We start from the raw sequence: 115,343 nt of genomic DNA on the forward strand, positions 1-115,343 counted from the left end.
GCTTAAGTCTACTGAAGTAGACTGGAGATTTTTGGCGATATTTAGTCATCTTCAGATGACTTTAGCTATGAGACGAGAATTTCAATTCCCGGCGGACGAGCGGTTTCACGTTAAGTTGACACCTATGTTCTCCCCCTTGCCCCCTGCTCCCCTGCCTCTTCCCCACTCCCCATTCCCCGCCCTCATAAATTAGCAGTAAGCTATTTGAGGGCGTTTTTCATAATCTACATAATGGCAACTATTAACGACAACTACCTGAAGCTGAAAGCGGGTTATCTGTTTCCAGAAATTGCTCGGCGGGTGAATGTCTTTGCAGAAGCAAACAGTAATGCTAAAATTATCCGGCTGGGCATTGGCGATGTTACCGAACCTCTGCCGGAGGCTTGCCGCACAGCGATGATTAAAGCTGTGGAAGAAATGGGCGATCGCAATACCTTCAAAGGCTACGGCCCGGAGCAAGGCTACGCATGGTTGCGGGAGAAAATTGCTACTCATGATTTCCAAGCACGAGGAGCCGATATAGATGCTTCAGAAATCTTTATCTCCGATGGTTCTAAGTGCGACACAGGCAATATTCTAGAAATCTTTGGTCATGACAATATAATTGCCGTTACTGACCCCGTTTACCCTGTGTATGTAGATACTAACGTTATGGTGGGAAATACTGGAGATGCCAACGATAAAGGCGAATTTGAGGGTTTAGTTTATCTACCAATTACAGCTGATAACAACTTTACCGCCGAGATTCCCGCAAAGAAAGTCGATTTAATTTATCTCTGCTTTCCCAATAACCCCACTGGCGCAACTGCTACCAAAGAGTATCTCAAAGCATGGGTAGACTATGCCAAAGCTAATAACTCGATTATTTTCTTTGATGCAGCCTACGAAGCTTATATTACCGCTCCGTCAATTCCGCACTCAATTTATGAAATTGAAGGTGCAAGAGAAGTTGCGATCGAATTTCGGTCTTTCTCTAAGAACGCAGGTTTTACAGGAACTCGTTGCGCGTTAACTGTTGTACCGAAGACACTCACAGCAAAAGCCGCCGATGGTTCCGATGTCGAATTGTGGAAACTCTGGAATCGTCGCCAGTCTACCAAATTTAACGGTGTTTCTTACATCATCCAACGAGGAGCCGAAGCGGTTTACTCCGAAGAAGGACAAGCGCAAATCAAAGGATTGGTGAGTTTCTATCTAGAAAACGCCAAAATTATCCGCGAGAAACTCACAGCCGCCGGATTATCAGTTTATGGAGGTGTGAACGCACCTTACGTTTGGGTAAAAACACCTAATGGTTTATCCAGTTGGGAATTTTTTGATAAGTTGCTGCAAACCGTGAACGTTGTGGGGACACCAGGTTCTGGCTTTGGTGCTGCGGGTGAAGGTTACTTCCGCATTTCGGCGTTTAACAGTCGGGAGAATGTCGAAGAGGCGATGAAGCGGATTACCGAGAAGTTTAAAGTGTAGAGCGATCGCTTTTGTTAAACTCAATCTATTAGTCTAAAGGTTACGGTGGGCTGTATTATCCACCGCAACCTCATAGATTTTGAATTTTGAATTGGAGCGTTCGCCTTTGGCGTCTCGTAGAGAAGCGACGTGACTGCTGCTGTAGAACGTAGTTGGCAAGTAGGAAGTTTTCAAGCTTTAGAAGAATTAGAAGCGTTGATTTAGTGGCTATTCTATTAGCCACTAGATTGAATGGCACTAAAAAAAGCTCTAAGCTATGCTCCATAGAGATTACATGCATTAATGCCATTCTTTCACGATGGCTACTTGTAGCGATATATCACACTCATCACTCATTACTCATCACTCATTAATGTGGCGGATTACTTCGGCAACCGACCAAGCTTGAGCGATCGCTCCTCTGGGTGTGTGAGGTGAATCGCCATCAAAAATCTCCGAAATAGAACCAAGACAAGCGTCAAATCGAAAGTGATCTAGCAGGGGTTGCCAATCAAAAGGCAGCGATTGCTGGGGATAAAAACGTTGCCAAGCCCGAATATATGGCCCAATTAGCCAAGTCCAAACAGTACCTTGATGATAAGCGCGATCGCGTTGCTCTTGGTTGCCCTCATATCTCCCTTTATATTCAGGATCTCCTGGATCGAGACTGCGAAGACCATAGGGAGTAAGCAAGCTGGTAGTTGCCAAATCTAATATCTGACACCCTTGCTGTTCAGAAAACCCGCAATGGTGCAGCGACAACGCCAAAACAGCATTAGGACGAATTTGAAAATTCCGGCGATCGTCCGGCTCAATAGTATCGTACAAATAACCTAGCTGAGAATTCCAAAACTTTTGCAGCGAGGTTTTTACAAGTTGTGCTTGTTGAGCATAACGCTGTGATTGCTTCGTGAGACGCGGCGAACCATACTCAAGCTGGCTCAAGCGCTCTGCCCACTGACTCAGCCAGCATAAAGCAGAATACCACAAGGCATTGATTTCCACTGGCTTCCCGTGACGGGGAGTAACGGGAAGCGATCCAATTACCACATCCATCCAAGTGAGGGCTACACCACGAGTATCCCAACTAACTAGTCCATCAGTAGCATGGACTTGGATATTGAAATGTGTACCACCGACAAATGCTTTGTAGATTTGCTGTACTATCGGAAATTGCTCTGCCAAAAAATCCCAGTCTTGGGTAGCTTCTAAATAAAGTCCTAAAGTTTCAATCCACCATAACGCTGCATCAATACTGTTATAAATAGGTTCACCATTAATATCAGGAAATGCATTAGGAATCAAACCGTGGCGACAATAATGCCCAAAAGTTCGCAATACTCCTTTTGCCAGATCAAAGCGTTGTGGAACTAGTGCCAACCCCGGTAAGGCGATTAATGTGTCGCGTCCCCAGTCATTAAACCAGTGATAACCAGCAATCACCGTAGGGCCTGAAATTGAGGCTCGATAGACGATAAATTGATCGCTTGCTTTGAGTAATTGTTGACTGAGTGAGAATTGGGCATGGGGCATTGGGCATGGGGCATTGGGCATTGGACATTCATAATTATTTCCCTGCTCCTCTGCTCCCCTGCTCCCCTGCTCCTCTGCCCCTCTGCTCCCCTGCTCCCCTGCCCCTCTACGTCCCCCACTCCACCCAAAAATCTTTGAGAGCCTTTCTTGCTCTGCCTCCACGGCTTCTGCAAAGGTTTCGGGGGTGAGAATACCTGATACTGAGTCGGGAAAACCTACTCGTGCTTCTAGAGTTACTGTATCTCCTGGTTGCAGTGTGACTATCAAGTAACCAGGACTGTACAAGTCTTCCTTGTCCCCTAATCCCCGTTTCGTCTCCTCAGATAATCCATAATCCCAATACCAAACTGCATCTGGTTGATAATTCCCTTGTGTCCAGCGCAAGTGCCAAGGTATACCGAAATGTCCAGAATCGATTGCTTGTAGACAGACTTGTTGTTGCCCTAGTAATTGTGAGAACTTTAATTCTTGACTAGCAGTTTGCTGGTGGTGAAAGTCACGTTCTGCTATCAACAGTCGCAACCGTAAAATCGCTGTATGACTTCCCTCGTAGCGATACTGAATTAAAATTCGATGGCAAAATTGGGCAGGGGAATTGGGAATTGGGCATTGGGCATTGAGAAGAGGCAGAGGGGCAGGGTGCGGGGGGCAGAGGAGAGGAATTTTCCCCCTGCTCCCTGCGCCCTGCTCCCCTGCTTCTTCCCCAGCCCCCACCAACCCATAAGGCATTACCAACTCTCTGGTTAACTGCCAGTTATCTTGACCCCAAGTCCATTTTGGAACTGGGTTAATATCAAAATTGCGTAGCAGTTCATAGCCTGTCCGCTCAATCTGATTTTTACCCCAAAAATTTGTCCCTAGTGACACAACGCTTCCTAATACTTCCAAACTAGCTTCTAGGTGCGAAAACAGCAGAGTCCTCCCAGAAGGCGGGTTTGTCGCGGCAAACAGCCAACCATGATAAGTACGCGTGCGGACACCAGAAACAGTACCACTGGCAAAACTTCCTAAGCCATTGGTAAGCAACCATTCTCTTGTATCTAAATCAGGCATTTGCTACTCAAAATCGTTATGAGTATGATATAGTCGTAACAGATCGTAATTAAACTGTGAGAGCGTGAATGGGTGAGTTTTACTTGACCCGAATTTCAACGCTACTAAACCGATAAAGGAGAATTAGGTTAATGTCCCTTACTTACGGAACCGAAGGAAGCCTCCGCGTAGGTCAACAAGCTCCCGATTTCGCAGCAACCGCTGTGGTAGATCAGGAATTTAAGACAATCAAACTTTCCGATTATCGCGGTAAGTATGTCGTCCTGTTTTTCTACCCACTAGACTTTACCTTTGTTTGTCCTACTGAAATTACAGCATTTAGCGATCGCTACGAAGAATTCAAGAAAATCAATACTGAAGTCCTTGGGGCTTCCGTTGACAGTGAATTCTCTCACCTCGCTTGGATTCAAACAGATCGTAAATCTGGTGGCGTTGGCGACTTGAATTATCCTCTAGTCTCCGACATCAAGAAAGAAATTAGCGCCGCTTACAACGTTCTTGACCCAGCAGCAGGCATTGCCTTGCGTGGTCTATTCATCATCGATAAAGATGGTATCATACAGCACGCCACCATTAACAATCTAGCTTTTGGTCGTAGCGTTGATGAAACCCTACGAACATTACAAGCAATTCAGCATGTTCAGTCTCACCCCGATGAAGTTTGCCCAGCTGGTTGGCAACCTGGTGATAAGACAATGAATCCCGATCCAGTGAAGTCTAAAGTCTACTTCTCTGCTGTCTAAATTTAGCTAGCAAACTCTAATCCATATTGTTGGAGTTGAGAATAAAATCAACGAAAACCATAGATAAACAGAGATATACATTCAACAATGTCAACCTCCGTATATATCTATGGTTTTTTCATTAAATGGTATTCAAGCAATATTGATGTAATAAATAATACATCTTACGCTAATTATTACTGATAAAATGCTCAAAAGCGTATCCAATAACTCTTTAACAATCAAAAATCTAAAATCTAAAATTTTATTATGCTTACTTCAACTGATTTTCGGGGCTTATTAAATGAGCGTTTCTTCCGTAATTTTTTACCAGTTCCAGCTAGCAATAAACTCAGATTGGGAGTGGGAACACCAGATTTTCAACTGCCAGATATTACTAACGGAAGATTAGTAAAATTGTCTGATTATAAAGGTAAGCAACCTGTGTTAATTGCCTTGACTCGCATCTTTACCGAAAAGCAATATTGTCCCTTTTGTTTTCCTCACATCAAAGAGTTAAATGAGAACTATGAACAATTTAAAAAACTTGGGATAGAAGTTTTAATTATTACTAGTACCGATGAACGGCAGAGTCAAATAGTTGTGAGAGATTTAGGCTTGCAAATGCCATTACTGAGCGATCCTAGTTGTAGAGTATTTCGTACCTATCAAGTAGGACAAGCACTGGGAGCGCCTTTACCAGCCCAGTTTGTATTAGATAAAGAAGGGAAACTCCGTTACTGGCATTTATTTTCTTTTCTGGATTACAATGCTAATGTTGAGACATTGTTAGGACAATTCAATTGAGTAAGCTAATCGGTATTCAAATTGCATAATTACGGCGCTCATGTTGTCTACCCTACAAGATATTGAGAAAGATTTGATATGTAAATTAGATGTACTTTAGCTTATAAGGTGTAAAATTGGCATTGTCCGCCTTACTTATAAAACTGTGAGGTTTTCTCATGCTGACACTTCATCACGCGTTCATTTCTCCCAACTCACGCCGCGTCTGGATTACTCTGCTGGAAAAAGGACTTGAGTTTGAATTGGTAGAGATACAACTGGATGGAGAGCAGTTTAAATCGGAGTTTTTGACAATTAACCCTTTCCATCATATTCCAGTGTTGGTGGATGACGGCTTTAATGTAGTGGAATCCTTAGCAATTCTGGACTATTTAGAGGCAAAATACCCTACACCTGCGATGTTGCCTAAAGATGCCAAGGATTTAGCGATCGCACGTATGGTACAACTGATAACTGTGAATGAACTTTTGCCAGCAACCACCACATTTCTACCTCAGTATCTAGGCTTGCCTGGAGGAGATGCAGAAAAAATCGAGAAGGCACTGCATAAAATTGCCACAGTGCTGAAGTTTTTTGAAAATTTATTAGACGATCGGCCTTACTTTGCTAGTCACAACCTCACTCTTGCTGAAGTTGTGGCTGGAACTGTAGTAAATGTGCTGCCAAGTGTAGGCATTTCCTTAAGTGAATATCCAAAATTAAATGCTTGGTGCGATCGCTTAGTGGCACGTCCATCGTGGCAAGCTACCGAGGCTACACCGGAGGCAATAGAAGCCTTGAAGTCCATTATGGTAGCGAGAATGGCACAGTAAATTCATACCTAATGAATTTAGAGACGCGAAGTTACACATTTATGCAGCTACGCTAACGCGTCTCTACAATCCAAAATATTCACAGCCTGACTTGGTTCAAATGACTACGGGGATTATAAGTACGTATAGCGCGGATTTTTTCATAATATTCCCGTTCTTGTGGATTGAGTTCTTTTGGTGGCACGATCGCTACTTTCACCAACTGATCGCCGCGTCCACCCTTAGCTAGAGGCCAACCTTTGCCACGTAAACGCAGAGATTGACCAGAACGCACTCCTGCTGGTAGCTTGACATTAACTGAACCATCGGGAGTGGGTACATCAATAGACGCTCCCAAAGTAGCTTCATCTGGTGTGATTGCGACTTCGCATACCAAGTTCTCACCTTCCATTTGGAAAAACGAGTGCGGCTGAAGTTCGACTTTTAAGTATAAATCCCCACGTTGCTTAGTCATGGGGTTGATTTGACCTTTGCCCCGCACGCGCAGGCGAGTACCAGTTTTAGCCCCAGATGGGATGCGGACATCTATTGTTTCGTTACCTAAACTAAAGCGTTTTTGTACACCATTAAATGCTTCAGCCAGAGTTAGAGCGATTGCAGCTTCACTATCTTGGCTAGTACCCGCACCTGCATCTTGAAACCCAAAATCGTTAAAGCCGCCAAAACCACTTGGCGCGCCTGTAGGAGTGCGGTAAGAGTAACTTTGTTGCCCACCGCGAGGCGTAGCACCACCAAAACGTCCTAGCAACTCATTAATGAACTCATCAAAATTTCCGTATTGGCTGAAGTCAAAGTTACCCATATCGGCACCAACACCCCCAGATGGGAAACCTTCACCAGCTTGTTTCCAATATTGACCGAATTGGTCGTATTTTTTGCGTTTATCTGGGTCTGACACAACCTCGTAGGCTTCACTAACTTCCTTGAAGCGTGCTTCTGCCTGTTTGTTGTTTGGGTTGACATCAGGATGATATTTGCGGGCTAATTTACGAAAGGCTTGTTTAATTTCCTCTGGAGTGGCAGTCTTACTGACTCCCAAAATAGCGTAATAGTCCTTGAAGTCAGTTGCAGCCATCTACCAGCCTCCTATAGAAATTCCCGTTATGTTTTTTTTTAAGATGAGAGATATTTAATTTGCCTGGTATAGTGCCAAGCAAAAATAATCTGATTTTAAGTTAACAAAAAATATATAAAATCAAGTGTGGTTCTCGCTCATCAAGCGATCGCAATTTCCGTACTCCGATTTTTCTGATCGGCGGATCAGGTTGTCTAGTCCTTCTTCCAGGCTTGGGGGAGCATCCCGGAGTTGACGGTGCATCCGCAAAATAACTTCTTCAGGAACCTGGCGCGATCGCCTTTTATTCCGTGCCAAACAGAGCCAAACTGGTGTATCCACCCAAATTCCCGTAATGTGGGTAAAGCCAAAGTCACGGGCTAAAGCAATGACTTCACGACGATGATGGCGCTGGGCATTAGTGGCATCGAAAATAGCTGTATTTTCGGTAGAAATAGCTTGCTGAAATTGCCGCTGAATTTCGCCCCAAATCAGCAGCCACGGCCCCTGAACAGCTTGGGAACCGAACAATTGCCCCCGGATGTCATCTGTAGAAATCAGCGGCATTTGGGGGCATTCTGCCAGTAATTGTTTTGCCAAAGTTGACTTACCGCTACCTGGAAGACCAATCAGCAAAAAAAGTGAGGAGTGAGAAGTTAAGAGTGAAGAGTGATTGGAAGTTTTATTCATAACTCATAACTCCTAACTCATAACTCCTAACTCTTAAATGATTGTTCCATCAGGAATTACAGCATTTTTCAACACGACAACGATGCCACTGCGGATGTAGAAACCTTGATTTTCCCGTTCAGCTTCTTGCACGTTATCTTTATTGATAATCTTGACATCGTGCCCGATACTGGCGTTTTTATCGATGATGGCACCGCGAATAATCGAGTCAGTACCAATACCTACAGGAATGTCACCTTTTTCTACATTGCATTGGCGTTCCACAGAAGGTTGATAAAAATCTGCACCCATGAGCAAAGATTCTTCGATGACACAGCCAGATTCAATCCGCGATCGCACTCCTAATACTGAATGTTGAATGCGGCAATTTTTCAGAATACAACCTTCGCCGATAATTGATTCTGTGATGTGGCAATCTAAAAGTTTAGTTGGAGGTAAGTAACGAGCGCGGGTATAAATTGGTGCTTTTTCATCGTAGAAACTAAAAGGTGGCTGGGGCTGCTGAGTCAGGGCTAAATTGGCATGATAAAATGCCTCAATTGTTCCAATATCTTCCCAGTAGTCATCAAAAAGGTAAGCTTGAACGTTGTAATCTTTAGAGGCATCAGGAATAATTTCTTTGCCGAAATCAGTCCTTTCTACACCTTCTCTTAACAACTTGAACAAAACCTCTTTTTTAAAGACATAAATCCCCATTGAGGCGATGTAAGGCTGTTGCTGGGCTTGTTCTTTTGATAATCCCAGTACGCTTGTATCAACTTGCATTTGGAGTAACGCTTCACCTTTGGGTTTTTCGCTAAAATCGATTACTCTACCAGAGTCGTCAATTTTCATCAAGCCAAAATCTGAGGCGCGGCGCTCATCGATGGGGATGACTGAGAGAGTAATATCAGCCCCCGTTTCCCTATGGCGTTGGATAAACTGGCGATAATCCATGCGGTAGAGGTGATCGCCTGAGAGAATAAGATATTCTTCTACATCCCATTCTTCCATTAACCATAGATACTGACGTACAGCATCGGCTGTACCTTGGAACCAGTTGGGGTTTTCTGGTGTTTGTTGTGCCGCTAGCACTTCTACAAAGCCTTCATTGAAGCCAGTAAAGTTGTAGGTACGGGCGATATGACGATTCAGGGAAGCTGAGTTGAATTGTGTCAGGACGTAGATTTTGAATATTTCGGAATTTATGCAGTTACTAACAGGGATATCGATTAGGCGGTACTTCCCCGCTACTGGTACTGCTGGTTTCGCGCGGAGTTTGGTTAGGGGGTAAAGCCGAGTACCAGCGCCACCACCAAGAATGATTGATAATACTTTTTTCACAAAATGTCTCCCGACTGCCTTTCAACTCTCATATTCAGTTTAGGACTGTCTGCCACCACAGGTAAGGGGGATCGTCTGATTCTTTGGGATGAATTTTAGAGAATCCTACTGGTGATGGATAGTGGGGCTGATGATTAAACAATCAAAAATTTATGTTACTTACATTAGTAATGAGTATGATAAAATACAAGTAATTCCAAACTACGTACTTCATGAATCTCATCTGAATTTTAACAACACGTAATTTTGGGTAGTGCCACCTACTACACTTAGAGTTATCCAAAAAAACACGACTGTATAAATTCAAGGATAGTGACTTAATTTTGCAGCTATTAATTATGTCATACTATGAATCTTAATAAAAATTCAACGTATATCCAAATCAGGAGAAAAGCATTATGAGCGATCTACACCAGGAGCCTTTAATCCCTAAAACTACTATTGAAGGAAATCAATTTAATATTTCTGAAAATACAAATTTTTTCTCACATTTAAAATCTCGTAACCGCCCCTGTACCCCTTGTAAAGTTGAGCGTAATGGGAAAATATTTGTTGAACTGCATTATGTAGAAAATGGCTCCTGCACTGATGAGCGTTGCCCTCCTGATACTACACCAACTCCGAATATACCCCCTGCTGAAATTTTATAAACTAGAAATAATTTCACTTACTGCTTTTGTCACGGTTGCAGTGTTTGATTTTTCAGCAAAAGCATTTAGATTATTAATAATGTCACTTTTAATTTTTTTATTTGAATCTATGTAGCGACTAACATGTTGATATGTTTTTTTGGCTTTCTCCACTTTCCCTGCCTTGAGTTCAGCTAAACCCAAAAAATGACAGTACTCAACATTTTCAGGTTCTCTATGACATATAGTTTCTAGATCACTGATAGCATCTTCAATTTTACCTTTATTTAAAAATACAATCGCTCTGTGGTAACGAGCTAATATAGTAGCCTCTGATTTAATACCAGAATTGATTATTTTTTCATAAGATTTTATGGCTTCATCTGTTTCGCCAAGTTTCTCGTGAAGTAATCCTTTATTTAAAAGAGTCTGATATGGTTTAAGACTATACTCAGATCCTTTTCTATAAGCACTTAAAGCTTTTACACAAGCTTCTACAGTATTTTTACAGTCGGAGTCAATACTAATTTCATACATAGAACCTAAAAAAAAGTAAGCCTCTGCTAACTTTTCTGCATTAGCTTTATTTTGCCCAAGCTTTCTGGATTCTGCAATTTCCAAAGCATCTGCTAGAACTTCTCGTGCTTTAGGTATTTGCTGATTTAAATAATAACTCATACTTATATTAAAAGAAGTCATTAAACTTATCAAATCGGGAATATATTGTGCTTGTATATGTTCTTCTGAAACGTTATTTGAAGATACTGATAGTGAACTAAGGAATCCAATCTCTTCTTTTATTCCCTTTAAATAAATTTGCAGCGATTCGCTATCTCTAAGTCCCCAAACGACGAGAGTTGCTTTTTGCTCTTCTCCTAGCCTTTGGGCTTCTTGGTTTGTGGAAACTATTTCATCAGCATAACAGACTTCAATTTTATCTAGCTTTTGTATATCTTGTTGAATTCTGGTTAATAATCGCTTTTCTGTAAGTAAAATATTTGTTTTATTACCATTATTGAAATTAGCAATGACAATTTTTTTGACTGTTTCCTGATGTTGAGACATATTTTTACAGATATCTATTGCTGACAATGTTGAATTTTTATATGTAATTATAAATATTACTCCCAAAGAAAGAAGTAAAGCAATACTAACCAATAACCAATAACGGTTACGCCAATATCGAAAGCGTTTATCCGGGGTCAGAATTAGTGGTGGAATAGTCCATTGAGCTAGTGCAGTCCAAGCGGTTGCTATTAATTTTGTTGGGATCATAAAAGCAACCTTGGCTTCTGGACGCTTTTGATCAGCTGCTACAGCCATCCCGACTACGCCATTTAGTTGTTCATCCCAAATAGGTGCGCCACTGAAGCCAGGTTCTAATCGAACTCCTGTTTCTTTAATATCTTCTATCTGTATCCAGCCAGTTCCTTGGCGTCCTCGTAGTACACCAGTGGCTTCTAAGCCGTCATCATGTCCAGCAGGAAATCCAAAAGTCCTAAAGGAATGACCCCGTAAATCTTCTTCTATTATTAAATCTACGGGTTGCGCGGCTTCTGGAACATTACCATTTAATTCCAATCCAGCAATGTCTTCTTTACCCTTGACTGAGGTAGAACCTTTCGGCGGAACTGGCCGCCAAAAAACTACTTTTCCAGTTAAACTTTCTTCTGAGGCGATGAGAGGAAAGTCTAGATACACAACTTCAGTAGGTCTTTTTTGAGTGTCTCTGGAAATTCCTAGTGCATCAGCAACCACATGGGCACAAGTTATGACATGCTTTGGAGATACTAGAAAGCCAGCACCGACAACTACTCCGTTAGATCTGCAAATTCGGACAATTGCTGTTTCAAGTCCTGTTGGCATCTATACTGACTTTTGTTTCCACTTAAGGGTGATTTCGTAGTTTCCTTCAATACTAGCACTGGCAATAATCGCCCCAGCTTCAGCGCTCATTTTGATACCAAACTTTACTTCTACTTCATCGGCTGGCTGATTTAAAGTACGAAGTTTATTAACGATAGTATTGGCTATGGGTTTGATTCCTTCCAAAGCTGTCTCAAAGGTTTGTTCTGCCTTCTGCAAAAGATCCTCTTGGCGGCCAATTCGTCCTATGCTATCTTCCAACTCTGGTTTATCTACTTCTACTAAGATGTAGCTACCGTCTTCTAACGGAAATTGAATTAGACGTTTCACAGATAAAACCTCTGATGTTGATTGTTAAACTACTGAGTGCTGAACTTTGGTATTTCCTAGTCGAGGGCCTTCAGATCCCCGACTTCTTGAAGAAGTCGGGGATCTGTAACCTGTCATAATCTGTGTGACAGACTACTATTACAGCACAGCGCAAATAAACCACCAATTCCAAATCAATGAAACGCTTGCGGTATAATAATTACACCTACCAATAGTGCGAGGAAAACTACTACTGCTAAGTGTAAGTCTTTTTTATTACCTAGAAATATCTCATATAATAAAACGCTAATAGCCGCCTTGTATCAAGACGATTATATAGAAAATGTTAAAAAATATTAATATGGATTCTTCGGCTTTGGAGAACAGAGATTATTGGTTGAGAAATGCGATCGCTCTTATTTACGCATTAAACGCCCAACTTGCCTATATTGATTCTCTTATTAACCAAACGCAATTGGTGCGATCGCTTCAAAAACTTCACCCAAGGTTGCTCTGATAACTGGGAAATGGCATTGGCTGACAGTGTTGCCGTGAAAATATCTTTGCCACTGCTAACATCACTGACACCTAAACTTTCTAAAACAGCAGTTGCAGCCGAGTCTAAAACTAGTTCAGTATGGATGAAAACTGCCAAATTAGTTTCTTCTGAATCTTGAATGTCATTCAGGGCTGTAGCAAGAGCGGCATCTAGTTTCTGATAATTCATCAGCAACTCCTTAGTAACTTAGGGTAGATAATTTTTGCCTACCCTAACTTATCAAATTTATCGGTTATTATTGCCTACCTTTGTACAGAAATAATATCCACTTTTCTCAATCTAATTACAGATTAGCTGCATTAATCACTCCATAACCCCATTTTTCATCAAATGTGCCTGCATCTTTTTCGGGAATTGCACTATTTTTACGTAGGTAGTCTTTCACAGCAGCCGGATCGAGTTCAGGATTTCGCTGCAACAGCAGCGCCACTAACCCACTAACGAAGGGTGTCGCCATACTTGTACCAGCCTGCACCACAAACTTAGAATTAATCATCGATGAGCGGTCAAAGCTGGCATCGGCGGAAAGGGTGGAAATAATCATTGCTCCGGGTGCTGCTACATCAGGCTTCTGTCCATCATTGCGTAGAGGCCCTTCACTACTGAATTCCGAAATAGTATTCAGTTCTAAGCCCATTTCTCGCACTTGGTTATCAATATCTGTGTACTTGGTTTTAGTAGTATAGGCGGCAACTGTAATTGCACTGCTAGCTGCTCCAGGTGAACCAATTTTTAACGCATCCTTTACACTTTTACCTGTAAAAAACACTGACGAAGTGTCATCTAATGTCCACACATCTAAACGTGTGTCAGTTGAAGAAGTGTTGCGGACTCGCAACTGCCAAACACCTCCCATTACTGGCGAGGGGTCAATACCACGTATTTGCACAAAGAAATTATGGTCGCCGTTGGCTTTATCTGGTGCTGGTGTCGCTAATTGTACCCGTGCATCTGGTAACTGGTAATCTTGGGCGGCATTACCATCAGTAATTATTTTTTGGAAGGGCGTGACAAAACCGTTAGGACTCCGCACAGACACTTCCAATTCGCTGTCTTTGGAATACCAGGCGTTTAACCAAACTATGCCTACTTGATTTAAAGGAACTTTAAAGCGCATACCACGAGTGCCTCCACTGGGTATGATCGCTTGTCCATGAATGTTATCATTTCCTTCGTTACCCGCAGCACAGCAAACAATTCTTCCGGGGCCAGTTTTGGCATCAATTACCTTTGATAAGGAGTCGCTACCATCATGGGCATCAGCGTGTCCACCCAAGCTGAGATTTACCACTGCTGGGCGTCCCAACTCTCTGGCAACTCGGAAAATGTAACGCACACCATCAGCAATGTGGGCATCCTGTAAATCGGATCTGACGATAACTAATTCCGCTTCTGGTGCGACACCGCTATAGTTAGTATCAGCACCGGCGGCAATGCCAGCAACATGAGTACCATGTCCGGCAGTATCCTGAGAAATTGTTAGTTGCGCTCCCGTCAATTCAGCGCCATAGCCGCCCTCTGTGACTCCTGGCCCTGGCAGTGTTTGATCCCAAATGTGTAAAATTCTTCCAGCAAAGGCGGGGTGTTTCGGATCGATACCACTGTCTATAATGCCGATGATTACTCCTTTACCAGTCAGTCCGGTTCGGTTTTTGAACTCTGGTAGTTTGACTGTTTCCAGGGCAGTGTCCATCCTCAAATGAAGTTTGCGTGATGGCTTAATCCGCTGAATCACATCTTCTTCAGATAAGGCATCTAAACTCTCTATCGGTAAGAAAGCCGTCCGCACACTCCCAGAGTTTTGATTGACTTCAATATTATATTGTGATAAGTAACTTAAGTCGGCATCAGGGTCGCAATAAATAAAAACAACGCTTTTAGTAGGTTTTACTGGGCTTTTGTGGGCAATGATGCCAAGGGATTTTTTGTGTGTAACTAAAGCTTTATCTCCTTCATTTTGATAGTCTTGAAATGCTAACAGTAGTCCGGGAGAAAGTTTTTCGTGTCTCATTTTTACCTCAAGTTAAATTATTCGCTGTCAACGAAGTAGTGATTTTAGCAAGATAAGTCGCTCTAGCATTAATGCGGACTATGTATTTTTTTAGCCTTGATTATTTGATGCGACTATAGTTATCTATTTTTTTTCAGAGATAACATCAAATAAGCTTAGGATAGAGGAATTTATTCCTAAGACAATTGCTAATTTATAACTCATATTCCTAAATGAAGTCTCCCTCATAGTAATTTTCTCTGGTTCATGAAACATCTTTGAGCAACCGCATCTAAAAATTACCCAACTCTGGGGTAACAGGTAATTTTTATCAAGCTATTAAACTAATCCATCGTCTGACTAAATAATTACGGACAAAGTGAATAAAATAAAATTAAGAATAATTAAGTAATAAATAAAAAAGATAATTTTTTTGAATAAGAATTCAGGGGTCAGAATGTAATCAGTGGCGAGTCTGTTTTGTGGAACTATTAAAAACTGAAACAAATTACTGATAATATTTGTGTATAAAACAGCAATATAAAGTCTAAATCGCTAATGAATACTGACAAATTACAGATTCTCTATCATAAGTAAGAGACATAAAGAAGCTAATATTTGCAACGATCGCTTCTGAATGTACAAAGAGTTTTTCATGCAAATTCAAACACCAGACTGGGTAAAACACGCTGTTTTCTACCAAATCTTCCCAGATCGCTTTGCCAAAAGCAAACAGCCGCGCAAACGGTTGTTACACGAAGCCCGTTGGGAAGACTGGGACGCTATACCAACCCTTCAAGGTTATAAAGGTGGTGATTTATGGGGCATCTTGGAGGAATTAGACTACATCCAGGATTTGGGAATTAACGCAATTTACTTCACACCTATTTTTCAATCCGCCAGCAATCATCGCTATCATACCCACGATTATTACCAAGTTGACCCGATGTTAGGAGGCAACGAGGCTTTTAAGGAATTGCTTGATGCAGCCCATCAACGGAATATCAAAGTTGTTCTGGATGGGGTGTTTAACCATTCCAGCCGTGGCTTTTTCTTTTTCCACGACGTTTTAGAAAATGGCCCCCATTCGCCTTGGGTAAATTGGTTCAAAATTGAAGGCTGGCCTCTAGCACCCTACACTGGTGATTTGCCTGCTAACTACGTGAGTTGGGTGGGAAATCGCGCTTTACCACAATTTAACCACGACAATCCAGAAGTGCAGGAATACATTATGGAGATTGCCGAATATTGGATTAAATTAGGCATCGATGGTTGGCGGTTGGATGTACCATTTGAAATAGAAACTCCTGGCTTTTGGCAAGAATTTCGCGATCGCGTCAAAGCCATCAATCCCGAAGCTTATATTGTGGGCGAAGTGTGGGGAGATTCCCGCCAGTGGTTGGATGGGACACAATTTGACGGCGTGATGAACTATCTATTTGCTGGGCCGACAATTGCCTTTGCAGCAGGCGATCGCGTAGTCTTAGAACAAGTCCAAAGCCGTGACTATCAACCCTATCCACCTTTATCTGCTGCTGAGTACGCCACCAAAATCCAAGAAGTACTGCAACTTTACCCTTGGGAAATTCAGCTAACTCAACTTAATTTACTTGCAAGTCACGATACAGCCCGATTGATGACTATTGCAGGTGGCGATATAGCCAGCGTAGAATTATCAACTCTATTACTACTCACCTTTCCCGGTGCGCCTAGCATCTACTATGGTGATGAAGTTGGTTTACCTGGTGGCATAGATCCCGACTCACGTCGTGGCTTTCCTTTAGAGAGTAAATGGAATCAAGAAATTTTCAATACTCACCGTCAATTAATTGCCCTACGTCAAACTTACCCAGCCTTGCGTACAGGTGATTATCAAGTTCTCCATACTCAAGGACAACTTTATATCTTTGCGCGAACTTTGGGCACAGAGGAATTGATAATTGCCGTCAACGCTGGCACAAGTTCGGCAACAGCAAATGCAAATGTCCCCAGTTTGCGTACTCAACCCAACAAGCTGTTATATGGCACTGCTGAAATTGAGTGGAATGGTGACGGAGAAACTCAGCGGTTGTCCTTGACTGTTCCCGCACGGCATGGGTGCATTCTGGGGATTGGGTAGTAGGGACTGGGGACTGGGGATTGGGGAAGAAGCAAGGAAGCAGGGAGCAGGGAGCAAGGGAGAATTTTCCCCTCTGCCTGTTCTCAATGCCCCATACCCAATAAGCTAAAACACATCTAATTTGCATATTAAAATTTTCTCAATATCTTGTGGGGTGGGCATCTTGCCCGCCCTGATTATGCAACTTAAATGCTGATTAGCTTACATTACCTTCCCGCAACTATTGCAGGTATCAACACCGCGTCAATAATATGGATCACGCCATTGTCTGTCAGAATATCTGTTTTGAGGACATTGGCGTTATTCACCTTAAATTTACCGTCGGCAGATTCAATGGCTACAATAGACCCCTCAAGCGTCTCTGCTTCATTAATTTCTAGCAAATCATCAGATCGAACATCTCCACTAGCGATATGATATGCCACAATTTTCTGGAGCTTGGGAATATCTTGTAATAACAAATCTAAAGTTCCCTCTGGCAGATTAGCAAAAGCTTCGTCAGTTGGTGCAAAGAGTGTGAAAGAACCAGGGCTTTTCAAAGTTTCTATGAAATTTACAGCTTTAGCAGCCTTTATTAGGGTGTTGAAATTACCTGCTGCGATCGCAGTTTCCACAAGGTCAGCCATGAGGGTGCGTTATCTTATACTACAAGTTACTTATAAGTGATTAAAATACTTTTAGCTTCTATCAACAGAGAGGTTGCTGGCAATTAAACAGACAGCAGCAGACTGATTTACTACTGTTACACTGGAGAGTGACCCCAAGAACCACTGATTATGCTAAAGCGTTCTAAGTTCGAGACAACTCAATCTCAGATTATGCACCGTGCTGAGGATCTAATTAGTGCAGCCTCAAATCGTTACCGTATTACGGTTCAGGTGGCAAATCGTGCTAAACGTAGGCGTTATGAAGACTTTGAAAGTAACGAAGATGCAATCATGAAGCCGGTGCTAAGGGCAATTATCGAAATGTCTGATGAATTGACTCAGCCAGAAATTATCGGCGAACTATAAGATTAAGTGCTGAGTGGTGAATTCTGAGTTCTAAAATTTTCACTCAGCAACGCCTAAAATATCGTTCTATGAAAAAGAAAAAACTTCTACCTAAATCAATCCTCTCAAAACTCGGAATTCAGCACTGGCTAAACCCTAGCTATCTGCTAACACAACTACTACTTGCCTTCATAGTAGTGGGTGTAATTGTTTTAGGTTTAGGGGTGGGCAAATCAATACAGACAAATTTACTTGGTATCCAACCAGTATACGCTCAGAGAGTCACCCCTAGCGATGTTTGGCAGCAAATATATCAGCAGTTGCCAGATTTCCCACTAGAAAATAAATATATCAGCAAAGAAAACGGGAAGGTTGCCGAAAACAACACCTTAGCAAATCGCCTGATTAGATATCATATTTATACCAAAGGTCGCGCCCCAATTTATCGCTTGGATTGGAAGCTGACTTTAGCTGATTACTTGGGTGCCAATGAAATTATGTATGATACTAGCTATCCAGGGAATGATTCACTACGGGAAAATCCGATAGAAGGCGATCGCAAAGCGATCACCAATCTTACCCGCAGCCAGCGAGATGCCTTAGTACAAGTGTTAGTTAATATATTTAACCCCACTTCCCAAAATACCGTACCCTCTAACCCCAACACCACAACCAGTCCGGCTACATCCACACCCCCACAGCCACCACAACGGGGAGGGGCCGAATTACTGAAATGACCTGCGTACCTCTGCGTTTCAAAAATTAAACTATGGAACGCGTGATTAAAACTGGATTGGGTTGGCGTATTGGTTGGAACCCTGATACACCTGAGTTTAAAGGTTTAGTCGGTACAGATGATTGGGCAATTGAGTTAACCGAAGCCGAGTTAAATGATTTTTGCCGTCTACTAGCACAGCTAGCAGACACCATGAAACAACTCGCAGATGAGTTAATGGAAGAAGAAAAAATTGCTTGTGAAGCCGAAAGCGATTTATTATGGATGGAAGTAGAAGGATATTCTCATGATTACAGTCTGCGCTTCATCTTGAATACAGGGCGATGTGTAGAAGGTAAATGGAGTGCTTCTGCTGTTCCAAATTTACTGCAAGCGACTGGGATGCTTAAGGTTTTTTAAATTTGCCTCTTGATTATCCTAGGATTTTGTTATATGATAGTGATTCTGACCGGGGCGTAGCGCAGCTTGGTAGCGCGCCACTTTGGGGTAGTGGAGGTCGTGGGTTCGAATCCCGCCGCTCCGATTGATGATAAGCCATACCTGCTAGTCTTTGCAAAATGATTAGCAGGTTTTTTCATAGCTTTTTACGAAAAACTAATTAGACTAGTACCGCAAGGCGGAATTCGTAATGACCTTCGTTCCTCTCTACGAGACGCTACACGTAGCTTGCTTCCACAGAGTGGTACGCTAACGTAATTTTTAATTAATTGTTTACAAGGGTTTCAGACATTTAAAATGTGTGGCTTATTTACGCCGCAAATTTCTCTGTTTGTTTTTTACATCTTTAAGATTGGCAAATGTACCTGGACTGATTAACTCTAATAGCCTTGATTCTATTTCTTGGTTTGATGGGGCAGGTACGGTGACTCGATGGCGAAAATCTGGATTCCCTTGTTTTTTATGAGATTTACTCATGACTAGTCTCAACACCACTGTGTTGAGTTCTACCATTGAATTTCTTCCACTTGACACCTATGGCAAGATGCCCACCCCACAAGAGTTAATTGGATATTTTTTTATTTGTCAGTGCCTAATGGCAAACTGACAGCAGTCTGTTGCGATCGCATTTAGTCAAATGTTAAAACTTAAACTATATGAAATAATACAAATGTTATCCTGGGGGCACTGTGATCGCACACATTCAACTCTCTTCAAAATACACCACAACCACGTTAGAGTGAATTAGAGTAGCAATTTATTGCGCTTTTTAATATGAAAATCTCTGTTCTTGTCAAATTTTAATTTTTTCTGCTTGAGAAACCCGGAATGCTAGACCAAATTTTTGATTACCTCCACTTTCATTTCAGCGTTGAAGCCCCGATAGTTCTGCTGATCCTGGTATTTTTAGAGGCGGTCTTATCTGCCGATAATGCGATCGCCTTGGCTGCGATCGCTCAAGGGCTAGAAGACAAAGAACTTGAGCGTAAGGCCCTCAACTTTGGTTTAGTCGTTGCCTACGTACTACGAATCACCTTGATTTTAACTGCTACTTGGGTACAACAATTCTGGCAATTTGAATTATTGGGTGCTGCTTACCTGCTGTGGTTGGTATTCCAGCACTTTAGCTCACAACAAAGTGAAGACGATCGTCATCACGAGCCGCGTTTTAATTCATTGTTGCAAGCTATACCCGTGATTGCATTTACAGATTTGGCATTTTCTTTGGATAGCGTGACAACTGCGATCGCAGTTTCTCAAGAAAGGTGGTTGGTGCTGACGGGTGCAACAATTGGTATTATTGCCCTGCGATTCATGGCGGGATTGTTTATCCGTTGGCTAGACGAATACGAAAACCTAGAAGATGCAGGTTATGTAACTGTAGCTTTGGTTGGCTTGCGCTTGTTGTTGAAAGTGGTGAACGATGCTCTAGTTCCACCAGAATGGATCATGATTCCTGCCATCTTCCTAATTTTAGGCTGGGGATTTTCCAAGCGTGTTAGCACTGAATTACCCCAAATAGAACCAGAAAAGAGCGAAGTTTCTAAGTAAGTGAGGAGTTAGGAGTGAGGAGTTAGGAATTTTTAACTCCTAACTTTTAACTCCTAACTCCTAACTCTCCCTTACTCGTGCAACCAAGGTGTTAAGTGTGGCTGCCAACTTACCAACTCTTCATCCTTAAACCATAGAGCGATTTCCTGTTGGGCGGTTTCTGGAGCATCAGAGCCGTGGATTAAGTTACGACCAATATTCAGTCCAAAATCGCCGCGAATCGTTCCCGGCTCTGCTGTTAAGGGGTTTGTCGCACCAATAATCTTTCTGGCAGATGCAATAACGCCATCACCTTCCCATACCAGCGCCACTACTGGGCTAGAAGTGATAAATTCGACTAAACTACCAAAAAAGGGACGTTCCCGGTGAACCCCATAGTGTTGTTCAGCCAATTCCCGACTGACTTTCAGGAACTTTAAACCAACTAGGGTAAAACCTTTGGTTTCAAAGCGACGGATAATTTCCCCCACTAATCCCCGCTGTACTCCATCAGGCTTAATTGCTAAAAATGTGCGCTCCATTGCTATCTCCTAAAACTTAATAAAGTTTTTATCTAGTCAATCGTCCTTTGTCCTACCCTGCGGGTAGCCGCTGGCGCGTCTATGTCATTTGTTCTTCATCCTCTGTCTTGAGTCCAATAGTTTTCCACTAATGATCAATGACCAATGACTCAATGGCACTAAGAAAAGCCGAAAGGATTGTGTCACCTCGTTCCCAGTCTGAAGACTGGGAATGTATTCCCAGAGGCAGAGCCTCTGTTCAGTCCACTGGAGGCGGAGCCTCCCAAAACCAGTCAGTCCAAGGGCTGTGTCTTAACTTAGTGCCATTTGACTAATGACCAATGACCAATGACTAATGACCAATGACTCTTGACCAATCAGAGTTTATCTCAGAAATTACCTTTAGGTGCATATACGTTGCCAGATGAATGCGCTAAATTGTTAACTCGTGGGTGAAAAACAGAGGTTAGGAAGAAATGGGTGTTGAGTCAACTGCTACATCTGACGAAGTGGTACTACCTGCCAATGGACAGAAATTTGAAGTGAAAAACCATAAGCACAAGAAACTGTTACCACCTAGTCCTACTATTACAGGAGATTTACCTCGCTCCTGGAAAATTGAAGATAGCGAAGCCTTGTATCGCATTGAAGGATGGGGACAACCTTATTTTTCCATTAGCGCGGCTGGACACGTTACCGTAGCACCCAAGGGCGATCGCGGGGGATCTCTTGACTTGTTTGAATTGGTCAACGCCATGAAACAGCGCAACTTGGGACTTCCTATGTTGATCCGCTTTTCTGATATTTTGGAAGACCGAATTGAGCGCTTGAACGCTTGTTTTGCCAAAGCGATCGCCCGCTACAACTACCCTGGTGTCTACCGTGGCGTGTTTCCCGTCAAGTGCAATCAAGAGCGGCATTTGATTGAGGATTTGGTGAAATTTGGCAAGCCTCATCAATTTGGTTTAGAAGCTGGTTCCAAGCCAGAATTAATGATTGCTCTAGCTGTGTTGGATACACCAGGGGCATTGCTCGTTTGCAATGGCTATAAAGACCGAGAATACATCGAAACGGCAATGTTAGCCCAAAGACTAGGGCAAACACCAATTATCGTCTTAGAACAGATTGAAGAGGTTGATTTGGTAATTGACGCCAATCGCCAGTTAGGTATTAAGCCGATTTTGGGGGTTCGTGCTAAACTCAGTACCCAAGGTATGGGACGTTGGGGAGCCTCTAGTGGCGATCGCGCTAAATTTGGTTTAACAATGCCTGAAGTTATTGAGGCTGTTGACAAGTTAAGAGAAGCTAACCTGCTCGATTCTTTGCAGTTGATGCACTTCCACATCGGCTCACAAATCTCCGCCATCAATGTGATTAAAGATGCCATCCAAGAAGCCAGCCGCATTTATGTGGAATTGTCCATGCTGGGGGCGGATATGAAATATCTTGATGTTGGTGGTGGCTTGGGTGTAGATTACGATGGCTCCCAAACCAACTTCTACGCATCGAAAAATTACAACATGCAGAACTATGCTAACGACATCGTGGCAGAGTTAAAAGATACCTGTGCCGAGCGGCAAATTGCCGTACCAACACTGATTAGCGAAAGTGGACGAGCGATCGCTTCCCATCAGTCGGTGCTGATTTTTGATGTTCTCAGTACTAGTGATGTCCCTCTCGACGCACCAGAACCTCCGCAAGAGGGAGAATCCCCAATTATTAATTATCTTTGGGAAAGCTACCAATCCATCAACCAAGAAAATTACCAAGAGTTGTACCACGATGCTGCACAATTCAAAGAAGAAGCTATTAGCCGCTTCAACTTAGGAATTTTACGCCTCAGAGAACGAGCCAAGGCCGAACGCCTCTACTGGGCTTGTTGTCAGAAAATTCTTACCATCACTAGACAGCAAGAATACGTACCCGATGAACTGGAAGACCTAGAAAAAATCATGGCTTCCATCTACTACGTTAATATGTCAGTGTTTCAATCAGCACCAGATTGCTGGGCGATCGACCAACTCTTTCCCATCATGCCAATCCACCGCTTAGATGAAGAACCAATGCGGCGGGGAATTTTGGCAGACCTCACCTGCGACAGTGATGGTAAAATCGACCGCTTTATTGACCTGCGCGATGTCAAATCGGTTTTAGAATTGCACACCCACAAGCCCGGAGAACCATATTATCTGGGGATGTTTTTGAATGGAGCTTACCAAGAAATCATGGGCAATTTGCACAACCTGTTTGGCGACACCAACGCTGTTCACATCCAATTAACGCCCAAAGGCTATCAGATTGAACACATTGTCAAAGGTGACACCATGAGCGAAGTTGTCAGCTATGTGCAGTATGACTCCGAAGATATGGTAGAAAACATTCGCCAGCGTTGTGAAAAAGCATTAGAAGAAAAGCGCATCACCCTAGCAGAATCTCAGCGACTACTGCAAACATACGAGCAGAGTCTTAGGAGATATACGTACTTAAATAGTTAGGGACTGGGGACTTGGGACTGGGGACTAAGAGAGTGTAAAGAATGGGAACTAGATAGGAAAGTTTTTTCTAATACCTAATACCCAATACCCAGTCCCCAATCCCCAATACCCATTCCCTAATTTACATTTGTCCCCAACAATTCCTCTATCGCTTGTCGCTCAAGAGGAGTATGTGATGGTACTGTTTGACGGGCATCGGTAATCAGCCAGTCTAAAGCAGCGGCTTGAACATCGATCGCAGCGCCAGTTTTATCTACGCAATAACGTCCAAATACTAGCTTATCGACTAAACGGACTCCGGGCCCCAGGCGCGACCATTCAAAAATCACGCTGTTTTCTACTGTTGCGCCACTGCATATCCAACAATTGGGGCCAATCATCGCTGGCCCGACGATTTTAGCTCCGTCTTCGATTCTCGTCATCCCGCCAATGTAAACGGGGCCGGTGATATCTACCTTGTCCCAATTTACGGCGACATTTAAGCCAGTGTAGATGCCAGGGGCGACTTCATGACCGGGGATTTGCACATTTTTGATTTCACCCAGCAGCACACCGCGAATCGCCCGCCAATAGTCTGGGACTTTACCAATATCTACCCATTCAAAGTCCATAGGGATGGCGTAGAAGGGTGCTTTGGTTTCTACCAAATTGGGAAACAATTGGCTACCAATGTCATATTCGACACCAGAGGGTATATAGTTAAAAACTTCTGGCTCAAAGATATAAATACCTGTGTTGATGTTGGTGCTAAGAGCTTCTTCAGTTGAAGGTTTTTCTTGGAAAGCTTTGACCCGGCCTTCTTCATCAGTTACAACCACACCATAGCTAGAGACTTCTTCTTTGGGGACAGATTTCGTAATAATAGTAGCGATCGCCCCTTTCTCTTTATGCCATTTAACAGCCGCAGTTAAATCCAAATCAATCAAAGCATCACCGCACAACACCACAAAGGTATCATCAAAAAAGGGTGAGAAGTCTTGGATGCGTCGCATCCCTCCAGCAGAACCTATGGCTTCGCCCACGAGTTTACCATCGTCATCAATTTTCCCTTCAAAGGAATAGGCAATCTGCACGCCAAACCGCTGACCGTCACGGAAATAGTTTTCAATTTCCTCAGCCAAATGACTAACATTGACCAAAATCTGGTCAAATCCATGATGGCGTAACAGTTCCAGCAAGAACTCCATCACTGGTTTTTGCAGGATGGGCATCATCGGTTTGGGCATAGTGTACGTAATCGGACGCACGCGAGTACCCTTACCAGCTGCCAGAATCATCGCTTTCATAAAAATTTATTCCTCAACCACAAGCCAGTTTACTTTCATCGAGTGATACTTAATCATCAGTCTTTATTTCTGCTCTAAGTCATCCCTCAAAACAGGGATAACAGTAATTTAGCGGTTATTGCAACCATCGATATACTTAGATGACAAGCAATCGCTTATCCTTTCAATTTACTCGGATTTTGGGGCTGAATCAAAAATCTGTAAATTATCTGTAGGGATGTAGGGCTACTTTTAGCTTTAATTCATTGGATGTTCAAGGGGTCTAACTAAGCGAATTTTAATCTCATGGTAAAACTCCTCTTGAAATAGCTCTACTTTCGATTGAGCCGAGAGTAGTAGTAGCGCCCAGAAAACACCAACTAGTTGACTTTGTTTAGACTCATGTCTAGACCCATTTTGGTTGAGAAGCTTTGTCTGAGTCCACAATTCTACAAGTTGTTCTAAATTCAACCAATTTTGTTCTAAACTTAGGTCTCTTGCTGACAATCTCAACACCTGTTCTAGTTCTCCGGCAACTTCTGTTAAATTTTCCTGGTGAGCTAACTCCAGTGCCTCCCGCATACTTTGGACGCTAGGCTGACGCCGGGGACGGATAGGTTTGCTGACTTTTTCTACCAATTTTAGTTGGTTAGCCATGATCTGCAATTGCTCAATTAACTCTTGCAGAGTCACCCGGCGCTTTGGTGGTGGCATTGCTGCTGGACGACGACGCAATTGCCGTTCTAATGGTAGACGATGACCCTGATGTGATACACCGTCTTCACCTTCCAATAAGGCATCATCTTCTACACCATCTTGTGCATCTCCTATAGTTGACAATTCCATCAAGGTGTTGGCTTTGAATAATACCAGCATTGATGCTGATAAAAAAGCCTGTCCAGATTGAGACAAGTCCGCTTCGTAGCCTCTTGTTATTACCCCCGGTGCCATCAGTTCTAAGTAACGGTCAATCACCTCAATCACTTGGACATCCCAAGGATCAATTTCCCCCTGCTCGGCTTGGTAAATCAAGAATGTAATTGTTTCTAATAGCTCGGAAGCTTCCATTAACAGGTTCTAAGTTAATTAATGACAGGAATTGCCTGGTGGCAGTATTTTCTAAAATTTATAATCAATCACCATTGTGAATTGTGAGATCGGATTGTGCAACTTTTGATTTCCGCTAGTCAATAAAAAAACATCCCACATTTTCTTGTGGGGTGAGCAGCATGAGCTACCTAAACCTGGGACAGGTAGAGACAATACTGTTCAAAATAGCATTCTCGTGGGATGCCTGGGAATAAAAAACTCCACCCACAAGGGCATGGGGCATGAGGAAGAATCACCAATGCCTAATGCTCCAGGGATGGAGTTTCGCGCCGACTTTCAATAAATCTTTCAATAAATAGGGAAAGGGAAAGGGGATGAAGTTTTTCCCCTTTCCGCATCTTCTGCAAGAAGTCTATTAATTTTTGACTATAGAAAACAATGCCTGGACATCAGTCAAGGGTAAGTGCCAGAGTAATTCTGATTGCCAAGTATCTGGGTCAATCTGGGAGTGACATTTCAAAGATTGGGTATTATCCAGGATTTCTTTGTTGACGATTTTGACGGAATTGCTCTAATTTTTGAAGTTGTTCGGGGGTGAAAACTGCTTGAATCTGTTGTTTTTCAGACTCGCGGATTTGTTTGATTTGGTTTTTTTGTATTTCACTCAGATTTAAGCCAGCAAAATCACCTTTTTTGCCACCATTATGCTGTCCTGGTTGCCGTTGACCTTGACCTGTTTGCCCCTGAGCCTTACGTGCTTGCCACTCAGCGCGACGTGCTTGTTTCGCCGCCTCTAATTTTGCTTTTTGTTCTGGGGTGAAAACTGCTTCAATTTTGGTGCGGCTATCACGGCGAATTGTTTGAATTTGGGTTTTTTGGGCATCTGTTAGACCTAAGTCTTTCCAAGGGCCCCTTTCTCTTTGTGGAGTTTGTGCAAGTAAGATGGGTGAAGGAGAGGCTGTTTGGGCGTGAACAGCAAAGGAGGTTGCAGTTAAAGTTAAGGCGATCGCTCCAGCAACTAGCGATAATACTTTGAGTTTCATTACTTATCTCGTGGGTTTTTCCTGGTTGGATGCCACTATCATAAGAACTTATCTTTAGTAGTTACATGAGGAGAAAGTCATGGTTATACCCATGACTTTAGTCATGATTGAATTTTGACAAATATGATTGACAATAAATAGTTAGGAGCGGCAAGTGGTAAGTTAAGAGTTTGGAATGATTTACCAAATAATTTAGGATGGTGATAAATCTTTATTTAGATTATTACGTAATATTTTGATATCCTGCATTTACTCTTAATTACTCAGTCACCGAAAAATTTAAACGTCGGAGACTGCTACTCAAATTGCATTCAAAACTCTTAACTATTAACTCATTCATCACTGGAGTGAAGCGATTAGTGAATCGTCAAATTCAAAATAATAAACATCCTTTTCCGTCTCTGCTTTATCTGGAGTGGACACTATTAGCAATCACTGCATTGACAGCAGTTATACCACCTCCATTACGGCAATTTCGTCCTAAGCCTCCAGAACTATCGATTTGTGGTGTATTTCCCGAATTGTCAGCTTGTAGCATATTACCAGAGCTATCAATTTGTAGTCTGATTATTTTTGCATTAATGGGCTTAAGATTACCCAGGAGTAACCAGATAAATAAGGTTATCTACATAACTGTTGAAATTTTATTGATTTTAACAACTGGACTTTTTGGTGAAAGGTTTGCTCGGCTTTTTCCCTTTCTATACATAATTTTAGTTACTCGCAGTTGTCTAATTTTTCAGTTACCTGGGCGTTTATTCGTTACAACTTTATCGTTTAGCTTATTTCTTTTGACGACACAACTCAAATACCAGTTATTCAATTTTCAAGCATCACCCCAAGTACAAGAACGATATCGATTTTTGATTTTGAATTCGTCGCTGGTATTTGGCTTAAGTTTGGTTTTTGTTTTGTTAATGATGAATGCAGTATTATCTGAACGGCATAGTCGAGAAAAGTTGGCGATCGCTAATGAAAAGCTTCGTCAATATGCGATGCGAATTGAGAATCAAGCTACTTTAGAAGAACGTAACCGAATTGCTCGTGAAATTCATGATTCATTAGGACATTCTCTAACTGCTTTAAATCTGCAATTAGAAACTGCTTTAAAACTATGGCAATCTAACCCAGGTAAGGCTGAAACATTCCTTGCAACCGCAAAAGAATTAGGTTCAAAAGCACTAAAAGATGTCCGCCAATCTGTTTCTACTATGCGTTCTAATCCCTTACAAGAACAGTCTTTAGAACGCGCGATCGCTAGTCTTTCAGAAAATTTTTATCGCTCAAACGGGATTTTACCAATTTACCAAATTAACCTGGAATATTCTCTACCACCTGAAATCAATACCGCTATTTACCGGATTACTCAAGAATCTTTGACAAATATATCTAAATATGCTGATGCAACGGAAGTTAAATTGGAACTCACGACGACAAAAGGCAATTTGCGATTGACAATTCAGGATAATGGTAAAGGTTTTGATTTAGGGCAAAATACTACTGGTTTTGGACTTCATAGTATGCGCGATCGCACTCTAGCACTTGGAGGTAACTTTAATATTAATAGCGCTCTTGGTTCTGGTTGTAAAATTACAGTTAATATTCCATTAGCAAGGTTAACATAATGATTAAAGTGTTGCTGGTAGATGACCAAAGTTTAATTCGTCAAGGATTAAGAGCATTATTAGAACTAGAAGCAGATTTAGAGATAGTTGGAGAAGCAGAAAATGGAGAACAGGCGATTGATTTGGTTGCGAAATTTCAGCCAGATGTAATCTTACTAGATATCAGAATGCCAATTATGGATGGAGTTGCAGCCACGCGAGAGATTCAAAAACGTTTTCCCACAACTAAGATTTTAGTACTGACAACTTTTGATGATGATGAATATGTGTCAGCAGCTTTAAAACATGGAGCAATGGGTTATTTATTGAAAGATACACCATCAGAAGAATTAGCTGTTGCTATTCGTGCTGTTCATAAAGGATATACTCACTTAGGCCCAGGTATAGTCAAAAAGCTGCTGACTCAATTTTCTCATCCTGCACTAATCCAGTCCCCGCCTGTACCATCTAGTTTAGCTGAACTTACTCCTAGAGAAAAAGAGGTTTTGCGGTTAATTGCAACAGGCGCTAGTAACCGAGAAATTGCTCAGGAACTCTATATTTCTGAGGGGACGGTGAAAAATCATGTGACAAATATTTTAAACAGATTAAATTTGCGCGATCGCACCCAAGCTGCTATTTGGGCAAATACATATTTATCCTATTTGAATGAGCCAAATTAAATAATTTGTAATGACGATTTTAACCTCTAAATTAACGTAGGGTATGTTACTTACTGAAAGTCCGGCGGTTTTTTGGTGCGTTACGGAAGCAGTGACACACCCTAGATATAAATGAACACCAGATCCCGGACTTCTTTGAGAAGTCCGGGATCTAAATCTAGCTTATTTAAATAACTCCAAGCATTCATTTTTTAAAATGCCTTTTGTGACTTTGATGTTCCTAAATGACTTGGATATTACCTCTTCAGAAGATATATTAATTTGTAATTGATTTACACTTATTAAATCTTCAATTGAAGCACCATATACAATTTCTGATAAACCACTCCAAACACAAGCAGTTGCACACATTGGACAAGGTTCACCAGTTGTATATATGCTATAACCTTCTAAAGAGGGGTTTTTAAGTTTAGCTGTTAAACTACGAATAACGTTAATTTCCGCATGGGCTGATGGATCGTTGTCTCTCGTCACAGTATTATGAGCTACAGCTACGACTTCGTTATCTTTAACAATCACAGCACCGTAAGGCGCATCGCCTTCTTTTGCTTCTGCCAAAGCTAAACGCATAAAATATTCTGGGTTCATATAAGCTGGAGTTAACATAACGATAATGATTAATAATATCGTATTTCTAATGTTATAACTGGGAATTAAGATGTATTAATGGTCGAATATGTTACTGAGCAGACAAGAAACAGAGTTTTACTTAAAAGACCTAGAAACTCCAATCGGTAAAGCAATCAATTTAACACTTGCCTCTTTGGTGCTAATATCATCAGGAATTTTTGTGGTAGAAACATATAATATTCCTGATGATATGCGGTTTCAGTTAAATGTAGCTGATATTGCGATCGTCATTATCTTCGCGGTGGAATATTCACTCCGTCTGTGGAGTGCAGAAAACAAAATTAAGTATATTTTTAGCTTTTATTCGATTATTGACTTATTGGCGATTTTACCATTTTTTCTTGGGATGGTGGATATTAGTTTTATCCGCCTACTAAGATGGTTTCGGATTTTACGATTAATTAGATTTATTGATAGAAAGTTTTTATTCGCCAGTATCAGCACTGAAGATGGCATGATTTTTGCGCGAATATTATTTACATTATTTGCAATTGTTTTTATTTACTCTGGTTTAATTTATCAAGTCGAACATCCAGTTAATTCTCAAAATTACGGTACTTTTTTGGACGCCTTTTATTTCTCAGTTGTCACGATGACAACTGTCGGATTTGGCGATGTGATTCCAATTTCTGAATTAGGACGCTTGCTTACAGTATTGATGATTTTTACAGGAATTGCGCTGATTCCTTGGCAAGTGGGAGATTTAATTAAGCGAGTGGTGAAAACTGCTAATCAGATAGAAACAGTTTGTGCAGGTTGTGGTTTGACTTTCCACGATCTAGATGCTGGATTTTGTAAAAGATGCGGGACTAAGTTACCTAGTCGTAGGGTTGATTGAGATGCGATCGCATCCACGTTGAGATACTCTGACATCTGCTCCAAATTGCTGTAAATTCACCCATGTCAAAGCTGTAGAAAACAACTTATACCAAAATTAGTATGGTTATACTAGGACTGTATTTTTTTCTCGCCTTGGTATATACTAATTTTTCTAAGAGGATGTTTTAAAAATATTAAAGTTTGTAATGAGGTTGAAGTCCTGACTACAAACTAAGTAGGTTGGGGTGAATATTTATCATCAGGATAAGGCAGGAGGGAAGAAGGTTTGAGTGTTTGAGTCTACTTTACTTTTATTAACATAGTTTGGTTTTTCCCCGTCGTTCTACTTAATATCAATATTTTTGACATTACTCTACTTTGATTTATTCTCTCTTACTTAAGTCAGGAATGCATTTATGAGTAGCTTAATCTTATTATTAATTGGTTTAGGAACTTTTTTCTTGGCTTTCAATACTCAAGAGGAAATTAGTCGCATTACTGCTATGATCAGCGGGACAATTCTTTTAATTTGGGGTTTGGCTTTAGCTCCCTTGGCATTTCAATTACTAATTGAGATTGTCTCAGTTTTAGCAGCCTTCTCTGTTTGTATGCGTTGTTTAGGCTGTGGTTTTAACCGCGATTAATTTTTAAGATAACTTATAATTTTCCTAATATCTTCAAGAGATAAATTAAGTAATTGAGCAGTCATAACTTCTAACATGTTAACTTCCGTGACTGGCAGCACAAAATTCAACTTTTTTAGAGGATTATTGCCAATTCTAATCTCAACAAAGCTAAATCCTTGCTTTTTTTCAATTTCTGCTTTTATTACTATAAAATTCACGAGAGTTTTTATCTGTATTTGCTGATTATGTTCTAGTCCGAACAAGGTACTCTTAACAATTCAAAATTCAAAATTAAAGAAATTTCAGACGGGGATTTTGATGCCTCAAGATTATTATGCATTTATAAATAAAGCTCATTATAATCCTAAATTTAGTATGAGCGGTGGTTAGGGACTTGCGATCGCCTAGATTTTCCTCTTTGCACGCCCCACTTCCAGCGTTCTTTTACAGATAGCAAATCCGATGTAGTCAAATAAGAGAATATAATCAATGCCTAACCTCAATCTCATTTCAGAATATAAAAGCTTTGGTGGCAAACTCGGTTTTTACAGTCATCACTCCTCCACCTGTAACGGTGAAATGCGCTTTACCATCTATCAACCACCACAAGCAACTCAAAATTCTGTGCCGATTCTCTATTTTCTCTCTGGTTTAACTTGCACGGAAGAGAATTTTATGGCGAAGGCGGGAGTGCAACGCTTGGCGGCTGAGTACGGTTTGATATTGGTTGCACCAGATACTAGTCCGCGTAATACTGGCATTGCAGGTGAGGATAATGACTGGGACTTTGGCACTGGTGCGGGCTTTTATGTTGATGCTACAGAGGAACCGTGGCGTCAACACTACCAAATGTATAGTTATGTCGTCCAGGAATTACCTGCTTTAATTACCGCCAACTTTCCTACCCAACCTGAAAAACAAGGTATTTTCGGTCATTCGATGGGAGGACATGGGGCGCTAGTTTGTGCGTTGAGAAACCCAGAACTCTATAAATCAGTATCAGCTTTTGCACCAATCACTGCACCTATGCGTTGTCCTTGGGGTCAAAAGGCTTTCAGTGGTTATCTTGGCAGCAATCAAGAAAGTTGGCGTGCTTATGATGCTAGTGAATTAGTCAAGGTATTAGGATATCACAGTCCAATTCTCATTGACCAAGGGACTGCTGATAAATTTTTAGCTGAACAATTACTGCCAGAGGTATTTGAACAAGCTTGTGCAGATGTTAACCAGCCGCTAAACTTGCGTTACCAAGAAGGCTACGACCACAGTTATTATTTCATCGCCAGTTTTATTGAAGATCATATCCGCCACCATGCGTTAGCGTAGCTTACCGTAGGTATCGCTTTTAAAAAACCAGACCGGAAAAAAGGAATTTAGATTTGACACTTTCCTTAATGGAATGGAAGCGAGGTTTTCCAGATCCCGTGATAAGTCAGCTTTATGACTACTATTAGTCTTTTTTTGTCAAGCCATGTTGACGATTTGTAACAAAATAGTTATATTTGGTTACATAAGTTAACAAAAAAGAGAAAAAACTATGTATACCACCATTAACGAAGACGGCATCCTCAACAACTACGCAGCTGAACCCCAGATATACTACGCTGAGTACCCAACAATTTGGGAACAACGTAGATACGTTTTACAAGGTCTTTTTGCCACTTTAATTGTCACCACTTTAGTTTTGGTTGGTTTGAGCGTTAGCTAAGATTTTTCGATTTCAGTATCGCTGTATCTCATCGTCAATCTCACTTCTCGACTTACCTCGGCTAAATTAGCCGGGTTTTTTTTGCGTTTTTAAGCATCCCAAACAACAGCCTATGAAGGAATGGGGCATCATAGAGACATTCAAGCACGTCTGAAAAAGCTACTCGAAGAGAAAAAAGTAAGAGAAGAAAAAAATAGCGTTTTTGATGAATCAAAAAACAGAATTATTCGTCACTTAGACTATCAATTCCCTACCGATTTATACTGGAGGATGATTTATGCCATCACAACTGCTGAAATTTATGTCTTTGGGTATTCTTGGTTTATCTTTGTGCCTGAGCAATTCCGCAGCAATGGCACAATATGATACTGGTACTAGTGGCGATGGTGTAGTAGTGCCTACAGTACCATCCGGTGATACATCAACACCAGTACCAATAGACACATCGACAGGTATACCATCTTCACCCTCATCTGACACTGCAACTCGGTTTACCTGTCAGTCTTATAATGGTCAGTATACCGTCATGTATCAGCCACAAAGTCAACCAGGACAATTCTTTCCTTGGGCTGCACCGGCGGCTTTGGGTGGTGGTTGGGATGCACAAAGGCGTTGTGCAGCAATTGCCAGTCGTTTAGAACTTTATCGTCCAGATGGTTTACAAGAACTTCAGACAGCTGTCGAAAATAACGAAAATATCGTCTGCGTTACAACTGAAGCGAATCCAAGCTGTAGAATTGTGCTGACAGTCCCGCGTGGGAAAGATCCCTATGTTATCCGCAATAGCATTTTTCAGAACTTGACTACTGCTGACAATGGACAACAGACTATAGCTGTTAACACTTATGGCGATCGCAGTAGTGGAGGCAACGAATTATATAATTTAGGACGCACCCTTCTAGGCAGTGGTAATAATCGGATTAGTTCATCTAGAAGTGGGATTAATCTCAAACCTTTCCTCGATCGCCAAGATGGCGGTACTGGAAACAATTTAGGGAGGGGAGTAGGAATTCGTCGTCAGTCTCAGCCTAGCGGCGCTCGTCTAAATCCTGGTAAGTTCCGGTAATAAAAAGTGATTTTTAATACAAAATGACTTCAAATAAAAAATATCCAACTACCTAATTGTGGCGCGGACATCTTGTCCGCCTTTTTTTACCTACTGAGTGCTGATTGAAGAAAAAGAACTCTCACTTTTGCTTTAAACAAGCTTTGCACCAAACATTAAACTGGACGACAACCAGACAAAATACTGTGCATATTCACGACTTGTCCAATAACTGCGATCGCAGGCGCACTAAATCCAGTTTCCTCTACCTGTGTGACAATTGTTTCTAAAGTACCAATCAATTCTTCTTGTTCTGGGCGCGTACCCCAGCGCACCAAAGCAATAGGCGTTTCTAAATTCAACCCAGCGATACTTAATTGTTCCACAATATAAGGCAGATTGTGAATTCCCATATAAATTACAATGGTCTCGGAACCATGAGCGATCGCACTCCAATTTACAATCGGTCTATACTTACCCGCCGCCTCATGACCAGTTACAAACGTCACCGATGAACTATACAGCCGATGAGTTAAAGGTATACCTGAGTATGCTGCCGCTGCAATTCCCGATGTGATACCTGGCACAACTTCCGTTGATATCCCCGCTTTAACTAATTCTTCCATCTCTTCGCCACCGCGACCAAAGATAAACGGATCGCCACCCTTTAGCCGCACCACAATTGCATGATCCTGCGCTTTATCAATCAGCAGTTGCGTTGTCTCCGACTGTAACAACGAATGTCTCCCCGCACGCTTACCAGCATTAATTTGCTCGGCTTGGGGATTAATCATTGCCAAAATTGCCGGGCTGACTAAGGCATCATAGATAACGACATCGGCACATTCCAACAAACCTTTCGCCTTCAGGGTAATTAATCCTGGATCTCCTGGCCCCGCACCGACTAAATAAACCTTTCCCAAATACTTGTTCTCCTGTTTTTGTATGCGGTTCATTTATCTGTTAAATCCCAAATTAGCTCGGCTAATTCTGCACTTGCTCCCAATGGCTGCGCCAATTGGAAATTCACCGCAGAAAATTGTAATTTTAGCGCCTCTATTGAGGTGGCGATCGCATCGGTTATTCCACCAGCGAATAAAAAGTATGGCAAAATTGCAATTTCCCGATAACCAGCAGTTACCAACTCTTTCACCCGTGATTCTAAACTAGGAGGCCCAGCCCAATAAGCAGTCACGGCTCCCAACCTCGCCGCTATTGCTTCCACAGTTTCTTGTGAGCCTGGGCGACGGCTACCATGAGCTAAGAGAATCCATGCTTCTGCTTTTATAGTATCTACTTGCTTGGCCAGCAATTTTTCTAAATTGGGGTGAGAGCCTAAATATGGTTGCAACTCAATGATAATATCTTCACCAGTAGCCTGTTGTGCGAGTGCTACTTCGACGGGAATATCTGTCATAACATGCACTCCCGACAGCAGAAATAGCGGTACAATTTTGAGGCGGTTCACATTTTGAGATAGGTTACGTAGGCGTAACCCGCCGCAGGCATCGCCAAAGGCGCTCTTAGCAAATTGTTGAATCTGCTCGTGTAAAGGCTGAGAACTCATTTCTAAAGCTGCTATGCCAACCAGATGTTCGCTATTTACTGAGTTGTGCTTTTTTGGCAATTTGTGACATATCAGCCTAGCTAGTTGCTGCATAGCAATTTCTGGGCGGCGATCGCGACTTCCGTGAGACAATAATAGATAGGCAGATGACATTGGGAAAGTTTGAACTCTCAGTTACTATCCTTATTTTAAGATGAAGCTGGGGATAATTAAGTACTCTGCTAATTATTCAAATTATTATTAGTTACTAATACACTTCACTAAAAAAGAGGATAATGATAAATGAAAACTTGCTTTCAACTTTTATGCGTTATCGGTTGTTTCTTCATCAACAGCTTTAACTACTACATTCGCATACCTTTGAAGAATATAAGCCGCTTGGAATATATCTAAAACTGCACCTTGAAGCTGATTTATATTAATTTGTAAACCCTCTATATTAGAACCTCTAAAATCTGTATTTTTAAATTTAGCATCAGCAAGGATAACATTATTCATTTGGCAATTTATAAATTTTACATTCATCAGAAAAGATTCTATAAATGTAGAATCTTCAAGGATACAATTGTCAAAAATAGCATTGTCAAATTTACTTGAATTAAATTGTGATAATTGTCCTTGACAGCCTTTAAAAATAACATTTTTGAATCTGGACTTTATTGCTTGAAATCCCAGCAATCTACAGTTAATAAATTCAACTCTATTCAGTGAAGCTTCTTCCCATTCAGTATTGGCAAAATCACTTTTAGCAATTCTAACATCTTGCAGAGTAAGTTTTTTAAAGTAAGTATTTATAGATTTAACATTATCAAAGTATGCATACTGAAAATCTACTCCTTTCGTTCCCTCAATTTGGCAATTTGATAAATGTACATTTTGATAGCTTTCTAATTCATATAATTGGTTATCTGGTATACCCTTATTCATTGTTTCATATAAAGGTAAATTAGGAGGATCAATCGCTGTATGCTTGCTAGACATATTTTTTACTTGAAATCATCTCATCTAAAAAATACCATACACCTTATGAATGCTCTAATAGTCAAGTAAAAAATACATTTCCTTATTTTTATTAAATTTAATACAAAATTAGATTGAGCAAAAATGCAACTCCTTCTAAAAAGCAGCTTATAACAAAGCTTGAAGAAAAATTCAGAAGTCAGAATCAAGACGCTACTCGAAAATACTCGCTCTAAGCGTTGGCGCAGCCTCTCGTAGAGAGCGTCATTTTGAATTTTGAATTGTTAACTTCCGTCCCTGCTGCTTACCTTATTGCTCTTCGGCAGTGTAAGTATAAAATTGATCAAAAGCTCCCACCGTTTCAAATTTATAAGAAGGTATCCAAGAGTTTATTTTTAAATCTGTACGATAAATACTAAAAACAACAAAATTTTGCCTTTCTGTAGTCCTAGCAATAATTCCTTGGATTTGTGGGTTAGCTGAATCAACCAACTTATCACAATTAAAGCGGATTAAATTTTCGATAATATTCGTAGTCTTTTTACATACATCGGTTTTTAAGTATTTTGTCAGCCGTTGAACTGCATATTCTTCGTATTCAACCTGACTGGGATTGGTTTTCGCCATTGTCACACCCAAGGCGGCAAGTCCTACTGCTGCTCCAGTATACGCGATGATGGTCAATGGTTTCATATTTGCCAAGTAAAATTCATTGTAATCGTTAGATTCTGGAGACTCTAAATCAACTAAATCCGTTCCTTGAAGAAAAACTCTTGATCGCTAGCCAAATTATTGCTATAATTCAAATTGTTGAATGGCGAGCGTAGCCAAGTGGTTAAGGCAGTGGTTTGTGGTACCACCATTCGTGGGTTCAATTCCCATCGTTCGCCCTATATAATTTTATATCGATCCATACATTCCTATATAGAGGTGGATTGTGGTTTTGAAGATTCATAACCACTACTTTAGCAAGGATCTGCTATGTACAAGTTTATAGACTTGAAAGGGTTGTAAACCCACAATCATTAATTAGTTTATCTTATTGAATAAGTTGATATATATAAGAAAATCTACTTTCTCAAGGGAAATTAGGTGTAAGATGTCTTACAACATCCTACTTCTCTAGGAGAAGGGCTAAGGATAGAGAAGCCCTTACTGTTAACTAAAGGAATAAAAATTGTATTCCTTTGGTTAGAGCAAAAAATATTGAGCCATAGATACTTTAGTTAAAGTAGAACATGATTTAAGTGCTTACTGAAAATTTGATATTTGTAGGTACACAGATAAATCACATTTATCTGTGTTATTTCGTGTTTATGTGCGGTTTGAGAAAAGTTTGAGGCTTATTTGTCTAGCCTTAAAAGTTAATAATGCAAACATCGTTATCTAATGGAGTTGCCATGTCTGAATTGTTTCAAGCAGTCTTAGATAGTGAAGAAAGAAGTGATTTGCGTTCCTTTATTAGTCAATTACGCCAGCAAGAAAAAAAGTACTTGCTACGGAACGACATACTTAATGTATATAGTGAGTATTGCTCCAAGTCTCAGAAACCTGAAACTTTTTACACTTCTTCTGAGTTAGGAAAACTCATTTACTATACTCAGGAAATTATTCAGGAGGACTCAAACTTTTGTTTCATTATCCGTTCTAAGATTGCCAGCCAAGAAGTTTATTGGTTGACTTCAGACTTGAGCTTTGAGCCGATGACGGTACAGGATTTGTTGGATCTGCGCGATCGCTTCGTCAACAAATCTCATCCTAACGACGGCGGCTTGCTAGAGTTGGATTTTGGCCCGTTTTATGACTACGCTCCAGTCATCCGCGACCCCAAAAATATTGGTAAGGGGGTGCAATTCCTCAACCGCTATCTTTCCAGCCAACTATTCCAAGACTCCAAAGAATTGCTGGACAGCTTATTTCATTTCTTACGCCTGCACCACTACAACGGTATTCAACTGCTGATCAGCGATCGCATTCAATCGCAGCAGCAACTTTCTCAGCAAGTTAAAAAAGCGATCGATTTTGTGAATAATCGCGCCGACAATGAACTCTATGAACAATTCCGGTTTCAATTGCAAACAATGGGTTTTGAACCGGGTTGGGGTAACACCGCAGCGCGAGTCCGGGAAACCCTCAATATTCTCGATGAATTGATTGATTCTCCCGATCCTCAAACCCTAGAAGCTTTCATCTCTCGCGTCCCGATGATTTTTAGAATCGTCTTGGTGTCAGCTCACGGTTGGTTTGGGCAAGAGGGCGTTTTGGGGCGTCCCGATACTGGTGGTCAAGTAGTTTACGTCCTCGATCAGGCAAAAAGCTTAGAGAAGCAGCTACAAGAAGATGTCATACTAGCTGGTTTAGAGGGATTGAATGTCCAGCCAAAGGTAATTATTCTCACCCGTTTGATTCCCAACAGTGATGGTACTCTTTGTAATCAACGGCTAGAAAAAGTCCTTGGTAGTGAAAACGCTTGGATTTTGCGAGTACCTTTGCGAGAATTTAACCCCAACATGACTCAAAACTGGATTTCCCGGTTTGAGTTTTGGCCTTATTTAGAAACTTTCGCCATTGACTCAGAAAGAGAACTACGGGCAGAATTTCACGGCACGCCTGACTTAATAGTTGGCAACTATACCGATGGAAATTTAGTGGCATTTTTGCTGGCGCGACGGCTGAAAGTGACACAATGTAACGTTGCCCATGCTTTAGAAAAATCTAAATACTTATTCAGTAACCTCTACTGGCAAGATTTGGAAGATAAATATCATTTTTCCTTGCAATTCACTGCTGATTTAATTGCCATGAACGCTGCCAATTTTGTGATTAGCAGCACCTACCAAGAAATTGTCGGGACACATGATAGTGTGGGACAGTACGAATCTTATAAGTGCTTCACTATGCCGGAGTTGTACCATGTAACCAATGGCATTGAATTATTTAGTCCCAAGTTTAATGTCGTACCCCCTGGAGTAAACGAAAATAATTACTTCCCCTACACCCGAAATAAAGACCGCGTAGAGAGCGATCGCCAACGCCTTGCAGAAACACTCTTTACTCTAGAAGACCCCGCGCAAATCTTTGGTAAACTCGACGATCCTAACAAGCGCCCTCTCTTCTCAATGGCGCGACTTGACCACATCAAAAACCTCACCGGTTTAGCTGAATGTTATGGTCAAAGTAAAGAATTACAAGAACATTACAACTTAATTTTGGTGGCGGGTAAATTGCGCGTCGAAGAATCAGGTGATAACGAAGAACGCGACGAAATTATTAAACTCTATCAAATTATTGACGAGTACAATCTCCACGGAAAGATTCGCTGGTTGGGTGTCCGCTTGACTAAAACTGATTCCGGTGAAATTTACCGAGTCATTGCCGATCATCAGGGAATTTTTGTACAACCAGCTTTATTTGAAGCTTTTGGATTGACCATTTTAGAAGCAATGGTTTCAGGATTACCGACTTTCGCCACACAGTTTGGTGGGCCATTAGAGATTATTCAAGATAAGGTGAATGGCTTTTTGATTAACCCGACAAATTTAGAGGAAACAGCCACAAAAATTGTGAGTTTTATCACTAAATGCGAACAAAATCCTAACTATTGGAATGAAATTTCTCAGCGAGGAATTGACCGAGTTTACACTACCTATACTTGGAAAATTCACACTACCAAGCTATTATCATTAGCGCGAATTTATGGCTTCTGGAACTTTACCTCAAAGGAAAATCGGGAAGATTTGTTACGTTATCTTGAGGCTTTGTTTTATTTAATTTACAAGCCAAGAGCGCAACAGCTATTAGAGCAGCATAAACACCGTTAGTTTGTGATTAGTCATTAGCTAATGACTAATGACTAATAACTAAATTGTCAACGCACCCCAAGTTCGCTGACCAACTACTCCATCTACTCCTAAATTTCGCTGGTTTTGAAAGGCTTTGATAGCCGTCTCTGTGAGTGCGCCAAAAATTCCATCTACTCTCACAGCGTAACCGTTAGATACTAACAGCTGTTGTAAAGCTCTGACAGCAACACCAGAACTACCAAAATAAAGAGTTGGTAGAGTTTGGCTACTAAACTTCTGGAACTTTCCTGTAGCCTTTGTACGGATTTTACCTCCAGACTGAGAATACTTTTTAGACTGACTTAATTTAGAAGAAATTAGGAACTGATTTTTTCTACTAATTTTCTTAAGTATGTTTTCTTTCTCTACTTTTAACGCTGAGGAAGAAGCTGGGGAAATTTCATCTGTCTGCATAAATTCAGGTGGCGTGACTTGGGCAGTTATCTCTAACTGACTCTGTTTTGACTGGTTTAGTCCATTTTCCACCTGAAATAATTGCTGCTGTGGCAAACTGTCCCCAGATGCTTGTCTGATTGTTAACATGCCCGTCATTATCAGGCCAATTTCAGTCATTGTAGTTTATTTTACTTCAACCAATATTTCTTTGAAGCAACAATATTGCTGCTGTCTGGGATAGTACATGCTCACAAAATAAAAAAGTCATGTACTAATTTTTTCACATAATATTGTCATGTTCATATTTACTTACCTCCGATGCCATCTAATTAGAATCATGTCATTACTTTTGTGCTTTTTTATCTTTAATCAAGGTGTCAATTTGTCAGATATACTATCTAAATCAACGGTTTAGACAATAACATACTATACGATCGTCTGGGAATGCCATCAAATCGAGACGCGATAAATCGCCCTCTCTACAAGTGTTTTGGGTTTATCTGAACTGTATTGCGCTATCACTCACTCGTACTGAATTTTGACTGGAGCCAGAGCGTCTCCGGCTCTGCTCCTGAGTTGTGAATTATTCTGATAAAATCCCTGTAGGTATAGCCCATCGGAGACATTGCTTAGTATACCGAGTTATGGATACTGAAAAGCTTTTTACCTTTTTTCATCTCGCCACAAAGCAATACCGCCTAATAAACCAGTGATATTGGGGATGAGTTTCACATTTAACGGTAGCTGGAAATTTACTCTCACAGCTTCGCCACCGCCAATGTACAGGTAATCATAATTAAATAGATGTTGCAAAGATGCGATCGCTTTTTCTAAACGCCTATTCCACCTTTTATCACCAATTTTTTCTAACTCTGCACGCCCCAACTGTTGCTCGAAAGTCTCTCCTTTGCGAAACGGATGATGCCCCATTTCCATATTCGGCACTAGTCTCCCATCCACAAATAAGGCCGAACCAAACCCCGTACCCAGGGTAATCACCAATTCCACACCTTTACCTGCGATCGCACCAAACCCCTGCATATCTGCATCATTAATCACCCGTATAGGCTTATTTAAGTGTTTTAATAATGCTGTTTCCAAATCAAATCCGATCCAATCTGGATGTAAGTTTACCGCTGTTTCTGTAACTCCACAGCGCACCACACCGGGGAAACCAACCGAAACGCGATGAAATTCACCTTGAGCCGCTGCCAACACAACAATTGCATTAATTACAACCTCTGGTGTTGCAGGTTGCGGTGTATCTAAACGCGCCCTTTCGGTTACAGGATTCCCCGTAATATCCAAAACCATAGCCTTAACGCCACTACCGCCAATATCAACTGATAGGGTACGAATCGATCCATTTTCGTCAACCATTGAGTCTACATCCTTGTTAATAGCTGCTATTTCGTTATTAATTATGCTCTGCTGCATTTGATAATATCTGGATGTTTGGAGAGTTTTTATATTGCTAGAGAGAGATCAATTCAAAATTAAAGAACTTCTTCCCCTGTCAAAAGTTAAAAATCTCATACATTTGATGCAGGAGAGCATCTAGATTTGTTAATGTAAGAATAATGAAAATAGTACTGGCGTAGCTGCTTAAAATCTATTGAGCAGCAAGTTTCTATATAAAAGTAATATAAGAGAAAGAATTATGACGGCGTTTGAACCTCAAAGCATCCGCTCGTATAGCCAAGAAGATGTCCAACAAATTCTGCACTTGGCGATCGCTCGTCAAGCTGATGACAAAGATACAGAATTTTCTTATGAGCAAATATTAGAAATTGCCGCTGAGTTAGAAATATCACCTGATTCTTTAAAACTAGCAGAACGCGATTGGAGCGTACAACAGGGTCAAGTCGAACAACGAAAAGCTTTTGACGCCTACCGCATCAGAAGGTTTCAGAAGCGTTTAGGCAATTATGCAATTTTCAATGGTTTTTTTATACTAATGAATTTAGTCACTGGTGGCGCAATTACTTGGTCAATGTACATTGTACTATTCTGTGGATTGCCTATAGGGCTTGATGTTTGGAACACCTTTCAAATTAAGGGTGAAGAGTATGAAATGGCATTCCAAAAGTGGAGTCGTAAACATCAGATTAAAAAAACCATCAGCACAGTTTTGAATAAGTGGTTTAAGGCATTACAGGCTTAGAGGATGTTTGTTAAGTTTTAGGCGAATATAATGAGACTGTTGGCGAATTCTATGTAAACCGCAATTTCTGGGGTGAGAAGCTACGACATTTCAAGCTTTTGAGGATAGCGATACCTACGGTGGGCTGCGCCTACGCAATTCGCCAACAGAGTCATATAATTCGCTACTACACAAACTTAGTCCGCCTGCGCGGACTAACCAAAAATTGACGGTTTTAAACCCACGGAGGTGGGTTAAGTTTTGTGTAGCTGCGATTTCTAATCGCCAGGTATATTTGCAAAGGTGAGATGCTCCTAAGGTCAAAAGTCAAAAGAATTGTATTCCAAGGTCTTGCACCATTTGATAATAGTATGTTTATTTCCGCCGTACTGGACTAGACCCATAATCAAGTGCTGAGTTCTAGGCGAGATTTTTCACTCACCGCTTTTGAATCTATTGAGGTTTGTAAATAATTTGTATTTCTGCAAGGAATATTCCTTTAGACTGAACTTTAACTGAAAAATGTGGGAATAAACACAAATGCATTCGTTAAATATATTTTGTCACGAATTTGTAGTTGCTGTTTCCTTTGTAGCTTGCATTATTGGACTGTTGTTACTGTGGGACGGGCAGCAGCAAACAAATGATGTGGAAGAAACAGAGCGAATTCTGTTCAGAATGAGCTTTAGTTACTGGCTAGTTTATTGTGTAGCTTTCGGTCTGGAGAAAATGGTTTTACCCAACTGGGAATCTTTACTCATGACTTTGAAAATAACTACGGCTCTGTCATATTTCTTAACTTTTTCTTGCATTGTTAGTTTGCCGCTACACAAATTTGCAGTACATCGGGTTGAAGAATAGTTTTTTGGGCATAGGGCATGGGGTAAAACTAGTTCCGTTAGCGGTAGCGGGCCATTGAAACCGTTCCGATTCCCACTCATTACTCATTACTCCTAAAAGGCATGAGCAATAATTAACATCTCATAGCGATCGCTAATGTTGTTTCTAATTGATCTTGGGGTAAAGTCGTTAAAATAAATACTTCTTGTACCGTCTTACCCTGCCGTGCGATAACTTTATAACCACCACGAATCGGTACTGAGACGCGAAGTTGCATTTTTGGACAGTGACCTTTTGCCCGCCCAATCACTCCTGGCGTCACAGTTTGGATACCATCATGCTGACAAAGACGTTCTAATATGGGAATCAGACCAGAAAGATGTGTCGAGTGATTCCAAACTAGTCTAGCAGCTTTTTGTGTTCGCGTAGCGTCTCGTAGAGAAGCCGTGCGGAGAGGATCTACGGTGGGTTTGCCCATAATCTTAATTAAGCTGCTTCTAGAGGTGCCATTGTCAAACCGGCTCGGCGCAACTGCTGGTGATAGAGTTCCGCAGGTTCTTGGGGCCCGACCCAAACGATTGCTTGACCTTCATAGTGTACCTGATTAGTCAGATCCCACGCGCGATCGCCACTCATCCCCGGAATATATTTCATCAAACATTCAGCCACATGTGGGAATGTATTAAAATCGTCGTTTAATACAATCACTTTGTAATTTGGATAAGTCTTACGGACAACTTGACTAGACCGTTCAGGAGCTATGGTTGGTGCTGTAGCCATTCCGTAAACATCTGCTGAAAGTGTCATAACCATACAACAATTGGTCAAGATAATTTTACAAAACTACACTATAAGTAACTAGTTTAGTTCATTGTTTGGGGATTGGGGAATGGGAAGTTAGGAGTTAGGAGTTAGGAGTTATATCAGGTTCGGTTAAACACTGGTAATATTTGTAGGTTGGGTTGAGGAATAAAACTCAACACTTGATCTGTGTTCATGTTGGGTTTCACTGCTTTCAACTCAACCTACATTGATAGATTTTATTACAAGTAATCACCCAAACTTGATATTAGAGTTAGGTATTGTGTCATTGGAAAGAATTTAATCCCCAGTCCCTAATCCCTAATCCCCAGTCCCCAATATCCTATTTCCAATTATCCCAGTTTTCGTTAAAAATAGATGTATCTGGGAAAGCAGTAGGGTTGCCATTTTGTTGCAAAAGGCGTTTGAGTGCTTCTAGTTGTGGCTCTTGTTTAGGTAAATTATCAACTAGTTGGTAAGGTGCGATCGCATTTTTGATGGCAAAACTAGCAACAGTTCCCGCAGCAGCGCCAGCCGACCATTCAAAGGAATGTACCCGATAGGCAGCGGAGGCGATATGACTAGTGGCAATGCTTTTACCTCCTACTAGCAAATTGTCAATTTTCTGGGGAATCATCGCCCTCAGAGCAATTTGAAAGGGATACGCTTGGCCAGCACCACGCCTTTCACCTGGATGTTCTGTGTTACCAGGGGCTTCTGGAGGACTATTTACCATGCAAGGATGGAAATCTATGGCGTAGTGACCAATTCCCACAGCATCAGGAAAAATGGTAGAACGAGTCCGTCGCATTGCTTTGTCTGGTGGAACTTTACCATCAATTACTGATACAGCTTCTAAACCGGCAACTGCTGCTCGTAGCCGACGATACATATCTGCTGGCAGAGTCTTGGAGTAATACTCATCATTATAATCTCGACGAGAAATATCAATTTCCCAGATAGTAAAGCCTCCCGGCTGTCCCCAACTAGGGCGGCCAATGATGCGGCGTCCTTCTCGCATATAAGGATATTTCGATAAGCCATGCACTGTGCCCATTGGGGAATTTAAACCGGAAACAAAGCGGTTATTAGTTTGCTGCTGCTTGACACCTTCCCCTAGTTTAGAATCTGTAGTCCCAGCTACCAACCAGTAATAGAAAGAGAGGGCATTTTCCTCAGCCTTGCGGAGGGTTTCTGTTCGTAGTCCTCCGATCCAACCCCCTGGTTGTAACTGTCCAGTAGCTTGTAACTGTTGGCGAGTGTAAATTAAATTATCCCTAGCTGTTCCAGGACGGTAGTCGTTACCCCAAGTCCAGTTTTGCATAGAGATATCACCTGGTGTAGGCGCAGAAAAACTTACACCGCCGAATTTTTCTGGTTTCCCTTGATTTGGACTCCAAATGCGACGATAGGTAAAAACTAAATCAAAGTTAGCCAGTCGCGTTAATTCATAGCTGAAATATGGCGCATATTGTAAATAAAATGGGGGCATTGTCTGCGGTTGCGGTTCCTTGGTTGCCTCCATTCCAAAGGTATAAGTAAAGCCTTGAGGGCAATATGGATCGTTGTTGGTGGCAGAAGCAGAAGGTTCTAGGTAAGAACGGGCATCAATGCCTAATCTATAAGGAACATCAGCAAGGGCAATAATTTCTCCGGTTTCGCTGGCGTCTACAACGTACCATTTAGGAGCATCCTCTTTCGCTGCCTTGGGAATGAAACGGAGAATAGTTTTGGTAAACCGAGATGAGTTTTCGTAGCTATAAGAATCTTCAATGCTTTGAGATAAAGTAAAAGTATTAAGAGGTGGTGCGCCTTTTGGTGGTTGATGTTGAATTGCGATCGCACTATTAATTATTTTGCCATCAGCAGAAATTTCTAAATCCTTAATTACCGTGTTAGGAAACCATTGCAGCTTTCCTTTGCCCTGCTTTTCGGCATCTTGAAGCATCTGGCTCAAAATAGTGTGAGCATCACGGGGAAGAAAACAAGATTCACTTACCCAACACTCACCAGGGTTAAGCTTACCGTATTTGCGCCCAATACGGTTTCGCAATTCCAGATAGCCACGAGAATAGAATTTGAGAGTTCGCTGAGTTGGGCGCTCGTCTAATGCAGATGTCCCTTGAGCAGAAATTTGTCCCCCCAGCCAGTCAGTAATTTCTGTCAGACAAACTGTTCGTCCCGCTAACAAACCCTCATAAGCTGTGGCGACACCAGATAGTCCACCCCCAACCACCAAAATCTCGCAATTAACACTTTTGTCTGGAGTTCTTGCTGGCGCAGCCTTTGCTCTATCAAATACAATTAAACTAGATATTAAATTGAGACTAATCAGTGATGTTAAGCTAAAAGCTACTTTGTGTCTACGCTTCATTGTTAAAAAAACCGCTCCAAATCCTGTGTCACCTTGTAGAAGGTAGCATCCAGCAAATGTTCATTACAAGCTAATTGAATGCATTCGTAATAGAGCGATCGCCAGTATAGCTTGGGGTATCTTGCCTAATAGATATCTGGTGAAATTAATTATGGATTATCCATCACCGTTGTAGAGACGCGAAATTTTGCGTCCCTACTTTTTCATTAGCAGATGTCTAATACCTAACGAACCATTCCCCGTAGGACTTCAGTATCAATGGGTTTGATCAGATAAACTAACAGCAGATTCCAAACAATTGCTGCAATCAAAGGTAGTTTGCGAATCAGCTTCACCAATTTTGGCCCAGAACCGCCCTCAATCTCTGCAATTTTTAAGTTGTAACCTGCACAGCGTTGCAGGCGGGGGAAAAACTGGGGATGTTCCGTATTCAACATCACCGGAAAAGCCCGTCCGGCGGTTTCATTGGTGTTGCGGACAACTTGGAGATCGAATTCTGTAGCATCAAGCCCCAGTGATTTGTAGAACCCGGAACGTTCATGAACTGTCAAGGTATGGGTAGCAAATACAGATAGTAAGAAAAAGCGACTCCACAGCCGAGATTTCCAGGTGTTCCAGAGTTGCGGTTGAGAACGTAAAAGCGCCTTGAATATATCTCCGTGACGGTTTTCGTCCTGACACCAACTCTCAAAGTACCGGAAAATAGGGTAAAACTCATTTTCTGGGTACTTTTCTAGATGTCTGAAAATAATAATGTAACGCCAGTAGCCAATTTTTTCTGAGAGGTAAACTGTGTAAAGTACCCACTCAATCGGGAAAAACGTATAGGTGCGGGTTTTAGTAACAGTGGCTAAATCCAGGGAAACTTTAAAATCGCCCATTGCTTTGTTGAGAAATCCGGCGTGGCGGGCTTCATCACGCGCCATCAGTTGAAATATTTCCGCCAGCACTGGACTGCGATTTTTTAGTTTGCGGGATAATTCCTTGAATAGCAAGAACCCGGAAAACTCAGAAATGCAGGAACGTTCCAAATATTCTATAAACGCCTGCCTTGCTTCACCGCTAACGTGTTCCCAAGACTGCTCAAACGCATCATCGCGAACAAAATGATGGCGGTTGTAGTCTGTCCGCATTTCTGTCAACATCGCCCACAATTCCGTTTCTTGGGCAGACAAATCCAACTGGGCTGCGGTTTCAAAATCTGTAGTATAAAACCGAGGGGTGAGTACAGTTTCTTTGCTGGGGGTTTTAGTTTCTGGCTTGGGTAGGGTGTTAACCATGAGTAATGCAGCGATCCAGTTAATAGTTATATAACTATTAAGTTATGATAAATATGATTATTTAGCTAGACCTCTTCACAATCCTTTAGTAAAGTCGGAATTTCTGCTTGCGGGACTGGAGAGGAAATTTTTTAAGATTTTGAGGGGTCTGAATCCCCATTCAAATCTTCCCAATCCCCAATGTTGACAGAGCTTTGTCGAAGTGTTCCCAGTTCTCAACTCAATCATAATTCTTTCCTCCTGCCCCTGCCTTCTCTTATAACCCAGATACTAGAACCGAAAAAGTACAAACAGAAAGCGTTTGAGGACTAGGATTTAAATAATTTATTAAGTTTTGAAACTTCTTTGCTTAAATCAAATACATAGCTATTTAGCTATATATCAGTATAAATAACCTTACCCCAAAATTCGCGGGTGCGATCGCAGCAATTCATGCAGAACTTACAGGGTGAGATTGCCTCAGACCTTATAAGCTGCCAACAGATGCGAGATATCGCTTTGTTCATCATGCCGCTACCTAACCAAGCTTGAGGGAGTTTGGCTGGTAAAGTTTCTATCGATCAATTCTGTACTCCCCTTCGCCCGCACAGCGCGGAACATTCCAAATCGGCATAGCCCTGCACCAAACGCCAAACGCATCAGCAAAAACGTCGGCATCTCACGCAGAGATTTAATGAAACTAGATAGACCAAAACGCACCAATCCCTGTGGTTTAACTACTCCTTGCCAGATGGAATCTAACCAAGAAGGAAGCGTTTGTTCCGTCCAGTCAGCTGTAATTACCTCCCCCTCGACTAAGGAGGTCGCTGTCAAAAGCTCCGAAAAGCCCTCAATGCTGGAAAAAGCTGGATGAGACCACTGATCGAGAAGTTGCTGCATTACTGGTTTTTCCCAGAAATTTAGAGGTTTTTGGCGGTCATCTCTCTGATTCCAGTCAGCTACAACCAACACCCCACCAGGCTTTAGCACCCGCATTAATTCTCTAGCAAAAACAGTTTTATCTGGCATGTGCGGGCCTGCTTCGATTGACCAGACCACATCAAAACTAGCATCTGGAAACGACAATGCCATCGCATCATCCACCGTAAACTGGACGTTTAGCCCTTTATGGGTTAACTCTTGGGCACGCTTTACCTGCTGTGGACTGATGGTAATCCCTGTAACAGCAAACCCATAATCTCGCGCTAAAATCCGGCTGCTGCCGCCAATACCACAGCCAACATCTAAAACGGTAGTACCAGGAGGTAATTTTTCTATTCCACCCCATTTAACCATTTCATGGACAAAATCAGATTTAGCAGTCAAAAAATCCTTTCGTCGTGGGGGCGAACCGTAGTGACCGAGGTGAATGTGTTCCCCCCAATAAAACTCTACGATGCCGTCAAGAGTCCATTGATCGTAGGAATTGGCGACTGTGGCTGAGGATTGATACTTGCGGGCAGTCAGGAGATAAGCCGCAATTCCCATCACCAAAAACAGAAGAAAACCAATTACAAAATATAATAAATTTGACATTGTTTTGAAATCTCCTGTATGCCTACCGTAGATAGATTTTTTGCACGAATCTCGTAGCCATGAATTTTGTAGCAGGAACCCTTGACAATTATTTCATCCCTGACTGCACATTCCATAAGCCAGCGTAAATCCCATTTTTATCCAATAATTCTTCATGTGTTCCCGACTCAACTAATTCTCCATATTCCATCACGTAAATGCAATCAGCATTGCGGATAGTAGAAAGACGATGAGCGATCGCAATTGTCGTTCGATTAACAGTAATCCGTTCTAGAGAACGCTGAATAGCAGCTTCAGTTTCATTATCCACCGCCGATGTAGCTTCATCTAAAATCAAAATTGGCGGATTCTTTAAAACAGCCCGTGCGATCGCAATTCTTTGGCGTTGTCCACCAGATAATTTTTGACCCCGTTCTCCAACTATTGTCTCATAACCTTGAGGTAGCCGCAGAATAAAATCATGAGCTTCGGCGATTTTCGCCGCTTCAATTATTTTTTCATCCGCAGCATTAAAAGTACCATAGGCGATATTTTCAGCAATCGTACCGTGAAATAAGAATACATCTTGGCTGACCAACCCGATACTACGACGCAAATCACCTAGATTTAACTTTTGAATATTAATACCATCAATTGCGATCGTCCCCGCAGAAATATCATATAATCGCAGTAATAATTTAACTAAAGTGCTTTTACCGGAACCTGTAGAACCAACAATAGCAATAGTTTTTCCGGCGGGTACATGTAAGGATAGTTTTTTAATTACTGGATCTCTATCTTGATAAGCAAAAGCAACTTTTTTAAATTCAATGTCACCACGTACTCGGTCAACCGATAAAATTTTATCTCCTGTAGCTATATTGATGGGAGTATCTAATAAATTCATGACCCGCTTGGTAGAAGCCATTGACCTTTGATAGTTGTCAAATATTCCACCTAGTTCTACAAAAGGCCACAATAATCTCTGTACTAAAACGAGTAAAACACTATAACTAGCAATAGATATTTTACCAGCATAAGTCGCCATTCCTCCCCAAAATAGTAAGGCTGTGAACCCTACTAAAATTAACATTCTAATTAAAGGATTAAATGCGGCAGAAAGTTTAATTGCTTTGGTATTGCTTTTTCTATATGCTTCGCTTTCTGCTGCCAATCTAGCACTTTCATAATCTTCGGCAGTAAAACTTTTAATTGTGGTAATACCACTGATATTATTTGCTAGCCGGGAGTTCAGAAAGCCGACTTTTTCCCGCACCTCATCATAACGATCTTCTAAAAGTTTTTGATAAGTAAAAGATCCCCAAATAATAAATGGTATTGGCAACAGTGCTACCAGGGTTATATAAAAAGGTAAAATAAAAAAACTACCACCAACTAAAATAATAATTGAAGCGATTATATTGATAATTTGATTAGCTCCAAAATTCAAAAAATCTTCTAGCTGATTGATATCATCATTCAAAATTGACATCAAACCGCCAGTGCTACTTTCTTCAAAGTAAGCTGAATCTAATTTTTGTACATGATTATAGGTATCCAAGCGTAAATTATGCTGGATATTTTGGGCTAAATTACGCCAAAGTCTATTATATGCGTACTCAGAAATTGATTCTAGTATCCAGACAATGATAGTAATCAATGAAAGCAGTAAGAATTGCCAAAATACATCTTTTACACCCAACTTGGCAAATACAGAATTTTGCTGCTCTACGAGAATATCTACTGCAATACCAACTAACCACGGTGGTGCTAAGTCTAAAATCGTATTGATGATAGAACATGATGTGGCCTGCCAAATTTGTAGGTAATATTGACTGCCATAGTTGAGCAAGCGTTGTAAAGGAGAGGCTAGATTTCTACGATTTTTAGATCCTATGGGAGATTTTGATGTGATTGTCACAACTGTTTATTATTTGTACTGAGGTGATTAATAAGAGTGATATTTCTAGTAAAAATGCATTAGTAATTTAAATAAGTTTGTCATTTACTCTTCCTTTTCGTCCTATTGGCACACACATTGGTGTCTCCATTACTGGGTCAGCAATAATCCGACACTCCAACCCAAAAACCTCTTGAACCATTTCTTGAGTCATCACTAGTTTTGGTTCTCCAGCAGCAAAAATTCGTCCATCTTTGACTGCAACTAAGTAATCAGCATAACGACACGCATGATTTAAATCATGCAGCACCATGACAATTGTCCGTCCTTGATTTTGGTTCAACTCATACAACAAATCCAAAATCTCTATCTGATGCGCCAAATCTAAAAAAGTAGTCGGTTCATCTAACAGTAAAATATCTGTATCTTGTGCCAACGCCATTGCAATCCAAGCTCTTTGTCGTTGTCCACCAGACAAAGTATCTAATGCTCTATCTGCCAATTTCAACAAATCTGTAATTTCTAGTGCCTGCTGCACGATTTTTTCATCTTTTGCCGACCACTGCTGCGACCAATTTTGATAAGGATAACGTCCTTGTGCTACCAAATCTTGCACGGTTAATCCTTCTGGTGCTACTGGCCCTTGAGGCAAAATACCTAACTGCTGTGCGACTTCTTTAGTTGAAAGATTAAAAATAGATGTTCCATCAAGATAGACTGTACCACCACGGGGTTTAAGCAATCTTGCCAAACCTCTTAATAACGTTGATTTACCACAACCATTAGCACCAACTAAACCACTAATTTGTCCAGTGGGAATTACCAAATTTAGGTCACGGATAATCAGCGCACCATCATAAGCTAAAGATAGATTTTTGGTTGAGAGTCCTTTCATAGATGAAATTTCCCGGCTTTATTTTTTGTGGTTACGAATTAACAAATAAAGAAAATAAGGAGCGCCAATAGCAGCAGTTACAACGCCACAAGGAAGTTCGATTGGTGCAAATAGCGTTCTTCCTAGCAAGTCTGCTATGACAACAATTACTCCCCCCAAGAGTGCAGAAGTAGGAATCAAACCTTGATGGCTTGTACCTACTAGCTGTCGTCCTACATGGGGTGCGATTAATCCAATAAAACCAATATTTCCGGCGGTGGCGACTCCTGCACCTGCTAAGGCTACACCCACTAGCACGAGTAAACCACGTTGCGATTCCACTTGACTACCTAAACTTTTGGCGACATCATCTCCTAAATTTAAAGCGTTCAAATGCCTTGCTAGTGTCAAAGCCATTGGCACAAAAATAATTAACCAAGGTAACAGAGAAAAGACTTGCTCCCAAGTCCGGCCGTACACGCTTCCAGCTAACCAAACTAAAGCATTACTAACGTCATCAATTTCGGCAAAGGTAATCATTAAGCTGGTTATGGCACTGGCGATCGCAGATAAACCAATACCCATTAAAATTAATAGAATCGGAGAACTACCGTTATTCCAAGCCAGCGAGTAAATTAAAATCGCCATTAGCAAAGCACCAGCAAAGGCTGACATAGGTAAGGTATAAACCGGTGCTGAGGGAAATAGTACAATTACTACAACTGCCGCCAGACTCGCCCCAGCATTGATGCCGATAATACCTGGGTCAGCTAATGGATTGCGTGTCAGTCCTTGGAAGATAGTGCCAGAAATTGCCAGCGCCACTCCCACCATAAAAGCTACAAGAGTGCGGGGCAGACGCAAATTCTGAATCACGAATACATGGTCTGGGTTTCCTGTATCTAGCCCTAATATAGTTTTCACAATATTCAAAGGCGAGATTGGATATTCACCCCGCCCTATATTCATCACCATCGCCACTACAATCGCTACTGCCAAACATAGCAGTATGACTGGTACACGTCGGTCGATGCGGAAAGATATCACCGGAGAACGAATGACTAGCCAATCAAAACTCATTTTTTCACCTTTGACTTAGCTAGGTAGACAAAAAAAGGAGCGCCAACTATTGATGTCATTACACCTACAGGTAATTCCTGTGGTTTGAGCAATACACGGGCAGCAATATCTGCAACCAAGAGTAAAATAGCACCCAGAACTGCACAATAAGGTAATATCCAACGATAATCGGCTTTAATATAAAATCTCACTATATGGGGAACGACTAAACCAATGAAGCCAATTGGCCCTGCAAGAGCGACAGCACTTCCTGCTAGTAAGACTACGCTGATAGCGGTAAATATTTTGATCAAAGCTGTCTGTTGACCCAAGCCTTTAGCGACATCTTCACCTAAACTCATAGTGGTAATTTGTCTGCCAAGGGCAAAAGCTAACACTAATCCGATGCCAACGAAAGGTAGTAGTTGTAAGAATAAATTAAAATCTCGACCAGATAAGGAACCAGCTAACCAAAATCTCACCTCTTCGAGTGTTTGTTGACTGACAATGAGGATACCAGTGGTGAAGGAAGAAATAAGAGCAGTTAACGCCGCTCCTGCTACTGTCAAATTCAGTGGGGTGGCTCCTCCTCTTCCCAGAGAACCAAGGAGGTAAACTAACATCGCTGTTACTCCCGCACCCAGAAATGCGACAAGGGCGTAAACACTTAGGGATGAGCTGCCAAAAACAAAAATTGCGACAACCACAAAGAGGGCGGCTCCCGACTCAATACCCAAAATACCTGGATCTGCTAAGGGGTTTCGCGTCAAACCCTGCATTAATGCTCCCGACACAGCAAGGGCTGAACCTACAAGGATAGCAATTAGCGATCGCGGTAATCTTACAGTCTGAATAACTAAGTGATCGTAGGAACCATCAAAGGCTATAAAAGATGTCAAAATCTTACCTAGAGGTATTTCTGCTGCACCTAGCGTCACACTGTACACCAAGCAAATTAGCAGCATACACAGTCCCACAACCAGACCAAATAAGGCTGACATTTGTGGCTTTTTTAATCCTCTCGGTGAGAGTGTAGTTGCTTTTATCATGATCCTGCTGTCACTTGAAAATATTACGCTCTACTAGTTAGTTGTTTTTTCAATGGGCACTCTCAACATTTAACAGCTTTTTAATCATCCAACTTGATAATCTTTCTTGATAAATATATAGATTACACGATTGTGTAGCTCTTTCTCCATTTTTTAAACGGAATAAAGGATGCCCTTACAACCCCTTATAACTTTGATATACTTTCTCAACAAAGTGGTATTGTTAGATCAACTTCTATTTTCAGGTAGATAGACCACACGGTAGGGGCACAGCAATGCTCATCCGTGTCAAGTTAAGGTGAAACCGCTTGTCCGCCGGGAATTGAAATTCCCGTCTCATAGCTAAAGTCATCTGAAGATGACTAAATATCGCCAAAAATCTCCAGTCTACTTCAGTAGACTTAAGCTATTAGCCCGAAAATTTATTTCCGGGCGGGCATGGAAGCCAACAGTTAAGCTATTTCCAGCTTAAATTGACACCAATGAGCAATGCTGTGCCCTTACGACAGGTGTGGTTCAAATACATGAATAATTACTGTAAATCTGCTTTCTCAAAGTCACTTGTGTGCAAAGAGGGGACTAGGGAGGAAGCAAGGGAGCAAGGGACAGGAATTTTTCTCTCTGCCTCTTTCCAATCCCCAATCTCTAATCCCCAATCCCCAGCCTCCAGGCGTTACATCTGTAAATGGTGGTGTTCGTGAGAATTGATAGTTTACTTAGAGTTTACAAACGAAAGCCAATACGTGTTTTACCTTTAATACTCAGCTTGATATTGGTTTTGTTTGTCGGCAGCCGCACTATAGCTGTACCAACAAAATCCACAGAGATATTATGGGATACTTCTGGTGTACCGCATATTTACGGAAAAGATGACCAAAGTGCATTTTATGCCTTTGGTTGGGCACAAATGCAAAGTCATGGAGATTTACTTTTACGTCTCTATGGTCAAGCACGGGGACGCGCAGCTGAATATTGGGGAGAGAAATATCTAGATTCAGATCGTTGGGTACAGACTGCGGGAATACCAGAACGCGCTCGTTCTTGGTACCAGGCACAGAGTCCAACTTTTCGTAGTTATCTTGATGCTTTTGCTACTGGGATCAATGCTTATGCAAAACAAAATCCTAACTTAATTGACGATGATGTTGAGGCGGTGCTACCAGTCAAGGCAGAAGATGTCATGGCTCACTTACATCGGGTACTTAACTTTACCTTTGTGGTCAATCCTGATCAAGTATTAGGTCTGAGCAAAGAAAAGTTGCAAGCAGGATCTAATGGTTGGGCGATCGCACCAACTCATTCTGCCGATGGGAATGCTATGTTGCTAGCAAACCCACATCTACCTTGGTCAGATTTATTTTTGTGGTATGAAGCTCAAATCACCGCACCAGGTATTGATGCTTATGGGGCAACACTTGTAGGTATTCCCGTATTAGCGATCGCCTTTAACAACAACTTAGGTTGGACTCACACGGTTAATACTTATGATGGTTGGGATGTTTACGAACTCACACCTGCAGGTAATGGGTACAGGTTTGATGACAAAGTTCGTAACTTCCAGACGAAAACTCTTTCCCTAAAAGTGAAGCAAAAAGATGGTTCCTTGCAAGAGCAACCCCTGGTAGTGAAAAGTTCTGTCCACGGGCCTGTGGTAGCCGAGAAAAATGGTAAAACTCTGGCGCTGAGAGTTGCAGGTCTTGACCGACCAGGTGTACTCCAAGAGTGGTGGGATATGGCACGAGCAAAAAACCTTGCCCAGTTTGAAAAGACACTCCAGCGCTTGCAATTGCCAATGTTTACGGTGATGTATGCGGATCGAGAAGGGCATATTATGCACCTATTCAACGGTCAAGTTCCAGTGCGCTCCTTTGGTGATTTTAAATACTGGCAAGGCATAATCCCAGGAAATACATCTAAAACCCTGTGGACAAAAATTCATCCTTACCAAGATTTACCGCGCATAGTTGACCCTAAAAGTGGCTGGTTGCAAAATACAAATGACCCACCCTGGACAACTACATTTCCCGCCGCCATTAAAGCAGATGATTACCCGCCTTACATGGCACCTCGTTTCATGGATTTCCGTTCCCAACGTTCTGTAAGAATGCTGGCTGAGGATAACAAAATCTCTTTTGATCAAATGGTTGCAGACAAGCACTCTACCCGCATGGAACTGGCCGATCGGATTTTGGCTGATTTAATTCCGGCTGCACGCAAATATGGTCAAGACTTGGGGAAAAAAGCAGCCGATGTCCTAGAAGCTTGGGATCGGCAAGCCAATACAGATAGTCGTGGGGCAGTATTATTCGCCTTTTGGGTACAACAGATGGACTTAGATAAAACCTTTAGTAAACCCTGGAATGAAAATTCTCCACGCACTACACCCAATGGTTTAGCTAATCCTGAAAGTGCAGTTGCAACTTTGCAAGCAGTAGCAGCAGAGGTAGAAAAGACTTATGGGGCGCTTAATGTCCCTTGGGGTCAGGTTTTTCGGCTACGATTGGGTGATGTGGATTTGCCTGCGAATGGTGGCGATGGCAACCTGGGAATTTTTCGTGCGCTCTATTTTGCTCCTGAAGCAAATGGTCAGTTCCAAGCCGTTGCAGGTGATTCCTATGTGGCTGCGATTGAATTTTCTAACCCTATACGGGCAATGGCACTTACCAGTTATGGTAATGCAAGTCAACCCGGCTCGCCACACATTAGCGACCAGTTACAAATGTTAGCTAACAAAAAGTTGCGGACTGTGTGGCGCGATCGCTCAGATATTCTTGCTCATCTAGAAGAGCGTAAAATATTCTGAAGTCAATAGTCTGCTTTTAGGGTTTGCGATCGCAGTTTGCAACGAATAATTTACAGCAGTTTTCATGTATTTGAACCACTCTTATCGTAGAAGCGTAAGTTTATTTACCTGAAAATAGCTGTAATCTATTTCATTTGTAATCCTTCTTTCCTGTTCCCTATCTCAACGATTAATTTCACAACTTATTTAGGATTGCCATAACATGAGCCTAAATAACAAAATAACACTGCTAATTTTGACTAGTGAACTAGGAGGCAAGATGGAAAGCAACACCATAACGTGGTGGATATATGCATTACTTTCGGCTGGCTTTGCAGCATTGACAACTATCTTTGCCAAAATTGGGGTAGAAAATGTGAACTCTAATTTAGCAACAGCAATCAGAACTGTTGTTATCTTAGTAATTGCTTGGGGAATTGTATTGTTCCAAGGAAATGTAGTTAATATCTTAGCTATTTCTCAAAGAACGATGATTTTCTTATTGTTATCTGGAATATCTACAGGATTATCATGGATTTTTTACTTCCAAGCTTTACAAGCAGGAAAAGCCTCTCTGGTTGCACCAATTGATAAATCAAGTTTGGTATTAGTTTTATTATTTTCGGTTATTTTTCTCGGAGAACCATTAAACTTGAAAATAATATTAGGAAGCGGTTTAGTAGTTATAGGGACTTTAGTATTAATCCTTTAAACTCTTAGAAGCCCAAAACACTTGTAGAGATGGCGATTTATCGCGTCTTAAAAACCCAAGCGTATTGACCTATAAATATTCTTAACCGAAACCTATGGTAGACAAATAGAATGTATTGGGGTATCAGTTTACTTACTCAGCACTCTTCATGGTGTATTGACTAAGTATTTAAATAAGTCATCAATTACAGCATCAGCAGCAATCAAGTTTGAACCAACCCAAGACAAACCATCTACAAAGTATATATGTCTTTGCTGAAATGCTTTGAGTCTTTTCCAAAGTGGTTTTTGTTGCAGTTGTTCAAAATTTGCCTTATCGCTGTCATTAAAAGTTGTTACAAATAGAATATCAGCATCTAATTCTTCTAGCTTTTCCTCAGAAATATTCTTAGTTAACCCACTCGGCGTAATCACATTTTGTGTCTTTGGGCGTTGCAATCCAACATCATTAAGAATGGAACCACTAAATGAGTTTTTGGCAGTACTCATTATATCCCAACCATAAATATGAATTACAGATATCGTTTTGTCTTTATATTGATTACCTAGCGCTATTTTTAGTTTTTCAATTCGTTGATAATAGTGATTCCATGCTTGTTCTGCAACCTCTTTTTTTCCTAATGCTTCGGCGACAAAATTAAAATGTTCGCGCCAAGACAATGAACCTTTCCACTTCCCTAATGCCGTAGGACTGATTTGAGAAAGGCGAGGATAAATTGCTTTAACATTTTCCCAACCTAGAATTAAATCAGGCTTAAGTCGCAATATACGTTCTAAATTAGGCTCATATTGAGTACCTATTTTCTGTATTCCCTCTGTCTTATTTTTTAAATAGCCTGGTAAATTATCTTGCCAACCATCAGAAGTGCTTCCTATTGGTTTAACATCCAAGACGAGTGTGCTACCCAAAGTGACTTGAGATATGGTGACAAGACGCTTTGGGTTTTTTGGAACACAGGTTTCCCCCATCGTGTGTTTTATCACACGACAGTCTTTCGCTGGTGGGGTAAGGCTTGTGGCATTGTGATAACTACTTCGATTACAACCTAACGGAAGTACAAATGCCACTATTCCCAAAAATAGTATGTAGGTGAGACGGCGTAACAACTTTTTCATGAAGACCTGACTTTTCCAAACCTCTAGGAAGCGGTTCTGGGCATTTTGAATGAAGTACCTGATTCAGAACTCATAGGAAATCGTTGCTTGCACATTCGTCGGTGCGCCTGGATAAACAACGGTTCGTCTGGAAGCAGTTTCATAGTATTCCACGTCAAAAAGATTATTGACGTTAATACCAAGTCTCCAGTTGTCTCGACGGTAAAACAAGGCAGCATCAGTACGGACATAACTGGGAACTTGGAAATTGCTGTTGGGAAAATCGGCTTGCTGTTCGCCCACAAAAACTAGCCCCAATCCAAAGCCTAATCCTTTGTAGTCACCACTTTGAATTTCGTAGGTTGTCCACAGGTTAGCGGCATTTTTGGGAACGTTCCGCAAAAAAGTACCCACTGGAATGCGATTATCTTCGGTGACTCGCGCATCGGTATAAGCATAGCCTGCAAGGATATTCCATCCAGGTAAGATTTCGCCCCCAATGGTGAATTCAAACCCTTTACTGCGCTGTTCACCGACTTGGATTGAGAAATTAATGGGATCAGCAGGATCGGAGGTTAGCACGTTACTCTTAGTAATCTCAAAAGCAGCTAATGTGGCAGACACAGTATTAGTGATGTCTGCTTTAACGCCGACTTCGTATTGAGTACCTCGCTCAGGCTCAAAAACTGAGTTGGTTCGCGATCGCCCAATCACTGGATTAAACGATTGACTGTAGCTAGCATAGAGAGAAATCGGTTTAATTGGCTGATAGACAATGCCAACACGAGGACTGAACGCTTGATCTCCCTGAGAAAAAGTTCCAAAACTATCGTACTGTTCGCTGAAGTCAAATCGTCCACCGACTAGTAAGTGCAAATTGTCGGTAATGTCGATTTGATCTTGAATATAGATGCCCAGAGTATCTGTGAAATTTGTACCATAGTTATCGATTTGGACATCTGGTCGAGTCACATTGTAATTTGGGTTGAAAATATCGATTGTCGGTAACAAAGCAGTACCAGACGTAAAATAACCGGTAGAACGACCAAGCTCAAACCCAATTAATAACTGATGTCGAATGGAACCCGTGGTAAATTTACCAGTTAGATCGGTCTGCATTCGATAATCCTGGTCTATGAACAAATCATCTGCATAGAGTTTGTCAAGAAAGCGATCGTCTCTAAAGTCATCTTCTACGTATGTATAGCCACCAGACTGTTTTGCACTATAGAAAGAAAAGCCATTGCGAAGCTCCCAGTTATCACTAAACTTATGCTCAAGTCGATAACTAGCCTGATATTGCTCCACCGTAACTTGATCTAGGGATGGATAGAACAAAGCTCGATTAATCGGCAATACCAGAGAACCATCACTGAGGGCTACTACACCATAATCAAGCGTTGGATTGTTGTATGTATAGGAAAAGTCCACCGTTAAGGTCGTGTTTTTACCGATGTTCCATTGCAAGACAGGAGCTACAAAAAAGCGATCCTCACTCACAAAGTCTCGAAAACTACCATTGTTTTGATAGGCTAAATTGAGCCGATACTTTAAACTGCCGTCATTAGTTAAAGGCCCTGACAAATCAAGCTCTGGTCGGTAAAAGCTGAACTGCCCACCTGTGAACTTGACACTATAATAAGGCTCACTTAGAGGCTGCTTCGTCACGGTGTTGATTACGCCTCCGGGCTGCAATTGCCCCAACAAAACCGATGCTGGCCCGCGTAATACCTCAATGTGGTCTACATCTGCAAGATCCACATCCTTAGTTGCAGTGCTACCGCTACGAAACCCATTTCTGAGGTTGAAATCTTGTCTAAATCCGCGAATGACAAAAGCTTGGCTTTGATTAGAAAACTGTGACACACCCGGAGCGTTATTTCGTACTGCATCTTGCAGTCGATTTACATTCTGGTCTCTAATCACTTGATTGGGAATGACTTGAATTGACTGGGGAATGTCTCGCAAGGGGGTGTCGGTTTTTGTCGCTGTCGTGGCATTTCGCACATTATAGCCATCCTGCTCCCCCGTCACTACCAACTCAATCGGCTGATCTGGCGGGGCTGTTGGTTGCTCTTGTGGTGTTTCACTAGCAGGTTTTTCTTGAGTTTGTGGTGTTTGGGGTTGCTGCGGTGCTTGTGTCGCTATTGCCACCGAAGTTATACCAAAAACCAGCCCAGCATCATCATCAAATAATTCAACCGTAGGCAAAGCTTTCTCACCTACCACGGTGACGCGGACAGTATTTGCATCAATATTTGTAACTGTTATCTCAGTAATTACCGCAGTAGGTTTCTCCGAGCGAAATGTAAAAGCCTCACCCGACGGTAAACGTAATTGTCCACCAGATACATCTGCAATAAAATTATTGCCTGCACTGCGATTTGTGACTTGCAGTCGAGTACCTTGAGTTGTCTCTAAAATTACTTCTACACCTCTGTTTGTGGCATTTGCTTTCACACTTGTGATTGCTACAACTTGATCCCCACTTCTTGGTTCTGGATTCGAGGGATTGGTAGGTGTTGGTGTCTGTACCAGCATTTGGGCGCTAGTAGCGGGAAGTTCGATTTCGCTGATTTGACGAATATTTTTACTTGTTTTATCCGACTTCGCTTTTTGTAGTGAACTTGCAAGTTGAGACTTAAAGAGTCGCGATTTCTGGTTACTGGGAGCTAATACTGGAGATTTACTACTTGCAAATGTTTTCTCTGTAACTGCAACTTTCTCATCTAATGCAGATTCCCCTACCCTCTGGGTAGAAGATTTGCCTTGAATGTCCTCTCGCACTTCCTCACCTTTAGCAGGAGTGTTTACGACAACAACAACTGCACCTGTTAGCAGCAGGGTTTGAAAAAGTTTATCTAACTTCATTTATCCGCTTACACTCAATCACACTACTTGGTCGTACTCGAAGACTAACGACAATCTTTGAAAAGAATTGTCATTTAGGGTTAAGCTAGTTGAATCATATTATGAAGTGATGCAAGACACAAGATAATTAAGAATATTTTTTATTTAAAATGCCTACCCAGCAGTAATTATCCTTATAACCCGACGTTTGCTTGATATATAGACAGAGATTGTACTAGTAGCTAAAATTACTTTTAAAACAAGTATTTTCCAAAGCCAAAATAGCCTTATTAATTACGGATTTGCCCTAAATAGGACGAAAACGATAGTTGGTGTACCCTATGTAAAACTTAGATATTTGTGTTGAGATGAGATTTTAAAAAGATATGGCTCATAATCTATAAACAAAATTACATAAGCAAAGCTAATGTCTAAGTAGATTTTTGATAAAGACTATATATAAAAATTCTCTTGCTAAAGCAACTTATTCTCGTTAATGTAATCCAAGGTAAATAAAAATTACTTTCAATAACGGAGAGATTTATCCAAATAAATCAGTTTTAGTTGTTGGTTAAATTAGTTATTAAAGGCTTAAATCGAATGGCACTAAGACAAACCCAAAGGTTTGTATAGCTTTGTTCCTAGTCTGGAGGCTGGGAAGCCTTCAGGATAAAGGCTGTGCCTTCACTCTTGAACAAAGAAGTAGTGGTAGTTGCAAGTATATACTTCACAAGTATTAGGTGTAATAAGACACGACGTTTGAGATGTATTTGCGTACTAAGAGAAATACTATTAACTGCATTTGCGGTGAAATTTCACGATGCTTAAACTCTTTGATCTTGTTGGTAACTTTTCTACAGTTGTGGAAGTACTGCGCTTAAGAAGCTCTACACAGCCAGATAGAGATGCTTTTACCTTTTTGTTAGATGGGGAAACAGAACAAACAACACTAACATATCAAGAATTAGATAGGCGATCGCGTCAAATAGCTGCTCAATTACAAGCATTGGGTTTGACTGGAGAACGCGCTTTATTACTTTATCCAGCCGGACTAGATTTTTTAGTTGCTTTTTTCGGTTGTTTATATGCAGGAGTTGTGGCTGTAACGGCATATCCCCCTAGAAATGAACGCAACACACCGAGAATAAAAGCTATTTCTATAGACGCACAAGCAGCGATCGCACTCACTACAACAGAAATCCTGCCTACAGTGCAGTCTTTAATGTCACAGAAGACTGACTTAGAATCCTTACAGTGGCTAACTACAGATAATCTTGCAGAGGGAATAGAAGATAATTGGCAACAACCCTCTATTGATCGAGATACCTTAGCTTTTCTGCAATACACTTCTGGTTCTACAGGCACGCCAAAGGGTGTAATGATTAGTCATGGCAATCTACTGCACAATGCTGACACAACTTACCAATTTATGGAGCATTCTCCAGAAAGTAAGTTCGTGACGTGGTTGCCGATGTACCATGATATGGGCCTGATTGGGGGAATATTGCAACCTTTGTATGGAGGTTTTCCTTGCATTATCATGCCTCCTACTTCCTTTCTCCAACGTCCTTATCGTTGGTTGCAGGCTATCTCTCACTACAAAGGGACAACCAGTGGTGGCCCGAATTTTGCTTATGAATTATGTACTCAAAAAATTACTCCTGAACAAAAAGAGACTCTTGACTTGAGTAGTTGGAGTGTAGCATTTAACGGCGCGGAACCGATTCGGGATGATACTTTAGAGCGGTTTGCAGCAGCTTTTGCCGATTGTGGCTTCCGTAAAGAGGCATTTTACCCTTGTTACGGAATGGCTGAAACAACTCTGATGGTTTCTGGTGTGCAAAAGGCAACATCACCGATAATCAAGACAGTCCAAAAGTCTGCATTAGAATCGAATCGGGTAGTTGAATTGGGGACTGGGGAGCGGGAAGATTTGCATGAGGATTCAGACCCGAACCAAATATTAAAGCCGAGTGAAGTGGAGGCTTTAAAAGAATTTTCTTCCCAGTCCTCAATTCCCAGTCCCCAGTACCCAGTCCCCAGTCCTGTTTATCATTTCGTCAGTTGTGGTCGAGTTATACCACAACTAGAAGTAGCGATCGCTAATCCCGAAACCCTCAGTAGTTGTAAACCTGATGAAATTGGGGAAATCTGGGTATCGGGGCCGAGTGTTGGTCAAGGTTATTGGAATCGCGATCGAGAGACAGCAGAAACTTTCCATGCTTATCTATCAGACAGTGGTATAGGCCCTTTTCTAAGGACGGGGGATTTAGGTTTTTTACAAAATAACGAGCTTTTCATTACAGGTAGAGCCAAAGATTTAATTATTATTCGGGGTAGAAATCTTTACCCACAGGATATTGAATTAACCGCAGAACGCAGTCATCCATCTTTAAATTCTGGTGCTAACGCAGCATTTACAGTTGAGGTTGACAATGAAGAACGGTTGGTAATCGTCCAAGAATTGAAGTTTCGCGCCAAGCCAAATTTAGCAGAGGTTATATCTGCAATTCGCCAAGCTGTGACTGAAGAACACGAAGTACAAGTTTATGCTGTGGTTTTGATCAAACCAGGTAGTATTCCTAAAACTTCTAGCGGTAAGATTCAACGTCGTGCAACTCGCGCTCAGTTTCAGAATAGTGAACTGAATATTATTGTCAGTAACATTCTCAAAATTAGCAAGATTGTCAGAGAGGAAACTCGATTACAGCGTTCCGAACTTTTGGCGCTTTCCTCAGGGGAACGTCAACGGCTTTTAGAAATCTATCTGATTGAACAAGAAGCGAGAGTACTAGCGATCGCACCAGATGATATCAGTTCTGATGAACCATTAAGCGCTCTGGGGCTTGATTCTTTAAAAGTATTTGAGTTGAAAAACCGAGTTGAGGTTGATTTAGAAGTAGAAGTATCAGTAGTAGACTTCTTTGAAGGTATGAGTACGCGATCGCTAGCTACCAAGATCCTCGCTCAACTGACAACAGATCCAGTACCATCAATATCCTTTACCAAACACGAGAAAAATCCATCCATTCAGCCTCTATCTTTTGGCCAGCAGGGATTATGGTTTATCAATCAGCTAACTCCCGATAGTCCTACATATAATATTCCTCTAGTTATTAGCTTCAAAGGTTGCCTTAATTTAGCAATTTTACAAAATAGTCTTAACGAAATTATTAGACGACACGAAGTATTACGGACGAGCTTTACAGTAATTGATGGACAGCCAGCCCAAGTTATAAATCAAGCTGTACCCTTAACTTTGGCGATTGAGGATTTGTGTTCTCTTTCTGATAGCGATCGCCCTCAAGAAGCACAACGTTTGGCTACAGAATTCGCACAGCAGCCATTTGATTTATCTGCTCAATCGCTTTTGCGTGCTAAAATTTTGCAATTAAGTGAGAAAAATTATCATTTAATGATCACTCTGCATCATATAATTGCAGATGGTTGGTCTATCGGTATTCTGATCAAAGAACTAGCTGTATTATATGAAGCATTCTCCACAGCCGAACTCCCAGCACTTCCTGAATTACCCATTCAGTATCAAGATTTTGTCAATTGGCAACGAAAATGGCTTGATTTTGAGCGTATTCAATCTTTATTGACTTATTGGAAACAAAAGTTGCAGGGTGAGCTACCTATACTAAATTTACCAACTGATCGTCCGCGTAGAAGCTTTGTTTCTGATTATCAAACATTCAAAGGCGCTCAAGAGAAATTAGTTCTATCTCAAACTCTGACAAAAGAGTTAAAGAATTTGAGCCGTCATTCGGGAGTAACTCTGTTTATGACCTTGCTTACAGCCTTCAAAACGTTGCTGTATCGTTACACCGGTCAAACGGATATTTTAGTCGGTTCGCCAATCGCCAATCGTAACAGAGCAGAAGTTGACTCATTAATCGGATTTTTTGTCAATGTTTTGGTGTTGCGTACAGAACTTTCTGGCGATTTGAGTTTTCAGGAGTTATTAACGCGGGTGAAGTCAACAGCTTTAGAGGCATACATTCATCAAGACTTACCTTTTGAGAAATTAGTAGAAGAAATACAGCCAAATAGAGATTTGAGTTACAATCCACTATTTCAAGTAATGTTCGTTCTTCAGAATGTGTCAATATCAAATCCCAGACTGTCAGATATCTCTGTTACTTGTGAGGAAGGTTACAACGGGACATCAAAGTTTGATTTGACATTATTTATGGAAGATGACGAGCAAGGGTTGGTTGCAACTTGTGAGTACAACACAGATTTATTTAATGCAGATACTATTACTCGGATGCTGTTACATTTCCAGACTTTATTGGAAAGTATAGTTAGCAATCCCGAACAACGAATTTCAGATTTGCAATTACTAACGCCATCTGAAGTAGAGCAATTATTAGTTCAATGGAATGATACCAAGACATACTATCCGCAAGATAAATGCATTCATCAGTTATTTGAAGCACAGGTAGAGAAAACGCCATTTAATATTGCTGTTATTTTTGAAAATCAGCAATTAACCTATCGAGAGTTAAACAATCGGGCAAATCAGTTAGGGCATTACTTACAAAAACAAAGTGTTAAACCAGACACAGTTATTGGAATCTGCATCGAACGTTCACCAGAAATGGTGGTAGGTCTATTAGCCATACTCAAAGCAGGTGGAGCTTACTTGCCGTTAGATCCTGCACAGCCCAAAGAGCGTTTAGCCTCCATCTTAGAAGATACCCAAAGTAGAGTGCTGCTAAGTAAGCAGAGGTGGATAGAGGAATTGCCGACTGATGAAACCAAGGTAATTTGTCTAGACACTGACTGGGAAAGAATTAATCAAGAGAGTTCAGAGAATGTAATCAGTAATGTATATTCTGCAAATCTAGCGTACGTAATCTACACCTCTGGCTCTAGTGGTAAACCAAAGGGTACTATGATTCCTCACCAGGCAATTTGTAATCATATGTTCTGGATGCAAACGGAGTTTCCTCTGACTGAAAAAGACAAAGTTTTACAGAAAACTCCATTTAGCTTTGATGCTTCAATTTGGGAGTTCTACGCACCCTTGCTAGCAGGAGCACAGTTAGTCATAGCTCAACCAAGTGGACATCAGGACAGTGCTTATCTAATAAAAGTAATTGCTGACCAACAGGTGACTACTATTCAACTTGTTCCACCCTTACTGCAAATGCTCCTTTCTCAAGGAGGATTGGAGGCTTGCAAATCTCTTAAACGTGTATTTTGCGGCGGCGAGGCTTTAGCTGTTTCTTTGCAAGAGCGCTTTTTTGCTCATCTGGATGCCAATTTGTACAATCTCTATGGACCGACGGAAACTTGCATAGATGCCACATTCTGGACTTGTGACCATAAAAACCAACAAGTTGTGCCCATTGGTCGTCCGATTGCCAATGTCCAAGTTTATATTCTCAACCAGCAACTTCAGCTAGTGCCGATTGGAATCCCAGGTGAACTATATATTGGCGGTGCTGGTTTAGCACGAGGTTATCTTAATAAACCAGAACTCACATCTGAGAAATTTATCCCCAATCCCTTCAGTAATGAGCCGGGAGTACGATTGTATAAAACAGGAGATTTAGCTTGTTATCGGTCAGACGGAAATCTAGAGTTTTTGGGACGAATTGACTATCAGGTGAAAGTGCGGGGCTACCGTGTTGAACTTGGAGAGATTGAAGCTTTATTAGGGCAACATCCACAGGTACAAGAAACGGTAGTAGTGGCTAGAGAAGATATACCAAATGATCGTCGCCTGGTTGCATATCTAGTTAGCGATAAAAAAGCTACGCTTTCTGTTAATGAATTACGGGATTTTCTCAAGGAAAAACTGCCTGAATATATGCTTCCTTCTGCCTTTATCGTGTTAGATGCTTTACCTTTGACTCCTAATGGCAAAGTCAACCGCCGTGGTTTACCTGCACCTGAAGGATTGCGTCCAGAGTTAACAGAAACTTTTCAGCCGCCTCAATCTGAAATGGAACAACAGATAGCAAAACTTTGGCAAGAGGTGCTGCATCTAGATAAAGTGGGTATTCATGATAATTTCTTTGACCTTGGTGGACATTCACTACTAATACTGCAAGTGAATAATCAACTGCGTGCAATTTTGCAGCGAGATATATCAGTTGTCACCATGTTTCAGAATCCCACTATTTATTCTTTAGCAGAATACTTAAGCCAAAAAACAAAGGAAAAACTATCTTTTGAACCGATACGCCATCGCGTTCAAAAACAAATGGAAGCACGCCAAAAACAAAAACAATTATTTATGAAGCAGCCCAGAAATAATTCTTGACCAAGGCTTATTGTGTAATAAATTTTAAGCATAGTAAAAAAATCATAAATAAGAAAATAGGGAAAAATATATGCGTATACTAATGGCTACAAGAGGTTCACATGGTGATGTTAGACCTTATGTTGCTTTAGCTTTAGGGTTAAAAAAAGCTGGACACGAAGTGCAAATTGCCACAACCGAGGAACATATAGAATTTGTCAACAGTTTTGGCATTGAATTTGTTTCTATGAATTGGGAGTTTCCAAACTTTGAAACCTATGTACTTAAAAAGAATATTTTTAACATTCGTACTCTAAATGAAATAGCTTATTTATCAGATGATCTAAAAATTGAAAATAGTATGTTAGCTCAGTTATGGCAGGCGTGCCAGAAAGCAGAGGCTATTATATTTAATGCACCTGCATATCCATGTTACTACATTGCTGAAAAATTAGGTATACCTTGCTATATGGCTCCTATGCAACCCCACCACCAAACACGAGATTTTCATAACTGGATAATGCCTCCTTTTCGTTTAAAGTTTTTAAAAAATATTTATAATTGGTTTAGCTATCCACTTTTCGACCTAATTTTTTGGTTGCATATTCGACCAACAATTAATAAGTGGCGACAAGAAACTTTGAATTTACTACCTCTTCCTGTTCTCGCAGGCTTATTGCGTAAGATACAGCAGCAAAAATTACCAACCATCTATAGTTTTAGTCCTCTTATATCTAAACCATCTGAATGGGAAGAATATGTGCATTTAACTAGTTATTGGTTTCTAGATACTTCGGAGAATTGGCAACCATCGACAAACCTAAGAAATTTTTTATCTAAAGGACTGCCGCCAATATATATAAGTAAGATTTGGGACAATAATCATCATCAATTTACAAAAGAAGTTTTACTAGAAATTTCAGCACTAACTGGACGCCGAATAATTGTGCATAGTTCAGATGCTGATGAAGCAAAGGATGCTGAATTCACAGACAAATTATTTTTTATAGATGGTTTGATACCTCATGAATGGTTATTTTCAAAAATGGCAGTAGTAGTACATCATGGTGGTTTGGGAACAATTATGAGTAGTTTACGCGCTGGAATTCCTTCGATTGCTATTCCATTTCTTTTCTTAACTGATCAAGAATTTTGGACAACTCAACTTGCACAGTCAGGTTTAGGTATTGATTTTATACTACAGGATGAAGATGAATTGTCTGCTCAAAAATTAGCGGCAGTAATTCAAAGTGCTATTAACGATCAGGCAATGCAAACTCGCCTAATTGAAGTTAGTAATAAAATCAAAAAAGAAGATGGTGTGCAACAAGCAATTGAAGCTTTTCATCAACATTTAGATAAATATACAAGCCTTCAAGTTTGATTATTCTGGTTAAAATTAAAAAATTTTAAGTACTCAAACAAAATTTCGGGATAAAACCCTTATCCAGACTTAAACCTCGTGTGTAAATAATTCTGTGTGATTACTTATCTTATCGGTTTGATATTCAGATTAAAACAATAATTATTTTCTAGAGCAAAACTTAAAATGATAGAAGAACAACTTTACGACAAAAACTTTTTCAGTAATCTTCAAGAAGGCGTTGAACAATCTGCTAGAGAAATCGTTCCTTTGATCCTAGATTTAATTCAGCCTAAAAGCGTAGTTGACGTTGGTTGTGGCAACGGTGTCTGGTTATCTGTTTTTAAAGAGTTTGGCATCCAACAAATTCTAGGCATTGATGGTGAATATGTAAGTCCAGATATTAGAATGATTCAAACGACAGATTTCTTAAGTCATGATTTGAAGCAACCTCTGCAATTAAATCAAAAATTTGATCTAGTCGTTTCCTTGGAAGTAGCGGAGCATTTGCCCAATGAGTACGCTGAAATATTTATCAATTCTCTTACTAGTCTGGGATCTGTGATTATGTTTTCTGCTGCCATCCCGTTTCAAGGTGGAATTGGTCATTTCAATGAACAATGGCCTGAATACTGGGTAAAAATTTTCAAAAAAAATGGATATGTTGTTGTTGATTGTTTGAGAAAAAAACTATGGAATAAAGAAAAGATAGAAGCTTACTATGCTCAAAACATTTTTCTTTTTGTTAAAAAAGATTGTTTAAATAAATACCCAATGCTGATACAAGAGTATGAAATAACACAACAGTCTCAAATATCTTTAGTTCATCCAGGTGTTTTTTTGGGAATTTTAAATTGGATAGAAATTAAGCTTAGTGATAAAAATTCAATAAGTCAGTCTATTGGTGAGATTTTAGATGAAATTGAAGTAAGAAGAAATTGTATTGATTTTTATGAAATTTTAAAAGAGAATCATCAGTCGAACGAGTAGGTAGAATTCAGTGTGAAAATAAAACTTGATAAATGCTTAAAATGATAAATTGGTTAGATTGAGACTAAAAGCAATTAAATTGTTAGACAAACTTACATAATTATTTGATATGGATAGCAAAAAATATTACGATTCAATAGAAGGAATAGCCATTATAGGTATGGCAGGACGGTTTCCAGGTGCTAAAAATATTCAAGAGTTTTGGCAGAATTTACAATCAGGGGTAGAGTCAATTTCCCTGTTTACAAATGAAGAGGTAATATCTGATGGAATAGACCCTGTTATACTAAGCGATCGCAATTATATAAAAGCCAGCGCCATCTTAGAAAATATCGATTTATTTGACGCGGCATTTTTTAGTTTTAATCCTAAAGAAGCAGAAATTACTGACCCACAACACCGGATTTTTTTAGAGTGTGCTTGGGAAGCATTAGAAAATGCTGGCTATGATTCTAATAGATGTGACAGTCGGATCGGAGTTTACGCTGGTGCTAGCCTCAATAACTATTATTCATTAGATTTAAACCGCGATCCTATAGGCTCGGCGCAATGCTATCAAACAGTAATTGGTAATGATAAAGATTTTCTAACTACTCGTGTTTCTTACAAATTAAATCTTACTGGCCCAAGTATTACGATTCAAACAGCTTGTTCCACCTCATTAGTTGCAACAACACTTGCTTGTCAGAGTTTGTTGAATTATCAATGTGATATGGCTTTGGCTGGCGGGGTTTCTATCCACGTACCCCAGAAAACAGGTTATTTGCATGAACCAGGAGGAACACTATCTCCTGATGGTCATTGTCGTGCTTTTGATGCCAAAGCGCAGGGAACAACTATTGGTAATGGTGTGGGAGTTGTCCTTCTCAAACGATTAAGCGATGCTTTAGCAGATGGTGACTGTATCCATGCCGTAATTAAAGGTTCAGCGATCAATAATGATGGTTCTGGTAAAGTTGGCTACACAGCACCTAGCGTCAATGGTCAAGCAGAGGTGATTGCCGAAGCGATGATGCTGGCGGGAGTTGAACCTGAGACAATCAACTATATTGAAGCTCATGGTACTGGTACAACTTTAGGCGATCCCATTGAAATTGCCGCACTCTCGCAAGTCTTTCGTAGCAATACCAACAAAAAAGGCTTCTGTGCGATCGGTTCAGTCAAAACAAACATCGGTCATCTAGATGCAGCAGCCGGGATTGTAGGACTGATCAAAACAGTTTTAGCGCTAAAACATCAGCAAATACCACCTAGCTTAAATTTTAAAGAACCCAATCCTGAGATTGATTTTGCCAATAGTCCCTTTCACGTTAATACCAAGTTAGTAGAATGGAAGGCGGGAAGTACTCTCCGGCGTGCTGGTGTGAGTTCCTTGGGTATTGGTGGGACTAATGCTCATGTCATTCTAGAAGAAGCACCAGTGCTGCAATCTTCTAGCCCTTCGCGTTCCTGGCAGTTGTTGCTACTTTCTGCCAAAACTGAATCTGCTCTAGAAACTGCAACAGAGAATCTAGCTAATCACCTCCAACTACATCCCGATGCGAACTTAGCGGATATCGCCTATACCCTGCAAGTGGGGCGTGCTGAATTCAATCATCGTCGCCTGCTGGTGTGCCAAGATGTCGAGGATGTAGTTAGCGCCTTGCAGTTACAAGATCCGCAAAGAGTTTTCACTAGCTTAGTTGAAAGTGGCGATCGCTCCATCGTCTTCATGTTCCCTGGACAAGGCGCTCAATATGTGGACATGGGTAAAGAACTTTACCAAACTGAACCGATTTTTCAAGAACAAGTAGATTTGTGTTGTCAATTGCTGCAACCACATTTGGGGTTGGATCTGCGATCGCTGATTTATCCCAATGAATCTGAGTCAAAAGCCGCAGCCGAAAAACTCCAACAAACTGACATCACCCAACCTGCATTGTTCGTCATAGAATATGCTTTAGCTCAGTTGTGGATGTCATGGGGCATTTCTCCCCAGGCGATGATTGGGCACAGCATCGGGGAATATGTCGCCGCCTGTTTAGCTGGTGTCATGTCTGTTGAAGATGCTTTAAGGCTGGTGGCTGCTCGTGGGCGATTGATGCAACAACTACCATCTGGTGCTATGCTCTCCGTACCACTGCCAGAGGAAGAAGTTAAAGCTTTACTAGATGAAAATTTATCTCTCGCGGCCAGCAATGCACCAGCCTTGTGTGTGGTTTCGGGAACCCATGATGCTATAGATGCCTTTCAAAACAAACTCCAAGGTCGAGGTATAGACTGCCGCCGTCTCCATACTTCCCATGCCTTTCATTCCCCAATGATGGAACCCATATTAGAGGGATTTCAGAAGGAAGTAAGCAAAGTCAAATTACATCCTCCAAAAATTCCCTTTGTTTCTAATGTCACAGGAACCTGGATTACAGCAGAGCAAGCCACAGATTCAAATTACTGGGCAAAACATTTACGTCAAACAGTGCGGTTTGCAGCAGGCATTGATACATTGTTGCAAGAACCAAATCGCATCTTACTAGAAGTTGGGCCAGGACGCACTTTATGTACCTTTACTAAAAAGCATTTAGATTCCCCAGGACTATCATCATTACGGCATCCTCAAGAAAAACAGTCGGATGTTAGATTCTTATTGAACACATTAGGTAAACTTTGGTTGTATGGAGTACAAATAGATTGGTCAAAATTCTACACAAACGAATATCGTCATCGTCTTGCCCTGCCAACATATCCCTTTGAGCGACAGCGTTACTGGATTGAACCTGAAAAACTTTCACCTTTAACAAAAAGACACCTCCAACCAAAACCAACTGCACTAGAAATTTGGAAATCTTTGGTAAAAGTTGGTCAGTTCCAAGCAAGTGAAGGAATCTCTAAATTTGACAATCACACTTATCTAGTAAACAAACAGTGCTTGGAACATTTATGTACCGCTTACATAAATCTTGCTTTAAAGCGCTTAGGTGCATTCAACAATTCATCACAGAAGTATTCTCTTGAGGAGTTGTTTGAGCAATGTCAAATTGTTCCTCGCTACCGACAACTATTGTGTCGCTGGCTGGATGTCTTGGCAGAGCGAGGCCACTTAAAGCAAGATGGGGAACTCTTTACAAACCTTCTGACATTGTCAGCAGACTCTATTGATAGTCTAGTAAAAGAATTCAAAATTAGATGGGCTGATACACCTCAACAGATAGAACTTGTCCAGAACTATGGTGAAAATCTAGCAGATATACTGATTGGTGAAAAAGAACCATTAGAGTTGTATGCTGCTATCTTAGCCAAGGAAGGAAAAATTTCTCGGCAAAACTTGCCCGCAGATGTTTACTATAACGCCATTATCCAAGGGAGTCTTGAGGCGGTAATAAAGTCATTACCATCAGAGGTAAATCTCAGAATCTTAGAAATTGGGGGTGGAACTGGTATTACCACGGCGGAATTGCTACCTATATTGCCATCCCAGCAAACCAATTACACCTTTACTGATGTAGGCAGTTTTTTCCTAACCGAAGCTGAAAAGAAATTTAGCGCCTATCCATTTGTTGAATATCAGTTACTAAACATTGAGCAGCCTCCATCTGAGCAAGGGTACAAGAACCATAGCTTTGATGTAGTAGTAGCCGTAAATGTGCTGCATGTGACTCAGGACATAGGAAAAACTCTTGAGCATATACGTTCTTTATTGGCTCCTGAAGGTCTGTTATTAATCCAAGAGATAACGCAACCTCAATTAGACTTCGATATGATTGATGGTCTGTTGATGAATCCCTTAGAGGATAAACAACGAAGTAGAGGTAATCCCTTTTTATCAAAAGAACAATGGCAAGAAGCTCTACGTAATCATGGGTTTGTTGAGGTAGCGGCTTTTTCTGAAACTGATGCTTTTGGACAATATGTTTTCGTCGCTCAAGCTTCCGCATCAACAACATTACCCGCAGCTTCCGCATTTACTGTAACCGTTGAGCAAATAGATGCTGAAAACAAATCTCAAGTTTCATCACACGAAAAACGAGACATTTCCGACTGGTTTTATATGCCATCTTGGAAACGCTTAATGCCGCCTCAGACCTTTAACTCAAAGCTTCAAGCAACTCAGGTAGGGTGTTGGTTAATATTTATTGATGAGTGCGGCTTGGGCGATCAAATCATGCAACGACTTACCCTTGAGGGTAACAATGCAATTATCGTCAGAATAGGAAAGCAATTTAGTAGTGAAATAGTATCCGATCAACGTGTATATACCATAAATCCTCAACGACAGGATGACTACTATACCTTAATCAAAGAACTTAGTGCATTGGAGTTGACTCCAAACAAAATTTTACATTTGTGGAATCTTACATCAAACAGTCACACAGAATTAACAATTGATTCCCTTGAAAGATGTGAAACTCTAGGCTTTTACAGTCTGGTATTTTTAGCACAAGCACTTGCAGAGCAGCAAAGTCTAACAAATCCTATGCAAATTGAAATTGTGTCAAACAATTTGCAGGAAGTAACAGGCTCAGAAGTGCTAGACCCTGGCAAGGCTTTTGTATTAGGGCCGTGTAAAGTCATTCAGCAAGAGTATCCGAATATCACCTGTCGTAGTATTGATATCGTTATTCCTACAACAGAAAACTGGCAACAAGAAAAACTTGTAAACCAGCTACTAGCAGAATTCACAATTCAGTCGTCTGACCGTGTTGTGGCCTATCGTGGAAATTATCGCTGGGTGCAGACTTTTGAACCCGTCCGCTTGGATAAAGTAGTCGAAGCAAAACCCCAATTAAGGGTAAAGGGAGTTTATCTGATTACGGGTGGATTAGGAGGAGTTGGTCTTTTTAATGCAGAATATCTAGCGAAGACTGTACAAGCAAAACTCATACTGATAGGGCGTTCAGGTTTTCCTAACCGAGATGAGTGGTTACAATGGCTATCAGATTATGGCGAAGAAGATAGCATCAGCCGTAAAATCCAGAAATTACAAGAACTTGAGGCGTTGGGTACAGAAGTTTTAGTGCTGAAAGCTGACGTTACCAATCGAGAACAAATGGAAGCAGCAATTAATCACGCAAAGAATCGATTTGGTCAGATTAACGGGGTAATTCATAATGCTCTAGAAGACAAAAAAGAATTAATTGCACAAAAGAAATTAGAAATAGGAAGAGTTGTTTGTACACCCAAAGTAATCGGGACAATAATACTCAATAATCTTTTCAAAGATGCTGAGTTAGATTTCTTTGTCATGGCTTCATCACAAGCAGCAGTTATAGGCGGAATTGGGCTAATAGAATATACTGCAAAAAATGCTTTTCTTGATGCCTTTGCTTACTATAGTGCATCTAAATATGGCAAGTTTATTGAATCTATAAATTGGGATATATGGAATACTCCAGAATGGATTGCTAAGACAAAGTTATACCGTGTATCAGGATTAAAACTTGAAGAGACAGGATTAACCCTTGAAGAGGGTATGGAGGCCTTTGAGCGTATTCTATTTTGTAGCACAATGCCTCAGATAGTGGTATCAAAAAGCAATTTTCATAACCTGATTAATCGTAACTTGATTAACCTAAAAGATACTCTCAATTCCTTAGAAGAGGAAACTAATAAGGTTAGTCGAGTCAAAAAAACTCATTCTCGTCCCGACTTGAAAAATACATACATCGCTCCACGTAGCGATATTGAGCGCACTCTAGCTGACATCTGGCAGGAAATTTTTAGTATTGAACAGATAGGAATTTACGATAATTTTTTTGAGTTGGGAGGCGATTCTTTACTTGCCACTATTGTAATTTCTCGACTCCGAAAAACCCTCAATATAGAACTGCCTTATAAACGGTTCTTCGATGAACCAACTATAGCTAAGTTAGCCTTAGTTGTTGAAGAAATTTTCATAGAAGAGTTAGAACAATTGCCTGAAGATGAAGCACAGTTGATTTGAGAAAGCAAAAAAATTGATGTGCAATTGTCAAACTAGACAGTAAAAGTTAGTTAGTTCAGGATATTAATCATGAAAATTCAAGCTATTGGAGTTGTCGGAGCCGGTGTTATGGGAATAGGAGTCGCCCAAAACCTCGCTCAAACTGGCCATCAAGTAATACTCGTAGATATTTCTGAAGATATCCTAGATAAAGCTAAACAGGAAATCAGGAATAATATCCGCTTTCAGGGTTTTTTCCAAAAAAGTGACAAAACAGAAACTCCAGATAGTGTCCTCAACAAAATTGAGTTTTCTACAAACTATAAATTTCTAGAAAATGTAGATTTTTTAGTAGAAAATGTTACCGAAAAATGGGATATTAAAAGAGAGGTTTATCCCTTAATCGATTCTATTTGTCCAGCAGATTGCGTATTTGCTGCTAACACATCAGCTATTCCCATTACCCGTATTGCTTCAGTTAGCAAACGTGCTGATAAAATTGTTGGTATCCACTTTATGAATCCTGTACCAATGAAGCCAATGGTAGAGATGATTCGTGGATATCATACCTCTGAGGCAACAATTGAGACAGCAAAACAAATGCTAACTCAGATGGGTAAAGAATGCATAATTGTTAATGATTCACCAGGTTTTGTTTCTAACCGTGTGTTGATGTTAACTATTAATGAGGCTGTTTTTTTGTTGCAGGAGCAAGTTGCTACAGCAGAAGATGTGGACAAAATCTTTAAAAGCTGTTTTGGCCACAAAATGGGCCCTTTAGAAACAGCAGATTTAATTGGACTAGACACAATTTTATTTTCTATCGAAGTCTTGTATGAAAACTTTAACGATAGCAAGTACAGACCATGCCCTTTACTCAAAAAAATGGTGGATGCAGGGCTGCATGGTAAAAAAAGTGGTAAAGGTTTTTACGTATATCAATAAATAGACTAATGAGTGAAATTCAAGCTAAAATCAAAACTTTTCTGTCAAAATTTTTCGGCAATCATGATTTACAACCAGATGAAGACATTTTTGCTCTAGGTTTTGTCAATTCTATGTTCGCCATGCAACTTGTTTTATTTGTAGAGCAAGAGTTTCAGATTGCGATTGAAAACGATGACTTAGAATTTGAAAATTTCCGCACAATCAACTCTATCGCCAATTTAATTACACGTAAAACTGCTATTCTCGTGCAGTCATAAAATATAAATTGCTATTTTATCTGGCATAAATGGTATTATGAAATTGGAACTTTCTACTCAACAGAAAAACGCTAAAGCTGAATATAGAGCTTTTGTTAATCAGGAAATATGCCCTGATGCTGGCGAATGGGATAGGAAAGAATTTACCCCGCCAGAATTAATTAAAAAAATAGCTCAACGTGGTTTTCTCGGTGCTATATTGCCCCAAGAATATGGCGGGCAAGGAATGGACATGATTACCTATGGCATTCTCAACGAGGAAATTGGACGGGGATGTTCTTCTGTCCGAAGTTTGTTGACAGTTCACAACATGGTTGCTCATGCTTTGTGTAAATGGGGTAATAAATCTCAAAAACATTATTGGCTTCCTAAATTCGCATCTGGTGAAACTATTGCTGCTTTTGCGTTAAGCGAACCGAATGTAGGTAGCGATGCTAAAAGTGTAGAAACAATAGCAACACTTGATGGTGATGCTTATGTCTTAAATGGGCAAAAAAAATGGATTACTTACGGGCAAATAGCAGATATATTTTTAGTCTTTGCTAAATGTGAGGGTAAACCCACTGCTTTTTTAGTTGAAAAAAATAGTCCTGGACTATCAGTAAAACCAATGTCTGGGCTTTTAGGTGTTAGGGCTTCAATGTCAGCAGAATTGCACTTTAATAACTGTCAGGTTTCTTTAGAAAATTTAGTAGGTAAATTAGGTTTTGGATTTTCCTATATTGCTGCTACTGCACTTGATTATGGTAGATATAGTGTGGCTTCAGGTTGTGTAGGTATTGCTCAAGCTTGTTTGGAAGCTTGTATCAAATACACAAGTGAACGAAAACAGTTTGGTGTTTATCTCAAAGAACATCAATTAATCCGCCAAATGATTAGTCAGATGATAACTAACGTGAAAGCAGCAAGACTGCTGTGTTATCAAGCTGGTTATCTCAAAGATATTAGTGACCCCAACTCAATTATAGAGACTTCTATCGCTAAGTACTTTGCATCCACAGTCGCTACGAAAATAGCAAATGATGCCGTACAAATTCATGGGGGCAATGGTTGTAGTAATGAATACCCAGTGGAAAGGTATTTACGAGACTCTAAAATTATGGAAATCATTGAAGGTAGTACTCAAATTCAAGAAATTACTATCGCTGACTCAGGTTATCAAGATTATTTTTTGGCAAATGTTGCTACTGGCTTGGAAAAGAAATTAGCAGAGAGAATTTAATATATGATTAGTACTCAAGAACAAGAAGTAAATAGTAAACAAAAAGATAAAAAAGTTATTAAATGTGTCGTTTGGGATTTAGATAATACCATCTGGCATGGAGTTTTGCTAGAAGATGAGAAAGTTTCTCTAAGAAAAAATATAGTAGATATTATTCATACTTTAGATAGCCGTGGTATTATACAATCTATAGCTAGTAAGAATGAGCGTGCTATAGCAATAGGTAAACTAGAAGAATTTGGGTTAAAAGAGTATTTTTTATATCCACAAATAAATTGGAATTCTAAGGCTGCTTCTCTCAAAGAAATTGCTAATATACTTAATATTGGAATGAATGCGATCGCATTCATTGATGACCAATTATTTGAACTAGAAGAAGTGAAATTTTCTTTGCCAGAAATCCTGTGTATAAATGCAGATAAGATAGGAAATATTTTAGATATGCCTGTCATGAATCCTCGGTTTATTACGGAAGATTCACAAATTAGAAGATTGATGTATATTAGTGATATTGAGCGTCAAAATGCGGAGAAAGAATTTGTTGGCACAGCAGACGAATTTTTAGCTACTCTCAATATGAATTTTACTATCTCCTCCGCCAAAGAAGAAGACTTGCAGCGGGCAGAAGAGTTAACGCTACGAACTAACCAATTAAATACAACTGGTTATACCTACTCTTACGATGAACTCAATCATTTTCGGCAATCAGACAACCATAAACTGCTGATTGCAAGTCTGGAAGATAAGTATGGTAGCTATGGGAAGATAGGTTTAGTTCTAATCGAATGTCAGCCTAATTCATGGACAATAAAGCTGTTGCTAATGTCTTGTCGCGTCATGTCTAGAGGAGTTGGGACAATAATGATGAATCATATTATGAGTATGGCTAAAAGTAATAATGTCCGTCTTGTGGCAGAGTTTGTACCAAACGAGCGCAACAGAATGATGTATATATCTTATAAGTTTGCCGGGTTTAAAGAAACTGCTAATAATAACGATTCAGTTATTTTAGAAAATGATTTAAGTAGGATTCAGCCTGTACCTTCTTATGTAAAATTCCAAGTAATTACTTAATTATAAGGATGAGATTATGGATAGCAAAGCAGATGAAATTATTAAACGACGTTCTAAGCTCTCACCTGCTAAACAAGCAATTTTAGAAAAGCGTTTACAGGGTAAGCACAAGCCTGATACTCAACAAATTGAACGAGTTTCACGAGATTTAGAATTACCCCTATCTTTTGCCCAGCAGAGATTGTGGTTTCTGCATCAATTAGAGCCAAATTCATATACTTATAACGATCATGGCGCAATATTACTACAAGGCTCACTCAATATCAAAGCTTTAAAGCAAAGCATTAATGAAATAGTACGAAGACATGAGATTTGGCGAACCAGTTTCCAAATTGTCAATGGACAACCAGTTCAAATTATTGCTCCTGCTTTAAAGATACCCTTACCAATAATAGATTTACAAAATTTACCGAATACTGAACATGAAGCAGAAATCCAAAGGTTAAGACTAGAAAATTACCAACAACCATTTGATTTAGCACAGGTTCCCTTATTACGCTTGACTCTTTTACAGTTGAAAACTAGGGAATATGTACTGTTGCTAACGATACATCATATTATCGTTGACGGTTGGTCACAAGGAGTGTTTCTCCGAGAATTGTCAGCACTTTATGAAGCTTTTTCTCGTAGTAAGCCCTCACCACTTATGGACATTAATATTCAGTATGCAGATTTTGCTCGCTGGCAACAAAATTGGCTACAGGGTGAGGTACTTGACACCTTACTTACATACTGGAAAAAGCAATTGGGAGATAATTTACCAGTTTTAAAATTACCTACAAGTCGCCAACTATTAAAAAATAAAACCTCTCAGGAGGGGAGGGAAACGTTGATGATTTCTAAGACATTATCCCAAGAAATTAAGAATTTAGGTGATAGTCTGGGAACAACATTATTTATGACTCTACTCGGAGCATTTAAGGTTTTACTATACTGTTATACAGGTGAAAAAGATATTGTTATTGGTACTGATATTGCAAACCGTAATCTAATTGAAATAGAGAATTTAATTGGTTTTTTTGTTAATCAATTAGTGTTGCGTGCTTCTCTATTTGACAATCAAAGCTTTAGCGATTTTTTACAGCAAGTACGTAAAGTTTGCCTCGAATCTTATGCTCACCAAGATTTACCATTTGAGAAATTAGTTAGCGTTCTTAATCCTCAAAGAGGATTAAACCAAACTCCTATATTTCAAGTCAAGTTTATCCTTCCCAGTACTCCTACAGATACTTTAGAAATTTCAGATTTAACTTTCACTCGTTTAGATTTATTAGAAAATACGGTAGCAAGGTTTGATCTTCTTCTAGAAATAACTGAGACAGAGTTAGGAATAGTTGGGTTATTTAAATATAATAAAGATTTATTTGATATTATTAGTATTAGCAGATTAATAAAAAATTTTGAAATAATTTTATCTCGGGTTATTATAGAACCTAATATTCAATTAAATCAGCTAAAAGAAATTTTAATTAACTTAGATAAAGAATATCACTTGAGTGAAGAACGAAAACGAAAAGAAGAATATAAGCAAAAGTTAAGCAGAGTTAAACGAAAGATAATTGAATTGTAGCTGAAGTTGATTAAAGAAATGAAACAGGTAAAAACAACTAACTCTAATCTTCACCATAAATTTCCTAAAATTGGTAGAAAATCTATCAATTTACAAACAGAACTAATCAAAATAGATAATTTTGGGGATGACCAAACTCTACCGTTAGTTATAAAACCATGCGTACCTGATATAGATATCGCAGATTGGGCGGAGACAAATCGGGAATTTATTGATACGAATTTAATTAAATATGGTGCTATCTTTTTCAAAGGATTTAGTATTACTACAGCAGCCGCATTTGAAAGATTTGGTCTAGCAGTTTGCTCAGAACTATTCAATGAAAATGGTGAACACCCTCGCAAAACGTTAAGTGGTAAAGTTTATACTCCAGTCTTTTACCCTGCTGAAAGCAAATTGTTGTGGCATAACGAGAATTCTTTTAATCATCGCTGGCCTGTAAAAATTTTGTTCGGCTGTTGTCAACCTGCACAGCAAGGGGGAGAAACCCCAATCGTTGATAGTCGTGGGGTATTTCAACTTATTGAACCTAAGATTAGGGAAAAGTTTGTTGAAAAGCAAGTTATGTATGTTCGTAATTATGGAAACGTATTAGGGTTGGACTGGCAAACGGTTTTTCAAACTCAAAGTAAAGCTGATGTAGAAAAGCTTTGTCAAAATAATTTAATTGATTTTGAATGGAAAAAGGATGGTGGATTAAGAACTATTTCTATTCGTCCAGGTGTAATCAAGCATCCTCAAACAGGTGAATTTTCTTGGTTTAATCAAGCGCAACATTGGCATTTAGCTTGTTTAGATGCACAAACCCGTGAGTCGCTAATTTCATCTTTCAAGGAAGAAGATTTGCCGCGAAATTGCTTTTATGGAGATGGTACTCCTATTGAAGACTCTACAATGCTTGATATCTGTGCGGTATATCAGAGATTAGAAATATGTTTTCCTTGGGAACAAGGCGACATATTATTACTGGACAATGTGTTAACTGCTCATGCACGCAATCCTTATGTGGGAGAACGCAAGTTATTTGTTGCGATGAGCGAACTTATGAGTTTTAGTAACCTTTAAATTGGGGTTAAACATTTAACATGCAAGAGACAATTCAAGGTTTTCCACTATCTCCTCAGCAAAAGCATCTTTGGTTACTACAACAGGGTAGTAATTTGTATATATCTCAATGCGCTATCCTTATTGAAGGAAATGTAGAAGTAAATATACTGGAAGAAGCGTTAAACAAAGTTATTGCTAGAAATGAAATTCTCCATACAAATTTCCATCGCCCGCGTGGGTTGAAAATACCTATTCAGGTGATAAAAAGTAGTATTAATGTATTTTTATCTGAGTACTTTTTAGAAAACAATTCTTATCAAGAGGAAAAAATAGAAGCACTTTTAGAAAAAAGAAGGGAACAGTCTATCAATTTACAGGAAGGGCAATTATTAAAAGTCGAATTGGTAAAATGTTCATCAAGAAAATATGTTTTAGTTATAAACGTGCCATCTCTTTGTGCAGACTCTAAATCATTGAAAAATCTAGTTAATGAAATTAGCCAGTATTACGCTGCATGTTTGCAAAATACAGAACTAGATGAAGAACCACTACAGTATGCGGATATCGCTACATGGCAAAATGAATTACTTGAGGCAGAGGAGACTACAACAAGTAAAAATTACTGGCAGCAAGTAGATTTTTCGACTTTAGATACCTTAAAGCTTCCTTTTGAAAATTGTCTTTCTAAAAAATCGGAATTTGAACCTCAATTTATTAAGTTAGCAATTAACAACGATTTACTAATTAAAATTGAAGAAATTGTCCAAAAATATCAAATTTCAATAGATACTTTTTTCCTTACTTGCTGGCAAATTATACTTTGCCGTCTTACTGGGCAATCAAATTTAATTATAGGTTTAGGTTGTGATGGTCGAAATTATGAAGAATTAAAAGCAGCATTAGGTTTATTCGCAAAATATTTACCACTTGTTTGTAATCTAAAAGAAAATGATACATTTAGTGATGTCTTAATACAGGTTAACACCTTAACAGATGAAATACTTGAATGGCAGGATAGCTTTAGTTGGGACGTGTTTTCTAAAACAAATGCAGATGATATAGAAGAGTCATTTTTGCCATTTTGTTTTGATTTTGAGGAAATAGCAACTAATTATTATACCCCTGAAGTATCATTTTCAATTCATCAACATTACGTCTGCTTTGACCGATTTAAACTTAAACTTTCTTGTGTACATACACAAAATGGTGTTAAATTAGAATTTCACTATGATGCAAAACTTTTCCATAAAGAAGATATTCAACGTTTGGTTAATGAATGGGAAACTTTGTTAATAAGTGTTATTAACAATCCCTCTACAGCGATATCACGATTAGATATTCTCAGCGAACAAGAACGGCAAGAACTCTTAGTTACATTCAACAACACTAAAACAGCAGAGCTACAATACGAATGTATTCACCATTGGTTTGAACAGCAGTGCGATCGCACACCAGATAACATTGCTATTGTTTATACAAATCAGCGACTTACCTATCGAGAATTAAACACTCGTGCTAACCAGCTAGCTCATTACCTACAACAATTAGGTGTGAAACCAGATGTGACGGTAGGACTTTGTGTAGAGCGATCGCCTTTAATGCTGATTGGACTTTTAGCTATCTTAAAAGCTGGTGGTGCTTATGTACCAATTGATCCTAGCTATCCCTTAGAAAGAAAAACTTTTATCCTCAACGATTCTCAAATGCCAGTGCTGCTGACTCAACGGCATTTAATCACAGATTTGGCTACCAATGAAATTCAAGTAATTTGTATAGATAGTGATTGGCAAGCTATAAACCAACAAGAAATTACAAATCCAATTACTACAACAAGCGAATTAAATTTAGCTTATGTTATTTACACCTCCGGTTCCACTGGTAAACCCAAAGGAACTCTAATTACCCATCAAGGATTGGTTAACTACTTAAGTTGGTGTACCCAAACATATCTAGTGCAAGAAGGAGTCGGAACTTTAGTTCACTCACCTTTAGGTTTTGACTTAACAATCACTAGTATTTTTTCACCTTTATTAGTTGGTCGTACAGTAGAATTACTATCAGAAGAACAAGGTATTGAAACCCTTTCTCAAGCTTTAAAGAAAAGCTCGAATTTAAGTTTGGTGAAAATTACCCCCGCTCACTTGGATTTACTGAAGCAACAGTTATCTAAAGAAGAAATCGCAAATAAAACTAGAGCTTTTATTATCGGCGGGGAAAATTTATTAGCCCAAAGCCTCACCTTCTGGCAAGATGTGGCTCCAGAGACAATATTGGTAAACGAATATGGCCCTACAGAGACGGTGGTAGGCTGTTGTGTTTATCAGGTTCCAGTTGGGAAACATTATACAGGTTCCATACCCATTGGGAAAGCGATCGCTAATACCCAGTTGTATATTTTAGACGAATATTTGCAACCAGTTCCAAAGGGTGTACCCGGTGAACTGCACATTGGCGGATTTGGATTAGCTAGAGGTTATCTAAATCAAGCTGAATTAACAGCCCTTAAATTTATCCCCAATCCCTTCAGTAATAAAGAGGGCGATCGCCTTTACAAAACAGGTGATATAACCCGCTATTTACCAAGTGGAGATATTGAATATATCAGTAGAATTGACAACCAAATAAAAATTCGCGGGTTCCGCATTGAATTGGGAGAAATTGAAGCGGTTATAAGTCAACACCCCGTAGTACGAGAAACTGTAGTTATAGTCAGTGAAGAATCGGTAAATTATCAACGTATAATTGCATATATAGTTATTCAAAAAAACCAAACGCTGGCAATTCCTGAACTACGTAGCTTTTTAGAGTCAAAGTTACCAAGTTATATGCTGCCATCTGCTTTTGTAATCCTAGAAGCACTACCACTAACATCTAATGGTAAGGTTGACCGGAAGGCCCTTCCTGCACCAGAAGAAACAGATGTATCATCATCTAATATAGTCCCTCCCTCCACACTAATTGAGAATTTACTAGCAAGTATTTGGACAGAAGTACTTGGTTTAGACAAAGTAGGTATTAATAATAATTTCTTTACTTTGGGAGGACATTCCTTAATGGCCACTCGCGTAATGTCCCAAATCCGGCAAGTATTTAAAGTAGAGCTTCCTTTACCTTATTTATTTGAAAAACCAACAATCGCAGAGCTAGCAAAAGAAATTGAAAAAGCGATTAAGGTAGACTCAGGAGCTGAAGCTACAAATATTGAGCGGATTGTGCGATCGCACCAATTACCGCTATCATTTGCTCAACAACGACTGTGGTTCTTAGCTCAATTAGAACCAGACAGCCCATTCTACAATACTCCTGCTGCTGTTCGCCTCGAAGGACAGTTAAATGTAGAAGCACTACAACAAAGTTTTAACGAAATCATTAGTCGTCATGAAGTACTGCGAACCAATTTTCAAACCAGAGAAGGGCAACCAGTAGCTATCATCTCTGAAGAAAAACCTTTAACATTACAAATATTTGATATTAGCAAGTTACCTTCAAATCAACAAGAAGCCGAAATTAAACAAGAAGCGGCACAAGAGGCACAACAATCTTTTGATATCAGCAAAGACCATCTACTGAGAGTAAAACTATTACGTCTTGGTGAGCAAGAACATATTGTGTTACTGACAATGCACCATATAGTCTCTGATGGTTGGTCAATCAGCGTACTAGTACAGGAGTTGGCAACACTTTATCAATCCTTCTGTAACGGGCAACCTTCACCATTATCTGAACTTGCAATACAGTATGTAGACTTCGCGGCTTGGCAACGACAATGGCTGCAAGGAGAAGTACTCGAAACTCAAATATCTTATTGGCTTAAGCACTTAGAGAACGCACCAAAAATATTAGAGTTACCCACAGATTATCCAAGGCCAGCAATTCAGACTTTCCGGGGTGCGACCTACTCATTTAAGTTATCTCCAGAATTATCTGCATCCTTAAATAAATTAAGTCAGCAGCAGGGAAGCACTTTATTTATGACCCTGTTGGCAGGTTTTCAAACACTGCTATGGCGTTATACGGGTAGCGAAGATATTGTGGTCGGCTCGCCTATCGCTAACCGTAACCGAATAGAGATAGAACGATTAATTGGATTTTTTGTCAATACCCTGGTATTGAGAACTAACTTAGCAGGAAATCCCAGTTTTGAAGAACTACTAAAGAGGGTGCGGGAAGTCGCATTAGGAGCATACACTCATCAGGATTTGCCTTTTGAATTGTTAGTTGAGCAGTTGCAACCACAGCGAGACTTAAGTCATACACCATTATTTCAAGTGATGTTTGTGCTTCAGAATGCACCAATGTCTGCGTTAGAATTGTCTGGTTTGACTTTAACCCCGTTAGAAAGCAATAGTGATAGCGCCAAGTTTGATTTAAATCTACAAATCACAGAAATAGAGGAGGGGTTACTTGGAAGTATAGAATATAATACTGATTTATTTGAGGACAATACAATACATCAGATGGCGAGTCATTTGCAAACGTTGCTTGAAGGAATTGTTGCTAATCCGCAGCAGCGTTTGTCGGAGTTACCACTGTTAAGTGAATCTGAACGGCATCAATTGGTGTGGGAGTGGAATAATACAGAAGTTGATTATCCTCAACAACAATGTATCCATCAATTGTTTGAGGGACAGGTAGAACTTACACCTGATGCTGTTGCAGTCATCTTTGAAAACCAACAGTTAACCTACCGCGAGTTGAACAACCGAGCAAATCTACTAGCGCATTATTTGCGTTCATTGGGAGTAAAATCAGAAGTATTAGTCGGGATTTGTGTAGAGCGTTCGTCGGAGACGTTGCCGGAGGCATCGCTTTCGATGGTCATTGGACTATTAGCCATCCTAAAAGCAGGTGGCGCATACATACCAATAGACCCCAACTATCCCCAAGAACGCATCGCATTTATACTAGAAGACACTCAAGCACCAGTATTACTCACTCAATCTTCACTGCGAGAAACAATACCCCAACACAAAGCTCAAGTCATCTGCTTAGATACCGATTGGCATCTCATCGCCCAACAAAGCCAGAAAAATGTCATCTCTGAAATAACCCCCGACAACCTCGCTTATATCATCTATACCTCTGGTTCAACAGGTAAACCAAAAGGTGTAATGATTAAACACGCAAGCACAGTTGCAATGTTGGATTGGGCAAAGCAAACCTTTGCAATCGAAGCTTTGCAAGGAGTTTTAGCATCAACCTCTATTTGCTTCGACCTTTCAGTATTCGAGCTATTTATTCCTCTGTGTTGCGGTGGCAAGGTGATTCTAATCGAGAACGCCTTATATTTATCAACTTTGCCAACAGCCCAAAATGTAACCTTAATAAATACTGTCCCAAGTGTGATTTCACAGTTATTAAGAACTGATAGTATTCCGGCTTCAGTGCAGACAATCAATGTGGCAGGTGAACCACTTCATCATCATCTTGTACAACAACTTTATCAGCAAGAGAATATACAACAGGTATTTAACCTCTATGGACCTTCTGAAGATACAACTTATTCAACATTTGCCCTTCTAGACAAAGATACTAGCAATATTCCACCGATTGGTCGCCCGATTCACAACACGCAGATTTATTTGTTAGATCAAAATTTACAACCTGTTCCTGTGGGTGTAACTGGGATGTTGTATATTGGTGGTGCAGGTTTATCGCGTGGTTATCTCAACAAACCAGAACTGACTGCTGAACGATTTATTCCCAATCCTTACACACAGTTACCAGGAGAACGGTTATATCAAACTGGGGATTTAGCCCGCTATTTAGCAAATGGAGAGATTGAGTACATTGGGCGCATTGATTATCAAGTAAAAGTACGTGGTTTCCGTATTGAACTCTTAGAAATTGAAGCACTGATTATTGAACATCCTGAAGTTCGAGAGGCTGTTGTTACGGTTGATTCTTCCGAAACTGATTCTCAACGAATAATTGCTTATGTCGTTCCGAATTCAGAGGAAAGACTAACTATTTCTCAACTGCGCGATTTTTTAGAGGCAAAGTTACCAAACTATATGGTGCCAACTGCTTTTGTCTTTTTGGAGGCACTACCATTAACTCCTAATGGCAAGATTGACCGTAAGGCGCTCAAAGCTCCTGATACAGCAAGACCTGAAGACCAAGAGCTAGTAGCACCTCGCAATTTCTTAGAAGCCAAACTGGCTGAAATTTGGGCAGGCGTGCTTGGTGTGGATAAAGTAGGTATTTTCGATAACTTTTTTGAATTAGGTGGAGATTCTATTCTGGCCATTGTAGTTATCACTAGAGCCAACCAAGCCGGTCTAAAACTTACAGTTAAGCAGTTATTTCAACATCAAACAGTTGTTGGTTTGGCAAGTGTGGCAGTTACAAAAAATATAAACCAAGCCGAACAAGAACTCATCACAGGTTTAGTCTCTCTTACACCAATACAATCCTGGTTTTTTGAACAGAATTTACTTGAACCCCACCACTGGAATCAAGCAGTTTTACTCGAAGTTAAACAACTTATTGACCTAGCTTTATTAGAAAAATCTGTACAGCAATTACTGGTACATCATGATGTTCTTCGCTTACGTTTTGAGGAAACAGAGTTTGGCTACCAGCAGATTATAGCTAGCCCTGATGCAGAATTACCTTTAATAAATTTTGATTTCTCTGCATTATCAGCAGGCGAACAAAAACTAGCCATTGAAACAGCAGCTACCAAATTACAAGCCAGTCTTAACCTCTCAACAGGCCCATTGATGCGAGTTGCTCTATTCAACTTAGGGCGGGGATCAAATCGTCTGCTAATCCTTATTCACCATCTAGCTGTAGATGGCGTTTCTTGGCGGATTTTACTGGAAGACTTGGACACAACATACCAGATGATGAACCAAGGCAAAAAGATAGAATTACCAGCCAAAACAACTTCCTTTAAATACTGGTCTAAATGTCTAGAGGAATATGCACAATCAGCTACCTTCCAACAAGAATGGGACTATTGGCTGAGAGAGTCTTGGCAAAACATTGCTCCTTTACCAGTAGATTTTTCTGACGGCGACAATACAGTAGCTTCGACTCTAAATATCTCAATTTGTCTGACTGTAGAACAGACTCAAGCCTTGCTAAAAGAAGTACCAAAAGTTTATAATACACAAATAAATGATGTCTTGCTCACGGCACTAGTACAAGCTTTTTCTCAATGGACTGGCAATAATTCTCTATTACTAGCTCTTGAAGGTCATGGGCGGGAAGAAATTTTCGATGATGTTGATTTGTCGCGTACAGTCGGTTGGTTTACCTCTGTTTTTCCTGTATTGTTAGGTTTAGGAAAAACATCTCATCCCGTAGAGGCTTTGAAAGCGATAAAAGAGCAACTACGGAGTATTCCAAATAAGGGAATAGGCTATGGTGTCCTACGTTACCTTAGTCAGGATATTGCGAGAGTTAAGTTATTGCGATCGCTTCCACAAGCTGAAGTGGTCTTTAATTACTTAGGTCAGTTCGATCAAACATTTTCAGACTCATCAATATTTAAAATCTCTCAAGACTCCCAAGGACAAACGCGCAGTTCGCGGAATCGGGAGAGTTATATGCTAAGTATCGACGCTTTGGTAATTGATAACCAGTTGAGAATAGATTGGACTTACAGCGAAAAAATACATCAACGAAGCACTATTGAACGATTAGCGCAAGAGTTCTTAAAAGCATTGCAAGTACTCGTGACTCATTGTCAATCTCCTGAAGTCAGAGTATATACACCTTCTGACTTTCCAGAAGCAGAACTAAGTCAACAAGACCTCGAACGGTTTTTAAGAAAAATTAACTGAGAGAGTAAAAATAAAATGAGAGAAAACATCCAAGATATATACCCGCTATCTCCAATACAACATGGTATGCTCTTTCACTGTCTGCACGCCCCTGAAATGGAATTATACCATTCACAGTCCGTCTATACTTTTAGCGGCAATCTGAACATTGATGCTTTTAAATACGCTTGGCAGCAAGTAGCAACCCGACACACAATCTTGCGTACTAGCTTCTATTGGGAAGAATTAGATAAACCATTACAAGTTGTGCATCAGCAAGTAGAAGTACCTGTAGACTACCAGGATTGGCAAGAACTCGATCCATTAGAACAACAAGAGCATTTACAATCTTTTCTTGAGAGCGATCGCTTACGGCGTTTTGATTTTTCCCAAGCGCCTCTAATGCGTCTGGCTATAATCCAAATTCAAGAACACACTTACTATCTTGTTTGGAGTAGCAACCTGCTCATTCTAGATGGTTGGTCATATCTATTGGTATTAAATGATGTGATTGAAATTTATGAAGCATATTGTCAAGGTCAAGATGCACCTTTAAGAAACGGCAGTTGCTTTAAAGACTACATCAAATGGTTGAAACAACAGGATTTATCCAAAGCAGAGGAGTTCTGGCGACAGCAACTCAATGGAGTAAAAGAGCCTACTCCGCTAACTAACCTATACCCAAACAACTTGTCCAATTTAGAAGAACGCTACGAGGATATACAAATCAGTCTATCGGAAGCAATTACAAGAAACCTAGATTCCTTGGCAAGACAGCATCACTTGACCATGAATACAATAGTTCAGGGAGTTTGGGCTATACTCCTTAGTCACTACAGTGGCAAAAATGATGTAATTTATGGCTGTACTACTTCTGGTCGTCCAGTAGATTTAGAAGGTTCGGAGTCAATGGTGGGGGAAATGGTTAATACCTTACCAGTACACGCCAAGATAGATCTGGATGAGCATTTATTATCTTGGCTTCAGCAATTACAGACTCAATTGATAGAACTTCGAGAGTATGAATATTATCCCCTAGTGGATATTCAAAAATGCAGTAAAGTGCTAGGTAATGTGCCTTTGTTTGAGAGCTTTGTAGTGTTCGAGAACCAAAAAACAGGCAACTTTCTGCAAGAATGGGGAAGTCTAAATATCTCTGAGCAAACTAGCTATTATAAAACAAACTATCCTCTAAATATAGTTGGGTATCCTGGCTCAGAACTCACGATTGGAATTAATTATGATTTTCGCCGCTTTGATGCTGCAACAATCATGAATATATTACATCATTTAAAAATATTGCTCGAAGGCATCGTAACAAATCCTCAAGTAAGGCTTAAGGAGTTATTGTTACTTACAGAGCAAGCACCACATATAAAAATATTAATTTTAGACAAAGAAATGTCATTGCACTTAGATTTTGCTTTAACTAATTAAATCCCTAAAAAATAAATATTTATACATAAAACAAGTTGATTGAAATCTGACTGAACGAGTACTAATAAGAAACTCTCATAATCAAGTAAAATTCTCATTTCCAGACAAATAAATTTGAATCGTTTAAGACTACTACATTTTTTTTGATCGAGCCATATTGGCAGCAATCTTATTGATAATTTAAGGAAAAATAGTTAATTTATGATAATCTCAAATGAAATCGAGCGCAGATATAAGCTTTCAAGTAATGAATTTAAGTCAAACTATGTTGACTGCGAAAAACCAGTTATCATCTCAGGAGCGATTAAAAGTTGGAATAGCTTCGATAAATGGTCATTAGAATATTTAAAAGACCTATCTCCTGCTTTAAATATTTATGCTAAAAAGTTTAGTAATAAAAAAATTGAATTATGTCGTTTGACAATGCAAGAATATGTAACCTTAATCAATAACTATGAAAAAGATGATGAAAAAACTGATTCCCCACCCTATTGTCATGACTTGCCACTATTTAGCTTAATACCTTCACTAATAAAAGATGTTCAACCATTTCCTTTAGATTATTTACCAAAATGGTATCGTTACAAATGGTGGCGTTACTGTCAGTTTTTTATTGGATCTTCTAATAGTCTTACTCCACTACATTTTGATTGTCTTCTGACTAACAATATTTTTTTTCAACTTGTTGGACGGAAACAATTTACTATATTACTACCTAGAGATGCTAAAAATTGTTATCGCAAAGGCTGGCGATGGTTTCTCGTTGATCCAGAAAATCCAGATTTCAATAAATATCCTGAATACAGAAATGCAAAACCGATTAAATTTGTCGTAAATCCTGGGGATATTGTCTATATGCCTCCTGGAACGCTGCATCATGTTCGGAGTTTAGATATGTCGATTTCTTTTAATATCGATTGGCATACTCAAAAAAGTTCATTGAGGGCTTTAGCAGCTATGACAAAAGGGATGCCAATTCAAAACTGCTACTACAACTTTTTATTAACTATGGGTTTAGTGTTAAAAGTACCTCCTCAGATAATTTTCAAATTTTATAAGTCTTATCTAAATTATGTTTCTTAAAAAACAAAGCTATGGCACAAAGACATCGAGCCTAAACAATCAGTAGATTTATTAATGTATTTGGCAATCCCAAAAATAAAAATCTCATGAACATATTTGAAAAGCGCGAATCAAACGTTAGAAGCTATTGCCGTAATTTTCCTGCAATATTCCATAGAGCTAAAGATTCTATAGTTTATACGGAGTCAGGTGAAGAATATATAGATTTTTTCGCTGGTGCAGGTGCTTTAAATTATGGACATAATCATGACTACATCAAACAAAAAGTCATGTCATATTTAGATGCCGATGGAATTGCCCATGCTTTAGATATGTATACTTCGGCGAAAGAGAAGTTTTTAACCAAGTTTGATGAGGTAGTGTTAAGTTCAAAAAAACTAGATTATCGCATTCAGTTTTGTGGGCCGACAGGAACAAATGCAGTTGAAGCTGCTTTAAAATTAGCGAGAAAAGTCAGAGGGAGAGCAGGTATATTCTCATTCATGGGAGCATATCATGGAATGACTTTAGGTAGCTTATCGATTACTGGCAATATTGGAATTCGAGGCGGGGTAATTGGGACATCAAGTAATGTAACTTTTATGCCTTATCCCTATGGATTTATGGAAACTTTTGACACTATAGAATATATAGAAACAGTCTTAAATGATGTAAATTCGGGAATTGAAAAACCAGCAGCAATCATCTTTGAAACAGTACAAGCAGAAGGTGGAGTTGTTGTAGCTCCTATTGTCTGGATGCAAAGACTCAGAGAGTTATGCGATAAGCATGACATTTTATTAATCTGCGATGATATTCAAGTTGGCTGCGGTCGAACAGGTTCTTTCTTTTCTTTTGAAAGAGCAGATATTGTTCCTGATATGGTAATACTTTCTAAATCTATTAGTGGGTATGGTTTTCCAATGTCACTATTATTAATTAAGCCAGATTTGGATATATGGGAACCAGGTGAGCATAATGGTACTTTTAGGGGTAATCAATTAGCATTTATCGGAGCAACAGCTGCTTTAGAATATAGAGAAAGTAGTAATCTTGAACAAGAAGTCAAAAATAAAGAGCTTTTCTTGAAAAATTTTCTCACTCAAGAAATAGCATCAATTAGTGAAAGCATAGCAGTACGTGGAATTGGCATGATTTGGGGTATTGATGTTAAAAATTTTGGCGGTAACAGTTTAGCCAAAAGTATAACCTCCCGTTGTTTTGAACTAGGTTTAATAGTCGAATTAGCAGGGAGAAATGATACGGTAATTAAAATACTGCCTCCTTTGGTAATTGATATGTCCACATTACAAAAGGGTTGTTCAATTATCAAAAAAGTTTTTGATGATTTCATATCAAACTAATGATATTTATCAGTCAGCAAATAATTGGTTATAAGGATAAGAACTATGGATCTACATCTACACTCGAATGACTTATTATCTCAAAAATTTTATTGGATAAATAAATTATCGGGAGACTTGCCAGAAACAAATCTGATGCTAGACTATGTAAGACCTTTACTTTCTAGTGCTAAGAACAAATCTTTTAGATTTGATTTACCAAATAATTTATCTCAAGCAACCCTTAAACTAACTAAAGGTTCTTACTTTTCAACGTACTGGATACTTGTATCTGCATTAAACATATTGTTGCAAAAATATACCCGAAATAATGATGTTATCCTTGGAATACCTGTATATGAGGAAACTAGTACAGATTGCGTAAATAGTAAAATTATTCCTTTGCGTACTCAGGTAATACCTCAACTTTCATTTAAAGATTTTCTTTTTCAAGTAAAAGATGCGATTCTTGGTGCTTACAACAATCAAAACTATAATTTTGATGAATTAATTAAATTATTAGAAATACCAACAATCCCTAATCGCTGTCAAATTTTTGATATAGTAGTTTTACTAGAAAATATTCATCATAAAGATAATTTAAATTTACTTGATAATGACATAACAATTTCTTTGAAAATTAACTCTGAAACTATTAGTGCCAATATAGAGTATAGAGAAGATTTATTTCAGGATGAAAGCATAAAATCGATGAGTAGATATTATATTAATGTTGTTGATAGTATTATAAATAACATTAATATTAAAATATCAGATATTATTTTCTTGAAATATACCGATAAATATCAGTTGCTAAAAGCATATAACAACAATGATAGAGAGTATCCAGTTGAGCAGACAATAAATCAATTATTTGAGAAACAAGTCTCTCAGACTCCAAGCAATATAGCTATTTTCCATGAAGGAACTAAATTAACTTATCAAGAACTAAACCAAAAAGCTAATCAGCTAGCTAAATTATTGCGGAAGTTAGGAGTTAAGCAAGGAGAATTTGTAGGCATTTTTAAAGATCGAGATATCAATTTTCTAATTGCAATCCTCGCTATATACAAGGCAGGTGGAGCATACGTACCTATTGATAGTACTTATCCACAAAAGAGAATTCAGTATATGCTATCTAATAGCGAAGTTAGATTTGTATTAACAGATTATTCGCTATTAAATATCTTGCAATCCTTAGTGGAAGACCATTCAAATTTATCATCTATTATTTGTTTAGATGATATGATTACTGAAAAAACTCAACTTGCTAATAAAACAGGGTTAAAGATATATAACAAATCAGATTTTGCTCAACTAGCCAATGATAATGTAGAGCATATTAATGATGCTTGTGACCCAGCCTATATGCTTTATACTTCTGGGTCTACAGGATTACCCAAGGGGGCAATTGTCAGGCATGATGGCGCAGTTAATCATATTTATGCCCAATTCGATGAGTTGGAGTTAACGCAGAAGTTTTGTTTTCTCCAAAGCGCTCCTTCTTCTACAGATATTTCTGTATGGCAATTTTTAGCACCACTTTTAATAGGTGGAAAAACAGTAATTGTAAATATAGAAACTGTTGCTATTCCTGATAAACTATTTGAGGTACTGAAATCACAAAAAATTACAACTGTGGAATTAGTACCAGCATTATTTGGTGGCTTGCTTGAATATACTTCCCAGCTACCGAGTCATGAAAGAGAATTACCTGATTTGAAATGGATGATGGTTGTGGGGGAGACAGTATCAGTAAGTTGGGTAAATAAGTGGCTCCATCTGTATCCTGAAATCAAAATTGTTAACGCTTATGGCCCCACCGAAGCTGCTGATGATATCAGCCAGTTTATTGTTAATAAACCATTGCCAGAAAATCAGCGAACAGTTCCAATTGGTAAACCCTTAGCTAACTTAAATCTCTATATCCTTGATGAAGAAATGCAGCTATTACCTATTGGTGTTCCTGGAGAAATTTGTGTGTCGGGAATTGGTGTAGGTAATGGATACTGGAAAAATGAAGAAAAAACTAATTTTAGCTTTGTTCCTAACCCGTTTACGGATGCTAAGAAGAGATTGCCAGAAAATCGCAAAGATTTAATTTATAAAACTGGAGATTTAGGAAGGTGGCTGACTGATGGGAATATCGAATTTCTTGGACGTATTGATAATCAAGTAAAGATTCGTGGCTTCCGGGTTGAACTTGGAGAAATTGAAACATTTCTAGGTCAGCACCAAAATGTTCGTGAAAATGTAGTTGTGGTTCAGCAGGAGGAAGCAGGTAATTTACAATTAGTTGCCTATGTAGTTGCAAAGAGAGAACCAATTCCTAGTATTAGTGAATTGCGTACTTTCTTGAAAGAAAAGTTACCTGAATATATGTTACCTTCTGACTTTGTAATGCTAGAAAGCATACCACTATCACCTAGTGGGAAGGTAGACCGCAAAGCTTTGCCGAAAACAGAGAATACTCGCCCGAAACTAGAAACGGCTTACGTAGTACCGCAAAATGACATTGAGCAAGCAGTTGCCGATATTTGGCAAGAAATATTAGGTATTCAGCAAATAGGAATCTACGACAACTTTTTTGAATTGGGAGGAAACTCACTGTTAGCTATTCAGGTTATTTCCCGTTTGCGTAAAGTCTTACAGACTGATATTGCCCTACGTAGTTTGTTTGATGAACCAACTATCGCTGGAATCTCACACTATATTGAAAGTATTCGTGAGAAAGTCAAAAAATTACTAGTTGTTGCTAGCGCTTCTCTGAGTGATAGAGAGGAAATAGAATTTTAAATTAAAAATAGACTCTTAGTTAAAATGTTGTCTTTTAATTATTCTGATTGAGTATTTCCGAAGAAAAATTACCTCAACTATAATCATCCATGAGGAGTAAAGATTTATGAAAACCATCAACCAATTTTTATCTTACCTTTCTAGTTTAGAAATAAAACTTCGGGTTGATGGCGATCGCTTATATTGTAATGCTCCTCAAGGTATACTGACATCAGAACTGAGTACGCAAATTCGAGAGCGTAAAATAGAAATCCTCAAATATATACATGATTCAATTGCCTCAACTTCCACAATCGAGCTTATACAACCTGTATCTAGAGATGTAGATTTACCGCTATCTTTCGGACAGCAAAGGCTATGGTTTCTGAATCAATTGGAGCCAAATAGTGCCACTTACAACCTTCCCTATGCTGTACGGCTGACTGGTACGCTTAATGTACAGGCATTAGAACAGAGTCTCAACGAAATTGTGCAACGTCATGAGATATTGAGAACCACTTTTATGCTTGTCAATGGAGAACCGATTCAGGTTATTACTCCAACTCTGAGCTTGAAGCTATCTGTAGTGGACTTGCAAGAGTACCCAATAAAAAAGCAGGAAGCTGAAGTTTTGCGGCTAGCAGTTCAAGAAAGCCAGTTGCTTTTTAATTTAGCGCAGGGGCCTTTGCTGAGAACTACTCTGTTGCACTTGAGTGAACAACAGCACGTATTGTTGTTCACCATGCATCATATTGTCTCTGATGGCTGGTCAATGGGTTTACTTGTCAAAGAAGTAACATCACTTTACGAAGCCTTCTGTCAAGAAAAACCTTCCCCGCTTGCAAAATTGCCAATACAGTATGCAGATTTCGCAGTTTGGCAACGGCAATGGTTGCAAGGAGAGGTGCTACAATCTCAGATTTCTTACTGGCGAAAGCAGTTAGAAGATGCACCGAGAGTACTGGATTTACCTACTGACTATCCACGTTCAGCTATTCAGAGTTTCCGGGGTGCAACTTATTCATTTGAGCTATCTCAAGAGCTATCTGTAGCGTTAAATAAATTAAGCCAGCAGCAAAGATGTACTTTATTTATGACTCTGCTGGCAGCTTTTCAAACATTGTTATGGCGTTACACAAGTAATGAAGATATTGTGGTTGGTTCGCCTATTGCTAACCGTAACCGAGACGAAATAGAAGGGTTGATTGGTTTTTTTGTCAATACTTTGGTACTACGAACAAATCTGGCGGGTAATCCCACCTTTGAAGAGCTACTGGTTCGGGTGCGAGAAATGACATTGGGAGCATACACTCATGAGAATTTGCCTTTTGAATTGTTGGTAGAGGAACTACAACCAGAGCGAAACTTAAGCCATACGCCACTCTTTCAAGTAATGTTTGTGCTTCAAAATGCACCTATTTCGGCTTTTGAGTTGCCTGGTTTAACTTTAAGTTCCTTGACAGTTCAAAATAGCAATGCCAATTTTGATTTAACTTTGGATATTACAGAAACAGCAGAAAAAATATTTAGCAATTTCAATTACAATAGCAATTTATTTAAGGAAAGTACTATCAAGCGGATGGCTGGATATTTCCAGACCTTGCTGAAAGAAATTATTGCAAATCCAAAGCTGCGGCTTGCAGAATTATCATTAATAACAGAACATGAGAAACGCCAATTGCTATTGGAGTGGAATAATACAAAAGTTGAATATCCTCAACACCAATGCATCCATGAGTTATTTGAGACTCAAGTAGAACACACACCTGATGCGATCGCAGTTGTTTTTGAAGACCAGCAACTAACCTATCGCGAGGTAAACACCAGAGCGAATCAACTAGCGCATTATTTGCAACAGCTAGGAGTAAAACCAGAGGTATTGGTGGGGATTTGTGTAGAGCGATCGCTCTCTATGGTTATTGGACTATTAGCGATCCTGAAAGCAGGTGGTGCGTATGTACCATTAGACCCTTATTATCCATCAGAACGTCTAGCCTTTATATTACAGGATGCTCAAATATCAGTGTTACTAACCCAGCAACATCTGATAGAGAATTTGCCGCAACATCAGACTAGGATTGTTTGTCTAGATAGAGATTGGGAAAGTATAGCTCAACAAAACTCACAAAATTTAATTAATGAGTGTACAAGTGATAATTTAGCCTACATCATCTATACATCCGGCTCAACAGGCCAACCCAAAGGGGTGTTAGTTAATCACAGCAATGTTATTCGTTTATTCGCAGCAACTCAATCCTGGTATAACTTTAATCAACATGATGTCTGGACATTATTCCATTCCATAGCCTTTGATTTCTCTGTTTGGGAACTCTGGGGTGCTTTGCTATATGGTGGAAAATTAGTGGTGGTACCATACTGGCTGAGTCGTTCACCAGAAGACTTTTACAAATTGCTGTTAACACAGCAAGTGACAGTACTCAACCAGACGCCTTCAGCTTTTTGCCAACTCATCCAGGCAGAAGAATCATTTGCAAATATTAACAAATTAAGCCTGCGAACAGTCATTTTCGGTGGAGAAGCATTGCAACTTGAGAGTTTAAGACCTTGGTTTGAACGTCATGGCGACCAGTTTCCTCAGTTAGTCAATATGTACGGAATTACGGAAACAACCGTACATGTTACCTATCGTCCACTAGCGATCGCAGATTTAGAAGTAGCATCAGGAAGTGTGATTGGGCGTCCTATTCCTGACTTACAAGTTTACTTACTAGATAAATATCAACAGCCAGTACCTATTGGCATACCAGGTGAAATGTATATTGGTGGTGCTGGTGTGGTACGGGGTTATCTAAATCGACCAGAATTAACTCCTGAAAAATTTATTCCTAATCCCTTTAGTAATAAAGCAAATGCACGTCTTTATAAATCCGGTGATTTAGGTCGATATTTACCAAATGGAGACATAGAATATTTTGGTCGTATTGACCACCAAGTTAAAGTTCGTGGTTTCCGCATTGAATTGGGAGAAATTGAGGCTATCATCAGCCAATATCCAGCAATTAGAGAAACTGTAGTTGTAGTCAGCGAACAATCAGTAGATTCTCAACGAATAGTTGCCTATATAGTCCCTCAAAAAGAGCAAACACTGACAATCCCTGAACTACGTAGCTTTTTAGAGGCAAAGTTGCCAAGTTACATGATACCAGCAGCTTTTGTCACATTGGGGGCATTACCACTAACACCTAATGGTAAAATTGACCGCAAAGCATTACCGATTCCTGACACTGAGCGACCTGAATTAGACAACACTTTTGTTGCACCTTGCACTCCAAATGAGAAAATACTAGCTGAAATTTGGGCTAAAGCTCTTGGTATCAAACAGGTGGGTATCCACGATAACTTCTTTTCCTTAGGGGGAGATTCCATCCGTAGCATCCAAGTTCAATCCCTAGCACGAGAAAAAGGTTTGAGTTTCTCAATCCAGCATATCTTCCAACATCAAACTATTTCTCAGTTGGCAAAGGTGCTAAAAACGACGGAATTGGATTTTATAAAATCAGAAAAAAGTCAACCATTCAGTCTCATATCTCAAGAAGACAAACAGAAATTACCTGATGATATAGAGGATGCATATCCACTTTCTATGCTCCAGATGGGAATGGTTTTCCATAGCGAGTATAGTCCTGAGCGAACAACATATCACGATATTTTTAGCTACCATTTACAAGCTACTCTCGACATTCAGATTTTGCAGGCAGCTATACAGCTTTTAGTAAAAAATCATGCTGTACTGCGTACTTCGTTCCAGCTAACCGACTTTAGCGAGCCATTGCAACTGGTTCATCGAAACATTGATGTTCCATTGGAGGTAGAGGATTGGCGTCATCTCTCAACTTCCGAATTAGAGTATGCTCTAAATGACTGGTTAGAAGAGGAAAAAAGACAACATTTTGATTGGAGTATACCTCCCTTACTCCGCTTTTTTGTTCATCGCTGCAACGAGGAGACATTTTATTTAGTTGTGAGCTTCCACCACGCAATTCTGGATGGGTGGAGTGTGGCTTCAATGTTAACTGAGTTGTTTGGGCATTATTTCTCTCTCTTGGGTGAAAAAGTTGATTTTCTCAACCCACTACCCTCAAGCCTATTTCGGGACTTTATTGCTTTAGAACGAGAGACGATCGCCACTGAGGAATCTCAGCGTTACTGGATGCAAAAATTGCATGACAGTACTATAAATATGTTGCCTCGTTGGCATTCTCCAGAGGCTATCAGGCAAGTTAATGAGCAAGAAGTGCCAATATCTGCTGAGATTTCTGAAGGATTGCAACAGTTAGCCAAGTCTACAAAAATACCTCTTAAAAGTGTTCTGCTGGCAGCACATTTGCGAGTTTTAAGTCTGTTGTGTGGACAGTCAGACGTACTTACGGGTGTAGTTACCAATGGACGCCTAGAACATCAGGATGGAGAACGAGTCCTTGGTTTGTTCCTCAATACCGTGCCATTTCGTCTCAAACTATCTGGAGGCACTTGGATAGACTTGGTGCAGGATGTGTTTAAGGTAGAGCAGGAATGGCTGCCACATCGTCGATATCCATTGGCGGCAATACAGAAGAGTTTGGGGGGTCTACCTCTGTTCGAGACTGCATTTAACTTTACACATTTTCATGTTTACCAAACAGCATTAGCAGGTAAAAATGTGCAGTCTCTAGGTGGAAAGTTTTATGAAGAAACCAACTTCCCTCTAATGATTGACTTCAACCAAAATCCCAGATCATTGCTAGTAACACTCTCGCTTAAGTACGATACTTCGGAATTTGACCTAGAACAAATCAAAAGTATTAGTGGGTTTTATGCTAGAACTCTCAAAGCAATAGTTAGCAACCCTCAAAAACGCTACGAATTGCACGAACTTCTTTCTACACAAGAACGATATCAATTACTAACAGAGTGGAATAATACCCAGACATCCTATCCAACCGACCAGTGCATCCATAAATTATTTGAAGCACAAGTAGAATGCACACCGAATGCAGTAGCAGTGGTGTTTGAAAATGAGCAGTTAACTTACCGCGAGCTAAACGCGAAAGCTAACCAATTGGCGCATTATTTGCGTTCAACAAAGCTGTTGCATAGCGATTCACTAGGAGGAAAATCAGAAGTATTAGTGGGGATTTGTGTAGAGCGATCGCTCTACATGATAATCGGACTATTAGGCATCCTTAAAGCAGGTGGCGCATACATCCCCCTAGACCCCAGCTATCCCCAAGAACGCCTAGCTTACATGCTAGAAGACTCACAACCAACAGTCTTATTAACACAACAGCAGCTATTAGAAGTTCTACCAACCCACAAAGCTAAAGTTGTTTGCTTAGACAACAACTGGGAACTTATCGCCCAACACAGCAAACAAAACCCTAATTGCCATCTCAGTAGTGATAACCTAGCTTACGTCATCTACACTTCAGGTTCTACAGGTAAACCCAAGGGGGCGATGAATACCCACGCAGGAATTTGCAATCGCTTACTGTGGATGCAGGATACTTACCAACTAACAGCAACAGATAGAGTTTTGCAGAAAACTCCATTCAGCTTCGATGTCTCAGTTTGGGAATTCTTTTGGCCACTAATAACTGGTGCGCGGTTAGTAATAGCACAACCAGAAGGACATCGCGATCCAAATTACCTAGTGAATGTCATTACACAGCAGCAAATAACCACAATTCATTTTGTGCCTTCGATGCTGCAAGCGTTTCTCGAAGCAGAAAATTTGGAAAGTTGTCAATCTCTTGTACGGGTGATAGTCAGTGGCGAGGCATTGACAACCCAATTACAAGAACGCTTCTTCAATCGACTCAATGCCCAACTGCACAATCTCTACGGGCCAACGGAAGCTGCTGTAGATGTCACTTTTTGGCAGTGTAAAAATAGTTTTACGAACCAAAAGACAGTTCCTATCGGTCATCCCATTGCCAATACCCAAATTTATCTGCTAGATCGACACCTCAATCCTGTGCCTCTAGGTATCACAGGCGAATTATATATCGGTGGTGTGGGTGTGGGTCGGGGCTATTTAAATCGCCCAGAACTGACCGCAGAGAAATTTATCCCCAATCCCTTTTTAAGAGGCAGGGGGCAGGGGGCAAGGGGCAGGGGGCAGGGGGCAGGGGAGCAGAGGGAGAAAAAGCAAACAGATAGCTCTCTCCTTTCCCCAATCCCCAATCCCCAATCCCCAGTCCCCAGTCCCCAATCCCCAATCCCCAATCCCCAATCCCCAAATTCCGAACGCTTGTATAAAACTGGTGACTTAGCGCGTTATCTGCCCAATGGAGAAATTGAATACATTGGTCGAATTGACTACCAAGTGAAAATTCGCGGCTTCCGCATTGAACTTGGAGAAATTGAAGCAATTATTAGCCAACACTTGGCAGTGCGCGAAACTGTAGTTGTGGTAGCATCTCAAAGAATAGTCGCTTATGTAGTCCCCAAAGCCAAGCAAATACTCGTAATTTCTGAATTGCGAAGCTTCCTAGAAGCAAAGCTACCAAGCTACATGATGCCAGCAGCTTTTGTATTGTTAGAGGCACTGCCCCTCACACCGAATGGTAAAGTCGATCGCAAAGCATTAATAGCACCTGAGACAGCGCGGCCAGAATTGGAGGCAATTTATCAGCCACCTCAAACTGAAGTAGAACAAACTATTGCTGAGATTTGGCAAAAAGTACTGCAAGTTGAAGATGTAGGAATTTATGATAACTTCTTTGAGCTTGGTGGTGATTCATTACTCTTGCTTCAGGTTAATAGCAAATTACGGAAAGTTTTTCAGAGAGATTTATCTGTCCTCGACTTATTTAGATATCCAACTATCAATTCTTTAGCAAGTTATCTGAATGAATTTAAAAATCAACAGAAATATTCTGATTTAACAGATATTGCTATTGAAAAAATTACAGATGGAAAAACTCAACAAAGAAAGCGTTTACAAAAACTTAAATCTATTAAAAATATTTAAATATTCTTCAAAATTATGAGTATTCACACAGCAAATTATCTCAATGGTTCAGAAATAGCAATTATCGGCTTATCAGGGCGTTTTCCTGGAGCAAAAGATATTGATGAATTCTGGCATAATCTCCAAAATGGCATAGAATCAATTTCTTCTTTTACTGATGAAGAATTATTATCAGCAGGTATAAGCTCATCTATATTAAATGACCCCAACTATGTAAAAGCACAGGGTATATTAGAAGACGCAGAATTATTTGATGCAGAGTTTTTTGGCTTTAATCCCAGAGAAGCAGAAATTACCGATCCACAACACCGAATTTTTCTAGAGTGTGCTTGGTCGGCTTTAGAAAATGCTGGATACGATTCACAAAATTATCAAGGTGCGATTGGTGTTTATGCCGGCTCCGGTCTAAACAGCTACTTACTTAATATTTATCTAAATCAAAATATCATCAACTCTATCGATCCTCCGCAACTCCTGATTGCTGGTAACAAAGATTTTTTAACTACTCGCGTTTCTTACAAACTCAACTTAGAGGGGCCAAGCTACGCGGTGCAAACTGCTTGCTCAACTTCATTAGTTGCTGTCCACTTAGCGATTATGAGCTTACTCAATGGTGAATGTGATATTGCTTTAGCTGGTGGTGTTGCGATAAGTGCGTCAAGAAAAGATGGATACATGTACACAGAAGGGGGAATATTGTCTCCTGATGGACATTGCCGGGCATTTGACGCTGATGCTAAGGGTTCTGTGAGCGGTGAGGGTGTAGGTATTGTAGTGTTGAAGCGATTAGAAGATGCTTTGAGCGATCGCGACACTATTCATGCCATCATCAAAGGATCGGCTATCAATAATGATGGTTCATTCAAAGTCAGCTACACAGCACCCCGCATCGATACCCAAGCAAAAGTAATTAGAACAGCCCAAATAGTCGCCGAAGTAGAAGCAGAAACTATCACCTATGTTGAAGCCCACGGTACAGGAACAGCTTTAGGAGATCCTATTGAAATTGCTGCCTTAACACAAGCTTTTCGCTCTAGTACCGAGAAGAAAGGATTCTGCGCCATTGGTTCGGTGAAAACCAATGTTGGGCATTTAGACACGGCGGCTGGTGTGACGGGATTAATCAAAACTGTATTGGCACTCAAGCATAAACAGATACCCCCAAGCCTACACTTCACTTCGCCTAATCCCGAAATTGACTTTGCCAATAGTCCTTTCTACGTCAATACCACACTTTCTGAATGGGAAACAAATGGCACTCCCCGACGTGCAGGAGTTAGTTCTTTTGGCTTAGGGGGAACCAATGTACATTTAATTCTCGAAGAAGCTCTGGCTGTGGAGGAGCAGGAAAGCAGGGGTGCAGAGGAGCAGGGGAGAAAATATCATTTGTTAGTTCTTTCTACAAAAACGGCATCGGCACTAGAAACTGCTACAACAAATCTTGCTAATTACCTACAAAAGTGTCCCGATTTAAATCTTGCCGATGTGGCTTATACATTGCAGGTTGGGCGCAGAAATTTCGATTATCGGCGTGCAGTTGTCTGCCAAGATATTCAAGATGCTGTCAACGCACTTCAAGAACCAAAGCGAGTTTTTAGCAATACTCAGAAAACTCAGGAACGCCCTGTTGCCTTCATGTTTTCTGGACTGGGAACTCACTACGTTGATATGGCTCTTGAACTTTACCAAACTGAGCCAACATTTTGCACCTCAGTTGACCAATGCTGTGAACTCCTTAAACCCCTCCTTAATCTTGATTTGCGAGATGTTTTGTATCCCAGTAGAAACAGTGATAATGGAAGTAAGCAAAAACAAAATACTCTCTCTGCTGGGCTAGATTTGCGAAAAATGTTAGGCCGGGGAACGGAACAAGTAGATGTCGCAACTCAAAAGCTAAATCAAACCTTTCTCACCCAACCAGCTATCTTTGTTATTGAATACGCTTTAGCTCAGTTATGGATATCGTGGGGAATTCGTCCGGCGGCAATGATTGGCTACAGCATCGGTGAATATGTAGCGGCAACTCTCGCCGAGGTTTTATCTCTGGAAGACGCTTTAATCCTGGTAGCGAAAAGAGCGCAAATGATTCAAGAGTTGCCAAATGGGGCAATGTTGGCAGTTGGGCTTTCAGAGGAGGAAATAAAACCTCTGTTGAACGATCGCATCTCCATGTCTGCAATCAACGGCTCATCGTTGTGTGTGATTGCGGGTTTCCCGGATGCTATCGAAGAATTGGAAAGAAAATTGAGTGAACGGGGTTTAGTTGGGAAGCGGTTGCAGACTTCCCATGCTTTTCATTCTGTCATGATGGAAGCGATCGCACCGACTTTTCACAATTTAGTCAAAACCTTTAGTCTCAAACCCCCGAAAATCCCCTATTTATCAAACGTTACAGGTACTTGGATTACAGCAGACCAAGCAACAGATCCCAGTTATTGGGTGCAGCACCTCTGTCAAGCAGTACGCTTTGCTTCGGGAGTACAAGAGTTGTGGAAAAAAGATCGTCCAATTTTATTAGAGGTTGGCCCCGGTCAAGCATTGATCAGTTTCGCATCGCAATGTCTAGAAAGTGACGATAGAGCCAAATCAGTGATGCTCCCTTCCCTGCGGCATTCCTACGAGCAACAGTCAGATGTTGCATTTTTAATGACTACATTGGGTCGCTTATGGCTAGCAGGGGTAAAAGTAGATTGGTATGGTTTTTATGTTCACGAACAACGCGGTCGCATTCCCTTACCGACCTATCCTTTTGAAGGCCAACGTTACTGGATTGATGCCAATCCTGAAGCGAATTTAGCACAGCGCAAAGATTGGCAAGCATTAGACAAAAAACCAAATATTGCTGACTGGTTTTACATTCCTTCCTGGAAACGCTCTTCTCATATAGCAGCAAAATCAACACAAAAATTATACTATTTGGTGTTTATTGATACTTTAGGCATAGGTTCAGAAGTTGCTAAACAGTTGGAATTACAAGGGCATGATGTAATTACTGTGAGAGTTGGAGAGCAGTTTAGCAAGTTAGGCGATCGCTCTTACACAATTAATCCCCAAGCAAGTCGTGATTATGATACCTTGCTGAAGGAACTTGCGATCGCACAGCGTACCGGATGGCATTTCGCTCATTTTTGGAGTCTGAACCCTAACACACAGGCAGAATCACCCCATCAGTTTTTTGAAGAATGTCAAAATAATGGTTTTTATAGTCTACTTTTTCTGGCGCAGGCATTGGGAAAACAAGAAGTTACCGACGATTTGCAAATTCTGGTAACAACCAACAATGTGCAAGAGGTGAATGGCGATGAAAAGTTATGCCCAGAAAAAGCAACTGTCATGGGAATCTGTAAAGTAATTCCCCAAGAATATCCCAACATCACCTGTCGTCATATTGATATAGTCATTCCTGAATCAGGAACACCCCAAGAAAATCAACTCCTAGACCAACTTGTAACAGAACTCACTCAAACCGCATCCGATAACATAGTTGCTTACCGTGGCAAACATCGTTGGGTGCAAACTTTTGAACCAATACAACTTGAAGAACCAGATCGAGAAAAAATTTCGATCAGAGAGGGGGGAGTCTACTTAATCGCTGGTGGTTTGGGGGATGTTGGCTTAGTACTAGCAGAATATATCGCCCAGACAGCGCATACCAAACTAATTCTCACAGGGCGTTTAGGTTTGCCCGCAAAACCAGAGTGGTCGCAATGGCTATCAACTCATGATGAAAACGACGATATCAGTCGCAAAATCCAGAAAGTGCAAGCATTAGAAGCATTGGGTGCGGAGGTTTTAATTTGCCGCGCTGATGTTGCGAATCTCGAACAAATGCAAGCAGTAATGACTCAAGCCTCAAACCGCTTTGGTGAAATTCATGGTGTCATTCATGCTGCAAATGTGAGAGTATACAACACTGTTCAACAGATAAGTAAAACTGAGTGTGAAACTCAATTACGCTCAACAGGCTATGGATTATTTGTATTAGAAAATATCTTACAGGGAAAACAACTTGATTTCTGCGTAGTCATATCGTCATTAGCATCTGTTTTGGGGGTACTAGGCATGGCTGCCTATCCAGCAGCGCACATATTCACAGATGCTTTTGTACACAAACACAATCAAACAAGTCTTGTTCCTTGGTTGAGCATTAATTATAGCGACTGGATTACTCAAGAATTTTCTGAATCGGCGACGATGCCCAAAGGAGCAGATTCGACGATGACGCGGCAAGAAGGTCTAGAGGTTTTTAAACGTGCTTTATCTACAAGTAAGTTTACTCAAATAGTCACATCAACGGTAGATTTGCCAGCTAGCATCAAGAAATGGATTGAACTAGAATTTCGGCAAAATTCTCAACTTGCACCAAAAACCAGTTCTGCTTCATCTTATTTAAGACCTAATTTAGATAGTGACTATGTTGCTCCTGAAAGTGAAGTACAGCAAACTATTGCTAATATTTGGCAAGAACTCCTTGGTTTTAAACAAATAGGTATTCACGATAGCTTTTTTGAGTTGGGTGGGGATTCTGTGCTTGGTATTCAAGTCAGCGCCAGAGCCGCTAAAGCAGGTTTTCGGCTCACTCCTCAGCAATTATTTGAACATCAGACAATCGCCAAACTAGCAGAGGTGGTAAGCACAACCCAAATTGTCCAGGCTGAACAAGGTTTAGTAACTGGTCTAGTACCCCTAACACCTGCTCAACATCAGTTTTTTGAATTGAATCAACCAGAACCCCATTACTGGAACCAAGCAATTTTGTTAGAGGTACTTCAATCTCTGAATCTGGCTTGGTTAGAGCAAACATTGCAGCAATTATTAATACACCACGATGCCCTGCGCCTCCGGTTCACACACTCTGAATCTGGCTGGCAGCAGGTCAACACTAGCCCTCAAGAAGTAGTGCCGTTTACACGGATTGATTTGTCGGCATTGTCATCCAAAGCTCAAAAATCTGCTATGGAGATAGCTGCTGCCGAAATCCAAGCTAGTTTGAACCTTTCAGAAGGGCCAATTGTGCGGTTTGTCCTTTTTGAACTGGGTACTAATAAGTTAAGCCGCTTACTAATTGTCAGCCACCACTTGACAGTAGATCCCGGCTCTTGGCGAATCTTATTAGAGGATCTCCAGACTGCTTATCAGCAAATCAGTCAGGGTCAGGTAATTAATCTGCCACAAAAGACAACCTCTTTTAAACAGTGGTCTATTCGGTTACAGAAGTATGCTCACTCAGAACAGTTGCAGAAAGAGCAAAAACATTGGTTGAGTCAACGTCTTAAGCAGGTTTCTCGTTTACCCATAGATTACCTTAACGGTGTCAACACCGTAGCATCAGAAGATCAAATTGTATCAGTAACTCTCAGCGAAAAAGAGACTCAATTATTGCTTCAGGAGGTTCCAAAAGTTTATCGAACTAATACACAAGAGGTTCTGCTGACTGCCCTTGTACAGGCTTTTAGAGAATGGACAAGCGTAAACTTGTTACTGATTAATCTCGACGAAAATGGGCGCGAGGTAAGTACAGGCAGTATCAATGATGTCGATATATCAAGGACAGTAGGTTGGATCACTACTACTTATCCTGTGCTTTTAGATTTGGAAAAAGCAGACAATCCTGGCGATGCTTTGAAAGTCGTTAAAGAACAAATTCGTCATGTTTCTAACAAGGGCATTGACTATGGAGTGTTACGCTACCTGAGTCAGGATACGGTATTAACTGAGAAAATTCGCTCCCTTCCGCAAGCAGAGGTAATGTTTCTCTACGTTGGTCAAATTAGTAAAAGTTTGCCTCAGAATTCTTTGTTTAAGTGGACGGAAGAATCACCAGGGCCAACACTCAGTCCCCAAGCAACTCGGCCTTATCTATTACAAATAACTGTATCGGTTACTGGAGGTCAATTGCAACTGGATTTGAACTACAGCAAGAATATCCATAAACGTCAAACAATAGAAAAATTATCTAACAATTTTGCCAAAAAACTCAAATCTCTCATTACCCACTGTCAGTCTCCCGAAGCAGGCGATTATACTCCTTCTGATTTTTCGGCAGCAAATATCAATCAAGAAAATTTAAGCCAGTTACTAGCTCAGATTGGTCAATTAGACAGGAGTAATTTCTGATGAAACAAAATAATATTGAAGATATATACGAACTTTCACCTATGCAGCAGGGTATGCTTTTTCATAAGCTTGCTGCACCTAATTCTGTAGTATATTTTGAGCAAGCTTGCTTCCGTTTGCAAACTCAACTGAATGTCTCAGCCTTTCAGAAAGCTTGGCAGCGAGTTGTAGATCGCCATCCCATTTTGCGTACCTCTTTTTATTGGGATAATCTTGATAAACCTTATCAGGTTGTTCATCAGCAAGTAAGCTTACCGTATGTATTTCAAGACTGGCGACAATTATCTTTCCAAGAGCAACAAAAGCAATTAAAAGCTTTCTTAAAAGCAGATGGCGATCGCGGCTTTGAACTTTCCCAAGCTCCTCTGATTCGCCTAACATTAATTCAAGTCGATGATAACACTTATGAATTTGTTTTTAGCTTTCACCACATATTAATGGAGGGATGGTCTGTAACCTGGTTGTGGAAGGAATTCTATGAGTTTTATAATGCTTTATACCAAGGTCAAGATTTACATCTAGAACGCCCACGTCCCTATAGAGAATATATTGCTTGGCTACAGCAGCAAGACCTGAATCAAGCAGAGGCTTTTTGGCGGCATAAACTCAAAGGATTCACACTACCAACACCAATTATAGTAGGTAAGAGTTCTGCTAGCTTTTCTGACCAAAAAGGAGGTTATCAAAGGCAAGATATCTCAGTATCGGCTACTACAACAACTGCTTTAAAATCCTTTGCGCGCAAGCATCAGCTAACCTTAAATATATTAATTAAAGGAGCTTGGGCTTTACTTTTAAATCGTTATAGCCAAGAATCAGATATAGTTTTTGGATCTACATCTTCAGGGCGACCAACTGCCCTAGCAGATGCAGAGTCTATGATCGGACTCTTTATCAACACACTGCCATTACGAGTACAAGTACAGAGTAATGCTTATCTCTCACCTTGGCTGAAAAATCTTCAAGCCGAAGAAGTTCAGATGCGTGAGTATGAATATAGCCCATTACTAAAAATTCAACAATGGAGTGAGATCCCCCGTGGTTTACAATTATTTGATAGCATTTTAGTTTTTGATAATGAGTTAGTAGATTACAATCAAGGTGCTATTGCTCAAAGTATAGGGGTCGTTGAATCTCAGCTATTGGGCGAATCTCAGTCGTTATTTGACTGGACAAACTACCCTCTCACCGTGAAGGTAGTGCCTAAATCAGATTTATTAAATCTGTGTATTTCTTATGATAACCGTCGCTTTCATAGTGCTACTATTACCCAAATGTTGGGACACTTCCAGACCTTATTGGAAAGCATAGTTAGTAATCCTGAACAACGGATTTGTGATTTGCAATTACTAACCTCATCGGAAGTAAAACAGTTATTAGTTGAGTGGAATGATACCAAAATAGACTATCCTGAAGATAAGTGCATTCATCAATTGTTTGAGGGAGAGGTAGAATGTACACCTGATGCTGTTGCAGTGGTGTTTGAAAATGAGCAATTAACCTATCGTGAGTTAAATACCAGAGCAAATCTACTAGCACATTATTTGCAACAGCTAGGAGTAAAATCAGAAGTATTAGTCGGGATTTGTGTAGAGCGCTCGCTTGATATGGCGATCGGACTATTAGCCATCCTAAAAGCAGGTGGAGCATACATACCAATAGACCCCAATTATCCCCAAGAACGCATCGCATTTATACTAGAAGATGCTCAAGCAGCAGTATTACTAACTCAAGCTTCACTACTAGAAACAATACCCCAACACAAAGCTCAAGTCATCTGCTTAGATACCGATTGGCATCTCATCGCCCAACAAAGCCAGAAAAATGTCATCTCTGAAATAACCCCCGACAACCTCGCTTATATCATCTATACCTCTGGTTCAACAGGTAAACCAAAAGGTGTAATGATTAAACACGCAAGCACAGTTGCAATGTTGGATTGGGCAAAGCAAACCTTTGCAATCGAAGCTTTGCAAGGAGTTTTAGCATCAACCTCTATTTGCTTCGACCTTTCAGTATTCGAGCTATTTATTCCTCTGTGTTGCGGTGGCAAGGTGATTCTAATCGAGAACGCCTTATATTTATCAACTTTGCCAACAGCCCAAAATGTAACCTTAATAAATACTGTCCCAAGTGTGATTTCACAGTTATTAAGAACTGATAGTATTCCGGCTTCAGTGCAGACAATCAATGTGGCAGGTGAACCACTTCATCATCATCTTGTACAACAACTTTATCAGCAAGAGAATATACAACAGGTATTTAACCTCTATGGACCTTCTGAAGATACAACTTATTCAACATTTGCCCTTCTAGACAAAGATACTAGCAATATTCCACCGATTGGTCGCCCGATTCACAACACGCAGATTTATTTGTTAGATCAAAATTTACAACCTGTTCCTGTGGGTGTAACTGGGATGTTGTATATTGGTGGTGCAGGTTTATCGCGTGGTTATCTCAACAAACCAGAACTGACTGCTGAACGATTTATTCCCAATCCTTACACACAGTTACCAGGAGAACGGTTATATCAAACTGGGGATTTAGCCCGCTATTTAGCAAATGGAGAGATTGAGTACATTGGGCGCATTGATTATCAAGTAAAAGTACGTGGTTTCCGTATTGAACTCTTAGAAATTGAAGCACTGATTATTGAACATCCTGAAGTTCGAGAGGCTGTTGTTACGGTTGATTCTTCCGAAACTGATTCTCAACGAATAATTGCTTATGTCGTTCCGAATTCAGAGGAAAGACTAACTATTTCTCAACTGCGCGATTTTTTAGAGGCAAAGTTACCAAACTATATGGTGCCAACTGCTTTTGTCTTTTTGGAGGCACTACCATTAACTCCTAATGGCAAGATTGACCGTAAGGCGCTCAAAGCTCCTGATACAGCAAGACCTGAATTGGAAGTAGTTTATCAGCCACCCCAAACCGAGGTAGAAAAAACTATTACCGATATTTGGCAAGAAGTACTTAATCTTGAGAAGGTAGGAATTCATGATAATTTCTTTGAACTGGGTGGTCATTCACTGCTTCTAGTGCAAGTTCATAGTAAATTGCAAAAAAGATTTCAGAGAGATTTTCTCTTAGTAGAAATGTTTCAATATCCAACCGTAAGCCACCTAGCTAGATATTTTAGTCAGGAATCAAGAGAAGAAATATCTTTTATAAAGCATTCTGAAAATAGGCCAGCTTCAGTACAGCGGCGAAAACAAGCCAGAAAAGAACATCGAGAAATAACAAAAGAAAGGGGAGTTTCATATCAATCAGGTGATTGAAGAAGAATTCATAATCAAGATGTGACGAGCGCGGACTCGCTAACCCAAACAAATGATATAGATACTTTGACATAGGGTAAAAATTAGAAATATAGCCTAGAAAATACCTATTTAAGGAGATGAAATGACATTAAGCGAAAAAGAAATTTTAACCATAAATAAGTTTTCTCAGAACGATCAAGTATTGCATTCTGAAATTGGTGAATATGTAAAAGGAATGTTTACACCTACTCAAGGTAAATTTCTGGAAACGCAGATAGATGAGATAGCTAATGATTTTTCTCAAAACTTTTTAATTGCAAAAACTGCAAATACTAATGTTGACCTTGAATTGATAATTAGAAAATTTGGTGATAGTAAAATACCTACACAGCCTACTGATTTTGAAAGCTATTTTCAATCTTTAAATGAAAATGTTGTTGCTCATTCAATACACACATCATCACCACAATTCATCGGTCACATGACCTCAGCACTTCCTTCCTTTGTGCGCCCTTTAGCAAAACTGATGACAGCAATGAATCAAAATGCTGTCAAAATAGAGACTGCTAAAGCCTTAAGCTTCTGCGAACGTGAAGCTTTAGCAATGATGCATCGACAAATTTATAATTTATCCGATAATTTCTACACCCAGCATATTCAAAATAATCAGAGTACATTAGGAATTTTGGTTTCTGGTGGTACAACGGCTAATATCACAGCCCTTTGGTGTGCCAGAAATAAATCTTTAGGCGCAAAAAATGATTTTTTAGGCATAGAAAAAGAAGGTTTAGGCGCAGCTTTAAATTTCTATGGTTACAAAGGAGCAGTTATAATTGGCTCCGAATTAATGCATTTCTCTTTTGATAAAGCTGCGGATTTAATGGGCATAAGTACCCAAAATTTGATTAGAGTGGCCGTTGATTCTAACAATCAAGTCAATCTACAAGCGTTACGCCAAGCTGTTGCAGATTGTCATGAGAAAAACTTACATATTATAGCTATTGTTGGTATTGCGGGAACCACGGATTCTGGTAGTGTCGATCCACTAGAAGATATTGCAGAGATTGCCCAAGAAAATAATGTACATTTCCATGTGGATGCTGCTTGGGGTGGCCCAGTTATCTTTTCTCGAAAACATCGACATAAGCTTGCTGGCATTGAAAAAGCTGATTCAGTAACCATTGATGGACATAAACAATTATATTTACCAATGGGTATTGGTATGGTCTTTTTCCACGACCCTTATCTAGCTTCTTCAATCGAAAAACATGCTAGCTATACCATGCGTAAGGGATCGTTTGATTTAGGTAAGCGTGCTTTAGAAGGTTCTCGGCCGGGGATGGCTTTATTTTTACACGCTGGTCTAAAGCTGATTGGCCTTAAAGGATATGAGTTTTTAATTGATGAGGGAATCCGTAAAACTCAATACATGGCTGCTCGAATTTCGGCAATGCCTGAATTTGAATTGTTGGCAGAACCAGATACTAATTTGTTAATTTATCGCTATATTCCAGAGCAATTTAGAGGAGCAATTGTAAAACAACAGTTCACAGAGACAGATAATCAAATTATCAACAACTTTAATGAATATTTACAAAAGATGCAGCGCCAAATTGGCCGCACTTTTATCTCACGAACAACAAAAACAACTATCAGCTTGGACAAGGAAATTCCGGTAATTGCCATGCGTGCAGTAATTGCTAATCCGTTAACTACTGAAGAAGATATTGACGCAGTTTTAAATGACCAAATTCAGATTGCTTCTGAAATCTCAAATTCATATTTGCTCAAATAGGAATAATGAGCTAAGTCTTATTGAGTATCTTAACGTTTATGATAGGATTTTGATTTATGGATG

77 protein-coding genes and 2 tRNA genes (1 of these 79 running past the window's edge) are annotated in these 115,343 nt (G+C 40.0%); 46 read left to right on the plus strand and 33 right to left on the minus strand.

Translation table 11 applies throughout. The features are described 5' to 3' along the window. The first annotated feature begins 231 nt into the window (after positions 1–231). Positions 232–1,467, plus strand: a complete 1,236-nt coding sequence (locus HWQ39_RS06135) for an LL-diaminopimelate aminotransferase (RefSeq protein WP_292842648.1) — start codon at positions 232–234, stop codon at positions 1,465–1,467. A gap of 342 nt (positions 1,468–1,809) precedes the next feature. On the opposite strand, the gene HWQ39_RS06140 is transcribed toward HWQ39_RS06135, so the two are convergent. Beyond that, a complete protein-coding gene (locus HWQ39_RS06140) occupies positions 1,810–4,032 on the minus strand; it encodes an amylo-alpha-1,6-glucosidase (protein ID WP_292842650.1) in 2,223 nt (740 codons plus the stop codon). A 131-nt stretch (positions 4,033–4,163) separates the two neighbouring features. Between HWQ39_RS06140 and HWQ39_RS06145 the strand changes: the two genes are divergently transcribed. The 3 genes from HWQ39_RS06145 (at position 4,164) to HWQ39_RS06155 (ending at position 6,373) form a co-directional block, all read left to right on the plus strand. Next, positions 4,164–4,775, plus strand: coding sequence for a peroxiredoxin (locus tag HWQ39_RS06145; protein WP_292842652.1), 612 nt, complete (start codon positions 4,164–4,166; stop codon positions 4,773–4,775). A 249-nt stretch (positions 4,776–5,024) separates the two neighbouring features. Continuing rightward, a complete protein-coding gene (locus HWQ39_RS06150; RefSeq protein ID WP_292842654.1) occupies positions 5,025–5,561 on the plus strand; it encodes a peroxiredoxin in 537 nt (178 codons plus the stop codon). Between the two features lie 158 nt (positions 5,562–5,719). Further along, positions 5,720–6,373 carry a glutathione S-transferase family protein gene (locus HWQ39_RS06155; RefSeq protein WP_292842656.1) on the plus strand — a complete coding sequence of 218 codons (654 nt, stop codon included), beginning with the start codon at positions 5,720–5,722 and terminating at the stop codon, positions 6,371–6,373. 79 nt (positions 6,374–6,452) lie between these two features. On the opposite strand, the gene HWQ39_RS06160 is transcribed toward HWQ39_RS06155, so the two are convergent. The 3 genes from HWQ39_RS06160 to HWQ39_RS06170 form a co-directional block, all read right to left on the minus strand. Further along, positions 6,453–7,448 carry a DnaJ C-terminal domain-containing protein gene (locus HWQ39_RS06160; protein ID WP_292842658.1) on the minus strand — a complete coding sequence of 332 codons (996 nt, stop codon included), beginning with the start codon at positions 7,446–7,448 and terminating at the stop codon, positions 6,453–6,455. 120 nt (positions 7,449–7,568) lie between these two features. Then, a complete protein-coding gene (locus HWQ39_RS06165; RefSeq protein ID WP_292842660.1) occupies positions 7,569–8,117 on the minus strand; it encodes an AAA family ATPase in 549 nt (182 codons plus the stop codon). A gap of 33 nt (positions 8,118–8,150) precedes the next feature. Then, positions 8,151–9,440 (minus strand): glucose-1-phosphate adenylyltransferase, encoded by a 1,290-nt coding sequence (locus tag HWQ39_RS06170; protein ID WP_292842662.1) that lies wholly within the window; start codon positions 9,438–9,440, stop codon positions 8,151–8,153. Positions 9,441–9,838: 398 nt separating this feature from the next. Between HWQ39_RS06170 and HWQ39_RS06175 the strand changes: the two genes are divergently transcribed. Then, complete coding sequence (locus tag HWQ39_RS06175) at positions 9,839–10,090, plus strand: hypothetical protein (RefSeq protein WP_292842664.1); 252 nt, start codon at positions 9,839–9,841, stop codon at positions 10,088–10,090. On the opposite strand, the gene HWQ39_RS06180 is transcribed toward HWQ39_RS06175, so the two are convergent. From HWQ39_RS06180 to HWQ39_RS06195, 4 genes are all read right to left on the minus strand, one after another. Continuing rightward, on the minus strand, positions 10,085–11,935 hold the full coding sequence (locus tag HWQ39_RS06180) for a tetratricopeptide repeat-containing serine protease family protein (protein WP_292842666.1): 1,851 nt from the start codon (positions 11,933–11,935) through the stop codon (positions 10,085–10,087). The two genes, HWQ39_RS06175 and HWQ39_RS06180, sit on opposite strands and share 6 nt — an antisense overlap. Next, complete coding sequence (locus HWQ39_RS06185; RefSeq protein WP_292842668.1) at positions 11,936–12,265, minus strand: CU044_2847 family protein; 330 nt, start codon at positions 12,263–12,265, stop codon at positions 11,936–11,938. Between the two features lie 406 nt (positions 12,266–12,671). Next, complete coding sequence (locus HWQ39_RS06190) at positions 12,672–12,971, minus strand: hypothetical protein (RefSeq protein ID WP_292842670.1); 300 nt, start codon at positions 12,969–12,971, stop codon at positions 12,672–12,674. 115 nt (positions 12,972–13,086) lie between these two features. Then, on the minus strand, positions 13,087–14,814 hold the full coding sequence (locus tag HWQ39_RS06195; protein WP_292842672.1) for a S8 family peptidase: 1,728 nt from the start codon (positions 14,812–14,814) through the stop codon (positions 13,087–13,089). Positions 14,815–15,448: 634 nt separating this feature from the next. Here HWQ39_RS06195 and HWQ39_RS06200 point away from each other — a divergent pair. Beyond that, the gene (locus tag HWQ39_RS06200; protein ID WP_292842674.1) at positions 15,449–16,912 is read left to right on the plus strand and encodes a glycoside hydrolase family 13 protein; all 1,464 of its coding nucleotides are present in this window, start codon (positions 15,449–15,451) and stop codon (positions 16,910–16,912) included. A gap of 206 nt (positions 16,913–17,118) precedes the next feature. On the opposite strand, the gene HWQ39_RS06205 is transcribed toward HWQ39_RS06200, so the two are convergent. Then, positions 17,119–17,538, minus strand: coding sequence for a fasciclin domain-containing protein (locus HWQ39_RS06205; protein WP_292842676.1), 420 nt, complete (start codon positions 17,536–17,538; stop codon positions 17,119–17,121). 150 nt (positions 17,539–17,688) lie between these two features. On the opposite strand from HWQ39_RS06205, the gene HWQ39_RS06210 reads away from it, so the two are divergent. From HWQ39_RS06210 to HWQ39_RS06225, 4 genes are all read left to right on the plus strand, one after another. After that, positions 17,689–17,925 (plus strand): DNA-directed RNA polymerase subunit omega, encoded by a 237-nt coding sequence (locus HWQ39_RS06210; RefSeq protein WP_179064685.1) that lies wholly within the window; start codon positions 17,689–17,691, stop codon positions 17,923–17,925. Between the two features lie 68 nt (positions 17,926–17,993). Then, on the plus strand, positions 17,994–18,641 hold the full coding sequence (locus tag HWQ39_RS06215) for a hypothetical protein (protein WP_292842680.1): 648 nt from the start codon (positions 17,994–17,996) through the stop codon (positions 18,639–18,641). Between the two features lie 32 nt (positions 18,642–18,673). Then, on the plus strand, positions 18,674–19,039 hold the full coding sequence (locus HWQ39_RS06220) for a DUF1818 family protein (protein ID WP_292842682.1): 366 nt from the start codon (positions 18,674–18,676) through the stop codon (positions 19,037–19,039). A gap of 50 nt (positions 19,040–19,089) precedes the next feature. After that, positions 19,090–19,163 (plus strand) — tRNA-Pro (locus HWQ39_RS06225). Positions 19,164–19,384: 221 nt separating this feature from the next. Here the strand turns inward: HWQ39_RS06225 and HWQ39_RS06230 are convergent. Continuing rightward, a complete protein-coding gene (locus tag HWQ39_RS06230; RefSeq protein ID WP_292842684.1) occupies positions 19,385–19,591 on the minus strand; it encodes a hypothetical protein in 207 nt (68 codons plus the stop codon). Between the two features lie 315 nt (positions 19,592–19,906). Here HWQ39_RS06230 and HWQ39_RS06235 point away from each other — a divergent pair, with 315 nt between their 5' ends. Next, the gene (locus tag HWQ39_RS06235; RefSeq protein ID WP_292842686.1) at positions 19,907–20,629 is read left to right on the plus strand and encodes a TerC family protein; all 723 of its coding nucleotides are present in this window, start codon (positions 19,907–19,909) and stop codon (positions 20,627–20,629) included. 71 nt (positions 20,630–20,700) lie between these two features. Here HWQ39_RS06235 and ndk read toward each other — a convergent pair whose 3' ends face one another. Then, positions 20,701–21,150, minus strand: coding sequence for a nucleoside-diphosphate kinase (gene ndk, locus HWQ39_RS06240; RefSeq protein WP_292842688.1), 450 nt, complete (start codon positions 21,148–21,150; stop codon positions 20,701–20,703). A 137-nt stretch (positions 21,151–21,287) separates the two neighbouring features. Here ndk and HWQ39_RS06245 point away from each other — a divergent pair, with 137 nt between their 5' ends. Both HWQ39_RS06245 and speA read left to right on the plus strand, forming a co-directional pair. After that, a complete protein-coding gene (locus HWQ39_RS06245) occupies positions 21,288–21,464 on the plus strand; it encodes a hypothetical protein (RefSeq protein WP_292842690.1) in 177 nt (58 codons plus the stop codon). Between the two features lie 141 nt (positions 21,465–21,605). Continuing rightward, the gene (gene speA, locus HWQ39_RS06250; protein WP_292842692.1) at positions 21,606–23,624 is read left to right on the plus strand and encodes a biosynthetic arginine decarboxylase; all 2,019 of its coding nucleotides are present in this window, start codon (positions 21,606–21,608) and stop codon (positions 23,622–23,624) included. Between the two features lie 116 nt (positions 23,625–23,740). On the opposite strand, the gene HWQ39_RS06255 is transcribed toward speA, so the two are convergent. The 3 genes from HWQ39_RS06255 to HWQ39_RS06265 all read right to left on the minus strand — a co-directional run bounded on the left by HWQ39_RS06255 (position 23,741) and on the right by HWQ39_RS06265 (position 26,982). Next, positions 23,741–24,910, minus strand: coding sequence for an NDP-sugar synthase (locus tag HWQ39_RS06255; protein WP_292842694.1), 1,170 nt, complete (start codon positions 24,908–24,910; stop codon positions 23,741–23,743). Positions 24,911–25,147: 237 nt separating this feature from the next. After that, positions 25,148–25,957: a ScpA family protein gene (locus HWQ39_RS06260; protein ID WP_292842696.1), complete on the minus strand. Its 810-nt coding sequence runs from the start codon at positions 25,955–25,957 to the stop codon at positions 25,148–25,150. Between the two features lie 512 nt (positions 25,958–26,469). Continuing rightward, entirely contained in the window at positions 26,470–26,982 is a 513-nt protein-coding gene (locus HWQ39_RS06265) for a P pilus assembly/Cpx signaling pathway, periplasmic inhibitor/zinc-resistance associated protein (RefSeq protein WP_292842698.1), read from the minus strand. Positions 26,983–27,341: 359 nt separating this feature from the next. Between HWQ39_RS06265 and HWQ39_RS06270 the strand changes: the two genes are divergently transcribed. Continuing rightward, positions 27,342–28,607: a sensor histidine kinase gene (locus HWQ39_RS06270; RefSeq protein ID WP_292842700.1), complete on the plus strand. Its 1,266-nt coding sequence runs from the start codon at positions 27,342–27,344 to the stop codon at positions 28,605–28,607. Then, positions 28,607–29,269 (plus strand): response regulator transcription factor, encoded by a 663-nt coding sequence (locus HWQ39_RS06275; RefSeq protein WP_292842702.1) that lies wholly within the window; start codon positions 28,607–28,609, stop codon positions 29,267–29,269. The genes HWQ39_RS06270 and HWQ39_RS06275 overlap by 1 nt, the downstream gene beginning before the upstream one ends. 162 nt (positions 29,270–29,431) lie before the next feature. Here the strand turns inward: HWQ39_RS06275 and HWQ39_RS06280 are convergent, their stop codons facing one another. Next, on the minus strand, positions 29,432–29,857 hold the full coding sequence (locus tag HWQ39_RS06280; RefSeq protein ID WP_292842964.1) for a nucleoside deaminase: 426 nt from the start codon (positions 29,855–29,857) through the stop codon (positions 29,432–29,434). An 88-nt stretch (positions 29,858–29,945) separates the two neighbouring features. Here HWQ39_RS06280 and HWQ39_RS06285 point away from each other — a divergent pair, with 88 nt between their 5' ends. Both HWQ39_RS06285 and HWQ39_RS06290 read left to right on the plus strand, forming a co-directional pair. Further along, positions 29,946–30,737, plus strand: a complete 792-nt coding sequence (locus tag HWQ39_RS06285; protein ID WP_292842704.1) for an ion transporter — start codon at positions 29,946–29,948, stop codon at positions 30,735–30,737. Positions 30,738–31,134: 397 nt separating this feature from the next. Next, on the plus strand, positions 31,135–31,362 hold the full coding sequence (locus tag HWQ39_RS06290) for a hypothetical protein (protein WP_292842706.1): 228 nt from the start codon (positions 31,135–31,137) through the stop codon (positions 31,360–31,362). Here the strand turns inward: HWQ39_RS06290 and HWQ39_RS06295 are convergent. Next, positions 31,359–31,562 carry a hypothetical protein gene (locus HWQ39_RS06295; protein ID WP_292842708.1) on the minus strand — a complete coding sequence of 68 codons (204 nt, stop codon included), beginning with the start codon at positions 31,560–31,562 and terminating at the stop codon, positions 31,359–31,361. The genes HWQ39_RS06290 and HWQ39_RS06295 overlap by 4 nt on opposite strands. Before the next feature lie 271 nt (positions 31,563–31,833). Between HWQ39_RS06295 and fghA the strand changes: the two genes are divergently transcribed. From fghA to HWQ39_RS06310, 3 genes are all read left to right on the plus strand, one after another. Further along, on the plus strand, positions 31,834–32,670 hold the full coding sequence (gene fghA, locus HWQ39_RS06300) for an S-formylglutathione hydrolase (RefSeq protein WP_292842710.1): 837 nt from the start codon (positions 31,834–31,836) through the stop codon (positions 32,668–32,670). 211 nt (positions 32,671–32,881) lie between these two features. Continuing rightward, a complete protein-coding gene (locus HWQ39_RS06305) occupies positions 32,882–33,052 on the plus strand; it encodes a ssl1498 family light-harvesting-like protein (protein WP_292842712.1) in 171 nt (56 codons plus the stop codon). Positions 33,053–33,329: 277 nt separating this feature from the next. Beyond that, entirely contained in the window at positions 33,330–34,118 is a 789-nt protein-coding gene (locus HWQ39_RS06310) for a COP23 domain-containing protein (protein WP_292842714.1), read from the plus strand. Between the two features lie 155 nt (positions 34,119–34,273). Here the strand turns inward: HWQ39_RS06310 and cobA are convergent, their stop codons facing one another. The 4 genes from cobA to HWQ39_RS06330 form a co-directional block, all read right to left on the minus strand. Beyond that, positions 34,274–35,053: a uroporphyrinogen-III C-methyltransferase gene (gene cobA, locus HWQ39_RS06315; RefSeq protein WP_292842716.1), complete on the minus strand. Its 780-nt coding sequence runs from the start codon at positions 35,051–35,053 to the stop codon at positions 34,274–34,276. After that, positions 35,050–35,817: a sirohydrochlorin chelatase gene (locus tag HWQ39_RS06320; RefSeq protein ID WP_292842718.1), complete on the minus strand. Its 768-nt coding sequence runs from the start codon at positions 35,815–35,817 to the stop codon at positions 35,050–35,052. Before HWQ39_RS06320 ends, cobA begins: the two co-directional genes overlap by 4 nt. A 150-nt stretch (positions 35,818–35,967) precedes the next feature. Further along, the gene (locus HWQ39_RS06325) at positions 35,968–36,645 is read right to left on the minus strand and encodes a pentapeptide repeat-containing protein (protein WP_292842720.1); all 678 of its coding nucleotides are present in this window, start codon (positions 36,643–36,645) and stop codon (positions 35,968–35,970) included. A 288-nt stretch (positions 36,646–36,933) separates the two neighbouring features. Continuing rightward, positions 36,934–37,317 carry a DUF4359 domain-containing protein gene (locus HWQ39_RS06330; RefSeq protein ID WP_179064982.1) on the minus strand — a complete coding sequence of 128 codons (384 nt, stop codon included), beginning with the start codon at positions 37,315–37,317 and terminating at the stop codon, positions 36,934–36,936. 124 nt (positions 37,318–37,441) lie between these two features. Between HWQ39_RS06330 and HWQ39_RS06335 the strand changes: the two genes are divergently transcribed. Continuing rightward, positions 37,442–37,514: transfer RNA gene (locus HWQ39_RS06335), tRNA-His, on the plus strand. A 510-nt stretch (positions 37,515–38,024) separates the two neighbouring features. Beyond that, on the plus strand, positions 38,025–40,445 hold the full coding sequence (locus HWQ39_RS06340) for a sucrose synthase (RefSeq protein ID WP_292842723.1): 2,421 nt from the start codon (positions 38,025–38,027) through the stop codon (positions 40,443–40,445). A gap of 39 nt (positions 40,446–40,484) precedes the next feature. Here HWQ39_RS06340 and HWQ39_RS06345 read toward each other — a convergent pair whose 3' ends face one another. Both HWQ39_RS06345 and HWQ39_RS06350 read right to left on the minus strand, forming a co-directional pair. Continuing rightward, positions 40,485–41,009 (minus strand): peptidoglycan-binding domain-containing protein, encoded by a 525-nt coding sequence (locus HWQ39_RS06345; RefSeq protein ID WP_292842725.1) that lies wholly within the window; start codon positions 41,007–41,009, stop codon positions 40,485–40,487. 516 nt (positions 41,010–41,525) lie between these two features. Further along, positions 41,526–42,242 carry an ROK family protein gene (locus HWQ39_RS06350; RefSeq protein WP_292842966.1) on the minus strand — a complete coding sequence of 239 codons (717 nt, stop codon included), beginning with the start codon at positions 42,240–42,242 and terminating at the stop codon, positions 41,526–41,528. Positions 42,243–42,522: 280 nt separating this feature from the next. Between HWQ39_RS06350 and HWQ39_RS06355 the strand changes: the two genes are divergently transcribed. Together HWQ39_RS06355 and HWQ39_RS06360 are read left to right on the plus strand one after the other, a co-directional pair. Continuing rightward, complete coding sequence (locus tag HWQ39_RS06355) at positions 42,523–43,026, plus strand: 2TM domain-containing protein (protein WP_292842727.1); 504 nt, start codon at positions 42,523–42,525, stop codon at positions 43,024–43,026. Between the two features lie 519 nt (positions 43,027–43,545). Continuing rightward, a complete protein-coding gene (locus HWQ39_RS06360) occupies positions 43,546–43,866 on the plus strand; it encodes a hypothetical protein (RefSeq protein ID WP_292842729.1) in 321 nt (106 codons plus the stop codon). Between the two features lie 112 nt (positions 43,867–43,978). On the opposite strand, the gene HWQ39_RS06365 is transcribed toward HWQ39_RS06360, so the two are convergent. From HWQ39_RS06365 to HWQ39_RS06405, 9 genes are all read right to left on the minus strand, one after another. Continuing rightward, positions 43,979–44,323, minus strand: coding sequence for a DUF2103 domain-containing protein (locus tag HWQ39_RS06365; protein ID WP_179064987.1), 345 nt, complete (start codon positions 44,321–44,323; stop codon positions 43,979–43,981). 8 nt (positions 44,324–44,331) lie between these two features. After that, a complete protein-coding gene (gene clpS, locus HWQ39_RS06370; RefSeq protein WP_179064988.1) occupies positions 44,332–44,658 on the minus strand; it encodes an ATP-dependent Clp protease adapter ClpS in 327 nt (108 codons plus the stop codon). 331 nt (positions 44,659–44,989) lie between these two features. Further along, the gene (locus tag HWQ39_RS06375) at positions 44,990–47,020 is read right to left on the minus strand and encodes an FAD-dependent oxidoreductase (protein WP_292842733.1); all 2,031 of its coding nucleotides are present in this window, start codon (positions 47,018–47,020) and stop codon (positions 44,990–44,992) included. A 224-nt stretch (positions 47,021–47,244) separates the two neighbouring features. Further along, positions 47,245–48,300 carry a magnesium-protoporphyrin IX monomethyl ester (oxidative) cyclase gene (acsF, locus tag HWQ39_RS06380; RefSeq protein WP_292842735.1) on the minus strand — a complete coding sequence of 352 codons (1,056 nt, stop codon included), beginning with the start codon at positions 48,298–48,300 and terminating at the stop codon, positions 47,245–47,247. Positions 48,301–48,813: 513 nt separating this feature from the next. Next, on the minus strand, positions 48,814–49,815 hold the full coding sequence (locus HWQ39_RS06385) for a methyltransferase domain-containing protein (RefSeq protein ID WP_292842737.1): 1,002 nt from the start codon (positions 49,813–49,815) through the stop codon (positions 48,814–48,816). Positions 49,816–49,903: 88 nt separating this feature from the next. After that, positions 49,904–51,715, minus strand: coding sequence for an ABC transporter ATP-binding protein (locus HWQ39_RS06390; RefSeq protein WP_292842739.1), 1,812 nt, complete (start codon positions 51,713–51,715; stop codon positions 49,904–49,906). A gap of 67 nt (positions 51,716–51,782) precedes the next feature. Further along, positions 51,783–52,589: an ABC transporter ATP-binding protein gene (locus HWQ39_RS06395; RefSeq protein WP_292842741.1), complete on the minus strand. Its 807-nt coding sequence runs from the start codon at positions 52,587–52,589 to the stop codon at positions 51,783–51,785. Between the two features lie 18 nt (positions 52,590–52,607). Then, positions 52,608–53,648, minus strand: coding sequence for an iron ABC transporter permease (locus tag HWQ39_RS06400; protein WP_292842743.1), 1,041 nt, complete (start codon positions 53,646–53,648; stop codon positions 52,608–52,610). Then, positions 53,645–54,676: an iron ABC transporter permease gene (locus HWQ39_RS06405; RefSeq protein WP_292842745.1), complete on the minus strand. Its 1,032-nt coding sequence runs from the start codon at positions 54,674–54,676 to the stop codon at positions 53,645–53,647. Before HWQ39_RS06405 ends, HWQ39_RS06400 begins: the two co-directional genes overlap by 4 nt. A gap of 697 nt (positions 54,677–55,373) precedes the next feature. Here HWQ39_RS06405 and HWQ39_RS06410 point away from each other — a divergent pair. Both HWQ39_RS06410 and HWQ39_RS06415 read left to right on the plus strand, forming a co-directional pair. Further along, positions 55,374–57,479: an acylase gene (locus HWQ39_RS06410; RefSeq protein ID WP_292842747.1), complete on the plus strand. Its 2,106-nt coding sequence runs from the start codon at positions 55,374–55,376 to the stop codon at positions 57,477–57,479. Between the two features lie 259 nt (positions 57,480–57,738). Beyond that, the gene (locus HWQ39_RS06415) at positions 57,739–58,170 is read left to right on the plus strand and encodes an EamA family transporter (protein WP_292842749.1); all 432 of its coding nucleotides are present in this window, start codon (positions 57,739–57,741) and stop codon (positions 58,168–58,170) included. Between the two features lie 146 nt (positions 58,171–58,316). On the opposite strand, the gene HWQ39_RS06420 is transcribed toward HWQ39_RS06415, so the two are convergent. Together HWQ39_RS06420 and HWQ39_RS06425 are read right to left on the minus strand one after the other, a co-directional pair. After that, on the minus strand, positions 58,317–59,060 hold the full coding sequence (locus HWQ39_RS06420) for an iron-siderophore ABC transporter substrate-binding protein (protein ID WP_292842751.1): 744 nt from the start codon (positions 59,058–59,060) through the stop codon (positions 58,317–58,319). Positions 59,061–59,348: 288 nt separating this feature from the next. Then, on the minus strand, positions 59,349–62,135 hold the full coding sequence (locus tag HWQ39_RS06425) for a TonB-dependent siderophore receptor (RefSeq protein WP_292842753.1): 2,787 nt from the start codon (positions 62,133–62,135) through the stop codon (positions 59,349–59,351). 799 nt (positions 62,136–62,934) lie between these two features. Here HWQ39_RS06425 and HWQ39_RS06430 point away from each other — a divergent pair. From HWQ39_RS06430 to HWQ39_RS06530, 20 genes are all read left to right on the plus strand, one after another. Next, positions 62,935–68,394 carry a non-ribosomal peptide synthetase gene (locus HWQ39_RS06430; RefSeq protein WP_292842755.1) on the plus strand — a complete coding sequence of 1,820 codons (5,460 nt, stop codon included), beginning with the start codon at positions 62,935–62,937 and terminating at the stop codon, positions 68,392–68,394. Positions 68,395–68,476: 82 nt separating this feature from the next. Further along, positions 68,477–69,757, plus strand: coding sequence for a glycosyltransferase (locus HWQ39_RS06435; protein ID WP_292842757.1), 1,281 nt, complete (start codon positions 68,477–68,479; stop codon positions 69,755–69,757). A 165-nt stretch (positions 69,758–69,922) separates the two neighbouring features. Further along, complete coding sequence (locus HWQ39_RS06440; protein WP_292842759.1) at positions 69,923–70,726, plus strand: class I SAM-dependent methyltransferase; 804 nt, start codon at positions 69,923–69,925, stop codon at positions 70,724–70,726. A 109-nt stretch (positions 70,727–70,835) separates the two neighbouring features. After that, positions 70,836–76,643 (plus strand): SDR family NAD(P)-dependent oxidoreductase, encoded by a 5,808-nt coding sequence (locus tag HWQ39_RS34365; protein ID WP_366932229.1) that lies wholly within the window; start codon positions 70,836–70,838, stop codon positions 76,641–76,643. Positions 76,644–76,712: 69 nt separating this feature from the next. Next, positions 76,713–77,567: a 3-hydroxyacyl-CoA dehydrogenase NAD-binding domain-containing protein gene (locus HWQ39_RS06455; protein WP_292842761.1), complete on the plus strand. Its 855-nt coding sequence runs from the start codon at positions 76,713–76,715 to the stop codon at positions 77,565–77,567. Positions 77,568–77,575: 8 nt separating this feature from the next. Next, positions 77,576–77,827 carry an acyl carrier protein gene (locus tag HWQ39_RS06460; protein WP_292842763.1) on the plus strand — a complete coding sequence of 84 codons (252 nt, stop codon included), beginning with the start codon at positions 77,576–77,578 and terminating at the stop codon, positions 77,825–77,827. 37 nt (positions 77,828–77,864) lie between these two features. Next, the gene (locus tag HWQ39_RS06465; RefSeq protein ID WP_292842765.1) at positions 77,865–79,049 is read left to right on the plus strand and encodes an acyl-CoA dehydrogenase family protein; all 1,185 of its coding nucleotides are present in this window, start codon (positions 77,865–77,867) and stop codon (positions 79,047–79,049) included. A 3-nt stretch (positions 79,050–79,052) separates the two neighbouring features. Beyond that, positions 79,053–80,123, plus strand: a complete 1,071-nt coding sequence (locus tag HWQ39_RS06470) for an HAD family hydrolase (protein WP_292842767.1) — start codon at positions 79,053–79,055, stop codon at positions 80,121–80,123. A 16-nt stretch (positions 80,124–80,139) separates the two neighbouring features. Next, positions 80,140–81,693, plus strand: a complete 1,554-nt coding sequence (locus HWQ39_RS06475) for a condensation domain-containing protein (protein ID WP_292842769.1) — start codon at positions 80,140–80,142, stop codon at positions 81,691–81,693. 18 nt (positions 81,694–81,711) lie between these two features. Then, entirely contained in the window at positions 81,712–82,758 is a 1,047-nt protein-coding gene (locus tag HWQ39_RS06480) for a TauD/TfdA family dioxygenase (RefSeq protein WP_292842771.1), read from the plus strand. Between the two features lie 20 nt (positions 82,759–82,778). Further along, entirely contained in the window at positions 82,779–90,533 is a 7,755-nt protein-coding gene (locus tag HWQ39_RS06485; protein WP_292842773.1) for a non-ribosomal peptide synthetase, read from the plus strand. Positions 90,534–90,548: 15 nt separating this feature from the next. Beyond that, positions 90,549–91,949, plus strand: a complete 1,401-nt coding sequence (locus tag HWQ39_RS06490) for a condensation domain-containing protein (RefSeq protein WP_292842775.1) — start codon at positions 90,549–90,551, stop codon at positions 91,947–91,949. Positions 91,950–92,150: 201 nt separating this feature from the next. Next, positions 92,151–93,032: a cupin-like domain-containing protein gene (locus tag HWQ39_RS06495; RefSeq protein WP_292842777.1), complete on the plus strand. Its 882-nt coding sequence runs from the start codon at positions 92,151–92,153 to the stop codon at positions 93,030–93,032. 86 nt (positions 93,033–93,118) lie between these two features. Next, positions 93,119–94,375, plus strand: a complete 1,257-nt coding sequence (ectB, locus tag HWQ39_RS06500; protein ID WP_292842779.1) for a diaminobutyrate--2-oxoglutarate transaminase — start codon at positions 93,119–93,121, stop codon at positions 94,373–94,375. A gap of 45 nt (positions 94,376–94,420) precedes the next feature. Next, positions 94,421–97,150 (plus strand): amino acid adenylation domain-containing protein, encoded by a 2,730-nt coding sequence (locus HWQ39_RS06505; RefSeq protein ID WP_292842781.1) that lies wholly within the window; start codon positions 94,421–94,423, stop codon positions 97,148–97,150. 106 nt (positions 97,151–97,256) lie between these two features. Further along, on the plus strand, positions 97,257–104,102 hold the full coding sequence (locus HWQ39_RS06510) for a non-ribosomal peptide synthetase (protein WP_292842783.1): 6,846 nt from the start codon (positions 97,257–97,259) through the stop codon (positions 104,100–104,102). A 15-nt stretch (positions 104,103–104,117) separates the two neighbouring features. After that, entirely contained in the window at positions 104,118–110,219 is a 6,102-nt protein-coding gene (locus HWQ39_RS06515) for a type I polyketide synthase (protein WP_292842785.1), read from the plus strand. Next, entirely contained in the window at positions 110,219–113,503 is a 3,285-nt protein-coding gene (locus HWQ39_RS06520; protein WP_292842787.1) for an amino acid adenylation domain-containing protein, read from the plus strand. The genes HWQ39_RS06515 and HWQ39_RS06520 overlap by 1 nt, the downstream gene beginning before the upstream one ends. Before the next feature lie 124 nt (positions 113,504–113,627). Further along, complete coding sequence (panP, locus tag HWQ39_RS06525; RefSeq protein WP_292842789.1) at positions 113,628–115,280, plus strand: pyridoxal-dependent aspartate 1-decarboxylase PanP; 1,653 nt, start codon at positions 113,628–113,630, stop codon at positions 115,278–115,280. Between the two features lie 56 nt (positions 115,281–115,336). Next, positions 115,337–115,343, plus strand: part of the annotated coding region (locus HWQ39_RS06530; protein WP_292842791.1) for a type I polyketide synthase (this coding region is incomplete at its 3' end). 1,251 nt of the annotated region lie beyond the right edge of the window; 7 of its 1,258 annotated nt are in view.

The sequence above is a fragment of the Nostoc sp. NMS8 genome (assembly GCF_017115045.1).
Lineage (GTDB): Bacteria > Cyanobacteriota > Cyanobacteriia > Cyanobacteriales > Nostocaceae > Nostoc.

Bases quoted from the DNA above. Each gene is read 5' to 3' on its own strand.
- HWQ39_RS06165 (WP_292842660.1), bottom strand. From the start codon at position 8,117: ATGAATAAAACTTCCAATCACTCTTCACTCTTAACTTCTCACTCCTCA.
- HWQ39_RS06260 (WP_292842696.1), bottom strand. From the start codon at position 25,957: ATGGAAGCTTCCGAGCTATTAGAAACAATTACATTCTTGATTTACCAA.
- HWQ39_RS06430 (WP_292842755.1), top strand. From the start codon at position 62,935: ATGCTTAAACTCTTTGATCTTGTTGGTAACTTTTCTACAGTTGTGGAA.
- HWQ39_RS06520 (WP_292842787.1), top strand. From the start codon at position 110,219: ATGAAACAAAATAATATTGAAGATATATACGAACTTTCACCTATGCAG.
- HWQ39_RS06345 (WP_292842725.1), bottom strand. From the start codon at position 41,009: ATGTTAACAATCAGACAAGCATCTGGGGACAGTTTGCCACAGCAGCAA.
- HWQ39_RS06485 (WP_292842773.1), top strand. From the start codon at position 82,779: ATGCAAGAGACAATTCAAGGTTTTCCACTATCTCCTCAGCAAAAGCAT.
- HWQ39_RS06490 (WP_292842775.1), top strand. From the start codon at position 90,549: ATGAGAGAAAACATCCAAGATATATACCCGCTATCTCCAATACAACAT.
- HWQ39_RS06210 (WP_179064685.1), top strand. From the start codon at position 17,689: ATGCTAAAGCGTTCTAAGTTCGAGACAACTCAATCTCAGATTATGCAC.
- HWQ39_RS06290 (WP_292842706.1), top strand. From the start codon at position 31,135: ATGAGTAGCTTAATCTTATTATTAATTGGTTTAGGAACTTTTTTCTTG.
- HWQ39_RS06375 (WP_292842733.1), bottom strand. From the start codon at position 47,020: ATGAAGCGTAGACACAAAGTAGCTTTTAGCTTAACATCACTGATTAGT.
- panP (WP_292842789.1), top strand. From the start codon at position 113,628: ATGACATTAAGCGAAAAAGAAATTTTAACCATAAATAAGTTTTCTCAG.
- HWQ39_RS06365 (WP_179064987.1), bottom strand. From the start codon at position 44,323: ATGGGCAAACCCACCGTAGATCCTCTCCGCACGGCTTCTCTACGAGAC.
- HWQ39_RS06425 (WP_292842753.1), bottom strand. From the start codon at position 62,135: ATGAAGTTAGATAAACTTTTTCAAACCCTGCTGCTAACAGGTGCAGTT.
- HWQ39_RS06245 (WP_292842690.1), top strand. From the start codon at position 21,288: ATGACCAATGACTCAATGGCACTAAGAAAAGCCGAAAGGATTGTGTCA.
- HWQ39_RS06285 (WP_292842704.1), top strand. From the start codon at position 29,946: ATGTTACTGAGCAGACAAGAAACAGAGTTTTACTTAAAAGACCTAGAA.
- HWQ39_RS06180 (WP_292842666.1), bottom strand. From the start codon at position 11,935: ATGCCAACAGGACTTGAAACAGCAATTGTCCGAATTTGCAGATCTAAC.
- HWQ39_RS06175 (WP_292842664.1), top strand. From the start codon at position 9,839: ATGAGCGATCTACACCAGGAGCCTTTAATCCCTAAAACTACTATTGAA.
- HWQ39_RS06235 (WP_292842686.1), top strand. From the start codon at position 19,907: ATGCTAGACCAAATTTTTGATTACCTCCACTTTCATTTCAGCGTTGAA.
- HWQ39_RS06405 (WP_292842745.1), bottom strand. From the start codon at position 54,676: ATGATAAAAGCAACTACACTCTCACCGAGAGGATTAAAAAAGCCACAA.
- HWQ39_RS06355 (WP_292842727.1), top strand. From the start codon at position 42,523: ATGACGGCGTTTGAACCTCAAAGCATCCGCTCGTATAGCCAAGAAGAT.
- HWQ39_RS06265 (WP_292842698.1), bottom strand. From the start codon at position 26,982: ATGAAACTCAAAGTATTATCGCTAGTTGCTGGAGCGATCGCCTTAACT.
- HWQ39_RS06230 (WP_292842684.1), bottom strand. From the start codon at position 19,591: ATGGTAGAACTCAACACAGTGGTGTTGAGACTAGTCATGAGTAAATCT.
- HWQ39_RS06480 (WP_292842771.1), top strand. From the start codon at position 81,712: ATGAAACAGGTAAAAACAACTAACTCTAATCTTCACCATAAATTTCCT.
- HWQ39_RS06510 (WP_292842783.1), top strand. From the start codon at position 97,257: ATGAAAACCATCAACCAATTTTTATCTTACCTTTCTAGTTTAGAAATA.
- HWQ39_RS06140 (WP_292842650.1), bottom strand. From the start codon at position 4,032: ATGCCTGATTTAGATACAAGAGAATGGTTGCTTACCAATGGCTTAGGA.
- HWQ39_RS06190 (WP_292842670.1), bottom strand. From the start codon at position 12,971: ATGAATTATCAGAAACTAGATGCCGCTCTTGCTACAGCCCTGAATGAC.
- fghA (WP_292842710.1), top strand. From the start codon at position 31,834: ATGCCTAACCTCAATCTCATTTCAGAATATAAAAGCTTTGGTGGCAAA.
- HWQ39_RS06505 (WP_292842781.1), top strand. From the start codon at position 94,421: ATGGATCTACATCTACACTCGAATGACTTATTATCTCAAAAATTTTAT.
- HWQ39_RS06305 (WP_292842712.1), top strand. From the start codon at position 32,882: ATGTATACCACCATTAACGAAGACGGCATCCTCAACAACTACGCAGCT.
- HWQ39_RS06455 (WP_292842761.1), top strand. From the start codon at position 76,713: ATGAAAATTCAAGCTATTGGAGTTGTCGGAGCCGGTGTTATGGGAATA.
- HWQ39_RS34365 (WP_366932229.1), top strand. From the start codon at position 70,836: ATGGATAGCAAAAAATATTACGATTCAATAGAAGGAATAGCCATTATA.
- HWQ39_RS06205 (WP_292842676.1), bottom strand. From the start codon at position 17,538: ATGGCTGACCTTGTGGAAACTGCGATCGCAGCAGGTAATTTCAACACC.
- HWQ39_RS06280 (WP_292842964.1), bottom strand. From the start codon at position 29,857: ATGAACCCAGAATATTTTATGCGTTTAGCTTTGGCAGAAGCAAAAGAA.
- clpS (WP_179064988.1), bottom strand. From the start codon at position 44,658: ATGGTTATGACACTTTCAGCAGATGTTTACGGAATGGCTACAGCACCA.
- HWQ39_RS06495 (WP_292842777.1), top strand. From the start codon at position 92,151: ATGATAATCTCAAATGAAATCGAGCGCAGATATAAGCTTTCAAGTAAT.
- ectB (WP_292842779.1), top strand. From the start codon at position 93,119: ATGAACATATTTGAAAAGCGCGAATCAAACGTTAGAAGCTATTGCCGT.
- HWQ39_RS06135 (WP_292842648.1), top strand. From the start codon at position 232: ATGGCAACTATTAACGACAACTACCTGAAGCTGAAAGCGGGTTATCTG.
- HWQ39_RS06465 (WP_292842765.1), top strand. From the start codon at position 77,865: ATGAAATTGGAACTTTCTACTCAACAGAAAAACGCTAAAGCTGAATAT.
- HWQ39_RS06400 (WP_292842743.1), bottom strand. From the start codon at position 53,648: ATGAGTTTTGATTGGCTAGTCATTCGTTCTCCGGTGATATCTTTCCGC.
- HWQ39_RS06440 (WP_292842759.1), top strand. From the start codon at position 69,923: ATGATAGAAGAACAACTTTACGACAAAAACTTTTTCAGTAATCTTCAA.
- HWQ39_RS06310 (WP_292842714.1), top strand. From the start codon at position 33,330: ATGCCATCACAACTGCTGAAATTTATGTCTTTGGGTATTCTTGGTTTA.
- HWQ39_RS06330 (WP_179064982.1), bottom strand. From the start codon at position 37,317: ATGAAACCATTGACCATCATCGCGTATACTGGAGCAGCAGTAGGACTT.
- HWQ39_RS06415 (WP_292842749.1), top strand. From the start codon at position 57,739: ATGGAAAGCAACACCATAACGTGGTGGATATATGCATTACTTTCGGCT.
- HWQ39_RS06220 (WP_292842682.1), top strand. From the start codon at position 18,674: ATGGAACGCGTGATTAAAACTGGATTGGGTTGGCGTATTGGTTGGAAC.
- acsF (WP_292842735.1), bottom strand. From the start codon at position 48,300: ATGGTTAACACCCTACCCAAGCCAGAAACTAAAACCCCCAGCAAAGAA.
- HWQ39_RS06155 (WP_292842656.1), top strand. From the start codon at position 5,720: ATGCTGACACTTCATCACGCGTTCATTTCTCCCAACTCACGCCGCGTC.
- HWQ39_RS06475 (WP_292842769.1), top strand. From the start codon at position 80,140: ATGGATAGCAAAGCAGATGAAATTATTAAACGACGTTCTAAGCTCTCA.
- HWQ39_RS06195 (WP_292842672.1), bottom strand. From the start codon at position 14,814: ATGAGACACGAAAAACTTTCTCCCGGACTACTGTTAGCATTTCAAGAC.
- HWQ39_RS06340 (WP_292842723.1), top strand. From the start codon at position 38,025: ATGTCTGAATTGTTTCAAGCAGTCTTAGATAGTGAAGAAAGAAGTGAT.
- HWQ39_RS06255 (WP_292842694.1), bottom strand. From the start codon at position 24,910: ATGAAAGCGATGATTCTGGCAGCTGGTAAGGGTACTCGCGTGCGTCCG.
- HWQ39_RS06320 (WP_292842718.1), bottom strand. From the start codon at position 35,817: ATGTCATCTGCCTATCTATTATTGTCTCACGGAAGTCGCGATCGCCGC.
- HWQ39_RS06435 (WP_292842757.1), top strand. From the start codon at position 68,477: ATGGCTACAAGAGGTTCACATGGTGATGTTAGACCTTATGTTGCTTTA.
- HWQ39_RS06395 (WP_292842741.1), bottom strand. From the start codon at position 52,589: ATGAAAGGACTCTCAACCAAAAATCTATCTTTAGCTTATGATGGTGCG.
- HWQ39_RS06460 (WP_292842763.1), top strand. From the start codon at position 77,576: ATGAGTGAAATTCAAGCTAAAATCAAAACTTTTCTGTCAAAATTTTTC.
- HWQ39_RS06275 (WP_292842702.1), top strand. From the start codon at position 28,607: ATGATTAAAGTGTTGCTGGTAGATGACCAAAGTTTAATTCGTCAAGGA.
- speA (WP_292842692.1), top strand. From the start codon at position 21,606: ATGGGTGTTGAGTCAACTGCTACATCTGACGAAGTGGTACTACCTGCC.
- HWQ39_RS06325 (WP_292842720.1), bottom strand. From the start codon at position 36,645: ATGTCTAGCAAGCATACAGCGATTGATCCTCCTAATTTACCTTTATAT.
- HWQ39_RS06350 (WP_292842966.1), bottom strand. From the start codon at position 42,242: ATGGTTGACGAAAATGGATCGATTCGTACCCTATCAGTTGATATTGGC.
- HWQ39_RS06215 (WP_292842680.1), top strand. From the start codon at position 17,994: ATGAAAAAGAAAAAACTTCTACCTAAATCAATCCTCTCAAAACTCGGA.
- ndk (WP_292842688.1), bottom strand. From the start codon at position 21,150: ATGGAGCGCACATTTTTAGCAATTAAGCCTGATGGAGTACAGCGGGGA.
- HWQ39_RS06150 (WP_292842654.1), top strand. From the start codon at position 5,025: ATGCTTACTTCAACTGATTTTCGGGGCTTATTAAATGAGCGTTTCTTC.
- cobA (WP_292842716.1), bottom strand. From the start codon at position 35,053: ATGAACCGCATACAAAAACAGGAGAACAAGTATTTGGGAAAGGTTTAT.
- HWQ39_RS06360 (WP_292842729.1), top strand. From the start codon at position 43,546: ATGCATTCGTTAAATATATTTTGTCACGAATTTGTAGTTGCTGTTTCC.
- HWQ39_RS06160 (WP_292842658.1), bottom strand. From the start codon at position 7,448: ATGGCTGCAACTGACTTCAAGGACTATTACGCTATTTTGGGAGTCAGT.
- HWQ39_RS06470 (WP_292842767.1), top strand. From the start codon at position 79,053: ATGATTAGTACTCAAGAACAAGAAGTAAATAGTAAACAAAAAGATAAA.
- HWQ39_RS06200 (WP_292842674.1), top strand. From the start codon at position 15,449: ATGCAAATTCAAACACCAGACTGGGTAAAACACGCTGTTTTCTACCAA.
- HWQ39_RS06515 (WP_292842785.1), top strand. From the start codon at position 104,118: ATGAGTATTCACACAGCAAATTATCTCAATGGTTCAGAAATAGCAATT.
- HWQ39_RS06145 (WP_292842652.1), top strand. From the start codon at position 4,164: ATGTCCCTTACTTACGGAACCGAAGGAAGCCTCCGCGTAGGTCAACAA.
- HWQ39_RS06385 (WP_292842737.1), bottom strand. From the start codon at position 49,815: ATGTCAAATTTATTATATTTTGTAATTGGTTTTCTTCTGTTTTTGGTG.